The organism is Micromonospora sp. NPDC020750 (assembly GCF_044334565.1).
GTDB lineage: Bacteria > Actinomycetota > Actinomycetes > Mycobacteriales > Micromonosporaceae > Micromonospora.
Genome location: NZ_JBIRTH010000004.1, coordinates 509,613 through 624,955, shown reverse-complemented (window position 1 = coordinate 624,955; position 115,343 = coordinate 509,613). Strand labels below are relative to the sequence as shown.

The following is a 115,343-nucleotide window of genomic DNA, read 5'->3' as shown; positions in this document are numbered from 1 at the left end:
CACCGAGGAGAAGGCTCATGGAAACGACGACGAAACAGCCGGGAGTCAGAGTCCCGATGATAGACGAGGATAAGGCGGAGGGACGCACCGCCGAGCTCTACGAAGAAATCAAGGCGGTCACCGGGCTGCCATTCGTGCCGGACATGTTCCGGCTCACCTCCACCAATCCGCGGCTGCTCGCGGTGGTGCTCGCCGGATACGGCGGCGTCTTCGGCGGTGACACGCTCCCCCGGCACCTCAAGGAACTGATTTCGGCCTGGACGTCCAAGCTCAACGGCTGCCCGTACTGCGTCGGGACGCACGGCTGGTTCCTGAGTCAGTTCGGCGGCAGCGACGAACTGCTGGAGGCGGTGTCGGACGCGGACACCGCGGAGGAACTGCCGGTCGACGAGCGCACCATGCCGCTCATGCAGCTGGTGACGAAGGTGAGCACCGGCGCGTACAAGATCACCGACGCGGACTGGGAAAAGGCCGCCGCGGCCGGCTGGAGCGACGCCGAGATGCTGGAGGCGGTCTTCTGCGCCTGCCTGTTCGCGTTCATCAACCGATTGGTCGACGCCACCGGTCTGGGCTCCTCCGTCGACCGCAGCCGCATCGCGCGGCTGTCCGACGAGTGAATCCCGGCCGGGAAGGGACGCCATCATGACCCAGTCACGCGCAATCCTGCTGACCGGCGCCTCGTCGGGCACCGGCATGTCCTCGGGCAGCGGCAAGGCAACCGCGCTGCGGCTGCACCGGGCCGGCTGGCCGGTCTACGCCACGGGGCGCAACGTGGAGGCCCTGGCCGACCTGGCCGACGAGGGAATCACGGTGCTCTACCTCGACGTCAACGACGAGGAGTCGATGACCGCGGCGGTCAAGCGGATCACCGACGAGCACGGTGCGGTCGGCACCCTCATCAACAACGCCGCGTACAGCCTCAACGGCACCATCGGCGAGACCCCGATGGACCAGGTCCGCGCCCAGTTCGAGACGAACGTCTTCGGGCTGTGCCGGCTCACCCAGATGGTCCTGCCCGGCATGCGCGAGCAGGGCGGCGGGCGGGTGATCATGATGTCGTCGATCTTCGGCATGTTCGCCACCCCGGGCCGGGGTTACTACCAGGCCACCAAGCACGCGCTGGAGGCCATCAGCGACTCGCTGCGCCTCGAGGTGGCTCCCTTCGGAATCAAGGTGGTGGTGCTCCAGCCGGCGCCCATCCTGGGCGGCTTCGTTCCCGACAGCGTCGCCGACCTGGGCATGGACTCGCACGAGAACCCCGCGCTGTACCGGGACTTCTGGGAGCACTTCGTCGACTGGCACCAGGCGTACCGGCTCAGCGACAACCCGCCGCTGCGCGGCAAGATCGCGGTCCGGGCGGAGAACGTCGCCAAGGTACTCGAGACGGCGGTCTCCACCCCGAACCCGCGCATCCGCTACCGGCTCGGCATGCCGCCACGGCTGCTGCCGAAGATGCGGGCGATGATCGGTGAACGCGGATGGGAAAAGTTCGTGCGCGCGTTCTTCCCCGTACCCTGACCGCGGGCACGAGCGGCGCCGACGGATCTCGTCGGCGCCGCTCTCCGTTGCCCCGGGTGCCGTCACGTCGTGCCCGCCCGTCAGGTCCGCGGGTCGAGGCGCAGGGACGCGGCCCGCCCGCCGCGCGGACGCAGCCACAGCAGGGCGAGGGCCACGGCCAGCACCGCACCGTCGATGACCAGCAGGAAGGCGCTGAACCCGTCGATGCTGTGCCCGTGCTCGACTACCACGTCCACGCCGGCCTGGCGGGCCGCGTCGTCCAGCGGGGCCGGCGCGACGCCGGTGCCCACGCTGAACCGGTGCGCCCCGGTGGCGGTCGACCCGTCGGTGAAGGTGACGTGGTACGCGATCGTGTAGTCGCCGGCGGCGCCGATGCTCACCGGCAGCCGCAGCCGCGTGGAGCCGGCCCTGGTCGGCTCGCCGTCGGTGACCGTCCGGCTCTCGACGTCGAGCACCGCGAGGTGTGACTCTCCCTCGTCGACGCCGGCATCGAAGTCCAGGGTCACCTCGGCCGGCGCGGCGGTGAGCACCGCGCCGGCCGGAGGGTCGGCGGAGACCAGGCCGCCGTCGGCCCGGGCCGCGCCGGGGGTGAACGCGAGCAGCCCGGCGACCGCTGCGACCACGACGGCGACGGCCGCCCGTCGACGGGCGCCGGACGGGAAGCTCAGCTCACGCGGCATGGGGCACGACGGACTGGCTGGAGACGCGGTGCCCGATGCAGCTGCACGTCATCAGCTCCTGCTCGCGCCGGTTCGGGCGCAGGTGCAGGTACATCGCGACCACCATCGGGACGAACACGATCGAGTTGTAGAACAGGTGCAGCTCGACCCGCGGCAGCACCAGCTGAAGAATGCTGGTCGGCACCTTCTGGCCGAAGAACATGGTGCCGCTCTGCACCTGCCACAGCAGCATGAAGTGCTCGATGTGGTGCCAGAACTGGATGGCCAGCGCCACCACCCACCAGGTGTGGGCGCGGCCGACGAAGCCGCGGCGCAGCGCGAAGAGGAAGACCAGCATCACGATGGCGTAGCCGTAGTGCAGCCACTCGGAGGAGACCAGCCAGGGATAGAACTGGCCGAGCACGCCGCGCGCCTGCGGCCGTGGCGTGCCGAGCACCCAGATCTGGTACGCCTGGACCAGGTGCTCGGCCCAGTGCGCCAGCACGATGATGAGGAAGCCGTTCAGAGCCGCCTTGTGATGGGCTCCGTTGAGCCGCGCGAGCAGCCCGGACGACGGAGCGGCGGTAAGGGGTTGGGTCATCTTCAGGCACCTTCCGTGGGAACGCGAGGGAGTCCGCCGTACGACCCGTGCGAACGGGGACAGCGGCTTGCCGCGAAGCTAACCGCCCGTCCTGTTCCACGGTTCCTTCAAATTGCCCAGTTGCTGTCGGCAATCTGCCTCTTCCCGGCGCCACCCGGGTGACGGCTCAGGACACGAGCCAGTTGGCGTGGAACCCGCTGGGCACCCGGCCCGGCAGGTGCACGACGGCGACCGGCGGGCCGGCGAAGTCGCCCGCGTCGAGCACGACGAGGTCGCTGCGGTCGGTCCGACCGTCGTAGACGTAGGTCAGCAGCCAGCCGTCGTCCTCGGCGGACAGCGGCCCGCGCGGGACGAACACCGCCTCACCCGCCTCGCGGTATGGCCCGAAGTCGTGCACCGCGACCTCGCGGCGCACCATGTCGTGGCGCAGCAGCGCCGAGCCGCCCAGCACCCCGGCCCCGGACTGCATGGCCACGGTGTAGGCGTACCGGTGCGGCATCGTCTTGCGGCGGTCGTCGATGCGGGGGAACTCCTGCGGGATGTCGTCGAGCTGCTCGGCGCCGACGGTGCCCCGGGTCAGGTCCAGCGTCCACCGCCACAGCGTCGGGGCGGACTCGCCCGGGGCGTGCAGGTCGCGGTCGAAGACCCGGTCGTAGCGCACCACGTCGACCACGCACCGGTCGTCGACCTCGTAGGCGTTGACGGGGTGGAAGACGTAGCAGGGGTCGACGTCGAACCAGCGCACGTCGGCGCCGCGCCCCTCACGCGGGAGCAGCCCGAGCCGGGCCGGCCGCTGCGGCGACCACGCGTACGGGAAGCGTGAGCCCGCCCGGGCCAGCGCCGGGTTGAAGGTGACCGGAAGGTCGAACAGCACCGAGTGCCGGTCGGTCAGCGCCAGCGAGTGCATCAGGGGCGGGCCGGACACCTCGATCCGCTCGCTGCGGCGCACCCGCCCCTCGGGGGTCAGCACGAGGTGCTCGACGTACGGCAGCTCGTGGTAGTAGGCGACGGCGAACAGCTCTCCGGTGACCGGGTCGCACTCGGCGTGCGCGGCGAAGCCGTGCGGCAGGGTGGCGTCGAAGTCGATCCGGGCCACGGAGTCCAGCTCGTCGTCGAGCTCGACGGGCAGCACTCCCGCCTCGCCGAGCGCCAGGGTGCGCCCGCCGTGCCGGATGATGTTGGCGTTGGCGTTGTCGGACAGCCCGTGCCGCGGGCCGGGCAGGGCCAGCTCGCCCAGGGCACGGGTGGTGCGGTCGGTGCGGATCCACCGGTTGCGGTACCACAGCGCACGGCCCTCGCGCAGGCGCACCCCGTGCGCCATGCCGTCGCCGACCAGGGCGTGACCGGACTGGCCGCCGCCCATCGGATTCGGTCCGATCCGGACGAAGCAGCCGTTCAACTCGGCGGGCAGCCGGCCCGTGACCACCAGGTCGAGCTCGGTCGCCTCGGCGGCGACGGGGCGCCGGCTGTCGTGCTGGGGCAGGGTCTGGGGGGCGAGGGCGACGACGCTCATTGGGACCTCCACGAGCTGGCGCGATCTTTTGGTGTATCGCAGTTACGTAACAGCGTTACTTCAACGAACGTACGCCGGACGTGAGATCATGTCAATGTGAGTCCGCGCCGGATCGACCCGCAGTTGGCGACCACCCTGCTGGAGGCCGCAGCCCGGCTGCTGGCCGAGGAGGGTGCCGCCGGCCTCACCACGCGCCGCCTCGCCGCCGCGGTGGGCGCCTCGACCACGGCCGTGTACACGCACTTCGGCGGCATGGACAACCTGGTCCGGGCGATGGTGCACGAGGGCTTCGCACGGCTGCACCGGCGGATGTCCACGGTGCGGGCCACCCCCGACGCGGTCGCCGACGTGATGGCCCTCGGGTACGCGTACCGGGCCAACTCGCTCGACCACCCGCAGCTCTACCAGGTCATGTTCGGCAGCGCGGCGCTCGGCGGGTTCGCCCTCGCCGACGGCGACCGGCAGCACGGCAAGTACACCCTCCAGCCGCTGGTGGACGCGGTGGCCCGGGCCGCCGAGCAGGGCCGGTTCCGCGCCGGTGACCCGCTGCTGGTCGCGCAGAACATGTGGATCGCCCTGCACGGGCTGGTCAGCCTCGAACTCGGCGGCTACCTGATCGACCCGTACGACGCCGACGTGTGCTTCGAGGCGCAACTGCGCTCGCTGATGGTCGGCGCCGGCGACGAGTACGAGGCGACGGCCACCTCCCTCGCCCGGGCCCGGCGGCGGCGCTCCCCGCGCACCTGAGACGCCCGCACCGCCGGCCCCGACGGCACGGCGGCGGCCTCCTGACAAAACGCGCCCCGGGGGGAACGCCCGGGGGCCGGTGAGCAACGGCGGAGAAGCGACGGGCGGAGCCCGGTGTGATGCTCGTGGCGGGTCCCGAGCACGTCCGCAATGGAAGCGCATCCACTCCTGTGGGTCAGTCCGACAGGATCGCCAACCCTCCACGTACCGAAGGACGCCGATGATGAACGGAATCGATTATCTCGTGGTCGGGTCCGGCTCCGCCGGAGCCGCGCTGGCCGCCCGGCTGAGCGAGGATCCCCACCGCAAGGTCCTGCTGCTGGAGGCAGGCCCCGACTTCGCCACGGTCGCCGACACGCCATCCGACCTGCTCAACGGCAGCGCCATGTCGATGGACATCCACGACTGGCACTTCCAGGCCGAGATCACCGACCGGCGGCGGATCATCTACCCGCGCGGGAAGGTCACCGGCGGGTCCTCCGCGGTCGGCGCGACCATCGCGCTGCGCGGCAATCCGGTGAACTTCAACGAGTGGGCCGAGATGGGCAACCCGGCCTGGGCCTGGGACGAGGTGCTGCCGTTCTACAAGCGGCTCGAGGACGACCTGGACTTCGACAACGAGTACCACGGCAAGGGCGGACCCATCCCGATCCGGCGGTTCAAGGGCGACGAGCTGGCCCCGGTGCAGCAGGTGTTCCAGGACGCCTGCCTCAAGGCCGGCTTCCCCGCCATCGAGGACCACAACCACCCGGAGGCCAGCGGCGTCGGCCCGATGCCGTCGAACCGTCGCGGCAGCAACCGGTTCTCCACCGCGATGGGGTACCTGAGCGAGGCCCGCGGCCGGGAGAACCTGGAGATCCGGTCCGGGGTCCAGGTCAACCGGGTGCTGTTCGCCGGCAACAGGGCGCGCGGCGTCGAGGTGGCCAAGCCCGGCGGCGGCACCGAGGTGATCGAGGCCGGCACCGTCGTGCTGGCCGCGGGCGCGGTCAACTCCCCGGCCATCCTCATGCGCTCGGGCATCGGGCCCGGCGGCGACCTGCGGCGGCTGGGCATCGACGTGCTGCTGGACCGCCCCGGGGTGGGCGCCGACCTGATCGACCACCCGCGCACCGGCGCGTTCATGGTGCCCGAGCCGGGCACGTTCAACCCCGACGACGCCTTCCTCCAGATGCTGCTGCGCACCACCGCACCGGGGTCCACGGAGTTCAACGACCTCCAGTACTACATGATCAACCACTTCGACCTGACGCTCTTCCCCGAGCTGCAGATGCTGGCCGCGGCGAAGACGATCTTCGGGGTGATGGTCGTGCACCAGCGGCCGGAGTCCCGGGGGCGGCTCACCCTCACCTCGGCCGACCCCACCGCACCGCCGGACGTCGTGCTCAACTTCCTCGACACCGAGAACGACGTCCAGACCCTCATCGCCGCCGTACGCCAGTGCTGGCAGTTCATGCAGACGGCGGGCATCCAGGACAAGGGCCAGCGGTTCGTGGTGCTCGGCGAGGAGATGGCCGAGGACGACGAGCTGATGCGCCACTACGTCCGGCTCAGCCTGGACAGCGGCTACCACCCCGTCGGCACCGCCCGGATGGGCGCGGCCGGCGACGAGGGCGCGGTGGTCGACGAGCGGCTGCGGGTGCACGGCATCGAGGGCCTGTACGTCTGCGACGCCTCCGTCATGCCGTCGATCGTCAACTGCAACACCAACCTCACCTCGATCATGATCGGTGAACGCCTCGCCGACTGGCTCAGGCAGTCCTGACCGGTCGTACCGGACACGGGCGTCCCGCGCGGTGTGAATCCGGCGCGGGGCGCCCGTCGTGCTGCCCTGCCCCGCCAGGGGCAGGGCCTCAGCGCCGCGCCCGGAGAGACAGACCCCGCACGGCAGGCCACCGTAGGCGCGAACCCGCGCGTGCCCGGTCCTGCTGCTGGCGTCCGCGACGTCGACGGCCGGACGCCGAACGGGCCGCCCGCCGGGAGGCGGACGGCCCGGGAGGCGGACGGACGTGCGGCGCACAGAGCCCTCAGCGGGCCGGAGCGGGCGGATGAGACGGCCCTCGGCCGGACCAGTGCACGGCCGGGTCAGTGCACCGGATCCGGGGACGCCCCGTGGGCGGGGGCGTTGACCTCGACCGGCGGCGGGAACCGGGTGATGAAGTCGCACACGGTCACGTGGGTCGGCACGATCGTGACCAGGGCCATCTCTCTGGTGTGCTCGCGCTTGCTGCGCTCCCACTCCGGCACGTTGTGCGCACCGATCATCCGGCGGGACGCGTCGATGTGCACCTGGGGCAGCCCTTGCTCGACCTCGATCGAGGCCGTGCCGCGGACCAGCATCATCAGCGGCGTGTAGTCGGCGACCGGCGCACCGAGCGCCGCCGCGACCTTCGTGCGGGGCTCAGCCGCCATGGTGTCCACGGTGAAGGACACCTGCGGATGCGCCGCGATCGCCCTGACCTTGTACGCCGTGGTCGGGCTGGCGAAGACGAAGGCCCTGCCATTCCACACGTAGGCGACCGGGATCGAGCGTGGATGGCCGTCCAGCCCCACGTACCCGAGCCGCATAAGGATCGGCGCCTCCAACAGGATCTGCACCACCGGGTCGGTGTTCACCAGACGCGCTATCTCCGGATGATCCATGAGTGCCCCTTCCGTACGAGCGGAGCGACGACGGCGGAGACCACGCCCACTCCGTCACGGTGCGCACCCTCCGCCGCGGTCCGATCTCCCGCGCCTCCGGGTGGGCATGTCCACACTGACCAAGTTTGGCGAGGCGTGGAGGGCACTCCTTCTCTGAGCGTGCCTACCCGAACGAATCCCCGTCTTCCGCAATCACGGCGACAGCGGCGAGGCCCCCGGCGGGTGGTCATCATCGATGAACCATCCGCCGGAGGCCTCGCCGGTCAACAGTCTCGGCACCCGGCCGAGGGAGGTGGATCAGCCGCTACGGCGGACCCTGGTACCGGCCCTAGACCGGGTTCTCGCTGACGGTGCGCGGCACCGGCACCGGCGCGGGCTGCTGCGCCTCGGGGGTCAGCTCCGGCTCCTGCCGCCCGGTGGCCGACGGCCCGGCGGTGGTGCCCCGGTCGCGCAGGCCGAACCAGATCAGCGCCACGGACACCAGGATCACGACGATCTGCACCTGCATGGCGAGGTGGACGCCATCGAGCACGTCGGTGCGGGCGGCGACGATCGCCCCGAAGATCGGAATGCCGATGGTGACCGCGATCTGCTGGGCCAGGGTGGCCAGGCCGGTCGCCAGGCCCTGCTGCGAGTCGTCCAGCCCGGAGGTGGCGGTCACCGTGTAGGCGACGACGGCCGTGACGTGCCCGAAGTACATCAGGAACAGCGACGGGACGATCAGCAGGAGGCTCGGGGTGCTCGAGGTGCCGGTCAGCAGCAGCGGGACGGTGGTCAGCCCCTGCACGAGCAGGCCCACGGCGAGCACGTTGCGGTAGCCGTAGCGGCCGATCATCCGCCCGGCGATGACGCCGGCGATGACGGCCACCAGGCCCGGCACGCCGAACACCAGCCCGGTGGTGAACGGCTCCATCTTGAGCACGTCCTGCATGTAGAGGGTGAGGCCGAAGTTGATGCCGCTGGCCATCACGAAGGCGACCATGCCGCCGAAGTTGCCCCACTTGATGTTCGGCCGGTTGAGCAGGGTCAGCGACACCAGGGGCGCCTTGGCCTTCAGCTCGACGAACCAGAAGGCGGCGATGAGCACCGCGCCGATGACGAGCCCGATCCAGTTCTGCATGCTCACGCCGTACACCAGGGCGAGCAGGCCGGCAGTGACCGTGACGGCGCCCGGCACGTCCAGCTTGACGCCGGCCGGACGGACGCTCTCCTTGATCACCAGTGGGGTCAGCACCATGATGGCGACCGCTACCGGCACGTTGATCCAGAACGCCCAGCGCCAGTCCAGGGCACTGACCAGGCTGCCACCGACCAGGGCGCCGACGGTGAAGCCACCGGAGAGCAGCGCGCCGTTGAGGCCGAGCACCCGGGCCCGGGCCCGCTCGTCGGACACGGTCGTGATCAGCAGTGCCATCGCGGCCGGGATGGCGATCGCGTTGGCGAAGCCCTGGAGCACCCGGGCGCTCAGCAGCATCGTGGCGTTGGTCGCGAAACCGCCGAGCAGCGAGGCCACGGTGAGCAGCGCGATGCCGGTCAGGAACAGCCGCCGCCGGCCGAACAGGTCGGCGATCCGGCCGAACAGGAGCGTGAATCCGGCCGCGGGCAGCGCGTACGCGCTGGCGACCCAGGGAAGGTCGGCCAGGCTGAGCCCGACGCCCTCACCCATCCGCGGCAGGGCCACGTTGAGGATGGAGAAGTCGACCGACAACATGAACTGCGCGCCGAGCAATACGAAAAGGGCAAGTTTCTGCGCGGAGCTGAGCTGCTCCGACGTGCTCTGGTTCTCCGCCATGATTACGCACACTAGGTATCCACGGTCGGGGTACCCATCTCCCTGCCGTGCGTACCACTGGCAGTGGCACCCTGAGCACTCGCCGTGGGGCCCACCCAAACGCTACCCCGCCCCGGCCCTCTTCGAGCTTGCTCTATTTCTCACATGGCGAAGACAGCCGGCCGCCCGGGTGCGAGGTCGCACCCGGGCGGCCGGCTGTCAGTCGGTCAGTCGGTCAGTCGACGAGGACTCCACACCCGACGGTGGTGATCGATCCGGTGAGCCCGCTGGACAGGTCCGAGGCGAGGTACACCGCGGTGCCGGCGACGTCGGCCAGGGTCACCGCCCGGCCCAGCAGCGGGTCGGGCATGCCGGGCTTGGCGGCCAGCATGTCCTCCAGCGTCGCCCCGTTCGCCTCGGCCGCGCGCCGCCACGTGTCGCGGACGTACGAGCCGTGCTGCACGCTTTCCGGGATGGCGTCGGGCCGCAGGCAGACCACCCGCACCCCGAACTGGCCCACCTCACCGGCCAGCTCCCGGGAGAGCGACTCGATGCCGGCGCAGGCCACGCCGAACCCGCCCGAGGGCATCGGGGCCCGGGCCGCCGACGTGGACAGGATGACGATGGCCCCGGAGCGCTGCTCGACCATCCGCCGCGCCGCCGCCGTGGAGGTGAGGAACTGGGTGCGGACGAAGGTGTTCATCGGCATCAGGAAGTCGTCCAGGTCCAGCTCGCGCAGCGGGACGCCCTGCACGTGGTCCAGGCCGACGGCGTTGAACGAGACGTCGATGCCCCCGGCCTGCTCGGCGACCAGCGCCGCGTGCTCGTCGACCGACTCCTGGTCGAGCGCGTCGACCTGGTGGGCGTACGCCCGGCCGCCCTCGGCGGTGATCTCCTTGGCGAGCATCTCGACCCGGTCGAGGTGGCGTCCGGCCAGGTAGACGGTGGCGCCCTCGCGGGCGAAGGCGCGCGACACCGCGCCGCCCAGCGCGCCCGCGGCGCCGTAGACGATCGCGGTCCTGTTCTCCAGCAACATGTCTGAATCCCCTCGTCGTTGGCCGGGCCGGCGGTACCGGACCGGGTTCGTCAGACCGACGGGCAGCTCTTGGGGAAATATACATTTTCTGGTGATTTATTTTGCTTGGTCCCGGGGCGGGCCGGTCACCTCCGCCAACCGCCCCCACAGGTACCGGCGCTCGGCGTCGTTGCCGGCCAGGTCGAGCGCCCGCCGGTACGCCCCGGCCGCCTCGCCGCGCCGGTCCAGCCGGCGCAGCAGATCCGCGCGGACGGCCGGGACGAGGTGGTTCCCGGCCAGCTCGCCCGAGCGCTCCACCTGCTCCAGCAGCGCCAATCCCCGCTGCGGGCCGTGCGCCATCCCGACCGCCACCGCCCGGTTGAGCTGCACCACGGCCGACGGCGCCAGCTCCGCCAGCTCGGCGTAGAGCCCGGCGATCTGGGTCCAGTCGGTGCGCGCGGCGTCCGGGGCGGTGGCGTGGCAGGCCACGATCGCCGCCTGGACCTGGTACGGGCCGGGCCGGCCGCGGCGCAGGGCCCGGTCCAGCAGGTCCACCCCCTCGGCCACCCGGCCCCGGTCCCACCGCCGGCGGTCCTGCCGCTCCAGCGGCACCAGGTCGCCGTGGGCGTCGGTCCGGGCGTCGCGCCGGGCCTCGTGCAACAGCAGCAGCGCGAGCAGGCCGAGCGTCTCCGGGTCGTCGGGCAGCAGCCGGGCCAGCAGCCGGGCCAGCCGGACCGCCTCCGCGCACAGCCCGCGCCGCACCAGGTCCGCGCCGGCCGTGGCCGCGTACCCCTCGGTGAACAGCAGGTACAGCACCGCGCGCACCGCCGTGGCCCGCCCGGGCAGCTCGGCGGCCGGTGGCAGCTCGCAGCGCAGGCCGGCCCCGCGGACGCTGCGCCGGGCCCGCACCAGCCGCTGGGCCAGGGTTCCCGGCGGGACCAGCAGGGCGCGGGCGATCTCCGCCGGGCTGAGCCCCACGACGGTACGCAGGGTCAGCGCGACCTGCGACGGCAACGACAGCGCGGGGTGGCAGCAGGTGAAGATCAGGCGTAGCTGGACGTCCCGGATCAGGGACGGCACCGGCGGCAGCTCGTCGTACGCCGGGAGGATGGCCGCTGCCTCGCGCAGCCGGGCGGCGCGTACGGTCTCGTGGCGCAGCCGGTCGACGGCCCGGTTGCGCGCCACGGTGGTCAGCCACGCCCCGGGCCGGCGCGGCACGCCCTCGCACCGCCAGCGCTCCAGCGCGGCGGCGAACGCCTCCTGCACGCAGTCCTCGGCCAGGCTCCGGTCCCGGGTGAGGTCGACGAGGCCGCCGACGAGCTGGTGGTACTCCCGGCGGAACGCGCCGGCCACGGCGGCGTCGACGGTGAAGGTCACCAGGTCCAGACCGGCCTCACCTCGATGGCGCCCAGCTCGGCGAACGGGTGCAGGGCGGCGAGCTCGGTCGCCTCGTCGAGGTCCGCGCAGTTCAGCAGGACGAACCCGCCCACCTGCTCCCGGGCCTCGACGAACGGCCCGTCGGTGACCAGCGTGCCCTCGGCCCGGGTGCGGACGGTCCGGCCGGCGCGGCCGGGGCGCAGCCGCTGCCCACCCGCGAACGCCCCCCGCCGGCGCACCTCGTCCAGCCAGGCCCGGTGCCGGGGATGTTCGTCGATCTCCGCCGGGCTCAGCTCGCCGGTCTCGTCGTGAAAGATCACCAGTGCGTACTCCACGGTCCCCCTCCCAGGTCCGCGCAATACAACGACGGGAAGACCGGGACAGACGCGACCACCCGGTCTTTCACCGGATCGGGGGACATCCCGGTCGATGCCGCACGAGGGGGGTCGAGTCGTGGTATGGGCAGCACGCACGGAGAAGCGGGGCACCGCAGGCTCGGCCAGTCTTGGATCAATCCATGCCCGCCGAGGAGGCACCCCATGCGTCAATCACAGGTCACCGTCAACGGTGTCGACATCGCATACCGTGAACTGGGCGAGGGGCCGCTGGCCCTGCTGGTGCACGGTTTCCCGTTCACGCCCAACTCGTTCCGGCACCTGATGCCGGTGCTGGCCGACGCCGGCTACCGGGCCGTGGCCCCGTGGACCCGCGGCTTCGCCCCCAGCTCGGTCCCACCGCCCGGCGGCGAACACATCCGCGACATGGTGGCCGACGTCAACGCCCTGCACGAGGCGCTCGGCGGGGACGAGCGGGCGGTGCTGATCGGGCACGATTTCGGGGCCGCCGTCGCGTGGAGCGCGGTGGTGCAGGAGCCGCAGCGGTGGTCGCGGCTGGTCGCCTGCGACGTGCCGCCGTTCCAGTTCTTCGGCGAGTACCTGCTCGACCCCCGGGGCATCAACGTCCAGGCCCACTTCTGGTTCTTCCAGATGGCCGCCGCCAACGAGCTGGTCGCCGCCAACGACCTGGCCTTCCTGGAGTTCATGCTGCACAAGTACTCAAGGGACGGCTACGACGTCACCCAGGACCTGGCCGACATCCGGGCCGCCCTCGGCACCCCGGAGAACCTGAACGCGGCCCTCGGCATGTACCGCACCAACTTCCCCGCCGCGACGTTCGGCGGCCCCGAGTGGGCGGCCGAGCAGGCCGCGCTGTGGGGGGCCCTGCCGAGCCAGCCGACGCTGAACATCTTCGGCGTCCAGGACGTCGCCTTCGCGATGAACGAGGAGAAGCTGGCCCGGATCGTCGAGGCGCTGCCGAAGGGCTCGGTCGGCGCGCTGGTCCCCGACTCGCGGCACGTCCCGCTCACCGAGCAGCCGGACATCACCAACGGCCACATCATGCGCTTCCTGGCGGAGACGGCCTGACCGGTCCGGACGGCTGACCCCGGCCGGGCGCGGCGGATTCCCCTCCCCGCCCGGTCGGAAACCGTTGGTACTTCCACGGTGGGTACCACTGACAGTGCCATGCTGGTCCGTCATACTGAGTCGCATGAATCCGCTCGGCGAGTTCCTCCGATCGCGACGCGGTGTCATCCGGCCGCAGGACGCCGGCCTGGCCCGCTACGGCGAGCGCCGGCGGGTCTCCGGGCTACGCCGCGAGGAGCTGGCTCAGCTCGCCGGGGTCAGCGTCTCCTATTACACCCGGCTGGAGCAGGGCCAGGCGCACAACGTGTCCGACGAGGTGCTCGACGCGGTCGCCCGGGCGTTGCAGCTCGGCGGCAACGAGCGGGCGCACCTGTTCACGCTGGCCCGCCCCGGCCGGACGGCGCCCGAGCGGGCGGTCCGGGCCAGCTCGGCGCCGCCGGCCCTGCGCCAGATGCTCGCGATGATGCCCGACGTGCCGGCGATGGTGCTCAGCGCCGCGACCGACGTGCACGCCTGGAACCCGCTGGGCCACGCCCTGCTCGCCTGGCACCTCGACGAGGCGCCCAACATGAGCCGGTCGGTCTTCCTCGACCCCCGGATGCGCGAGCTGTACGCAGACTGGCCGGGCAAGGCCCGCTCCGTGGTGGCGTACCTGCGGATGGCCGTGGGCCGCTACCGCGACGACCGCCGGGTCGTCGGGCTGGTCGAGGAGCTACTGTCGCGCAGCCCGGAGTTCGCCGGGATGTGGGCCGAGCACCCGGTCAGCACCTGCGAGACGATGACCTACGACATGGCCCACCCGGTGGTCGGCGCGCTGACGGTCAACCAGCACACGCTGCGGCTGGAGGAGGCCCCGAACCTGATGCTGGTGACCTTCACCGTCGAGGCCGGCTCCCCGTCGGCTGCGGCGCTGCGGATGCTCGGCGGTGTCCCCCGGCGCGGCGCGGCCCCGGTGCCGGCCCAGCGGCACAGCGTCGCCGTCCCCTCCTGATCCCGCGCGCCGCCCCGGCACGGCCCGAACGGACCGCGACCCGAACGACGTATGGCTGGAACGACGCACGAGCCAAACGACATAAGGGCCCGGACGCCGCGCCGTCGCGGCGACCCGGGGCCGGGCGTCCTGCTCCACGCGCGACGGCGGCCGGCTCCCGGCGACGGCCGAAGCCGCCGGCCGGGATCCGGCCGCCGCGGACGGTAAGGTGCCGCCGCACCCCACCGCGCCGCCGTCACTGCGTCGCGGTGTCCGTCGGCTGCTGCTCGGCCGGGCTCTCGTGGCGCACCTGGAACTTGTTCAGCCCGGTCCACCAGTTCTCGCCCGGGTTGGCGGCCTGCTCGGCGTCGTAGCGGTCGTGGTGCCGCCACCAGTCCCACGGGTGCGCCAGCCCCTCCTCCTGCCGGCCCAGCGGGGTGACGTCGAGGTAGTTGTAGGTGTTGATGAACACCTCGCCGCCCCGGTCGAACACCGAGCTGGCGTGGAAGATCTTCTCGCCCTCGCGGATGAAGGAGCTGACCGCCGGCAGCTCGCCCTTCTCCATGGTGACGTTGAAGTCGTAGTTGAAGTCGCTGCCGTACGAGGACACCCACGGGATGTGGGCCCAGCCCATCCGGGCCTTGAACTGCTCGATCTTCTCCAGCGGAGCCCGGGCGATCATCACGAACGAAGTGTCCCGAGCGTGCATGTGCGACAGGTCCCCGACGTTGTCGGCCTGCATCGAGCAGCCGACGCAGCCCTCCTTCGCGTCCGGGGCGAACATGAAGTGCCGGACGAGCAGCTGGCGGCGCCCCTGGAACAGTTCGAGCAGCGTCACCTCACCGGTGGGCGAGGCGAACACGTACTCCTTCTCCACCGGCACCACGGGCATGGCCCGGCGCGCGGCGCTGAGCTGGTCGCGGGCGCGGGTCAGCGCCTTCTCCTCCTCCAGCAGCCTTTCCCGGGCAGTGGTCCATTCCTCACGCGAGACGATCTGCGGAAAACTCATCGTTCCTCCCTCGACGGTCGCCGCCGGCCCACACGAAGACCGGGCGACACCTGCGACCCTGACACGGCCACGGAGGGGCCGACTTCTCCGCTCGTGCCTTTTTCACCGGCCGAACCCGCACCGGCAACGAGCAATCCGGAAGAGGCCGCGGCAGCCGGGATGTGACAGCGTCGATGGCGCTTGGCAGACAGGATTCCGATCGATCCGGTCGCCCGTTGAGGAGGACATGTGCCCACGATCACCGAAGCACCCAGCCGCGAGGAACTCGTCCAGCGCGCCGCGGATCTCGTCCCGCTGATCCGCAAGCACGCGGCGTGGCAGGAGGAGAACCGTCGCCTCCACGACGAGACGGTGGCCGCGATCGAGGAGGCCGGGCTGTTCAAGCTCCGCACGCCCCGCCGCTACGGCGGGTACGAGGTGGACACCCGCACGCTCGTGGCGGTCGCCACCGAGCTGGGCCGGGGCGACGCCAGCACCGCCTGGGTCACCTCCGTGCTGTGGATCCCCACCTGGCTCGCCGGCCTGTTCCCCGACGAGGCCCAGGACGAGGTGTTCGCCAACCCCAACGCCCGGGTGTGCGGCACCAACAGCGTCGGCGGCACGGCCGTCCCCACCGACGGGGGCGTCGTCGTCAACGGCAGCTGGCACTTCATCAGCGGGGCGCACCACGCGCAGTGGCAGGAGATCGCCGCGGTCCTGCTGCGCCCGGACGCCGAGCCGGAGCCGATCATGGCGCTGATACCGATCGGCAGCCTGGAGATCGTCGACGACTGGTACACCACCGGCCTGACCGCCACCGGCAGCGTCACCACGGTGGCCCGCGACGTGTTCGTGCCGAGCAGCCACATCATCCCGATGAGCGCGGCCATGATCCCGCAGGGCCTGTCGCAGGGCAACGCCGACTCTTCCGTCTGGCGCACCCCGGCCGCGCTGAACGCGGCGGCGTCCGGTGTGGGCGCGGCGGTCGGCGTGGCCAAGTCCGCGCGCGACGAGTTCCTCGACCGGCTCCCCGGCCGAGGGATCACCTACACCAACTACGAGAACCAGAGCGAGGCGCCGGTCACCCACCTGAAGATCGGCACCGCGCTCATGAAGATCGATCAGGCCGAGTTCCACGCGTACCACGCCGCCGACCTGGTCGACAGCAAGGCGGCCAGCGGCGCGGAGTGGACGTTGGAGGAGCGGGCCCGGGTCCGCGCCGACCACGGCTGGGCCACCCGGCTGGCCAAGGAGGCGGTGGACATCTTCGCCTCCGCCAGCGGCGGCTCGTCCATCTACCGTGACGTGCCGATCCAACGGATCGCCCGGGACATCAACGCGATGAGCCTGCACGGGCTCATCAACGCCGACACCAACACCGAGCTGTACGGCCGGGTCGTCTGCGGTCTGGGCCCGAACACCCTCTTCCTCTGAGCCTTCCCCGACGTGGCGAGCCGCCCGGCGCAACCCCCCGCCGGGCGGCTCGTCACACTTTTCGACGTCAGCCCAGCGCGGCGACCCGGGGCCGGAACTCGTCGATCAACTCCGGCGGCGCGGCGAGCACCCGGCTGCCGTTCACCTCGACGGCCGCGCCGGCCTCGGTGGCGATCACCAGGCCTGCGGCCCAGTCCCAGCGGAAGGCGCGATCCTCGACGTACGCGTCGCAGCGCCCGGCGGCCACCCAGCACAGGGCCAGCGCGGTGGAGCCGAGCATCCGCACCCCCCGTACGTCACCGGCGAGGTCGGCCACAACGGCCGCCTGGACCCTGCGGTGGGCGACGTCGTACGCGTACCCGCTGGCGAGGATGACCTCGTCGAGGGCGGTGCCGGCCGGCCGGGCCAGCGGGCTGTCGCCCAGGTACGCGCCCCGGCCCCGGACGGCATGGAACAGCTCGTCGTGCACCGGGTCGAGGATCACCCCGACGACCGGCTGCCAACCCTCGGCCGTCTCCACCTCGCAGGCCACGCTGACGCACCAGAACGGCATCCCGGACACGTAGTTCACGGTGCCGTCCAGCGGGTCCAGCACCCAGCGCAGCCCGGAGCCACCGACGTGGCCGCTGCCCTCCTCGGCCAGGATGCCGTCGTCGGGCCGGCGGGCGCGCAGCAGCTCGACGATCCGCGCCTCGCTGGCCCGGTCCGCGTCGCTCACCGGGTCGGTGGACGCCGTCTTGTAGTCGACCCGGCCGTGGTCGCCGAAGCGCCGCAGCAGCTCCCGCCCGCCGAGGCGCGCCGCCTCCTCGGCGACCCGCCGGCAGTCGTCCAGCTCAGCGTCACTGATCATCGTGCTCTCCTCGCCACGTTCGGGGACGATCATGATCGTCGCACCGGGGCGGGCCGGACACCACTCGCCCCCGTGAACCCGGCCCTCAGCGGCGCAGGCGGCGGGCACAGGGGCCGTCGTGGTCGGCGCGCAGCAGGCAGAGCCGGCCGCCGCCGGGCATCCGCCGGTCGCAGAAGACCCGGTGGCGTACGTTCTGGTCGTCCTCGGGAGACACGGTGGTCTCCCCCGGGTCGGCCCGAGCTGCCCACCGTCTCTATTCGCGTCCTGCCTCTGGCTGCCGGAGCGCAGTACGGCGCGCTGATGTCGTACCACGAGAAAGAGCGCGCCCGGCGGGGCCGCCGGGCGCGCTCTTCGGTCTACGCTCTCAATCGATCGTGCCGGCGGGGGCCGGGTTCACACCCGGCTCGGGGTCGCCGACAGGCCGCCGGTCGGGGTCGTGGACCGCACGCGGCGGGAGACGATGATGCCGAAGACAGCCGCGGTGAAGAACATGACGAAGCCGTACGTCACCGACGGCATCGCCATCGTGGAGTTGTCGAGCAGCGTCGGGCTCATCCCGATGGTGATGGCCAGGCTGGCGTTGTGCAGGCCGATCTCGAACGCCGAGGCGATCGACTCCCGCTCGCCGACCTTGAGCAGGCGCGGGCCGAAGTAGCCGATCGCCATGCTGATCAGGTTGAACGCCAGCACCACGAGGATGATCTCCCCGAGGATGTCGAACACCTCCGCGCCGATGCCGGCGATCACGCCGGAGATCATCACGATCAGCGCCACCACCGACAGGATCTTGACGGTGCGTTCCAAGCGCTGGGCGGCGGCGGTGAACTTCGCGCGGATGGCCATGCCGATGGCGATCGGGATCAGGACCAGGGCGAAGACCTGGATCACCTTGTCGAACTGGAGGCCGAGCGAGCTGTCCGATCCGACGAAGGCCGACACCGACAGGTTCACGATGATCGGCAGCGTGAACAGCGCCAGCACCGAGTTCACCGCGGTCAGCGAGATGTTGAGCGCCAGATCACCCTTGAACAGGTGGCTGTAGAGGCTGGCCGTGCTGCCGCCGGGCGAGGCGGCGAGCAGCATCATGCCGACCGCCAGCTCGGGGCGCAGGTTGAACGCGACCACCAGGCCCAGGCAGATCGCCGGCAGGATCAGCATCTGGGAGACCAGGCAGACCACCATCGCCTTGGGATATCTCACCACCCGGCGGAAGTCCTCAAGGGTCAGGGTAAGGCCGAGCCCGAGCATGATGATGCCCACGATGATGGGAAAAAGCAGGAGTACCGAATCGCTACTCATGATCACTCTGCCTTCTGGTCGTAAGAGATCCATGAGTTTCACATCGGCGATCGACGCCATACTTCTCAGAACTTGCCCTGTACGAAGCCGGTATCCGCGCCAGGTGCACAGTGGACCATGACCGCTTAAAACGGCAGGTAGCGCGGTCGAGGCGGAAAGCCCCGGACGGACAGCGCCGCGCGGGCCCAGCCAGGCGGGCGACAAGCCCGGTGACTGAGGCAGCGAAGGTCAGCAGGCGCTTGTCCCCCGTGCGAGCTACCCGCGAGTGTCCCCCGTGTGGTGACGCTTCCCGGCCCGCGAATCCATAGCGTTCTGCCTAGCCGCAGCGCTCCGGCCGCGGACCTCTCGAAGGAAATGAACATGCGCCTGTTGAAGCAGCTAATGGCCGTCGTGGCGGTCACCTTCGCCGGCAGCCAGGCCCTCGCCGCGGTGCAGGGGAACGCTTGGCTCACCCTGGCCCTCGGCGTATTGACGGCCGTGGCCGCGGTTCTCGTCTACGGGTGGGTGGCGCGACGCACCGAACGCCGCGATCCCACGGAGGTGGCCCGGGCCGGCGCCGGCACCCGGATCGCCCGGGGGGCGCTGATCGGGGTCGGGATGTTCGCGGCCGTCATCGTCAACATCGCCTTCGTCGGCGGCTACCACGTCCACGGCCTGGGCTCGGTGACGGGTGCGGTGGGGCTGCTCGGGTTCATGGCCGCCGCCGCCACGACCGAGGAGTTGCTCTTCCGGGGCGTCCTGTTCCGCATCGTCGAGGAACGCACGGGGACCTGGATCGCGATGGGGCTGACCGGCGTGGTGTTCGGCCTGATGCACCTGCTCAACCCGGACGCCAGCCTGTGGGGCGCGGTCGCCATCGCGATCGAGGCGGGTTTCATGCTCGCTGCCTGCTACGCCGCCACCCGAAACCTGTGGGTGCCGATCGGGCTGCACTTCGGCTGGAACTTCGCCGCGGGCGGCATCTTCAGCGTCGTGGTCTCCGGCAACGGCGAGTCGAAGGGGCTGCTGGACGCCACGATGTCGGGCCCGGCCCTGCTCACCGGCGGCGACTTCGGGCCGGAGGGAAGCCTGTACACGGTCGCGGCCGGGGTGGTGCTGACCGTGGTGTTCATGTGGCTGGCCCACCGCCGCGGTCACCTCGTCCCGCGTCGCCGCCGCGCGGTCGGCGTCGAGCGGGCGACCGCTACGGTTTCCTGATGGTCGGCTTTCGGATGGTCCCGGACTCGTGGCGGCGGTGGGACGTCACGGTTCGGGACCTCCCGCCCGCGCTGCTGCTCGCCCTCGCGTCGATGGTGCCGGCACTGCACCACCACGGGACGCAGCTCGGCGACCTGCCGGCGCGTCCCTTCGACGCGCTGACCGCCGTGGTGGTCGCCCTGGAATGCCTACCGCTCGCCGTCCGCCGGCGCTGGCCGGCCGTCTGCCTCGCGCTGGTGTCGCTCGGCTTCGCGATCGACCAGCTGCGCGCCTATCACACGGTCGCCGGCTCCGCGCTGGCCATCGCGCTGGTGAGCGCGGGGGCCCATCTGGAACGTCATCGGCGCACCACCCTGGTCCTGGCCACCGCCGCGTACGTGTCGCTGACCGTCGCGCTGGACCAGCGCGGGTCGACCGAGGGCGTGACCGGGTTCGCCACGTTCTACCTGCTGCTGGCCCTCGCCTGGGGCATCGGGGCCTGGCTGCGGCAGTCCCGGGCCGCCGAGGCCGAACGCCGCCGCCAGGTCGACCTGACCGCCCGCACCGCCGAACGCACCCGCATCGCCCGAGAACTCCACGACGTGGTGACCCACCACGTGACGGCGATGGTGGTGCAGGCCGAGGCGGCGCGCTACCTGACCGCCGCCCCCGAACGCCTCGACACGAGTCTGACGGCCATCACCGACACCGGCCGCCGGGCCGTCACCGACCTGCGGCACCTGCTCGATCTACTCAACCCCGACCACGGCACCGGTCCGCGCACACCGTCCGTCGGCGAGCTCCACGCCCTCGTGGAGCAGACCCGGCACGCCGGGCAGCCGGTGGAGTTCACCGAGGAGGGCACGCCGGCGGAAACGGCCGGCGGCGCCGAGGTCGCGGCCTATCGTGTCGTGCAGGAGGCGCTGACGAACGCCCTCAAGTACGCCCACGGCAGCCGCACCACCGTCCACGTGCGCCACGGCGAAGGGGAGATCACCGTGGAGGTCAGCACCGACGGCTCGGATCCGCACGCCACGGCCCCCGGCGGGGGCGGGCGCGGCCTCGCCGGGCTCCGCGAACGCGTCGGCGTGCTCGGCGGTGAGTTCAGCGCGGGACAACGGGCGGGCGACGGCTTCGTCGTGCGGGCCACCATTCCCACCGGGAGCCCATCGTGACCGCGCCGGTCCGGGTGCTGGTCTGCGACGACCAGGCGCTGATCCGCACCGGCTTCGCCACGATCATCGACGCGCAGCCCGACCTCGAGGTCGTCGGCGAGTGCGGGGACGGGCGCGCGGCGGTCGACCTCGCCGGCCGGCTGCACCCGGACGTGGTCGTGATGGACATACGGATGCCGGTGCTCGACGGCATCAGGGCGACCCGCCTGCTGGCCGGCGCCGGGGTGGCCCACCCCGTCAAGGTGCTCGTGGTGACGACGTTCAACCTCGACGAGTACGTGTACGAGGCGCTGCGCGCGGGAGCGAGCGGGTTCCTGCTCAAGGACGCCCCGCCGGCGCAACTGCTGCACGGCATCCGCACCGTCGCGTCCGGGGCCGCGCTGCTGGCGCCCGAGGTGACCCGGCAGCTCGTGGGCAGGTACGCGGCGCGGATCCGTCCCGCCGAGGGCACGCCGCAGAACGCGGGGCTGACCCCGCGCGAACTGGAGGTGTTGCGCCTCATCGCCGACGGCCTGTCCAATGCCGAGATCGCCGCGACGCTGGTGATCAGCCAGGAGACCGTCAAGACGTACGTGTCGCGCATCCTCACCAAACTCGACCTGCGCGACCGCGTGCAGGCGGTGGTCTACGCCTACCGCGCCGGCCTGGTGACCTGAGAGGGCCGGGCGTCGGCCCGCTCCCCCCGTGAGGAGCGGGCCGACCGTAGGCGGGAGGTCCGGCCCGGCTAGGCGGGCTGCTCCGCGTACAGGCGCGTCCGTTGCGCCCACCGCACGACGTACGGCGTCACCAGGCCCCCCGCGACGAACACCCCGCCGAGCAGGAGCCAACCAGGGACCCCCCAGGCGATGCAGAAGAGCGCCAGCACGGTGGGGGCGACCACGTTCGCCAGGCCGGCCCCGAACCCGAACAGTCCCATGTACTGCCCCTGGGCGTGGGCGGGAGCGAGGCTGAATCGGAGTTCCAGCGAGCCGGCCGTGTGCCAGAGTTCACCGATCGTGTGGACGATGACGCCGAAGACGATGCCGATGAGCGCAAGGCGCGAGGAGAGTCCCGCCGCTGCGGCGATCGCGGCCATGCCGACGAAGAACGCCAACCCCGCACGCCGCACGGCTCTCCCGGCGGTGACGCTGTCCGTCACTCCCCGGCTGGCCCTGATCTGGAGCAGCACCACCAGGGCGGTGTTGACGAATGCTCCCGCGCCGATCAGCCACCGGGGTGCGCTGGTGTGTCCGACGATCCAGAGCGGCAGTGCGAACAGAAGCACCTGATGGTGGATCGACATGATGCCGTCGAGCACGGTCACGGCCACGTACGACCGGTCCTTGAGCACCTCCCAGCGGCTGGCCTTCCGTGGCGCAGGAACCGGCGGCAGCGACGGCAGCGCGGCGATGATGGCGGCGCTGGCCGCGAAGGTGAGCGCATTGCCCAGCACCAGTGCGAGGTAGGCCGGACGCGAGTCGTACTGCACCGCGAAGCCGGGGGCCACGGCGGAGCAACTGCCGGCGAGGTTCGCGATCGAGCGCAGGTAGGCGCGGTATCTGGTGAGGTCGGCACCGCCGACTCCGCGAACCAGTGGGCCACGCGCGGCTCCCCCCGCCGAACGAGCGAGTTCGCTCAGGCAGAGCGCCACCAGGAACATCCAGAACGACTGTACGAGGACCAGCGCCGCCATCGCCACGCCCTGAATGACGAGCATCCAGAGGTAGATCTCTCGCGGTCCTCGCCGGTCGGCGAGGTGCCCGACCGGTATGCCGGTCAGGAGGCCAACTGCGGCCGCGATGCCCATTCCAATGCCGACCTGAGCCAGGGAAAGCCCGACGACACGGGTGAAGAAAAGCGCGGCGCTGACCATGAAGACGCCGTTGCCGATCATGTTCACGAACGTCGCCAGAGCGAGAATCCGCTGCGGACGCGTATCCGGAATCAGCCCCCGCCGGACCAGCATGGACGGCTTTCGCTCCTCCTCTTCGGTCGAGTTCCCACCCGAAGGATGGCTGTTCTTCTGACCCTGTAGACCCTGCACGGAATTCGGATCCTTTCCCCGTTGATTCGGCTGCGAATTTAGCCAGATCACGCGGGGCGGGTAATCAGCAAATCGTTCGATACCGGGGACCACCGGCCCGTGCTAAATTTCTTGGCATCGGGAAGAGACCGGCAGGTTCAGCCGATCTCCGTCGGCCACCGTCTGCGGCACGGGCATCGCACAGGCCCCGGCGACCCCGCCGCGTGGCGCGGCCGTCCCGCCGATGGACCGGTCAGGATTCGAGAAGGCGCGTCTCGTCGCCTGCGGCTAGCGTGAATGACCACGCCGACCACGGTGACGGACGAGAGGAGCGGCACCTACGTGAGCGCTGCGTCGAAGGCCAGCAAGGAAAGCAGACAGGGCAAGTCTTCCGAGGAGAGCTTCTCCGAGGTCGAGCGCGCCGCCATCAAGGACCGCGCGGCGGAGTTGAAGGCGGAGGCTCGCCGCAGCAGGAGCGCGAACAAGGCGGCGGCCGACGAGAGGGATGTGCTCGCGAAGATCGCCGAGATGGCGCAGCCGGACCGTGCGGTGGCCGAGCGTCTGCACGCCATCGTCGCGGAAGCCGCTCCGGAGTTGGCCCCGAAGCTGTGGTACGGCCAGCCCGCCTACGCCCGGGGTGGAAAGGTAATCTGCTTCTTCCGCAGCGGCCAGGTGGACAAGCAGCGCTACTCGTCGTTCGGGTTCACAGCGGAGGCGAATCTCGATGAGGACCACGGCATGTGGGCGACGTCCTTCGCCGTGACGGAGTTGAGCGAGAAGGGCGAGGCGGCGGTCAAGAAGCTGCTCAAGAAGGCCGTGCGCAGTTGACCGAATCAGCGAACGGGTGGGCCACACGATAAGTAGGTTGCAGTACCAGTGCGACCGGGCGCGTCACGAGGCGGGCGGCAGCGCGAGCCAGTCCCGCCAGGTGATGTCACGGCCGATGCAGCGGGGCTGTTGGAAGGGCCAGTCGGCGGCGATCCACGGCGGCACCAGCGCGTCGAGCGCGCGCTCCGTCTCGCCGCCGACGAGGTCGTCCACCACCCACCAGGAGACCTCCGCGTCGGCGCCGGCGCGCTCGGGCGGGTCGATGTAGACGCAGCCGAGGATCGCCGTCTCCTCCTCGTCCAGCAGCGCGTAGTTGAACGACTGGTGCGCGGCTATCTCCTTCTCGTGCCGCAGCAGGTCGACGCGGTCCTCCTCGTACGTCATCGTCTCGCTGGGCCAACCCCAGGCCGGGCCGAAGATCTCCCACAGGCGTTCCCGGGAACCCATCACGGCGGGGTAGTCGATCGCGGTGTCCGCCTCGCGGATGGGCCGGAGGTGAAGCGCGGTGCCGGGCACGGGCACACGGACGGGGTGGACGAAGTCATCGGGCAGCCAACTCATGAGGGCCGAGACTACAACCGGCCGGAGACGTTCGCGACGAACTTCTCGGTGGCGGCCGGGGCCTCGACGCCGCCGCTGCTGCTGCACAACCGCCCGGGAAGCGTCCGGGTGGATTCCTGCTTCGCTGCGCGGTGCCGGCACGGATACCGGCCTTACCTGCTTCATACGGTGAGCGGTCGGGCTACCTCCAACTTTCCGTGGTCGATCAGCCAGCGGACGGATTCGAGCACGGCGGCCTGCGGTTCGTAGCGCGGCGCGTAGCCGAGCAGGGTGCTGGCCTTCTCGATGCTGAAGCAGTGGCTGCGGTGTAGGTGTTCCCAGCTCATCTCGGCGTGCTCCGGAGTCGTGGTCTGACGGAATTCTTCCCAGGTCACCGATTCCAGCGACCCGGTGTGCCCGAACCAGCCGGCGGCCTCGTGGGCGTACCCGCGGACGTTCAGCGCGGTGGGGGCGACGATGTTGAAGTCCTCGCCCGCCGCCGCGTCCCGGCGCTCGATTGCTTGCTCGAATGCCTGGGCGACGTCGTCGGCGTGCACGTGGTGCATCAGCTCGACGCCGCTACCGGGGACCTGCAGCGGACGCCCGGCCGAGAGCGTCTGCCAGACCGCGGGGTCGACGTTGCCCAGCGGGCCGATCGGGTGCCAGCCGGGACCGACGATGTGCCCGGGGTGCAGCGACGTGGTCACCAGGCCCCCGGAGCCGGTCTCCTCCTTCAGCATCCGGGCGATGCGGTCCTTCTGGATCCCGTACTCGCCGAACGGGGCGGTGCCCGACGCTTCGGAGATCGGCACGTGGTGACTGGGCCCGTAGCGCCAGACGGACCCACAGTGCAGCAGGTGCCCGGCCCGGCCACGGAGGCTCCCGACCAGCGCGGTGGCCGATTCCAGGGTGAAGCAGACCAGGTCGACCACCATATCCGGACGGAGCCCGGCCACCGTGTCGCCGAAGGTGCCCTCGCGGTCTTCCCACTCCCGGTCGGCGACGACCCGGTGCACCTGCTGCCACTCGGGCCCGTCGGCGTAGGGGGTGCTGGTGCCGCGGCTGATGCTCAGTACCTCGTGGCCGGCGCGCACCAGCCGGGGGACGAGGAATGTGCCGATATGGCCACTTCCGCCGATAACGACGACTCGCATGACTGTCCCATCAATGTCCGGGGCCGTGGGGCCGTGTCTTCGGCGTACCGACCCAGCTCGGGACGGCCGGCGTGCAGCCAGGGTAGAGCTGTCCGATTGGTGGGCCCGGCTGGTCGGGCTGGGCAGGACGAAGGTGAGCCGGCGGGTGCGGACTTGCCCACTGCTGTTCCCGCGCCGCCTACCCCGAACCGCCTCTCGATCGCCTGCTCGAGCGTGGGTCCCGGCTCTGCCGGAGGCCGGTCGGCGTCCAACACCACGCTGCCGCTCTGCAGCAGCGTGGCGACATGCCCCTACCCCGCTTCGGTGAGCAGTGCCCGCAGGCCGGCCATGGCGACCCGCCGAGGTTGATGCCGCGGAGGAGCACCGCGTAGCGGGACATGTCACGGATAGCGGCTGATGGCCGGAAGGGCTCATCGCCCTCGGATGCCGGGGTCCGTGGTAGAAACCCCGCGTGGCGTTCGACGATCTGGCCTACACCGGGACACCGCACGACCGAGCCCCGGGCCGGCGTGCTGACCCCGAGTGGGTTGCCGGCCAGCCGGCTGCGGGGTGGGGTGTCCGCGGCGCGGAGACGGCGGTAACGTAGCGCCCCATCATGCCCGCATCGCGGTCTCGCGTCGGGCCTGAGGTCGCCGATCGTATGGAGGATGCCGGAATGTCCACCGGGGAGCCGTTCGCGGCACGCAACGAGCCGAACGGGCGGCCGAGCTTCGAGCAGACGCTGCGCGGCTACGACAAGCGACAGGTCGACCGGTACGTCGAGCAGGTCGAGGCCGGCGCCGCGTCCCTGTCGGCCGAGCGGGACCGGGCGCAGTTCCAACTGCGCAACCACACCCTCCAGTTCCAGCAGCTCCAGGCGGAGCTGGCCGAGCTGCGCCAGCGCCCGGCGCAGGTGGATCGGGCGTCCTTCAGGGACCTGGGGCCGGTGGTCGACCAGATCCTCGCGCTCGCCGAGAAGCAGGCCGGGCTGATCGCGGAGACCGCCACACAGCGGTCCGGCGAGTTGCAGGGCGAGGCGGAGCGGGTCCTGCTGGAGGCGCAGGAGCACGCCGCCCAGACGCTGCACGACCTGGAGGCGGAGCTGTCGGCCCGGCGCGCCGAGCAGGAGAAGGCGTACGAGGAGCGGCGCTCGGCGGCCGAGGCGCAGCTCGCGGACATCCAGGAGCTGGTGGAGCAGCTACGGGTGGACGGCGAGGCCGCCCACGAGCACGCCCAGCAGGAGGCGAAGCGGATCAACGAGCTGACCGCCCAGCAGGTGGAGCAGGCCCGCGTCGCGGCCGAGGCGCTGACCAAGGCGGCCCGTACGCAGATCCAGCAGGAGGTCCAGGCGGCGCGCGCGCAGAGCCAGCAGGAGTTGACCCAGTGGCGGGTCAACGTGGAGCGGGAGATCAACGAGCGGCGGGCGGCGGCCGAGCAGGAGCTGGCCGAGCACCGGGCGGCGGCCGAGCGGGACGTGGCCGGCCAGCTCACCGCCGCGGAGGAGAAGATCGCCACGCTGATCGCCGAGGCGCAGCAGTACTCGACGGAGGTGCGCAAGCGCGCCGACGAGCAGGCGACCGTGCACCAGGAGCAGCTCACCGCCGTGCAGCAGGAGGTCGGCGGCCAGCGGCAGGCGCTGACCCAGCTGCACGCCGAGCTGGACGGCGCCCAGCAACAGCTCGCCCGGGTCCGCCAGGAGGGGGCCGCGGTCGAGCACCAGGTCAACCAGTTGCAGCAACACCTGGGCGAGATCCGGCAGGAGCTGGCTGCCGAGACGAGCCGGCTGGAGGAGGCACGCCGTTCGGCGGACTCGGTCGAGCAGCACGCCAAGGACGTCCGGGCCCGGGTGCAGCGCGAGGCGAAGCGGGTGGCGGACCTGGCCGCCGCCGCGGTGATGGCCGCCGCGGCCGGGGGCGGCGAGACCGCCGAGTACCCGACGGTGCGGTCCCGCCCGGAGGCGGGCCGGCCCGCCGAGGCGGCCGGCCAACAGCCCGCGCCCGAGGTGGCCGCGAGCGCCTGACCTGGCCGCCTCCGACACGTGAACGTCAGTCGTCCTCGGCCCGGTGGCCGGGATGGCGGGCGTGCATCAGGTCGACCAGCGCGGTGGTACGGACGGGCCCCGGTCGATCGCTGGTGGATCGGCCGGGGCCCGTCGTGCGAGGCCGGGTCAGGCGAGGTCGAACCGGTCGAGCTCCATGACCTTGGTCCAGGCTGCGACGAAGTCGGCCACGAACTTGTCGCGCGCGTCCCGGCTGGCGTAGACCTCCGCGAGGGCCCGTAGCTGGGAGTTGGAGCCGAAGACGAGGTCGACCGCGGTGGCGGTCCACTTCACCTCATCGGTGCCCAGGTCCCGGATCTCGTACCCGTGCTCCTCGGACTCCGACGCCTTCCACCGGGTGTTCGGGGAGAGCAGGTTGGTGAAGAAGTCGTTGGTGAGCACGCCGGGTCGTTCGGTGAGGACGCCGTGCCGCGTGCCGCCGACGTTGGCCCCGAGCGAGCGCAGGCCGCCGATGAGGACGGTCATCTCGGGCGCGGTCAGGCTGAGCATGTAGGCACGGTCGAGGAGCAGCACCTCCGGCTGGGTCTTCTCGCCGGGACGCAGGTAGTTGCGGAACCCGTCGGCGCGCGGCTCGAGGACCCGGAAGGACTCGGCGTCGGTCTGCTCCGCGGTGGCGTCGGTGCGGCCCGGGCGGAACGGCACGGTCACCTCGACGCCGGCGTCGCGCGCCGCCTTCTCGACGGCGGCCGAGCCGGCCAGCACGATCAGGTCCGCGAGCGAGATCTTCGCGCCGCCGGCGGAGTTGAACTCCCGCTGGATGCCCTCGAGGGTCGCCAGGACCGTCGCGAGCTGCTCGGGCTCGTTGACCTCCCAGCTGCGCTGCGGCTCAAGACGGATCCGCGCGCCGTTGGCGCCGCCGCGCTTGTCGGTGGACCGGAAGCTCGCGGCCGAGGCCCAGGCGGTGGAGACGAGCTGGGCGGTCGTCAGGCCTGCCTGGAGGACCTTCGCCTTGAGGGCGGCGACGTCGGCGTCACCCACCAGCTCGTGGTCGACGGCCGGCACCGCGTCCTGCCACAGCTGGGGCTCGGCGACCCACGGCCCGAGGAAGCGGCTGACCGGACCCATGTCGCGGTGCAGCAGCTTGTACCAGGCCTTGGCGAACGCCAACGCGAACTCGTCGGGGTTCTCCAGGAAGCGGCGCGAGATCTTCTCGTACGCCGGGTCGAGGCGCAGCGACAGGTCGGTCGTGAGCATCGTCGGCTTGTGCTTCTTCGACGGGTCGTGGGCGTCCGGGATGATCGCCTCGGCGTCCTTGGCGACCCACTGCTTCGCGCCGCCGGGGCTCCTGGTGAGTTCCCACTCGTAGCCGAAGAGGATCTCGAAGAAGCGGTTGCTCCACTGCGTCGGCCGGTCGGTCCACGTCACCTCGAGACCGCTGGTGATCGTGTCCCCGCCCTTGCCGCTGCCGTGGGTGCTCAGCCAGCCCAGGCCCTGCGTCTCCAGCGGGGCGGCCTCGGGCTCGGGGCCCACGTGGTCGTCGGCGACGCCGGCGCCATGGGTTTTGCCGAAGGTGTGGCCACCGGCGATGAGGGCGACGGTCTCCTCGTCGTTCATCGCCATCCGGGCGAAGGTCTCCCGGATGAAGTGCGCCGCCGCGACCGGGTCCGCGTTGCCGCGGGGGCCCTCCGGGTTGACGTAGATCAGACCCATCTCGGTCGCCCCGACGCCGACTGCCATCTCCTTCTCGGAGGCGTAGCGCTCGTCGCCGAGCCAGGTGTCCTCCGGACCCCAGAAGATCTCCTCGGGCTCCCAGACGTCCTCCCGGCCGAAGCCGAAGCCGAAGGTCTTGAAGCCCATCGACTCCAGGGCGACGTTGCCGGCGAGCACGAGCAGGTCGGCCCAGGAGACCTGCTGGCCGTACTTCTGCTTGACCGGCCAGAGCAGCCGGCGGGCCTTGTCGAGGTTGGCGTTGTCCGGCCAGCTGTTGAGCGGGGCGAACCGCTGACCGCCGTCGCCGGCGCCGCCGCGACCGTCCTCGATGCGGTAGGTGCCCGCGGCGTGCCAGCTCATCCGGATCATCAGGCCGCCGTAGTGACCGAAGTCGGCCGGCCACCAGTCCTGCGAGGTGGTGAGGGCCTTGGTGATGTCCTGCTTGAGGGCCTCGACGTCGAGCTTGGCGACCTCCTTGGCGTAGCTGAAGCTCTCCCCCAGCGGGTTGCCCTTGGACGAGTGGGCATGCAACACCGAGAGGTCGAGCTGGTTGGGCCACCAGTCCCGGTTGGTACGCGGACGCCCTCCGGTCTTCGGCGTCGGCGAGTCGATCGCCGGGTTCTCGCTCTCGCTGCCGTGCGCGGTCACGGAGTCGTGCGCGACCGGGCAGCCGGCCGCCTCCTTCTTGTCCACGCCCTGCGCGCTGGAGGGGGCGTTGTCCTGGGTGTCGCTCATCTACATCCTTCCGACCTGGCGGATCACTGGGAGGTGCGTTCGGTCGCGCAGTCGGGGCAGGTGCCCCAGTAGACGACCTCCGCCTCGTCGACCACGAAGCCGTGGTCGTCCGAGGCGGCGAGACAGGGAGCATGGCCGACAGCGCAGTCGACGTCGGCGATCACGCCGCAGGAGCGGCACACGACATGATGGTGGTTGTCCCCCACCCGGGACTCGTACCGGGCGATCGCACCGGCAGGCTGGATGCGCCGCACCAGACCGGCGTCGGTGAGCACCCGCAACACGTCATACACCGCCTGGTGGGAGACCGTGGGCTGATCCGCCCGTACCAGGGCGATCACCGTGTCGGTGTCGACATGCGAATGGTCGCGCAGCGCTGCGAGCACCGCCAGCCGGGGCCGGGTCACACGCAACAGGACCGCGCGCAGCTGAGCCTCGAAGTCTGAGGTCACCCGATGACCATAGTCCACTCTTCTGGAACGAATCAATTCTTATCCAGGTTCGGCCCGCACGCCTTCGACGCAGACCTGGCCGGCCAACCGGTAGAGCCCCTGCCTTGGCCGGATCGACCGGCCGCCACCGCCGGTGATCTTTCTGTCGGTACGGACTGTTACGGTCGCGCCGCCGCTGAAACAGTCGAGCCGGAGGTTGGCGTGATCAGGTCCCATCTGTCGTCGTTCACCGGGCTGCCCGTGCTGCCCTTCACCCCCGGGATGGCGCTGCCCGAAGATCCGTCGGCGGTCGCCTGGCGGCTGGAGGTGGAGGACTTCGAGGCCGACCCGGAGGAGTTCGCCGCGCTGGTCACGGCCCTGCGTGACGAGGTGCCCGCCGACGCGGTCCGCGCCCTGGTGATCGGCGAGTGGGGCTCGGCGTACGAGGAGGCGCCGCCGCTCGACCTGCTGGTCGAGGCGGCGCAGAAGTGGACGTCGCTGCGGGCGGTCTTCCTCGCCGACCTGGTCAGCGAGCAGTGCGAGATCTCCTGGCTCACGCACGGTGACATCACCCCGCTGCTCGCGGCGTACCCGTCGCTGGAGGTGCTGTGGGTGCGCGGGGCCAACGAGCTGCGCCTCGACCCGGTGCGGCACACCCGGCTGCGGGAGCTGGTCTTTCAGACCGGCGGGCTGCCCGGGTCGGTGACCCGCGCGGTCGGCGGCTGCGACCTGCCCGCGTTGGAGCGCCTCGAACTGTGGCTCGGCCGGCAGGACTACGGGGGCGACACGACCGTGGACGACCTGGCCGAGGTGCTGGCCGGCACGCGGCTGCCGGCGCTGCGCCACCTGGCGGTGAGCAACGACGCGTTCGCCGACCTGATCGCGCAGGCCGTCGCCGCCGCCCCGGTGGTCCGCCAACTGGAGGTCCTCGACCTGTCCAAGGGGGTGTTCACCGACGCCGGCGCGGAGGCGCTGCTGGCCGGGCAGCCGCTGACCCACCTGCGCCGCCTCGACCTGCACCACCACTTCCTCTCCGAGCCCGCGCGTGAGCGGATCGTCGCCGCCCTGCCGGGCGTCGAGGTCGACCTGTCGGACGCGCAGACCGTCGAGGTGTACAACGGCCGCGAGTACCGCTTCACCGCGGTCGGGGAGTGAGCGGAACATGACCGTCGGATCCCACGCCGACTTCTTCGCCGGCCGCACGGTCGTCGAGGTACCCGCCGACGGCCCGCTGCCCGACGCCGACGGCCCCACGGCCTGGCGGATCGCCGCGCACGACTGGGACAACAGCACCGACCACAAGCTCAACCCCCAGTTCCGCGACGCGTTCGAGCGGTTCGTCGACCGGGCGGGCGAGTCCGTGGAGGCCCTGGTGATCGGCTCCTGGGGGTACGCCGCGTTCAACGAGGCCCCGATCGCCCAGCTCTGCGAGGCCGCGCCGCGCCTGCCCAACCTGAAGGCCCTCTTCCTCGGCGACATCGTCGCCGAGGAATGCGAGATCTCCTGGATGCGGGTGGGCGACGTCAGCCCGCTGCTGACCGCCTACCCCGGCCTGGAGGTGCTACGGGTGCGCGGCGGGGAGGACTTCCGGTTCTCCCCGGTGCGCCACGACCGGCTGCGCCGGCTGGAGGTGCAGAGCGGCGGGTTGCGTCCCGCCTTCGTCCGGGCGGTGCTCGACTCCGAACTGCCCGCCCTGGACGAGCTGGAGCTGTGGCTCGGCACCCCCGACTACGGCGGTGAGACGACCGTGGCGGACCTGGCCCCACTGCTGGCCGGGGAGCGGTTCCCCGCGCTGCGGCGGCTCGGGCTGTGCAACTCCGAAATCGCCGACGACATCGCCGAGGCCCTCGCCGCCGCGCCGGTGGTGAAGCGGCTGGCGGCGCTGGACCTGTCGCTGGGCACCCTCGGCGACCGGGGAGCCCTCGCCCTGGCCGGTGGGCAGCCGCTGACCCACCTCGCCAAGCTGGACCTGAGCCACCACTACGCCTCCGAGGACACCGTCGCGGCGGTGAAGGCGGCCCTGCCGGGCGTGTGGGTGGACCTGTCCGACCCGCAGGAGGAGGACGAGGACGACGGCGAGACGTACCGGTACACGGCGGTGTCGGAGTGACATGCGGCTGACCGTCGTCGGCAACCCCGACAACCGGCGCGTCGGCCTGTTCACCCGGGCCGTGCTGGCCGCCGGCCTGCCCCGGCCGGCGGTGCTGCCCTGGGTCGACGTGCTCACCGGGGCGGCACCGCCGCCGGCGGGCGCACTGGTGCGCGTCGACTCCCCCGGCGAGGACCCGGAGGTGGACCGGCTGCTGCGTCGGGCCGCCGGCCCGGCACGGCACGGCGAGCTGATCGGCCTCGCCGACACGTACGCGGGGCTGGTCGACGGCCTCGGCCGGGTCGCGGCAGGCGGCGCGGAGCTGCTCAACGACCCGGCCGACGTGGCCGCGCTGTGCGACAAGCGGCGCTGCCACGCCCTGCTGTCCGCCGCCGGGGTTGCGGTGCCGGGCGCGCTGCCCCCGATCGACGGGTACGCGAGCCTGCGCGCGGCCATGGCGGAGGCGGGCTGGGCGCGGGTGTTCGTCAAGCCCGCGCACGGCTCGTCGGCGGCCGGGGTGATCGCCCTCGCGGTCGGTCCCGGCCGGGTCCGGGCGGTCACCCCGATCGAGGTGGCCCCGGACGGGCTGTTCAACTCGCTGCGGGTGCGCCACTACGACGACGAGGCCACCGTCGCCGCGCTCGTCGACCGGCTCGCCCCGGAGGGGCTGCACGTGGAGCGGTGGCTGCCCAAGGCCGGGCTCGGCGACCGGGTCGTCGACCTACGGGTGGTGGTGGTCGCCGGCCGGCCCAGCCACGCGGTGGTGCGCGCCGCCCGGGGGCCGATGACGAACCTGCACCTGGGCAACGCGCGCGGCGACCTGGCCGAGCTGCGGGACGCCGCCGGTCCCCCGTCGTGGGCGGCGGCGATGGAGACCTGCGAGCGGGCCGCTGCGTGCTTCCCGCGCAGCCTGCACGTCGGCGTCGACCTGATGTTCCTGCTCGGCTGGCGGCGGCACGCGGTGGCGGAGGTCAACGCGTTCGGGGACCTGCTGCCCGGGGTGCTGGTCGACGGCCGGGACACCTACGCCGAGCAGGTGCACGCCCTGACCAGCGGCCGGTGGGACCGCTGGCGGGACGCCGGGACGCGGGCCACGTCGGCGACAGCCCCCGAGGCCGGGCAGCCGGCGGGGCAGCCGGGCCGGGCCGGGCGGGAGGTGTTGGCGTGCGGAGCCTGATCGGCGGTCACGACATCTGCCTGGTCACCCTGGACACGCTGCGCTGGGACGTGGCCGACGGGCTGGCCGTCGGCGGGCGCACCCCGCAGCTCGCGCGGGCGCTGCCCGGCGGCCGGTGGGAGCGCCGGCACTCCCCCGCCAGCTTCACCTACGCCGCGCACCACGCGTTCTTCGCCGGCTTCCTGCCCACCCCGGTCACCCCGGGCCGGCACGAGCGGCTGTACGCGGCGGCGTTCCCCGGCAGCGAGACCGCAGGCTCCGACACCTGGGTCTTCGACGCGCCGGACCTGCCGACCGCCCTGGCCGGGGAGGGTTACCACACGCTCTGCCTGGGCGGGGTGGGGTTCTTCAACCGGCGCAGCCCGCTCGGTTCGGTGCTGCCCGGCCTGTTCGCCGAGGCGCACTGGGAGCCGGAGTTCGGGGTCACCTCCCCCACCTGCCTGGACGCCCAGCTCGACCGGCTGGCCGAGGTGCTGCCCCGGGTCCCCGCGCGGCAGCCGCTGTTCACGTTCCTCAACGTCGCGGCGCTGCACCAGCCCAACCGGCACTACGTCCCCGGCGCCGCACACGACGGCCCGGCCAGCCACGCCGCCGCCCTGGAGTACGTCGACAGCCGCCTCGGCCGGCTGTTCGCCCTGCTCACCGGGCGCGGCCGGCCGGTGTTCACGATCATCTGCTCCGACCACGGCACGGCGTACGGGGAGGACGGCCACACCGGCCACCGGATCGGCCACGACGTGGTGTGGACGGTCCCGTACGCCCACTTCACCCTGCAACCGGGAGAATGGTGACCAACACCGACACGGGCCTCGACGGCTCGCCGTACCAGCAGTACCTGTACGCGTACCCGCACAAGACCTCTTACCGGGCGCTGCGGCCCCGGCCGCCGCTGGCCGACGTGTGGCGGGCCGAGGCGCGCGACGCGCTCTTCCTCTACGTCCACCTGCCGTTCTGCGAGATGCGGTGCGGGTTCTGCAACCTGTTCACCCGGGCCAACGCGCCCGCCGAGCAGGTGACGGCGTACCTGCGGCAGCTACGCCGGCAGGCCCAGCGGGTGGCCGACGCGCTCGGCGGCGACGCCGGGTACGCCCGCACGGCACTCGGCGGCGGCACGCCGACCTACCTGACCGCCGACGAGCTGACCGAGCTGTTCGACATCGCCACGTCCACGCTCGGGGCGCGGCTGCCCGGCGTACCGCTGTCGGTGGAGACCTCGCCGGCCACCGCGACGCCGGACCGGCTCGCGGTGCTCGCCGCGCACGGCACCACCAGGGTGAGCATCGGCGTGCAGAGCTTCCTCGACGTCGAGGCCCGCGCCGCCGGCCGCCCACAGCGCCGCACGGAGGTGGAGGCCGCCCTCGGCGCGATCCGCGACGCGCGGATCCCGGTGCTCAACATCGACCTGATCTACGGCATCGACGGGCAGACCGCCGACACCTGGCGGCAGAGCCTGGACGCGGCGCTGGCGTGGCGGCCGGAGGAGCTGTACCTGTACCCGCTGTACGTGCGACCGCTGACCGGGCTGGGCCGGCGGGCGCACGGCCGGGCGGACTGGGACGCGCAGCGGCTCGCCCTGTACGAGCAGGCGGTGGACGCCCTCGGCGCGGCCGGGTACCGGCAGGAGTCGATGCGGCAGTTCCGCCGGGCCGACGTGCCGGCGCCGGACGGCCCGGACTACTGCTGCCAGGACGACGGGATGGTGGGGCTGGGCTGCGGCGCGCGCTCCTACACCACGGGCCTGCACTACTCGTTCGACTACGCGGTGAGCGTGTCCGAGGTGCGGGTGGTGCTCGACGATTACCTGGCCCGGCCGGCCGACGACTTCCGGTTCGCCGAGTTCGGGTTCACCCTCGACGACACCGAGCAGCGCCGCCGCTGGCTGCTCAAGTCGCTGCTGCGCGCCGAGGGCGTGGACCCGGTCGCGTACCGGGCCCGGTTCGGCCGCCCGCCCGGCGAGGACTTCCCCGAGCTGGGACGGCTGGTCGACCGGGGCTGGGCCGCCGACGGCGGGCTGCGGCTCACCCCGGCGGGGCTGGCCCGCTCCGACGCCGTCGGCCCGTGGCTGACCTCCGCGCAGGTGCGCAGCGCGATGACCGGGTACGTGCCGCGATGAACCCGGCCGATCGGTGCGGCGGGGAGGCGGGCCTGGTGATCCTCTACCGGGGGCCCCTGGCGAGCTGCAACTACGACTGCCCGTACTGCCCGTTCGCGAAGCGGCGCGACCCGCCGGAGCTGCTGGCGGAGGACCGGGCGGCGCTCGCGCGGTTCACCGGCTGGGTGGCCACCAGCACCGACATGCGGCTGTCGGTGCTGTTCACCCCGTGGGGCGAGGGGCTGACCCGCCGCTGGTACCGGGACGCCATGGTGGCGCTGTCGCACCTGCCGCACGTCGACCGGGTCGTCATCCAGACCAACCTGGCCGCCCGGATGGACTGGCTCGCCGACGCCGACCCGGCCCGGGCGGCGCTGTGGACGACGTACCATCCGGGGCAGGTCACCCGGGAGCGGTTCCTGGCCCGCTGCGCGCGGCTGGCGGAGCTGGGGGTCCGGTTCTCGGTCGGGGTGGTCGGCCTGCCGGAGCACCTCGACGAGGCGCGGGCCCTGCGCGCCGCGCTGCCGCCCGAGGTGTACCTGTGGGTGAACGCCGCCGAGGGCCGCCGCTACGACGCCGCCGAGGAGGCGACCTGGACGGCGCTGGACCCGCTGTTCGGCTACAGCGTGCGCCCGCACCTGTCGCTGGACCGGCCGTGCCACGCCGGGGAGACGGCGATCTCCGTGCTCGGCGACGGCACGGTGCGCCGCTGCCACTTCGTCCCGGAGCCGATCGGCAACCTGTACGACGGCTCGTGGCGGGCCGCGCTGCGCCCCCGCACGTGCGTCAACGCGGTCTGCGACTGCCACATCGGGTACGTCCACCTCAAGCCCCTCGGGCTGCGCGACGTGTTCGCCGGCGGGCTGCTGGAACGTATCCCGGCCGCCTGGCCGCGCGGCTGACGCCGCAGGTCACGTCCGCTGGGGCCATCCGGCCGGCTCGTGCGACGTCGTGTGGTCTCCGATCACCTCGGCGAGCCGCGGGCCGACCGCCTCCGACAGTGCGTGGCCCAGCCCGGGGACGGTGACGAGCCGGGCGTGGCCCACCAGCTCCGCGAGGTGCCGCGCGGAGGCGCTGCCGGCGACGGGGTCGGCCGGGGAGTCGACCACGAGGACGGGCGTGCTGACCGCCGCCAGCTCCGCGGCGCGGTTGAGGCCGTCCTGACTGGCCAGGGCGTGGGCGGCGGGGTTGTCGTGGCGCCCCGCGTGATCGATGATGCGCTCCTCCCGGCGCCGGAACTCCTCGGGGTCGAAGGGCAACTCGCCGCCGTTGAGGATGCGCCAGTGCCGGACGCGCCAGGCGATCTCGGCGGCGCGGTCCCGGGGCTCGAACATCGTCTCCCAGAACGCCAGCAGGGTGGGGTCGATCTCCGGCAGGTCGGTGGGACCACCGTCCATGGGGGTGGTGCCGACGAAGGTCGCCGTCGCCAGCCGCTCGGGATGGTCGAGCAGCAACAGCTGCGTCAGCATGCCGCCCATGGACATGCCGACCACGTGGGCGCGCTCGATGCCCAGCGCGTCGAGGAGCCGCACGGCGTCGGTGGCGAGCTCGGTGAGCGGGTACGGATGCTCGGCGAAGGGCCAGGTCGAGCGCCCGGTGTCGCGGTGGTCGTAGCGGATGACGCGGTGCCGGCGGCCCAGGGTGTCCAGCAGGGAGTCCGGCCAGGTCAGGCCGGAGGCGTTCGCACCCATGACGAGCAGCAACGCCGAGGCGGCCGGGTCACCGCGCTCCTCGGCCCACAACCGCACCCCGGGTGCCACATCGATGTGATGTTCCATGCCGGACAGGGTGGCCGATGATCGGTGCGCCGTCCACCGGGTTACCCGGCCGGCCCGGCGGCTGACCTACCTGCCCCGCTGACCCGGTGCCGCGCCCACCCCGGCCAGGAGGCCGAGGACGAAGCAGCCCACGCCGGTCAACGTCAGGAACCCGAGCATCAGCACCTCGGTGAAGCCGACCCCGCCCGCCCCGGGGTACGCCTGGAGGGCCAGCCGCTCGTGCCGGGCCGTGGAGTAGTCGTACGCGGCCGCACCGCCCATCACCCAGATACCGAACGCCTGGGCTCCCCAGACCAGCGCGGTGCGCACGTCGGGCAGCCACGTCGCGGGCGAACGCAGGTCCGGGCGGTACGCCCCGCCGAGCCGCACGGCCCACGGGACGAGGCCCACCCCGGCTCCCACCCCGGCCAGCAGGACCAGCACGGTGAGGACGCCGGCGGCGCCGGCGTCGAGAAAGCCCCAGGTGAGCCAGACGGCCAGGGTGAGGGCGAGCGTCCAGCCGGCCACGAGGGCCAGCGCGCGACCGGCCGCCTCGGCGCGGGCCTGGGGGGAGGTCCGGGCGGCCTCGAGCTCCGCCCGGAGTTTCCTGTCGTGCTCCCGCGCGAGCCGGTCCTGCTCGGCGCGGCGGGCGTTCGCCTCGGCCACCAGGCGCGCGGTCTCCCGCTGGGCCCGCTCCCACTCCTGCCGGGCCTGCTCCCGCTCCTGCCTGGCCTGCTCCGCCTCGCGCTGTCGCTCCCGCAGGGCGCGTTCCTGCGGCGAGACGTACGGGGACAGTGCCCGCCGGGCCGCAGGCTCCCGCAGCGGGTGCCCGCCGGCAACGTCGCCGGGGACCGGCCAGGACAGATCGGTCGCCACGACGACCCGCAGCCCGTCCACCGGCCGGCCCGGCAGCAGCGCGGCGACGCTGGGCCTGCCCGCCGTGCCAAGAGGGTCCAGCCCGTCGACGACCAGCACGAGCCGCTCACCACGGCGGCGGCACGCCGCCGCCGCGTCCGCGTACCGGCCCAGCAGGTGGGCCCGCCGCGTCGCCCTCGTCAGGTGCGCCGGCATCGCCCCGTCGGTCAGCTCGACCAGCTGCTCCAGCACGACGTCGGTGTAGGCGTCGGTGAGGCGTTGCCCGTCGTGGGCATCCGGGAAGAACGACACCACCCGTACGCCGGGCGGGGGGTGCAGCACGAACCACGACAGCAGGGCGGTCCTCCCCGCCCCCGCCTCGGCCTGCCAGCACAGGTACGGGCGCTGAGCGTCGGCGGTGCAGAAGTCCACGAGCGACGCCAGCTCGGCCTCGCGGTCGCACAGCCGCGCCGGGGCGATCCTGCGCACCTGCTCCAGGTACGCCGAACGCACCACCGGGCCGAAGGTGTTGATCTGGACGTTGTGGTCGCCGAACTGCATGCCCCGGCCGTGCCGGGCATCGACGCCCGGCTTCCGGCCTTTACCCCCGGCCGCCCGGCCGTCGGTCGTCATCTGCCGGCCCGCCTCAGTGGAACGTGTTGTGCTGGGTGTTGTTGCTGCCGAGCTGCACGCCGCGAGCCTCGCGCAGGTCCACGTGCCCCACCTCGGTCCGGCCGGACGCCTCCACCCGGGCCAGCAGCTCCCGCGCCGCCGACAGGATCTCCTCGTCCCGGTCCGCGCCGCTGCGGACGAGGTCCTCCGTGAGCCGCACCTGCCACGCCCCCGGGGTCGACTCCTCGGCCTCCAGGGCCTGCAACGCCTCCCTGCCCCGCCCGGTCAGCCGGCGCAGCAGCAGATCCCGCAGCCCGTCGTAACCGTTGCGAATCATGAGACTGGTCGCGTCGGTGATCCCCGTCGTCACGCCCGCCGTTGCCCCCGCCGCCATCGCCGCCAGGACCAACTCCACACCGGACACTCCAGCCCCCGTTCCCTCGACCCGCTCGCGTTTCCCGTCCATTCCACACCACCGGGTCCGCGCCGACCATCACCGGCGCGGGCGACCGAACCGGCGCGGTGTCGGGTTCCGGTCAGGCCGGTCCGGTTCGGCGTGGGCCTCAGCGCGCGGCGGGGGCCTCCCGGACGACGGCGACGCCACCGGCGAGAACCTCCACGGCGGTGTCGACGGTCGCGCCGGTGAGCAGCTCCACCCCGGCGGCGGGCACCCGGTGCGCGCGGTCGGTGTGGTTGAGCAGGAACAGCCAGCTACCCCGGGCGGAGCGGCGGCGGACCGCCTCCACCCCAGCGGGGGCGGCCGGGCAGGTCGGGGCCGCGCCCGCGCCGAGGGCCGCGTCGGTGAGCAGCCGCCGGTAGGTGTCGTCGTCGGGGCGGGTGGAGACGTACCAGGCGGTGCCCGCGCCGTGCCGGTAACGGGTCACGGCCGGCTGCCCGGCGAGCACCCCACCCGCGTACGCCCGGACCGGCTCGGCCCCGGCGAGCCGGACGGTCTCGGTCCAGATCCGCCCGGACCCGCCCCCGGCCAGGGGGACCTCGTCGCCGTCGGCCAGGGGGTGGAACTCCTCCACCCGGACGCCGAGCACGTCACGGAACGCCCCGGGGTAGCCGCCGGTCCGGACCCGGGCGTCCTCGTCGGCGACCCCGCTCAGCCAGGTCACCACGAGGTGCCCACCGCCGTGGACGTGCGCCCGGACCCACTCGGCGGTGGCGTCGGAGGCCAGGTAGAGCGCGGGAAGGACGAGCAGCCCGTACCCGTCGAGGGGGTCGCCGGGCAGGACCACGTCACAGCCGAAGCCGGCCCGCCACAGCGCCCGGTGCGCCGCCGCGGCCTCCTCGTGGTGGTTGAGTCGCTGCGAGGGCAGGCCGGGGTGTTGCAGGGCCCACCCGCAGGCGGCGTCCCAGCCGATCGCCACGGACGCCTCGACGGTCGCGCCGTCGGCCTCGGCGACCCGCTCCAGGGCCTCGCCGAGGGCGACGGTCTCCCGGAACACCCGGCTGTCCGGGCCGGCGTGCGGCACGAGCGCGGAGTGGAAGCGTTCCGCCCCGCCGGCCGGGGCCCGCCACTGGAAGTACATCGCGCCGCGCGAGCCCCGGGCCACGTGGGCGAGGCTGTGCCGGGCCATCCGGCCGGGCTCCTTGGTGTGCATCCGCCCGGCGGTGTAGATCAGGTTCGGGGCGCTCTCCATCAGCAGCCACGCCGCGCCTGCGGCGGCGTCGCCGGGCGATCGGGCCCCGGCCGGCCGGCCGCCCGCGCCCTCGTCAGCGGTCGCGCCGGGGCCGGTGGCCGCCCGAAGCCGGGCGCCGTGCCGGGCCCAGCCCCGGGCCAGGTCCGCTGCCAGGGCGGTCTGCTCCTCCGCGCCGCCGTCCACGGCGGACGGATAGTGGTCGACGGCCACCAGGTCCACCTCGGCGGCCCAGCGGGCGTGGTCCACCGGCACCCAGTCGCCGAGGACGTAGTTGGTGGTGACCGGCACCGCCGGGTTCGCCGCCCGCAGCAGGTCGCGCTGCTCGGCATACGCCTCCAGCAGGGTGTCGGACCAGAACCGGCGGAAGTCGAGCAGCTGCCCGGGGTTGGCCAGGTACTGGGTGGCCCGGGGAGTGCTGACCTGCGCCCAGTCGGAGTAGTGCTGGCTCCAGAAGCTGGTGGCCCAGGCGGCGTTGAGCGTGTCGAGGTCGCCGTGGCGGGCGGCCAGCCAGCGCCGGAACGCCGTCGCGGCGTGCTCGCAGTGGCAGGTGGTGCCGTACTCGTTGTGCACGTGCCACAGGGCCAGCGCCGGGTGGTGGGCGTAGCGGTCGGCGAGGACCGCGGCGATCCGGCGGGCCGCGGCCCGGTACGCGGGCGCGGCGGCGCAGTAGGTGTCCCGGCTGCCGTGGTGCAGCCGTACCCCGTCGGCGGTCACCGGCAGCGCGCCCGGGTGGGCCAGTGAGAACCAGGGCGGCGGCGAGGCGGTCGGGGTGGCCAGGGCGGCGGCGATGCCGTGCTCGCCCAGCAGGTCCAACGCCCGGTCGAGCCAGTCGAAGTCGTACCGGGCGGGGGCGGGTTCGAGGCGGGACCAGGCGAACACGCCGACGGTGACGAGGTTGACCCGGGCCCGGCGCATGAGGTCGACGTCCTCCCGCCACACCCGCTCGGGCCACTGCTCGGGATTCCAGTCCCCGCCGTAGCGGAGCCGGCCCTCGTCCCACATGTCGTACCGTCCGTTCACTGGTTCAGCCCTTCACGGCGCCGGTGATGACGCCCTTGGTGAAGTGCCGCTGCACGAACGGGTAGACGATCACCGCCGGAACGACGGTCACCACCACCACGGCCATCTTCACCGCCAGGGTCGGCGGGTACGCCGTGACGCCGGGCAGGCTGATCGAGGCGCCCGAGACGTTCGGCGACTGGCCGGCCAGGATGTAGCTCTGCAACACCCGTTGGATCGGGAACTTGTCGTTGTCGTCGATGTAGAGCACCGAGTTGAAGTAGGCGTTCCAGTAGCCGACCGCGTAGAACAGGCCGACCACCGCGATCACCGCCTTCGACAGCGGCAGCATGATCCGGGTGAGGATGCGGAACTCGCCCGCCCCGTCGATGCGGGCGCTGTCCAGCAGCTCGCCGGGCACGTTCATGAAGAACGCCCGGACGACCACGAGATTGAACACGCTGATCGCGCTGGGCAGGATCAGCGACCAGATGCTGTCCTTGAGCCCCAGGCCGGTGACCACCAGGTAGCTGGGCACCAGGCCGGGGAAGATGAGGAAGGTCAGCAGGAAGAAGAACAGCAGCCCCCGGTGCCCGACCGAGCCGGGCCGGGACAGCCCGTACGCGGCGAGGACGGTGAGCACCAGGCTGACCGTCGTGCCGAGCACGGTGACCAGGGTGCTGATCCAGACGGCCCGGGTGATCTGGCCGCCGTTGAAGATGGTGATGTACGCCGACAGGTCGATCTCCCGGGGCACCATCACCATGCCGCCGGCCGCGTCGATCGTGTCCCGGGAGGCGAGGCTGGTCACCAGCACCGCCCACAGGGGCACGAGCACGGCCGCGACGAGCAGGGCGAGCACGACGCCCTTGCCCAGGACACCGGCCGGCGACGGTGGCTCCTCCCACGGGGCTCGCCGGGCGCCCCGCCGCCGGGTGCGCGGCGGGCCGCCCACCGATGGACCCGCCGGCACCGGCCCGACGCCACTGAGCTGTGTGGTCATGACTTGGAGTACACCCCCTGCTCGCCGAGTCTGTGCGCGATCTTGTTGGCCGCGACGATGAGGAGCAGCCCGACCACGGCCTTGAACAGCCCGGCTGCGGCGCCCAGCCCCCACTGCTGGGTGGCGATGGCCTGGTAGTAGACGAACGTGTCGAGCACCTCCGCGGCGTCCCGGCCGACCGCCTCCCGCTGGAGGATGAACTGCTCGAACCCGACCGACAGCGCGTCGCCCAGCCGCATGATGAGCAGCAGCACGATCACCGGGCGCAGGCCGGGCAGGGTGATGTGCCACAGCCGCCGCCACCGGCCGGCCCCGTCGGCGGCCGCCGCCTCGTACAGGTTGGAATCGATCGCGGACAGCGCGGCCAGGAAGACGATCGCGCCCCAGCCGACGTCCTTCCACACCGACTCGGCGGTGACCAGCACGATGAAGGTGTCCGGGTTGGTCATGATGTTCCACGGTTGCAGGCCGGCCTCGCGCATCTCCTGGGCCAGCAGGCCGGCCCCGCCGAGCATCTGCACGAAGAACGTCACCACCAGCACCCAGCTGAAGAAGTGCGGCAGGTAGACGACGCTCTGCACGAAGCCGCGCACCCGACCGGAGACGAGGCTGTTGAGCAGGATCGCCAGCAGGATCGGCAGCGGGAAGAAGAACACGATCTGGAACGCGGTGATGGTGAGGGTGTTGCGCACGGCGTCCCAGAACAGCGGGTCGGAGAACAGGGCCTCGAAGTTGCCGAAGCCGATCCACTCGCTGTACAGGAACGCCTCGACCGGGTCGTCGCCGACGAACGGGTTGTAGTCCTGGAAGGCGATGATGTTGCCGAGCGTTGGCAGGTAGTGGAAGACCAGCAGCAGCGCGGCGGCCGGCGCGGTCATCGCCAGCAGCGGCCAGTCCCGGCGCAGCCGGGCCCGCAGGGAGGCCCGGGGCCGGGTAGCCCGCCGGGGTTCCCGCCGCCCGGGGGGCGGGGCCTCGCCGGCCGCCGCCGGCGCGTCGACCGCGCCGGCGGTGCCCGGGCCGCTCATCGGCCGTTGTCGGCGAGCGCCTTCTCGAAGAACGCGCGCCCCTCCTCGCCCCCGGAGGCGAGGAACTCCTTCGTCAACTGGTCGAGGTCGCCGATCGGCCGGCGGCCACGCAGGATGTCCCGGATCTTGTCCTCCGTCGGCTGGATGATCTTCGACCAGTTGGCGGGCAGCTCCAGCTTGATCCCGGCGAACAGGTCCCTCTCCAGCAGGCCGATGTTCTTCTTGTAGTAGTCGAGGTAGTCCTGGACGAAGTTCGGGGTGTCGCCGCTGCGGACCTTCACCGGGACCCGGCCGCCGATGTGGGTGTACTGGGCGCCCAGTTCCTTGCGGCCCAGCTCGGTCGGGATCGGGCTGCCGTCGGCCGCGCGGGTGAAGTGCCGGCCCTCCACGCCGTACTCGCGCAGCTCGAACTCGCGGCTGCCGAACGGCGCGGCGCACCAGTTGAGCACCCGCAGCAGCTCGTCGACCCGGGCGGCGCCGAGGCCCTTCTTGAGGAAGGTGAAGAAGACCGGCTTCTCGCTGCCCCAGATGACGGTCTGACCGCCGGACACCCCGAACACCGGCAGCGGCTGCATATCGAAGCTCGCCAGCACCTTGGACTGCTCGCCCTGCATGCCCTGCCAGGCGCCGAGCCCGTCCTGGAACATCAGGATCTTGCCTGCCTTGAAGAGCTGCTTCTCGTCGGCGCCCTTGCTGGAGACCGTGTCGGGGTGCACCAGCCCGTCGGAGAACAGCTTGGCGGTGAACTCCAGCGCGGCGCGGTAGGCCGGATTCTCGAACTTGTGCTCCAGGCCGCCGTCGGGCTTCCTGCGCCAGGTCTGCTGGCAGCCGAAGAACTGCTGGACCATGTCGAAGACGCTGCCGAAGGCCCAGACCCCCTTGCCGGGGTCGGTGAGCTTCTTCCCCAGCTCGTACAGCTCGTCGGGGGAGGTCGGGGCGGCCAGGCCCGCCTTGTCGACCAGGTCCTTGCGGTGGAACAGCGCCCAGGCGAACGGGCCGTCGGTGGGGAACGGCACGGCGTGCAGCCGCCCGCCCCAGACCGAGTACTCCCACGCGCCGGTGGGCAGCGCGGCGAGGTACGGGTACTTCGCGGCGGCGTCGCCCTTGAGGTGGTCGGTCAGGTCCTCGAACAGCGCCTTGACCGCGTCGGAGAACCGGGCGACCTTGTCGACCTCCCAGTTCGGCACGCTGAGCAGGTCGGGCACGTCCCGGGCGCCGAGCATGGCGTTGAGCTTGTCGGCGTACGTGGTGCCGTCCTGCAGGCTCGGGTTCACGTCGACGCCCAGCTTGCCGTTGACCGCCGCCAGGTAGGAGTTGTTGCCCAGGGTCGGCGGGGTGGGGCCCCACCAGGGGCTCATGGAGCGGATCGCCCCGCCGCCCCTGCCGGGCTGCTCGGTGACCGCGTCGACGAGCTGCCGGGGGTACTTGAGGTAGCCCTCGGGGATCGCCCCCTCCCCCGGGATGTCCGGCTTGAGCACCTCGGCCGACTTGTAGGTGGGCAGCACGGACCGGATGGCGTCGGCCTTGGTGGCGCTGCCCTTACTGCCGGCCTCCTTGCTGCAGCCGGCGAGGGTGGCGCCGCCCATCGTCGCGGCGGTGCCGAGACCGATCAGACGCAGCATGGTCCGGCGATCGGTGGATGCGCCTGGCAGGGACGGCTTCACGGCGCACTCCCTTCATCTGACAGGCGGGGCTTGCGGAGCACGAGCGCCCGGCTAGGATTAGTTGGGGTACTAGCCGAACAAACTAATCGACGGTGATCCGACCCACAAGGGAGCGGCGCCCGCGCCACCGGCGAGGCCCGGGGTCGTCCGGTGGGGCGCCGGGGTGCGCGATGATGGACGCGCGAACCGACCGGGATCGCACCGGCAGCGCAGGGAGCGGGCAGATCTTGATCAGCAGGCAGAACGACCCGCAGCCGACCGACCTCGGCGACGTGCGGGTCGCCAACCGGGCCGTGGTGCTGCGACACGTCCGGGTGCACGCCCCCTGCTCCCGGGCCGACATCGCGGCGCACACCGGGCTCAACAAGGCCACCGTCTCCAGCCTCGTCGCCGAGCTGATCGACCGCCGGCTGCTGCGCGAGACCGGGCTGACCGAGCACCGGGTCGGCCGGCCGGCCACCATGCTCGTGCTCGACGGCGAGCCGTACGCCGCCCTGGGTCTGGAGATCGGCGCCGACGAGCTGGTGGTGGTCGCGGTCGACCTCGGTGGCAGCCGGCTGCTCACCTGGCGTCGCGCCTTCCCCGCCCCCTCGTCCCCGCCGGACGAGACGGTCCGCGCCCTCGCCGCGCTGGCCCGCCGGGCCGTCGCCCGGGTCACCGGCCAGGGGCGGGCCGTGCTCGGCCTCACCGTCGGCGTGCCCGGCCTGGTCGACACGGCCGGCTGCGTGCCGCTGTCGCCCGCGCTCGGCTGGCGCGACGTCCCCCTCGCCGCCGCGCTGCGCGCCGCGCTGCGCAACCCGGAGTTCACCGTCACGGCGGACAACGAGGCGAACCTCGCCGCCCTGGCCGAGCAGCGGCACGGCGCCCACGCCGGGGCGGCCAACCTGGTCCACCTCACCGGCGGCGCCGGGATCGGCGCCGGGGTGATCGCCGACGGGCGGCTGCTGCGCGGCGGGCGGGGCTTCGCCGGCGAGATCGGGCACCTGACCCTCGACCCGGCCGGCCCCGCCTGCGCCTGCGGGCAGGCCGGCTGCCTGGAGGCGCTGACCGGGCTGCCCGCGGTGGTGCGCCGGCTGCTGCCCGACACCGCCGAGGACGGGCCGGTCACCGACTTCCTGCCGGAACTCGACCGGATCCGGGCCCTCGCCGGGCAGGACGACCCGACCGTACGGGCCGGGCTGGCCGAGATCGGCCGCCACCTCGGGCACGGGGTGGCCCTGCTCGCCAACCTGGTCAATCCCGAGGCGGTGCTGGTCGGGGGCCACTATGCGGCGCTGGGGCCGTGGCTGCTGCCCGCGGCCCGGGCCGAACTCACCGCCCGGACCCTCGCGCCTCAGGCGGGCGGGTGCCGGCTGGAGGCGTCGACCCTGGGCGGGGCGGCGACCGCGCTCGGGGGCGCGACCGCCGCGCTGGCCACCGTCGAGAGTGGCCGGCTGCCCACCCGCTGAGCAGGGCGAGACCCGGCGTCGACCGCGATCCACGGCCGCCGGCCCTTGACCGCGTCGCCCCGATGGTGCCAACCTCGGAGCAGCCGTCCCGTCCGGGCAGCCGGGGCGGCTTGTTCTCCGCAGGTTGTCGAAGCGCTTCGCCGCATCCGGGTCGACAGCCGCACACCACCACCGTGATGTCGCTCGTCACGACGGCCGTCGAAGCGCTTCGACCTGCCGACCGGGCGACCGCCTGCCCATGGAAGGTATCCGATCCGCCATGACCGACAGCATCGGCCGGACCTCCGGCCCGTCCCCCGACGCACGCGTCGACGGCCTGCTGGCCCGGCTCACCCTGCCCGAGAAGATCGGGCTGCTGCACCAGTGGCAGGCGCCGGTCGAGCGGCTCGGCCTGCGGCCGTTCCGCACCGGCACCGAGGCGCTGCACGGGGTGGCATGGCTCGGGACGGCCACGGTCTTCCCCCAGGTGATCGGGCTGGCCAGCAGCTGGAACGCCGAACTGGTGCGGGCCGTCGGCGCCGCCGTCGGTGACGAGGTGCGCGCCAAGCACCACGCCGACCCCGGCCGGGTCGGCCTCAACGTCTGGGCGCCCGTGGTCAACCCGTTGCGCGACCCCCGCTGGGGACGCAACGAGGAGGGCTGGTCGGAGGACCCGGGACTGACCGGGCGGCTCGCCACCGCGTACGCCACCGGCCTGCGCGGCGGGCACCCGGACCGGCTGCGTACCGCGCCGACGCTCAAACACTTCCTGGGCTACAACAACGAGACCGACCGGGCCACCACCTCCAGCGACCTGCCGCCGCGGGTGTTGCACGAGTACGAGCTACCGGCGTTCCGGGCGCCGCTGGCCGCCGGCGCGGCGGTCGCCGTGATGGCCTCGTACAACCTGGTCAACGGCGTGCCCGCGCACCTGAGCCCGCTGATCGCGGCCGAGCTGCGCCGGATGGCCCCCGACGAGATCATGGTGGTCGGCGACGCCGGGGCCGCCACCAACATCGCCGGCGCGCAGGCCCACCTGCCGGACCACGTCAGCGGGTTCGCCGCCGCCCTGCGCGCCGGCATCGACAGCTTCACCGAGGACGACACCGACACCCGGCCCACGGTCGAACGGCTCACCGAGGCGCTGGAGCGGGGCCTGATCACCGCCGCCGACGTGGACCGGGCGGCGCGGCGCGTCCTGTCCGTCCGGGCCCGCCTCGACGACCTGGACCCGCCGGAGTCCGACCCGTGGGCGGGGGTGTCCCCGGACGTGGTGGACTGCCAGGCGCACCGGGAACTCGCCCGCGAGGCCGCCCGGCAGTCGGTGGTGCTGCTGCGCAACGACGGGCTGCTCCCCCTGGCCCCGACGCCCGGTCTGCGCCTCGCCGTGCTCGGTCCGCTGGCCGACGCGGTGCACACGGACTGGTACAGCGGCACCCTGCCGTACGCCGTCACGCTGCACGCGGCCCTGACCGGGCCGGTGGGCGAGGTGACCACCCACAGCGGGGCGGACCGGATCGCGCTGCGCGCCGGCGGCCGGTACGTGCGCGCGACGGCCGACGACGGCGGCCCGCTCACCGCCGACGCGCCGAGCGCGACCGAGGACACCTGGTTCGACGTCTTCGACTGGGGCGCGGAGGCGGTGGCGCTGCGCGCCGTAGCCAACGGCCGGCACGTCGGGGCCGACGACGAAGGCGACCTCGTCAACGACCGCCCCGGGCCGGGCGGCTGGGTGGTCCGGGAGACCTTCCGGTTCGCGCCGGGCCCCGACGGCACGGTGCTGCTGCGTCACCTCGCCACCGACCGGTACGTCGCCGTCGGGCCGGACGGGCGGCTGCGCATCGACGCCGCCGACCCGGACGCGGCCACCCCGTTCGCCGTGGAGCTGCTCGTCGACGGCGCAGCCCGGGCCGCCGAGCTGGCCGCCGCCGCCGACGTGGCGGTCGTGGCCCTCGGTAACCACCCGATGGTCAACGGGCGGGAGACCGAGGACCGGGTCGACCTGGCGCTGCCGGCCGGGCAGGAGGCCCTGCTGCGCGCCGTGCACGCCGCCAATCCCCGGACCGTGCTCGCCCTGACCAGCAGCTACCCGTACGCGATCGGCTGGGCCGACGCCCACCTGCCGGCGGTGCTGTGGTCCGCGCACGGCGGCCAGGAGCACGGGGCGGGGCTGGCCTCGGTGCTGCTCGGCGACGCCGAGCCGGGCGGCCGGCTCACCCAGACCTGGTACGCCGACGCCGCGGACCTGCCCGACCTGCTCGACTACGACATCATCGGCTCCGACGCCACCTACCTCTACCACCGGGGCGAGCCGCTGTACCCCTTCGGCCACGGGCTGAGCTACACCCGGTTCGACTACGCTGACCTCCGGTTCAGCGCGACGTCGGTGACCGCCGACGGGGAGGTCGAAGTGAGCGTCGAGGTCACCAACAGCGGCACCCGCGTCGGCGAGGAGATCGTCCAGCTCTACACCCGGCAGCGCCGGTCCCGGGTCAAGCAGCCCCTGCGCCAGCTTCGGGACCACGCCCGGATCACCCTCGCCCCGGGCGAGCGGCGGGTGGTCCGGCTGCGCCTGCGCGCCACCGAGCTGGGCTGGTGGGACGACTCGCGCGGCGGGCACGTGGTGGAGGACGCCCCGCACAGTGTGCTGGTCGGGCGGTCCGTGGGCGACATCCGACTGGTCGGCACCCTCTCCGTTCGGGGCACGGCCGGCGGGCCGGTGCGGGCGGCCGACGGCGCGGGGCCGGCCAGGGAGGCCTCCGGTGCCGGCCGGGCCCGGTGAGCAGGCCGGGCCTCGCCCGGCGACGGCGGTGCGCCCGGTGAAGTCCCCCGACCTGGTCACCATCGCCGACGTCGCCCGGCACGCCGGTGTCGCGGTCAGCACGGTGTCGTACGTGCTCAGCGGCAAGCGGGCCATCTCCGAGGTGACCCGCACCCGGGTGCGGGCCAGCATCCGGGCGCTCGGCTACCACCCGAACGCCGGGGCGCGCGCCCTGGCCAGCCGACGGGCCAACGTCGTCGCGCTGGTGCTGCCGCTGCGCTCCGGGATGCAGGTGCCGGTGGTGATGCAGTTCGCCATGGCGGTGGTGACCACCGCCCGCACCGTCGACCACGACGTCCTGCTGGTCACCTCCGACGAGGGCCCCGCCGGGCTGAGCCGCATCGCGGCCAGCGCGATGGTCGACGGGGTCCTGCTGATGGACGTGGAGATGCACGACTCCCGGGTGCCGCTGCTGCGGGAACTGGGGCGGCCCAGCGTGCTGATCGGCTTCCCCGCCGACGCCACGGGGCTGACCTGCGTCGACCTGGACTTCCACCGGGCCGGTCAGGTCTGCGTCGAGCACCTGGCGGGGCTGGGCCACCGGCGGATCGCCCTGCTCGGCGCCCCCGCCGCCGTCTACGACCGGGGCACCGGATTCGCGCACCGGACCAGGGCCGGCGTCGTCGACGCCGCCGCGCGGCTGGGCGTGGACGCCGTGGTCCGCCCCTGCGAGGAGGGCACGGCGGCCGTCCGCCGGGAACTGGTCGAGCTGCTGGAGCGCTGGCCCGACCTGTCCGGGCTGGTCGTGCAGAACGAGGCGGCTGTCGGCCCCGTGCTGGCCACGCTGCCCACCCTGGGCCGGCGGGTGCCCGAGGACGTGTCGGTCGTCGGGATCTGCCCCGACCAGTTCGCCGAGCAGGCCAGCCCGCGGCTCACCTCGGTGCCCGTGCCGGCCGAGGAGGTCGGCCAGCAGGCCGTGTCGCTGCTCATGCGCAAGGTGCACGGCGAGCCGGTGCCGGACGCCACCCTGCTGGAGCCCCGGCTGACCGTACGCGACAGCACCGCGCCGCACCGCTGACCCGGCGGCGGGGCACGGGACGCGCGCGGCGGCGGGCCGAGCCTCACGGGTGGGCATGACCGCCCCCACCACAGCGTGGTCAGCGGACGACGGTCAGCGGACGACGGTGAGGGCGGTGTAGTCGGCGGCCGTCAGCGGCTGGGCGGAGAGCGAGCCGTCCGCCCGGGGCACCCCGAGGGGGCGGCCGTCGCGCAGGAACGACACGGTGGTGACGTCGTCCCGGGCGTCGAGGGTGCAGACGATCTGCCCGAACGCCAGGACCTCGTCGCTGCGGCCGGTCTCGTCGCCGGTCTGGCCGACCGCCACCCGCGCCTGGCCGCCCGCGACGTCCGCGACGACGGCGCTCATCGCTCCCGGCAGCGCGCTGGTCAACCCGGCGTCCCGCTCGACGACGGTGGGGCCGGCGAGCAGGTCGCGCAGCTGGGCGTCGACGTCGGGCGCGCGGTCGACACGGCGCGGCACCGGCACCAGCCGGTCGTCCCGGACGAAGCACAGCGTCTCGGTGATCCGGCCGGTCGGGGCGGTGCTGCCGGCCGTCGCCGGGGACGGGAACGGCCCGGGCGGGACCCCGACCACCCTGGGCCGGTCCTCGGCGGGCACCCCGCAGGCGGACGCCAGGACGAGCAGGCCGGCCAGGACGGCCGGGGCGACGACGCGCCGGGCGCGGCCCGGCAGGCCGACGCGATCGCCGGTGCGGCCGGTTCCCCCGGCCTGGCCGCCGCCCACGGCGGGCGCTGCGACACGGGCTCCGGGGGGCGCCGCGGCGCGGGATCCGGCGGGCGCTGCGGCGCGGCCCGTCACGGCAGGCTCCCGGGCAGGGTGACGTGGAACCGGGCGCCCCCGCCGGGGCGGTCGAGCACGCCGGCCCGCCCGCCGTGCGCGGTGGCGTGCTGGGCTACCAGGGCCAGGCCGAGGCCGGTGCCGTCGCCGGTGCCCCGGGCGTGGGCGGCCCGGCCACGGACGAAGCGGTCGAAGATGGCCTCCCGGTCCTCCACCGGCACCCCGGGGCCGTCGTCGTCGACCTCGATCACGCCGGCGTCGCCGTCGCGCGACAGGCGCACCGCTACCGGACCGGCCCCGTAGCGGGCCGCGTTGTCGAGCAGGTTCACCAGCACCTGCGCGACGCGCCGCTGCTCCACCCGCCACGTCCGCGGCGTGCCGGCCGTCAGTAGCACCAGCGAGGCCGGGAGGTCCCGCTCGATGCAGGCCCGCCGCGCCAGCTCCACCACGTCGACCGGGGCGCGGTGGGCGGGCTGGTCGCTGCGGGCCAGGTCGATGAGATCGTTGACCAGCCGCTGAAAGCGGTCGATCTCGTCGGCCACGAGACCGGCGGCGGTGGCGGTGCGCTCGTCGTGGTGCTCCCGCCGCCGTTGCAGGACGCTGGCCGCCGCGGCGAGGGTCTGCAACGGCGAGCGCAGCTCGTGGCTGACGTCGGCGGCGAACCGGCGGTCCCGTTCGATCCGGCGGGCCAACTGGTCGACCATGTGGTTGAACGAGGTGGACAGCCGGGTGAGGTCGGGGTCGGTGGCCGGGTCGAGGCGGGCGGTCAGCTCACCGGCGGCGATCTTCTCCGCGGCGTTGGCGACCGCGGTCAGCGGACGCAGGCCGTGCCGGGTGGCGTACCAGCCCAGCGCCGCGCCGGAGCCGGCAACCATGATGGCCACGGCGGTCAGCGTCAGGGCCAGCGCCTGGAACGTCCGCTCCAGCTCCCCCAACGAGTTGACCTCGTAGTACGTCGCCGAGCCGGACAGCGGCACCCCCACCAGCAGGGCGGCCTGCCCGTCGACGCGGACCCGCTGCACGGCCGGTTGCCCCGCGCCGACGAGCCGTTGCAGTTCCTCCGGGACGGCGGCGGTGAGCCCGACGTCGGCGGTGCGGCCGTGCCAGTCGCCGTCGAGGTTCAGCAGCGCCCGCCGGCTGCCGCCGGTGTCCAGCGAGCGCAGCACCTCCACCACGTCCGGGTCGTCGGTGTCCAGGCCGTTGCGCACCACGGCGGCGTCGAAGTACGCGGCCCGCACCGCGGTGCGCTCCCGCTCGTCCATCAGGGACCGGCGGGTCAGCTCGTACGAGACCAGGGCCATCGAGGCGGCCAGCAGCAGCGCCCCGGCGGCGAACGCCGCGGTGACCCGGGCGCGCAGGCCGAGGCGACGCCGCGCGGGCGGGCGGGGGCCCGTCATCGTTGCAGCTTGTAGCCGAGCCCGCGCAGGGTCACCAGGTGCTCGGGGTTGGCCGGGTCCGGCTCGATCTTCTGCCGCAGCCGGCCGACGTGCACGTCGACCAGCCGCTCGTCGCCGGTGTCGTACCCCCAGACCCGTTGCAGCAGCTGCTGGCGGGACAGCACCCGGCCGGCGTGCTCGGCCAGCTCGCACAGCAGCCGGAACTCGGTGCGGGTCACCGGCACGCGGTGCCCGGCCCGGCGTACCTCCCCCGCCTCGGGGCTGACCTCCAGGTCACCGAAGGCCAGCACCGGCACCTGCTCGGCCACGGCCGGGACGACGGCACGGGCGCGGCGGCGCAGGGCGCGCAGCCGGGCGGTCAGCTCCTTGATCGCCACGGGCTTGACGACGTAGTCGTCGGCGCCGGCCTCCAGGGCGGCCACGATGTCGTGGGTGTCGTCGCGGGCGCTGACCACCACGATCGGCACGTCGTCGTCGCGGCGTAGCTGGCGGATGCACTCGAAGCCGTCCAGGCCCGGCAGCATCAGGTCGACCAGGACGTAGTCGGCCGGGTCCCGGCGCTGGGCGCGCAGCCCCTCCTCGGCCGTGGCAGCGCCGTGGGCGTCGTAGCCCTCGTCCTCCAGTGCGAGCAGCAGCGCCAGCCGGATGCGGTCGTCGTCCTCGATCACCAGTACGGACGTCATATCGGAATCATCCCCAAGGCCGTCCGCCGACGGCCAACCGTGTCCCGCGTATGGCGGATTTGTCACGCAACTGTCACACGTCCGCGTGGTGCCCGCCAAGCCCGACCGGCACGTTGGTGGGCGTCCAGGTCCACGAGGAAAGGGGTACGGCCGTGACGACGCCGCTGGCACGTCGGGAGTGCACGATTCCCCTGGTCGAGGTGGCCGTGACCGAGTTCGACCTGGCCTGCCTGTCCACGACCGGCGCCGTCTTCGACCGGCTGCTGGCCCTGCGCCCCGCCCAGGTCGTGGTCGACCTGTCCGACTGCCGGCACATCGACGCCGCCGCGATCGGGCTGCTGCTCGACGTGCACCGGCGGCTCACCCGCGCCGACGGGGTGCTCACCGTACGCGACCCGAACCCCCGGATCTGGCGCATCCTGCAGTCCGCCCGCCTGGACCAGGTCCTGCCGATCGTCGCCGGCCGGACGCCGGACGCCGACCGGCCCGACCGGTCCCCCGCGCCGGGGCCCCACCGGGCGGGGCCGACGCCCGCCGGCCGGGCGGCCGTGCCGGTGCGGGGACTGCCCGACGGGACGTCGGCCGGCGTGGCGCGGTGAGCCTCCGCACCCTCGTCACCCAGGAGCAACCGTGACCGTCGCCGGGCTCGTCAGCGCCCTTCTCGTCGGGCTCGTCGTCGGGGCCCTCGGCCGGCTCGTCGTCCCCGGCCGGCAGACCGCGCCGCTCTGGCTCACCCTGGTCGTCGGCGTGGTCGCCGCCCTGCTCGGCACCATCCTCGCCCGCCTCGTCGGCGTGGCCGGGGCCGGCTTCGGGTTCCAGGACCTGCTCGTGCAGATCGGCGTGGCCGGGGTCGGCGTCGTCCTGGTGGCGGCCACCGCCGGCCGCTCCGACTCCGCCTAGACACGCCGACACCGCACACCGAGAAGGGACCATCCCCCGTGGTCATCCCCTGGCCGTCGCCCGACGACCACTCCTGGGCCGCAGAGCCCGACAGGCCCGGGCCGGCGGACGAGGACATCCGGCTCGCCGCCGCCGTCGCCCGGCGACTCGGCGACGCCCCGACCGTACGCCGCCAGTCGGTCACGGTCAGTGCGCAGAACCGGGTCGTCATCCTCACCGGGATCGTCACCGACCCGCAGGCCCGGCGGACCGCCGGGGAGTTGGCCTGGGAGGTCGCCGACGTCGTCGACGTCTGCAACGCCCTGCGGCTGGCCGAGCCGCGCCGTCCGCGCCGGTGACCACAAGCCCTCGCGCCGCCACCCGGCCCCGCCGGAGCGACCTGGCCGGGGCGTAACCGCAGGGCCCGCAGCGCCCGCACCAGCGCTGCGGGCCCCGTGGTGACGCCGCGCCCCGGGGTGGCCAGGTTCCCACCGTGTGGGCCCCCGGGAAGAAACGGCGTCGGGTCGGGCGCCGCACCGGGTCCGGGCCCGCCCACGAACCCCCGGCCGCGACGTGAGTTACCGCATGGTGGAAGCATCTTGCCTTTCCCGCCACGCCCGTGTCACGCTCCTCCGCAGCAATCCCTATAAGATCTGTAGGGTTAGTCGGGAAATCCGGGAGGTGTGGCGCCAATGACGCGTGAGTCGTCGGCCACGGCCGCCCTCCCCGCCGCCTTCCGCGGGCCCGCGCTGACCACCCGGCGGTACATCGACCACGGGCTGTTCGGCAGCTGTCGCTGTCGCTGACGCCACAGCCACCCTCCCGCTCCGCCCCGTCGCCCCGAACCCGCGCGCACCCCGACCGGCACGCCGTCGGCCCGCGCGCTCCCGCCACGCGCCCCGACCGCCGACCCGGTGGCCGTCCCGCGCGTGATCCACGCCTGCCTGCCAGAACCGGAGACCAGCCATGTCCACTGCCCCGGCCGCCGTCCGCCTCGACGAGCTGTGGTTCACCCGCTGCCCGGTGCCCACCGCCACCGGGATCGCCGCCGACCGCGGCACCCTCGCCGCCGAGTTCGCCGCCGACGGAATCCGGGTGCGGTCCTTCCAGGACGACCGCGGGAGAGGGCTCAACGAACGGCACTTCACCCACGAGCACCGCACCCTGATCCGGGAGGGCGGCAACGTCCCGGCGCTGTGGGCCCGCTCCCGCGGCGCGGAAACCCGGCTGATCGGCCTGACCTGGATCGAGGAGCGCCAGGTGATCCTGATCCGGCCCGGCGACGGTCCCCGCTCCCCCGCCGAGCTGCGCGGCCGGCGGCTCGCGGTGCCCCGGCACCCGATCGCCGTCGACTTCTGGGCGGCGATGGCGCTGCGCGGGTTCGCCGGGGCGCTCGGCGTCGCCGGGCTGCGGCTGGCCGACGCCCGCCCGGTGGACGTGCCGGCGGGCCCGGAGCACCCCGGGCAGTGGGCGGCGGAGCTGGCCGCGCTGGTCCGTGGCGACGTCGACGCCGTTTACGCCAAGGGCGCCCTCGCGGTCGAGTCGGCGCGCCGGCACGGCGTCGAGGTCGGCATCGAGCTGGACGACGAACCCGACCTGCGGAGCCGGATCAACAACGGCACGCCCCGGCCGGTCACCGTGGCCGGCTGGCTGCTGGAGCACCGGCCCGACGTGGTCGACCGGTTCCTCGCCGTGCTGGTCGAGGCCGCCGGCTGGGCCGCCGCCCACCCCGCCGACGTCGGCCGGATCCTGTCCGCCGAGACCGGCGCCGGCACGGCGGGGGTGGCCGGGGCGTACCGCGCCGGCCAGCACCTCGGCCTGCATCTCGACCTGTCCGAGGAGCGGCTCGACCTGCTCGCCGCGCAGGAGCACTTCCTGCGCGCACACGACTTCCTCGCCGCGCCCGTGGACGTGCGCGGCTGGGCCGACCCCGAACCGCTGCGGCGCGCCCACGAACTGGTCGCCCGCCGCCGGCAGAACCCCGCACCGGCCGGGAACGTCGCTTCCTCGCCGACGGATCGCACAGGAGAATGAGATGAGCACAGCACCGACACCTCGCCGTACCCGCCGACGGTTCCTGACCGTCGCCACCGCCGCCGGCCTGGTCGCCGCCCTGGTGGGCGCCGCCGGCTGCGGCACGTCCGGCGAGCCGGCCGACGCCGCCGGTGGACGCACGATCGAGGTACGCATCCCCGACCCGGGCAACGCGGGCGTGCTCGCCCTGGGCAAGAAGGACGGTTCGCTCGACGCGGCGCTGAGCGCGGTCGGCGCCCGGGTGGCGTGGACCGGCAGCTCCGGCCCGTTCGCCCCGGCGGCGCAGGCGATCAACGCCGGCCAGCTCGACGTCGCCCTCGGCTCGATCACCTCGGCCGTCGGCGCGCTCGCCGGCAGCCCCGGCTTCACCCTGTTCGCCGCAGCCCAGCCCGACCCGGTCGGCGAGGGCATCCTGGTCAAGGGCGACTCCCCGATCCGCGGCGTGGCCGACCTCGCCGGGCGGAAGGTGGCCGTCAACAAGGGCGGCACCGGCGAGTACCTGCTGCTGCGGGCGCTGGCCACCGCGAACGTGCCCGCCGACCGGGTGGAACGGGTGTACCTGCGCCCCGACCAGTCCGCTCCGGCGTTCGAGTCCGGCCAGGTGGACGCCTGGGCGAGCTGGAGCACGTACGTGGTGTCCGCGCTCGCCGGTGGCGCCCGGCTGCTGGTCGACGGCCGCACGCTCGGCTCGGACAACGCCACCGTGTGGGCGGTGCGCAGCGCGTTCGCCACCGATCACCCGGAGGTGGTCCGGGCGCTGTACGCGTACCTGCGGGACAAGGGGGCCGCGTCCCAGGCGGACCCGGCGCCGTTCGTGAACGTCTTCACCGACGCCGGCCCGCAGTCCGTGAGCGGCCGGGCCCGGGAGATCACCATCGACTTCGCCCGGCGGAGTTCGCCGGTCGAGCCGATCGGCGCCGACCTGCTGGCCCGCTTCGACACGGTGGCCCGGTTCTTCGTCGACGCCGGGGTGACCCCGAAGAAGGTGGACGTCGCCGCGCACGTGCTGGACGTGACGAAGCTGCCGGCGGGTGGGGCGTGACCGTGACCACGGCACCCACCGCGCCCGGTCGGGCCGGCGCCGCCCGGCCCCACCCCGGCGGCGCCGGGGCCGCCCGCGCCGCCGGGCTGGTCGAGCCGCCGGTGCGCCGCCGCCGCGAGCGGCCCCGGTGGGCCGCCACCGCCCTGCGGGCGCTCGGCCCGGTCGCGCTGCTGCTCGCCTGGTACGCCGCCTCGGCGACCGGCCTGCTCAGGCCGTCGCTGCTCGCCTCCCCCGGCCAGGTGCTGCGGGCGGTCGGCGAGCTGTGGGGCAACGGCCAGCTCCCCGACGCGCTCACCACCTCGCTGACCCGCTCGGCGCTGGGGCTCACCTGCGGCCTGGCCGCCGGGCTGGTGCTCGGCGTGACCACCGGGCTGACCCGGCTCGGCGACGAGCTGATCGACTCGACCGTGCAGGTGCTGCGCACGGTGCCGTTCCTCGCCCTGGTGCCGCTGTTCATGGTCTGGTTCGGCATCACCGAGAGCGCCAAGATCATTCTGATCGCCGTCGCCACCACCTTCCCGATGTACGTCAACGCGGCCAGCGGCGTGCGCACCGTGGACCCGAAGACGGTCGAGGCGATGCGGTCGTTCGGGATGGGCCGCTGGCGGCTGGTCCGGGAGGTCGTCCTCCCCGGCGCCCTGCCCGCGCTGCTCGTCGGCCTGCGGCTGTCGATGACCCTCAGCGTCATCGCGCTGATCGCCGCCGAGGAGATCAACGCCACCGCCGGCATCGGGTACCTGATGACCCAGGCGCAGAACTACGCCCGCACCGACATCCTGGCGCTCTGCATCATCATCTACGGCCTGCTGGGCCTCACCGCCGACGCCGCGGTGCGCGCCCTGGAGTGGCTGCTCATGCCGTGGCGGCGGGCGGGGCGGACCCGGTGAGCGCCGGCGTGGCCACCCCGGCCGGCACGGAGACCGGCGCCGGGCCGCCCCCGGCGATCCACATCCGCGGGCTGCGGCGGGCCTTCGGCGACCGGACCGTCCTCGGCGGCCTCGACCTGGACGTGCCCAGGGGCGAGTTCCTCGCGCTGCTCGGCGCGAGCGGCACCGGCAAGACCACCCTGCTGCGCATCCTCGGCGCGCTGGACCGCCCCGACGGCGGCACCGTGCTGGTGCCCCGGCGGCGGACCATCGTGTTCCAGGAGCCCCGGCTGGTGCCCAACAAGCGGGTACTGGCCAACGTCACGGTCGCCATGCCGCGCGGCGAGGCCACCCGCGCGGTCGGCCTGCGGGCCCTGGCCGAGGTCGGCCTCGCCGGCCACGCCCGGGCCTGGCCGGCGACCCTGTCCGGCGGCGAGGCGCAGCGGGTGGCGCTGGCCCGGGCACTGGTCCGCGAGCCGGAGCTGCTGCTGCTGGACGAGCCCTTCGCCGCCCTCGACGCGCTGACCCGGCTGCGCATGCAGGACCTGGTCGGCGAGCTGTGCGCCGCGCACCGCCCGGCCGTCCTGCTGGTCACCCACGACGTCGACGAGGCGATCCGGCTCGCCGACCGGGTCGCGGTGCTGCGCGGCGGCGTGCTGGTCCGCGACGAGCGGGTCACCGTGCCCCGGCCCCGCGACGCCGCCGATCCGGCCTTCCGCGCCCTACGCGACCGGCTCCTCGTCGACCTGGGCGTCCGCCGCCCCGGCGCGGGGGCCGACCCGACCGTTCGAGAAGGAGAACTGACATGAGCATCACCATCGGAGTGCACCGCAGCAACCCGTCGCTGTACCACCTGGCCCGGCTCGGCCTGGCCGAACGGGCGCTCGCGCCGCTGGGCGAGACGGTGGCCTGGCACTACTACACCGACGGCACGAACACCGCCCGGCTGCTCGCCGAGGGCGTCATCGACCTCGGCGGCACCGGCTCCACCCCGCCGCTGACCGGGCAGGCACAGGGCCACGACATCGTGTACGTCGCGGTGTCCGCCCCGCGCCCCGGGCACGGCGCGCTGCTGGTCGCCGCCGACGGTCCGGTCCGGACGGTGGCCGACCTCGCCGGCAGGACAGTGGTGTTCGGGGTCGGGTCGTGGCAGACGCACCTGCTGGCCAAGGCGCTACACGACGCCGGGCTGTCCTACACCGACATCGTGGCGCGGCGGCCCGCCGACGACCCGACCCCGCCGGCGGAGCGCCTGGCGGCCGGGGAGATCGCCGGCTGGGTCGCCCAGGAGGCCGAGCTGTCCGCAGCCCGCCGCGCCGGAGGCGTACGCGTCCTGGTGGAGACCGGGTCGGTGATCTCGGACCGGTCGGTCTTCTTCACCCGGCGGGACCTCGCGCAGCAGCGGCCGGAGGTGGTCGCGGCGCTCGTCGGCGCGCTCCAGCAGGCCGACGACTGGGTGGCCGCCCACCTGGACGAGGCCGCCGCCCACGCCGCCGCCGAGCTGGGCGGCGAGGCGGCCGACTGGCACACCGCGCTGGCCGGGCTGCCCTGGCGGCTGGAGAGCATCCCCGACGCATTCGTCGCCGAGCAGCAGGAGGCGGCGGACATCTTCGTCGCGGCCGGCTACCTCGACCGGCCGATCACCGTGGCCGACGCCCTGGTGCCGGCGCTCACCCCGCTGGTCGACGCGGCACTCGCCGCGGCGGCCCCGGCGGGCGCGCGGTGAGCGGCGTGGGCACCGAGGTCCTGTGGTACATCATCCCCCGGGAGGGGCGCTACCCGTGGGAGCCGGCCGGCCGGCGGCCGGTCGACCTGGGCTACCTGCAACACCTGGCCGCCGCCGTGGACCGGCTCGGCTACACCGGGGCGCTGCTGGCCACCGACCAGTACGACGTGTGGCCGCTGGGCAGCGCCCTGGCGGCGGCGACCAGCCCGGCGTTCAAGCCGCTGCTGGCGGTGCACCCCGGGCTGATCTCCCCGACCCTGCTGGCGAAGTCCGCGCTCACCTTCGACCACCTGTTCGGCCCGCGCCTGCGGTTCAACGTGGTCAACGGCTCCACCGACACGCTGCGCCGCTACGGCCTGCACCTGGAACACGACGAGCGCTACCGGCTCAGCGCCGAGTACTGGCAGGTGGTCCGGCGACTCACCGCCGGGGAGGTCTTCGACCACAAGGGCGAGTTCTACGACCTGCCGGGCGCCGGGGCGGACCTGCGGGACCTGCCGCCGGTGCAGAAGGGCGGCATCCCGCTGTGGTTCGGCGGCTCCTCGCCGGCCGGCATCGAGATGGCCGCCGAGCACGTCGACGTGTACCTGACCTGGGGCGAACCGCCCGCCCAGCTCGCCGAGAAGCTGGACCGGGTGCGCGAGCGGGCCTCCGCCCACGGGCGCACCCTACGGCTCGGGCTGCGGCTGCACCTGATCGTCCGGGACACCGAGGACGAGGCATGGGCCGCCGCCGACCACCTGCTCGACGTCACCAGCCGCGAGACGTACGCCCGGCAGCTCGCCGCACACGGCGAGGACGCCGGGGTGGGCTGGCAGCGGCAGTTCCGCCAGCACGGCGGGCGGGTACCGGCGAAGGCCCGGGAGCTGGAGACGTACCCCAACCTGTGGCCGGGGATGGGGCTGTTCCGGCCCGGCCCGGGCACCGCCGTGGTGGGCAGCACCCGCCAGGTCGTCGAGCGGCTGGAGGAGTTCCGGTCCCTCGGCGTGGACACCTTCATCCTCTCCGGCAACCCGCTGCTCGAGGAGGCGTACCGGGTGGCGGAGACCGTGCTGCCCGCGCTGGGGATCCGACCCGACCGGTCGTGACCCCGGGCGGCACCCGCCCGGCCGGACGGTCACCCCGCCGGCCGGGCGGGGCGCTCACGACGGCCCCCCAGGGGGCGTGCGGCGGGGTTGGCGGGGTGGGTCAGGCCACGCCGGCCCGGTCCGCCGGCGGGTCCAGGCCGGCGTAGCCGCCCCGGTGGTACAGCAGCGGCGTGCCCACGTCGGCGTGCCGCAGCAGCTCCGGCTCGGCGAGCACGATCGCGTGGTCGCCTACGGTCACCCGGTCCACCACCCGGCAGAGCAGCCACGCCAGGACGCCGTCGAGGATCGGCACCCCCTGCGGCCCCGGACGCCATTGCGTCGGGCCGGCAAACCGGTCGACGCCGCTCGTGGCGAACGTCCGGGCCAGCTCCCGCTGGCCGTGGGCGAGCAGGTGCACCGCGACGTGGCGGGACCGGGACACCGTGGGCCAGCTCGACGAGGCGAGGTTGAGGCAGAACAACACGATCGGCGGCTCCAGCGACACCGAGGTGAACGAGGTCGCGGTGAAGCCGACCGGCGGGGTGCCCGGGGCCGTCACCACGGTCACGGTGCTGGCCTGGTGACGCAGGATCGCGCGCAGCGAGGCGCTGTCCGCGTCGACGGGCAGCTCCGGTTGCGCAGGGGTGGACGGGGCCATGTGCACCTCCGGTCGTCGCTATCCCAGGACGGTACCGGCGGTCGCCGCGCGGCGCTGACCGGCGGTCGGCGGGGACCGGCCCACCCGCGGCCGGGTGCCGGATAGCACCGAGGACGTTTCGACGGCGGGGACGCGTCGGTCCGCACGGTGATCACGACAGCCACGCCACGGGCCGCCTCGGGCGGGGGCCGCCTGGTGGGCGACACAGAACCAGGTGCCGATTCGGTGTGAACTGTCGGCGAGGCGGTCGGATCGGGTGTCGTCCGGGGTCATCCGGCCTGCTGGGGGTCGTCCCGGACGGGTGTGGTCGGCTGGGTTGCTGTGCTCCGCTTCTGTACTTTCTCGGCCGCGTGCAGGACGTTGCGGGCGGCGGTCGCCACGGCGCATTCCGGTGTCCGGCAGATCGGGCAGCGGCCGTCGGGGCCGGGTCTGTGGCCGCGGAGGATCGCTCGGGCGGTGAGGATCAGTCGGTTGCGGATCTGGGCCAGGGACAGGAACGGGGCGGTCATCGGGTGAGCCCGACCGCCGTCGCCAGGTGCGCCACGCCAGCCGACGCCGGGCCGCCTCGGACCACCTCGACGATCACCGTACGTGCCAACGGCCGTAGCCGGACCTCGGCCGGCGCGATACGGTCGGCCTCGGCGAGAGCGCGGCCCGCCCCCAAGAGGTCACCGACCTGGAGGTACGCCCGCGCGGCGTCGATCAGGTGCGCTGCCCGGTGCTCAACAGGCAGCCGCCGCCACCCGTCCGCCCTGACGGCCTCCTCATGCCGGGCAACCGCCTCGCCCCCGTCGCCCAGCCCGACCGCCGCCGCGACCCGCGCCACCTTTACGCTCGCCGCCCCGAAACCGGTGCGGTGAAGGTCTTGGCCGCCGTCGACCCGCTCGGCGATCTCGGCGGCCTGGTCGAGCAGCTCCGCTGGGCCGCGGTGGTCGCCGCAGGTCGCGGCGGCAAGAGCCGCCTCGACCAGCAGCGTCCCGCACAACGCCAACTCCTCGGGCACTGCGTCGTGCGGCACCGTCGGGGCGACCCGGTGCGCGGCGGCGATCGCCGCCGCCATCGCCAACCGGCCCCGCCCCGCCCCGCGCAACGCCTGCCCGAGCGACACCGCCGCACCCGCCGCCCACACCGGATCACCAGCGGCCACCGTCACCGCCCGATCGGCCGCCAGCCACGCCACGTCCGGCTCGCCCAGCTTCACCAGCACCGACGCCGTGACCCGATACACCTGCACCAACAGACCCACCAAATCACCCCCGGTGTCGACCGCGTGAGCGCGTCGGGCATCGCCGAGCAGGTCAGGCACCAACCGCACCAACTGCGGGTAATGCGCGTGCTGGTACGTCAACCACGCATGCTCCACCCGCCGGCCCAGCTCACCGATCGGCACCACCGGCCGACAGCCCGGCCCGGCCGGGAACAGGTCGTAGCAGGCGAGCGCCGCCCGCACCCCGTCCACACCCTCGCCACCAGTGGGCGTCGCCGGCCGCGCATCGCTGCCCAGCAGCGCCGACGCGTCCACGCGAAGAACCTCGGCGATATCCTGGACAACGGAGAACCTGTCCAGCGCGCGCACGCCGCGTTCAACCTTGTCGACCCAACTCTTCGACTTTCCCAACCGGTCGGCGAGCATCTGCTGCGTCAACCCGCGCCGGGCCCGCCACTGGGCCACCCGCCGCCCTATCGGCAGCTCACCGCTGTCCACGACGCCACCGCCGATCCGGCACCGCCCGGGTCGTCTCCTCCACCGGTACCCGCTCCGCCTCGGCCAGCGCGAGAATCCGCCGCTTCGCCGCCTCCCGCTCGGCCGCCTCCAACTGCTCACCCCGGTTCACCGCCCACGTCGGATTCTCCCGCCGCCGGATCCCGGGCAAGGTCACGGTAGTCATCGGGGCCTCCTTCATCGCGATGCCATCAACCATGACTCCGAGATGTCGCCGGCCGCGACGACACAAGATGCGACAACTCGGCCACATTACCGGCGACATTTAGGCGACATCTCGCTATCGTGACAGGCATGACCGCCCCGAACGCCGCCCTGCGCGCAGTCCGCGCCGGGATGCGCATGAGCCAGGACGACTTCGCCCGCGCGCTCCAAGCCGCCGGTTACCGCGTCGGCGAGCCCAACGACGCCAACAAGAGACTCGTCCAGCGGTGGGAGTCCGGCGCGATCGCCGCGCCGCGGCCCGTCTACGCCCGTGCGCTGGAGGTCGTCACTGGCCTGCCCATTTCGCTGCTTGGCTTCGCCATGGTGCCCGACGGCCACGTCGTCGATGACCACCACGGTGGCCACGACCTGACCTCGCACATGTCCAGTCTGGCCACGCCGACGCCGACGCCGACGTCCAGGCCAACTGCGGCTCACGGGTCGCACGAGGGCGTGTGGCTCAGCCGCTACCAGTTCCATTCCAGCGGACGGGGGGAGTCCTTCGCCGGGCAGCATTTCGTGGTCGTGCTTCAGCACGGTGACCGGCTGACCGCCCGCAGCCTGCCTGGCTCGGCGGCATCGTCGCTGTCGCTGGATCTCACCGTGGACGGTGCCGTTGTCACTGGGACGTGGGTGGAGCAGACCGACCCCGCCGGCTACTACCGAGGCGCTCGGTACCACGGGGCGATTCAGTTGCTGGCTGAGCCCACCGGTCGACGGTTGGCCGGAAAGTGGGTCGGGTTCGGCAAGGACATGGATGTCAACACCGGCCCGTGGGAACTGACCTTCCGGGATGCTTCAACGTCCAAGGCGACGCTCGATCGGTACAACACGTCGGTGGCGTAGCGTGCGCCTTGCGGGAGCGAGGCGACCTGTCCGTCGCGCGTACGTCACCGGCTTCCAGGCGGCCACGGTGAGTATGAAACGAACCCCTGTGGATGCGGTGACCTGCCCGGCAACAGCCTCGGAGTGCGGGTGCCCTACCTGCCGAGCCGTCGATGGTCACGACTCATCTGAAGGCGCATTTCTGACCTGGGACGGACCGCCGGAGGGAAGGATGAGCGGAGCAGTTTCCTCCCAGACCAATCCACCGTCGCCGCCAGATTTCCCGGCCTCGTCGGCGTTGCGGGCCGACAGCGTGTCATTCGGCTACCTCTCGACGAGGTGCACCGGAACACCGAACCCGTCGCGGCGCGCGAGTAGGCTGCTGATCGCCTCACGCTCCGACTTCGATCCGTAGGTCACCTGGATCAGCGCACGGTCCTGGCCCTTGGGGCACGGCGAGCCCACCTCGACCGAGATTCCCTTGCCCAGCGCCGCGATGTCGGTGGCGAGGGACCCGCTTCTGGTCAACGCCGCGCTGGCCTCGGCGGTGGTCGGCAGTTCCTCGCAGGGCGGGTGGGTGTCAGTCGACGTTGGGAACACGCCGCCGAGAGCCACGGCCGCGCCGAGGGCAACCACCGCGACGGCGCCAATCGCGATCTTGGAGAGCAGTGACATGGCAGGTCCTTCCGCCCTAGTAGGACTGATCGACGGATAGCGCAACAGTTCGTCCGCTCCCGATTTCGTGGCGTGCAGCGCAGGCCTCGATCATTTCGGAGTCGTGCGTGGACACGACGACCGTGCGGCCCTCGGCGGCGAACTCCGCAAACAGCGCGATGACCTTCCGCCGGTTGGCGGCGTCGAGCGACGCGGTGGGCTCGTCGACGAACACGATCGCGGCTCGCTTGTAGATGGCGCGGGCCAGCGCGAGCCGCTGCTTCTCACCGCCACTGAGGTGACCGGCCGCCTCATCCTGCCGGCCCGCCAGCCCGGTCTGATCGAGAACCTGCGCCAGCCGCTTCCCGTCGCCGGTGGCCCGCTTGCCCAGCGGGCTGGACCGCATCGTGACGTTGAAGGCAACCGACTCCTCGTCCATGATCCCGTAGTCCTGCAGGACGAATGCGGCGTGGTCACGCCAGAAGCGGCGCCGTGCCGCCGAGCCGTACCGGGTGACGTTCCTCCCATCGATCAGGATGCGGCCCCGGTCGACCGGGAGCAGCAGCCCAAGGCAGTGCAGCAACGTGGTCTTCCCTGATCCGCTCGGGCCCACGAGGGCGGTCATCGTCCCGGGCTCGCAACGTACGGACTCGCCGTCGAGCACCGGCCGCCCACCGATCGCCACGGAAACGGCCTCGACCTCGATCAGCATTGGAACTCCCATCAGATTCGACGCCTGCTGACGCCGGAGAAACACCGGTTCGCGGCCCACAGATGGCTCAGCGGGACGACGAACATCCCGAACATCGCGGCCACCAGCAGGGCCCCCATGGAGTCGGGTCTCTGGACCAGCGCCAGGAGGGACACGAGCGCCGCGCCGGCCAGCAACTCCTTGGACACCCGGCTCCGCAGGATCCGCGCCCACGGCCGGCCGGACAGCCGCAACGGAAGATCGCGCTTCGCGTGCAGCAGGGCGGTGATCAGCGCGCTGATCACGGTCGCGACCGTGAAGGCGACGACCAGGGCGGTGAGCGCGAGATTCATCAGCCAGACCACGTACGCCATGAACTGCGCCCGAAGGATCCCTTCCTCCGCGACGTAGACCACACTCAGGTCGCCCCTGATCCCCCGGCCGCTCAGGGTCCCGGCGGAGAGGCCTTCGCGCCCGATCAACGCCTGGGTGGCCGCCACGCCGGTGAACAGGATGTTCCTCGTCGAGACCATCGATGTCAGGTTCGAATCATCGAACGTCTGATGCAGGGAGGGCATGACGGCGACGAGGACATCGTCGAGGAAGCTCAGACTCCCGCCGCCACCCTGGGCGACAGGCATCCGGAACCCGCCGGCGGGCCGCAGGTATCCGAACCCCGACAGGATCTCTCCCCCGGCACGTCGGCTTCTCGACCACAGCGAGAACGTCTCGCCGAACTCCCGGGAAAGCACGCCGCTCACACGCTCGTACGGCACCGGCGTGAGCGCGTCCGGCGGCGCGTTCGTCGTCATCAGGTCGAGCCACCGCTGGTTCACGAAGGTGATCGCCGAGTAGTCGCCGAGATCGCCTTCCCATGTCTCGTCGGAGAAGGTGTACGAGTACGCGACCGCCCCGGCCGATTCGCCGTCCCTGACCAGGTTTCCGATCCGGGGTTCGAGACTGGTCATCTCGTCATCGCCCATCCCGAACTGGACCGCGACCTGATCCGCGAGGTTCTTCCACTGCGCCATCTCAGCGGCCGTGGCGGACGAGCTGCGGTACGCCGACCAGGCCGGCCCGGCCGCGCCCGCCACCAGCAGGAACGTCAGCGCGTGGACGACCACGGCCGCCGAGCGAAGGCTCCTCACCGCAGGCTGCCGGGTGGCGAGCATGGTGGCGCTCGGCCAGGCGGAGGCCGACATGGCCAGGGCAACGAGCAGTGACACGGCGATGACCACGACCTCCACGCCGGCCAGCGCCTTGACGAAGACGCCGACGTACAGCCAGCCACGGGCCAGGCCCACACAGGCGGCGGCCGCGAGGGTGACAGCGCCCGCCGGAACGAGCAGCGCGGCCGCGAACCCGCCCAGGTCCTGTGCCTGAATGCGCAACGTGGGGCAGCCCGCGAGCACCCGGAGCGCGCGGCTGCGCGCCTTCATCGACAGCCAGAACAGCGCCAGCGCCGCGATGAGGGCGAACGCGGCCAGGACGGCCGCGGCGAAGCCGCCCTCCCGCATGGCGAACCAGAGACTGCCGGTCACGGACGCGTCGACGCGGGTCACCCGTACGCCCGCGCTGCTCAGCCGGCTCTCCAACTCGGCGAGCCGGGCCGCGTCCCCGGTGACCAGGTAGGAGCCGTCGGGCGACGAGTTGGCCAGCCGGTCCCCGCCGACGACCCGTCCCGCGTCGGCGCCGCTGAACCAGCGGAACGTCGCGGGCAGGCTCCCGTCGTTGAGGGTCACGAAGATCCGCTCGTCGCCGTCGTCAACCAGGTCCGGGGCGATCCTGACCAGTCCCAGGTTCCAGTCGGCATCCATCTGCGTCAGTGCCGCAAACGCGTCCCGGTCGCTGAACTGCGACTCGCCGAAGTCCAGGCCCAGCCTGCTCTGCGCGCTCAGGGCCTGGGGAAAGTCACGGTCGTGCAGATCGGTGACGATCACCGCCACCAGCGCCAGCAGGGTGCACAACGCTCCTGCGACCGCCATTGTCACGCGCCTGTACAACGACCCTCCCGGGCGATCTCCGGACACCGTGGCGGAGGTGATGCCACCCGCCGTTTCCAGAGAACCAGGTGGAACGCGCCGGAACATCGGGCCGTGGGCGGCATCGGAGGTCACCCGTCGGCCCTGGGTCCGTCAGACCGTGGTCCGACGCGGGTGCCCGGGAGGCACGAGCCCGCGCTTCGTACCCCAACGCCACGGAACCTGGGAACGGTAGGCTGCGCCGCATGACCGAGATCCGGCATCGCTCCCGTCGATCATGGTTGCTGCTGTCGGCCGGTGCGCTGTTCGTCGTGATGACGGCCATCCTCGCGCTCGGGCTCACCTGGCCGTTCGTCACCGTCCTGCTGCTCGGCTTCGCGGCGGTCTCCGTCTGGGCGATCGCCCGGCTGCTGGTCGAGCGTGCCGAGCACGAGACGGTGATGGCGCGCCGCGACATCACCGAGGCGGTGCTCGCGGAGCGCCTGCGCCTAGCCCGCGACCTGCACGACATCGTCTCCCAGGGCCTGGGCATGATCACCGTGCGGGCTGCCGCCGCGGCGCACCTGCACGCCCGCAAGCCGGACGATGAGGCGCTGCTGGCCGCCATCGAGGACGTGGAGGCCATCAGCCGGAAGGCGACGGTCGAGCTGCGCCGCATGCTGGACGCGCTGCGGGAGGCCGACGACCGGCCCGCCCGCCACCCCACGGAGACCCTGGCGTCCCTGCCGGAGATCATCGAGGGCGCCCGCCGGGCCGGCCTGCACGTGGAGTTGACCCAGGAAGAGCTCGGCTCGGTGTCCCCCGGCGCCCAGGTGGCGATCTGCCGGGTCGTCCGCGAAGGGCTGGCCAACAGCGCGCGTTACGCTGGCTCGACCACGGTCGACGTCCGTCTGGCGCGGACCCCGGCGGCAGTCAGCGTGACCATCGACGACGGCGGGCCGAACCGGGGCTGGGCCGTCCGGCCAGGCGCCGGGCACGGCCTCATCGGGCTGCGGGAACGGGTGAACAGCCTGGGTGGGACCCTGACGGCGGAGCCGCGCGCGAAGGAGCACGGGGATCGTGCGGGGTTCCGTCTCGAGGCCATCATTCCCGAGGGAGCGGTGTGAACGGATCCAACCGGCCCCTGCGGGTCGTTCTCGTCGATGACGAACCCCTGCTCCGGCGGAGCCTCGCGATGATCATCGACGCCGAGCCCGGTCTCGCTGTGGTCGGAGAGGCCGGCGACGGGATGGAGGCAATCGCCGTGGCCGAGGCCACCGCGCCCGACGTGGTGCTCATGGACGTCAGGATGCCGCGGCTCGACGGCATCGAGGCGACCCGGGGCATCTGCCGGCTGCCGGGGCTCGGGCACACCCGAGTGCTGGTCCTCAGCATGTTCGACCTCGACGAGCACGTCTTCCACGCACTCCGCGCCGGAGCCAGTGGCTTCCTGCTGAAGGACAGCCGGCCCGCCGATCTGCTCGACGCCATCAGGCGTACGCACGACGGCGAATCGCTCTTCGCCCCGTCGATCCTGGCGCGCTTGGTCGAGCACTACGTCTGCAAGCAGCACACCGGCCCTGCCGGCCCCGCGCAATCCCTGCTCGACCAGCTGACCGCCCGGGAGGCCGAGGTGCTCGGCCTCATCGGGCAGGGTCTGTCCAACCACGAAATCGCCGGGCATCTCACCATCGCCGTCAAGACCGTCAAGTCCCACGTCTCACACCTGCTGAACAAACTCGGGGCCCGCGACCGGGTGCAACTCGTGATCGCCGCGTACAACGGTGGTCTTGTGAATCCCGTGCCCGCCCCCGTACGTGACCGGCGGCCGTAACACCGTGACCCGTCGGTGGTCACACGCGAAATCGTCCGGCACGGAAGCGGCCCGTCCTGAGATCAGGGGCGCTCGTCCGGGCAGCACACGGTCAGCGCGCCAGGCACGACCCGGACCTTCAACCGGGTCACCTGGCCGCGCGCCCCGCCGTCGAGTTCGTACGTCTTCGGCGCGGCGAACCGTACCCGGATCTTGCGACCTCGGGTGATCCGCACGAACGGCGACTCCTCGGACCGGCCGGCCGCCATCCGGCCCAGGGTGCGCGCCCAGTCCACCGCGCCGCTGGCGGTGGCCACCCCGACCTCCAGGGCCCCACTGTCGGGCCGGGCGTCGTCGAAGGCGGGGATGCCGCCGGTGATCGTGCCGACGTTGCCGAACAGCACGCAGCTCGCCTCGGCGTCGAACCAGTCCGACCCGTCGACCCGGATCCGGGTGCGCACCAGCTCGCCGCGGACGTGCCGCAGCCCCGTCCACACGTACGCCAGGCGGCCCAGCCGGCCCTTGAGCCTGCGGTCGGCCTCGCCGATCAGGTCGCCGTCGAAGCCGGCGCCGGCCATCACCGCGAAGTGCTCCCCGTTGATCCGGCCCAGGTCCAGGCGGCGGCGTCGGCCGCGCAGACCGTTCCGCACCGCCTCGGGCAGGTCGGTCGGGATGCCGAGGTTGGTGGCGAACAGGTTCGCCGTCCCGGCGGGCAGGATCGCCATCGGCACGCCGGTGCCGGCGAGGACGTCGGCGCAGCGCTGCACCATGCCGTCACCGCCCCACACGTAAACCAGCTTCGCGCCCCGGTCGAGCGCCCGGCGGACCTTCTTCGGAGCCTTGCGGCTCTTCGGCACCTCGTACCAGAGCAGGTCGTCGACGCCCGCGCCGACCAGCGTGGCGCGCAGTTCGTCCAGGCCCCCGCCGAAGGTCTTCTTCCGGTGCGCGACGACGGCGACGGTGCCGACCCGCGCCGGGGCCGCCTCGTCGGGGCGGGCAGGCGTGCTCATGACCCGGGTGTACCCCGGCCGGGTGTCCGCCACGCCTGCCGCCGGCACCCGACCGGCCCGGGTCCGCACCACCGCGACCCGGTCCGTAACCGGCCCGGGTCACCTTGACATGGACAGGGCGAGGGCGGCGTCGCGGACGTCGGCGACCGGGTGCCCGCGCAGCGTCCGCAGCAGGTCCCGCCACGGCGTCGACCAGCCGTACGGCTCCCCGGCCCGGGTCAGCGCCAGCGCGGGGAGCCCGGCCGCGTCGCCCCGGGCGGCCAGTTCCCGGGCCGCCGCCAGCAGCAGCCCGGCGTCCACGACGGCGGCGTCCCGGCGCACCCGGCCGGCGAGGGCGTCGGCCAGCTGGGCGGCCAGCGCCGGGCGTCCGGCGGCCAGCTCGAACAGCTCGGTCAGCTCGGCGACGAGGTGCTGCGGGGTGCGCCCGTCGAGGCGCACCAGGACGGTCAGCAGCCCGGCCGCCCCGGCCACGAACCCCGGGTGCCGGGCCAGGTTGCGGGCGGCGTCCCGGGCCGGGTCGAGGTCGGCGTCGACGCCGGCGCGCTGCGTCCACACCCGCACGGTCCGCAGGATCGCGTCGATCCGGCGGCGGGCCGGCCGGTCCCGCTCCGGCCCGCCCGGGTCGTCGTCGGCCGCGTCGAGGGCCACCAGCCGGCGCAGGGCGGCGTCGAGCGCGGCCCGCTCGGGGCGGTGCGGCAGGTCCAGCAGCGCGCCGAGCAACATCGACCGGGCCGGCCAACCGGCGTGCGCGTCGAGGTCGGTCAGCGCCTCGACGACCAGGTCGGTGACGTCGGGCGCCCACCGGGCCCACTGCACCAGCCGGGTCAGCGCCGCCTGGGAGACCACCCCGTCGCCGCTGCGGCAGGCGGTGACGACCAGGCCGGCGTACCGGGGTCGGTGCGGCTCCGGCACCTCGTGCGGCCCGGCGGCCAACACCGCCAGGGTGTCCTCCCGGCCGCCGCCGACTGCCAGGTCGAGCACCGCCCAGCTCTGCGGCGTGTGTAGCCGCTGCCGGGCGGCGGAGGTGACCGCCGCCCGGACATCGCGGTGCTGGTCGGGCTGCTGCCACACCTGCCGCAGCAGCGGCACCGCCTCGGGCGGCCCGTGCCGGCCGAGCAGCCGGACGGCCTCCTTGCGGCTGGTCACCCTGCCCCGGCCGAGGGCGATGCCGGCGAGCCGGGCCAGCAGCGCGGACGGGGCGACGAACCGGGCGGCCCGGCCTGCGGCGTACATCGCCACCCGGGCCCGGTCGTCGTCGGCGTGCGCGAGCAGCGTGGTCAGGGCGTCCTCGGGCCGATCGGTCCAGGGCAGCGCGCCGAGGGCCGCCTCGGCGAGGGTGACGTTCGCCGAGTCGACGTACCGCAGCACCAGGTCGCGGCCGGCGTCGGGAACCCGCGCCGCGCGGGCGAGCGCGGCGGCCCGGGCGTGCATCGGCTGGCCGGCGTCCCGGACCACCCGGGCCTGGAGGTCGACGTACGCCCGCCGGTGCCGGGGCAGCCAGCGGTCGACGTGCCACGGATGCCCGGGTACCCAGCGCGGCCCGGCCGGCAGGAACGCCCCGCGCGGCGGCGGGCCGAGCAGCACCCGGTCGAGCAGGTCGGTGCGCCGCCCGCAGACCGTCCGCCACACCGCCTCGAAGGTGATCACCGACGAATCGGCCGCGAGCAGGAGGGCGACCCGTTCGCCGCGCGGCGTCGGGTCCGCCAGCCACAGGTCGGCGGCGTTCCGGACGACCGAAGAGACGTTGCCCGGGCCGGTGGCCCGGTGCAGCAGCTCCTGGAGCGCGGGGAGCCGCCACGCCCGGCGTCCCAGCGCGCGGGTGACGGCGAACAGGGGGGTGAACTCGCCGCGCGCCGTCCCGGCGGTGATCCAGGGCAGGAGCCGGTCGAGGACGACCCGCTCCTGCCCCCGGCGCAGGCCGTGGTCGAGCCGGCCCAGCGGGGGCAGGTGGTGCCCGCCGAGGAGGGCGTCGAGGGTGTCCAGCGCCCAGCCCAGCAGCTCCGGTTCGTCGACGTGGTGGCGCAGCACCCCGCAGGCCAGTTCGCCCAGCGCGGACAGCGTGCGGGTGGACGCGTCCCGGGCGTGGGTGGCGTCGGTGACCAGCGTGGCCAGCACGGGCCGCGAGTCGGCGCGCAGCGGCCGGGCCATGGTCGCCAGGGTGGCCAGCGCCGCCGAACGGACCGGGTCCTGCTCGTTGCGCAGCCCGACGAGCCGGGCCACGGCCTCGGCCACCGCCGCCGGGTCGTCGCTGCGCCGCGCGGCGGTGAGCAGCAGCTCGTACGCCGTCGCCCGGTCCCCCGCGTCGGCGGCGCGCAGGGCGGGCACCAGCGCCGCGGACGCCTCCGGCCAGGGCAGCTCGGCGCTCCACGCCCGCACGGCGGCCTCGTCGGCACGGACCCGCTCCAGGGTGAGCACCCGGCGGGCCTCCCGTTCCCGCCAGCGCCGGGGCAGCACCGCCATGACCGCCGAAGACGGGATCGCGGCGGCCGTCTCGACGTCGGCGAGCGCGGCGTCGTACAGGGTGCCGCGCGCCGCCGGGGGCAGCGCGTCCAGCAGCGCCGCGAGGCGGGCGTCGTCGGCGCGCAGCCGCCGGGCGAGCGTGACCAGGTCCGCCGGCGGCAGCGCTGCGAGGCGGCGCAGCAACGCCGGGGGCAGGGTGGCCCGGCCCAGCCACCCGGCGCGGGCCGGGTCGGTCAGCAGCGTGAGCACCCGGGCCGGGGACGCCGCGGCAAGCACGCCGTAGCGGGTGAGGTCGCCGGGGAGCCCGTCGGCCGGGGCGTGGCGTTCGAGCAGGGTGAGCACCCGCTCCGGGTGGCCGACCGCCGTGCCGAGCAGCGCGCCCGCGCGCGCCGCCCACCAGCGGGAGCGTTCCGAGCCGTCGAGGCCGGGCAGCGTCGCCTCGGCGTGGTCGAGCAGGACCCCGGCGTGCCGGCCGGCCAGGGCCGCCCCGCCGCCGAGCGCGTGGTCGAGCAGGGGCAGCAGCCGGCGTACCGTGTCGGGGCCACAGGCGGGCAGCAGCGCGACCGCCTCGGCGTCGCCGAACCGGTCGCGGACCGCGTCGACGAGCCGGTCGGCGACCTCCGGGCGACGCAGCGACCGCAGCGACCGGTAGACCAGCCGGCGCAGGTCGGCCGGGGCGTCGGCGAGCAGGGGGTGCAGGTCGTCGGCGGTGAGCCAGCCGGCGCGCAGGCAGACACGGACCGCGACGGCCCGGATCGCCGCGTGCGGGTCGTCGAGGGCGGCGGCCGTCCCGGCCCGGTCGCCGACGACCTGGGCCGCAGTCACGGCGAGGAACCGGTGGTACGTCGACCCGGCCCGCAGGTCCGCGAGCACTCCGTCCAGCCGGCCTGCGGCGGCAAGGGCCCGGGCCCGGGCGGCGAGGGTCGTCATCCGCTCCCGGTACGGCAGTTCGTCGAGGTCGTCGAGCAGGGCGGCGGTGTGGCGCGACATCGCGCCATTGTGCCCGGCGACGGGACCGGCGGCCGACTCGTTTTGCGGGGCTGTGACGCTGCTCCCGCGAGCACTTCACCCGGGTGGCGTGCCCGTCGGGGACGCGGAAGCGCCCGGCCGGAGAATCCGGCCGGGCGCTTCCGGTGCTGGGTGCCCCGGGACCGGGACGCCGGGTCGCGCCGACCCGGCGGGCACTCAGAGGCTGAGCCGCTGGCCCGGGAAGATCAGGTTCGGGTGCTCGCCCACGACCCGCTCGTTCTTCTCCCACAGCACGCGCCAGCCGCCCCGCACACCCTGCGCCGTGGCGATCTTGGAGAGGGTGTCGCCCGACCGGACCACATAGGTCATCCCGCCGCTGGACGGAGCGCCCTTCGGGGCGCTCCTCGTGGTGTCCCGCTTGCTGCGCGAGGCCGGCTTCTCGGTACGCGAGGACCGCTCCTTCGGGGCGGCCTTCGTCTCCGACTTCCGCTCCGACTTCGCGCTGCCCTTCGTCGAGCCGCCCTTCTTGCCGCAGGTCGGCCACGCCCCGATGCCCTGGCCGTCGAGCACCTTCTCGGCGATGCGGATCTGCTCGCTCCGGGTCGCCAGGTCGGCGCGGGCCGCGTACTTCTTGCCGCCGTAGCCGGCCCACGTGCCCTGCGAGAACTGCAGGCCGCCGTAGTAGCCGTTGCCGGTGTTGATGTGCCAGTTGCCGCCGGACTCGCACGAGGCGACGGCGTCCCAGTTGACCGCGGCCTGGGCCGGCGCGGCCGGGCCGGCCAGGGCGACGACCCCGGCGAGGGCGCCCGCGGCGAGAGTGCCGACGGCGGCGCGGCGGACGGTCACCCGACGGTGGCGGGCGGTGTATTCAGTTGCCATGTGTGATTCCTCCACGCCGGCGAGGTGAGCTGTCGGGTTCGGGCCGAGGAGCCCGGCCGCCTCAGGCGGCTTCACCCCGAGGTGCGGTGCACCGAGGAACGTGTGGGTCCCCCGCTCCTGCCTTACTGACAAGGGAACCGACGGTCGGCGGCAGGACTAGGCGTTACCGACCGTGGTCGCCGCATTCGCGGACTCGATCGACGTTAGGCACCGTTGGTGACGGGTGCCCACCTCTTGTGAAGTTCTTCACCCGCTCGGGCGAAGGACCACACCGTCGACTTGCGAGACTTCACAAGCAATGCAGGGCAAACACCGGGCCGAGTCTGATCAGGGTGAACCGTCAACGGACAACCCCGGCCAGTCACTGATTGTGATCGGGGTCCGATTGCGTACATCGGATGCCGGAAACGCTCGGTGATCGCCCACACAGCTCAGTGGGGCGGTCGACGGCCGTGCCCGGCGACGGCGGTGTCGGCCGTGCAGCTCAGCTCCCCGGGGGCGAGTTGCACGCGGGCGGGCCGCCACACCTCGACCCGTCCACCCTCCACGCGGGCCAGCAGGCAGTCGTACTGACTGGCCCGCAGCGCCACCCCCACGACCCCACCCACGGCGGCGACCTGCCGGGTGACCAGAGGCTCGAGGTCGAGGCCGTCGACCGCCGCGCGGACGGCCTGCTCGGTGGCCGCACCGCCGGTGGGAAGGGCTTGGCGCAGGTCGTCCTCGGCGGAGCCCGGGAGTTCCGGGTCGACGGAGACGGTGAGCGGGGAGCCGTCCGGACAGGACACCTCGTCGACCCGGTCGTCCATGGCGTCCTGCTCGACGCTGATCGCATAGCAGACGGGCAGGTCGAACGTCTCGTCCATCGACCGGCCGGACGCGTCGACCGCCGTGGCCACCCCGTGCACGCGGACGATCAGCGAGACCCCGCCCCCGGTCCGGGTGTCGTCGATCCGCATGACCTCCGTGCCGGCAACCCGGGCGGCCTCCCGGGCGTACCGCTGCGCCGGGTGCGGGTACCGGCGTTCCCGCGCGACGGCCTGCTCGACGCGGGTGACCTTGCGACCGGCGTCCTGCATCGCCAGCTCCCTGGTCCGGACCGTGTCGACCTGCGGCTCCGGCCCGTAGCAGCCTGGCAGCAGGAGCAGCCCGATCGACACCGACACCAACCCGCGCAGCCGCCCCCGAAGCATGGGGCCATTATCCCGGTCCGCCCGCCCGTCCGGGGCCCCGCCCGGCGGGACGCGCAACGGCGCGCGCCGGGCGTCCACGGTCGACGGTGTCGACCGGGAGCCCGGCGCGCGGTGCGTGGCGGCGGCTAGAGGGTCCGGGCCAGCCGGTCGGCGAGGATGCGGGTGAACCGGGACGGGTCGGCCAGCTCGCCGCCCTCGGCCAGCAACGCCATCCCGTACAGCAGCTCGGCCGTGTCGCCGAGCGCGTCGGCCCCGGCGTCCTGCTCGTGGGCCTTGCGTAGCCCTTCGACCAGCGGGTGCCCCGGGTTCAGCTCCAGGATCCGCTTGACCTGCGGCACCTCGTGCCCCATCGCCCGGTACATCTTCTCCAGCGTCGGGGTGATGTCGTGGGCGTCGCCGACCACGCAGGCCGGCGAGGTGGTCAGCCGGGTGGAGAGCCGGACCTCCTTGACGCTGTCGGAGAGCCGGCCCGTCATCCAGGTCAGCAGGTCGGCGTACTCCTGGCGCTGCTGCTCGCGGGCCGACTCGGCCTCCTTCTTCTCCTCCTCGGTGTCCAGATCGACCTGGCCCTTGGCGATGGAGCGCAGCGGCTTGCCGTCGAACTGCCCGACCCGCTCGACCCACACCTCGTCGACCGGGTCGGTGAGAACCAGCACCTCGTAGCCCTTGGCCCGGAACGCCTCCATGTGCGGCGAGTTCTCGATCATCGGCCGGGACTCGCCGGTCATGTAGTAGATGTCGCCCTGGCCGTCCTTCATCCGCTCGACGTAGTCGCGCAGGCCGGTCAGCTCCGCCGGGTCGTGGGTGGAGGCGACGGAGACGATGTCGAGGATCGCCTCGGTGTTGTCCGGGTCGTCGAGCAGGCCCTCCTTCAACGCCGGGCCGAACTCCGACCAGAAGGTGCGGTACTTCTCGGCCTCGTTGGCCTTCAGCTCCTTGACGGTGGAGAGGATCTTCTTCACCAGCCGGCGGCGCACCGCCTGGATCTGGCGGTCCTGCTGGAGGATCTCCCGGGAGATGTTCAGCGACAGGTCGTGCGCGTCGACGACGCCCTTGACGAAGCGCAGGTAGTTGGGCATCAGCGCGTCGCAGTCGTCCATGATGAACACGCGCTTGACGTAGAGCTGCACGCCGCGCCGGGCCTGCGGGGCGAACAGGTCGACCGGGGCGTGCGACGGCAGGAACAGCAGGGCCTCGTACTCGAAGGTCCCCTCGCCCCGCATGTGGATCGTCTCGAGGGGGTCGGCCCAGTCGTGGCTGACGTGCTTGTAGAACTCCTTGTACTCCGCCTCGTCGACCTCGCTGCGCGGGCGGGCCCACAGCGCCTTCATCGAGTTGACGGTCTGCACCTCGCTGGTGACCGCGTCGTCCTCACCCGGGCGCTCCACGGTCATCCGGATCGGCCAGGCGATGAAGTCCGAGTACCGCTTGACGATCTCGCGGATCTTCCAGTCGACGGTGTAGTCGTGCAGGTTGTCTTCGCTGTCCTCCGGCTTGAGGTGGACGGTGACGGCCGTGCCCTGCGGCGCGTCGTCGATGGTCTCCACGACGTACGTGCCCTCGCCGGTGGACTCCCAGCGGGTGCCCTCGGCCTCCCCGGCGCGGCGGGTGACGAGGGTGACCTTGTCGGCCACCATGAAGGTCGCGTAGAACCCGACCCCGAACTGGCCGATCAGGTCGGCGGACCCGGCCGAGTCCTTCGACTCACGCAGCTTGGCGAGCAGCTCGGCGGTGCCGGACTTGGCGATGGTGCCGATCAGGCCGACGACGTCGTCGCGGGACATGCCGATGCCGTTGTCCCGGACGGTCAGGGTGCGCGCGTCGCGGTCGACCTCGATCTCGATGTGCAGGTCCGAGACGTCGGCCGCGAGATCCTTGTCGACCATGGACTCCAGGCGCAGCTTGTCCAGCGCGTCGGAGGCGTTGGAGATGAGTTCGCGCAGGAAGACGTCCTTGTTCGAGTAGATCGAATGGACCATCAACTGGAGCAGCTGGCGCGCCTCCGCCTGGAATTCCAGCGTCTCGATCCGGTTGCTCACACCGACCCCTTTCAGTTACGTCCGACCTTCGCGCACAGGATACGAGTCGTCGCTCCCGGTCGTGTCACCCGCCCGGCCGGTGTCGGCGGGGTTGCTGCCTAACCGGACAACCCCTCGCCTGGCTCGCCCGGGTGGCGAATCCTGGGTGTCCGGTCCTTCCTGCGGGAGGGGTTTGCGCGGCGCGTGCGCGGTTCGTCCTGCGGTGGGTGTTCTTCGCGCGTCCTGTGGAGCTGATGTCGTAGCCGAACATCAGCTCCACAGCGTCCTGAATAGGGGTGTCGTCCCGGCGGGGCTGCGGCCCTGCTCTCCTCGCTGGTCGAGGCGAGGTAGCGAACGAGGTAGGGTTGGCGCCATGACTCACACAGGCATCGCGTCGATGAGGCTCCGCATCCGCCGCTGACGGCGGCGCACCGAGCGATCCTCACCTCCCTGCCCGCCGTTCCGGTCTCCTGCCGGGCGGCACCTTCAGGCTGCCCGGCTCCATCGCGAGCTGCGGAGCGTTCCTGTGTCCTTTCTTCCCACGAGTCCATCATTCCCGCCGCGAGGCGACTCTCCCGTCCACTACGAGCCCGTGCACCACGAGCACGCCGGCGTGGACGAACGGCTGTCGGCGGACGGCGCGGTCCCAGCCGGGGAGCACGCGCACCTGCGCGCCGAGGGCGTGAGCGTCCTCCTCGGTGGGCGTCAGGTCCTCCACCGCGTGTCGGTCACCGTCTCGGCCCGGTCCCGGCTGGCGATCGTCGGCGAGAACGGCTGCGGCAAGACGACTCTGTTGCACGTCCTGGCCGGCATGGTCCAGCCCGACGCCGGCTCGGTGCGCCGGGCGGGCACCATCGGGCTGGCCGAGCAGGCGTTGCGCGCCGGACCGGGCCTGACCGTCGGCACCCTCACCGATCAGGCGCTGCGCGCCGCCAACGTGGCGTTGGCGGCGCTCGACGGGGCGGCCGACGACCTCGCCGCGGGGGTTGACGGCGCGGAGGCGCGCTACGCCGCCGCGCTGGAGGCCGCCACGCGCCTGGATGCCTGGGACGCCGAACGCCGGGTCGACATCGCCCTCCAGGCGCTGGGCGCGTGCGCCGACCGCTCGCGCGAGCTGAGCACCCTCTCGGTCGGGCAGCGCCACCGGGTGCGCCTGGCCTGCCTGCTCGGCGCCCAGCACGACATCCTGCTGCTGGACGAGCCCACCAACCACCTCGACGCCGACGGCCTGGTGTTCCTCACCGCGCAACTGCGCGCCCGCCGTGGTGGCGTCGCCCTGGTCAGCCACGACCGCGCTCTGCTGCGCGACGTCGCCCGGGAGTTCCTGGACCTGGACCCCAGCCAGGACCGCACGGCGCACCTGCACGCCGGTGGCTACGACGGCTGGCAGGAGGGGCGCCGCCGGGAGCGCGAGCGGTGGGAGCAGGAGTACGCGGCGCAGCAGGCCGAGCAGCACCGGCTCACGGCAGCCGTGGAGCAGGCCCGCGACCGGCTCAGCACCGGCTGGCGCCCCGACAAGGGCACCGGCAAGCACCAGCGCCAGTCCCGGGCCCCCGGGGTGGTGCAGGCGCTCAACCGCGAGCGGGACGCCCTGGAGTCGCACCGCATCACCGTGCCCGAGCCACCGCTGCACCTGCGCTGGCCGGAGCTGGCGACCCGTCGCGGTGCCGCGCTGGTGCGCGTCGACGGCGTGCGACTCGCCGGGCGCCTGGAGCAGCCCCGCACGCTCAGCCTGAACGGCGGCGACCGGCTCCTGATCACCGGCGCGAACGGCACGGGCAAGTCCACCCTGCTGTCGGTGTTGGCCGGCCGCCTGCAACCGACCGACGGATCGGTGCACCGCCTGCCGGGCGCACGCATCGCCCTGGTGGGGCAGGAGGTGCCGAGCTGGCCGGCCGAAACCACCGCGCGGCAGGTGTACGAGCAGCACATCGGTCAGCTGATCGCCTCCGGTCGCCTCCGCGAGAGCGAGGCGGTGCCGCTGAGCGCGACGGGCCTGCTGGACCGCGAAGCGCTGCGTACCCCGGTGCAGCGGATGTCCCAGGGCCAGCAGCGGCGCCTGGACCTGGCGGTGCAGTTGGCCGCCCGACCCAATCTTCTGCTCTTCGACGAGCCGACCAACCACCTGTCAGCGGCGCTGGTCGACGAGCTGACCGCGGCCCTGCTGACCACGCCGGCCGCTGTCGTCGTCGCCACCCACGACCGTCAACTGCTCGACGACCTGGCCGGCTGGCCCCACGTGAACCTGGTGCCCGTCGGGTGACCAATGCCGAGCGGGAGGTGGGCCGGTGAACGGATGTGCGCGCTTCCCACTCTGGCGGCATGACCGCTGTCGTCGATACCGCAAAGGCAAGCTGGCCCTGATTCTGGGGCTGGGCGCGACCAAGCCTCAGACTCAGCCGGGCGGCGACCGATGGCGCGTCTTCCTCGACCCGGCTGGACATCCCTTCTGCGTCACTGAAACGTAACGCAGCGTTGGCGCGCTCATCCCAGCCCGATAAGCTCCGGACCGAAGTTGCCGACCAGATCCTCGACAACCTTGCCAGCTACTGCACCCGGATCGATAGCGCTTCCAACGACTCAGGACACCGGAGCGGCGGCCCTCTCCGGCTCTGCCGAAGAGGGCCACGTCCGTTCAGGCAGGATTACGCAGCGCCGGCCGACCCTTCGACCATGCCCGGCGCAACTGGTTCGACCGAAGCTACGAATGATCTTCTCGGTCGTGGTCGGTCAGGGCAGGATCTCGACGTACCCGTCGGTTCCGTGCACGCGAATCCGCTGCCCATCCCGAATCAGCTTGGTCGCATGCTCCACAGCGACGACGGCGGGCAAGCCGTACTCCCGGGCGACCACCGCCCCGTGGGTCATGAGGCCGCCGACCTCCGTCACCAACCCCTCGACCGCGACGAACAGGGGTGACCAGCTCGGGTCGGTGTAGGCGGTGACCAGGATGTCGCCCGGTTCGAGATCGGCCTCGGCAATGTCCAGGATGATACGGGCCCGCCCCTCGACGATCCCGCCGGAAACCGCGAGGCCGGCCAGCGCGCCGGTGGGCACATCGTCGCGTCGGTACGTCCCGGCGACGCCCTCACCTTCCGACGTGAGCACCCGGGGCGGCGTGAGCGCCTGATACGACCTGAACGCCTCCTTCCGCCGGTGGATGAGCTGATCGTCGGCCTGGTGCGTGCGTACGAGGTCGTGAAGCTCCTGGAACGTGAGGTAGAAGATGTCTTCCTTCTCCCGGAGCACGTTGGCGTGCACGAGGCGTTCGGCCTCTTCCAGCAGGGCCTGCTTGTAGACGAAGTAGCGGCTGACAATGGCGTACTTCGGATACTCCCGGTACCCGATGAAGGTTCGGACCCGGTCGATCATCCGCTTGGTCTCTTCGGCCTTCCGCTCCCCGTCCGGCAGGGCCCGCAGGCGCTCCAGGACGTCCTGTTCCTTCCTGTACGCCTCCCGTCGCCCCTGCTCGAAGCGCCGCCTGCTGGCGCCCGGCTCGAAGTTCCTGACGTTGTCGAGGAGGACGGGCACGAGCGTGGCGGGGCGTTCGCTCCAGCGCGGCCTCGCGATGTCGATCTCGCCGACGCAGCGCACGCCGTACCTGTCGAGGTAGGCCCGGATGGCGTCGCGCGCTTCCCGGCCGCCCGGGAGCTTGGCCAGCTCATCCAGGCATGCCTCGTCCTCGACCTCCTGCAGGAAGGTCACCACCTCCGGATGCGGGCGGATGACGTCGGCGACGTCGAGGAGCGCCAGCCCCATCTCCGACGTGACGTTGTGGGGTGCGGACAGCGTGAGGGAGTCGGCCGCGTTCTTCTCGCCCAGCCACTCCTCCAGGTGCTCGTTGAGCCACCACGAGGCATCCATCCCCGCCATGATCACCTGCATGCTCCGCGGATCGCTCAGGACCCGCTTGTGCTCCTGGAAGGCCGTCAAGAGGAAGTCGAACCGCGCCGGCCCCGATTTCGTCCGGATGTCGCGCTGTAGGGCAGCGATGGATGCCCGGCTGTGTTCGATCAGGTCGGTGACGATGGCCGGATCGGTCTCGATCGGGGCGGGCGCGTCGCCGGCGGGCGGCCCTGTCGGACCCTGATCGGGGAGCGACGGGATGAAGTCGCCGCGGTCGATGACGGTCTCCAGCGCGTCCCTGATCAGCGGATCGGACCTTCCCAGGGCATCGAGCAGGCCGGCGCGGCTCGAAGGCGACGCCAGGGGCCGGGTGACGTCGACGAACAGCCTCCCACCGGCGACGGACATCGGCGCGAGGGCCGTCAGCTGCCACACGGAGAGCCCCAGGGGCTTCATGGGGTCCGTCATCATCTGCTGATGACCGACGGAGACGTAGACATGGTTCTCTGCGTCGCCGGTCTCGGGGACGGGGAACAGCGTGGTGATCGGCCGGCTCTGGACGATCTGGAAGTCATCGTCGACCAGGCACCATTCGATGTCCTGGGGATGGCCGAAGTGGGCTTCGATCCGCCGGCCCAGCCGCACCAGCCGCACGACCTGGGCATCCGTCAGCGCCGGCTGCTCCTGCCGCTCCGGGTCGATCACCTGTTCCTTCGTCCCGCCACCCGGCAGGGCGTGGACGGCAAGCCGCTTGGTGGCGATCGCCCTGTCGATGATCTCACCGTCCCGCACCCTGTAGGCGTCCGCGTTCACCAGCCCGGAGACCAGCGCCTCGCCGAGACCGAAGCTGGCCTCCACGGAGGCGACCTTCCGGTTGGACGTGACGGGGTCGGCCGTGAACAGGACGCCGGCCGCCTGTGGGAAGACCATCTTCTGCACGATCACGGCCATGTGGACGGTGCGGTGGTCGATGCCGTTGCGCTGACGGTAGGTCACGGCGCGCTCGGTGAAGAGCGAGGCCCAGCACCGGCTGACATGCTGGAGGATCGCCGCCAGCCCCATGACGTTCAGGTACGTGTCCTGCTGGCCGGCGAAGGAGGCCGTCGGCAGGTCCTCGGCCGTCGCGCTTGATCGGACGGCGTAGGCCGCCCGCTCACCGAGCTGGATGAGAGCCCGGGTGATCGCCGCAGCCACATCGTCGGGGACGACGATCCCTTCGATGGTCCGGCGGATCTCCGCACTGACCGTGCGGATCGCCTCCCGGTTGTCCGGGTTCAGGCGCGACAGCTGATCGAGCTGATCGTCGACCCACGGCACCTCGGCCATGATCCGCCGGAAGGCGTCCGTCGTCACGCAGAAGCCAGCCGGCACCCGGATGCCGTCGACCCGCGACAGCGCCCCCAGGTGCGCGCCCTTGCCGCCAACGATCGCGCCCTGCGTCTCGTCGACCTCTTGGAGACCTGACACGTACTGCTCGATCATCGCGATACCTCCAAGGCGGCCGTCGTCCACTGCACTTCGGTGACCGGGTGGATCGCCATGCACGTCGTTCCCCATTTCTTCGTCCATTCTTGGGTCCGGCCGACGATTCTGCGGCAAGACCCGGGTCTTGCGGCAAGCCCCCCAGTGCGATATAAGTTGAAGTTGGAAGGTTGCACATGTTGTTGACACCATGCCGTCGCCGGTGCCACCGCCCGCACCAGTTCGTTGCTGACCCGTTCTAAAGTCCGACCATGAGTCGTCGACGGCCAAGCCGAACCTTCCTACGGGCCTTCTCGGCGTCCGGTCTGGCCTTTGCAATCGCGTTCACGGCGCTGGCGAAATAGTCAATTGCAGATATGTCAATCAACCCTGCGCGTTACGGTCGATGCGAACGTCGATGCGAACCGAAGCCGTGAGCACCGGAGAGCGCATCCCCGTCCACCACGCCAAGAGTGACCCTTGCCTGAGGGTGCGCGAGGCTGGCGATCAATCCGGATGGCTGATCGTCCTCGTCGCAGTGGCAGTTCTGATCGCGTACGCCATCCTGGCCTACGTTGTGTGGCGCCAGCCCCGACCTCCGCTGCCACTCCGATACGCGGACATGCCATGACGGGACGGACGAGGTCGGTTTGACCCGACATCACACCCGCCCGCCCCCATCGACCGTGGCATGGATCAGCGGGCGGCGAACCGGTCCAGCGCGTCGCGCAGGTGCCCGCGCAGGGCGTCACTGCCCGTGTGGCCGGAGTCATCGACCACGATCAGCTCCGCGTCGGGCCAGGCGCGGGCCAGCGACCACGGCGTCTCCAGCGGCGAGCCGAGGTCGAGGCGGCCGTGCACGAGCACCCCGGGAATGCCGGCCAGCCGGCCGGCGTCGCGCAGCAGGGCGTCGTCGTCGAGCCACGCGCCGTGGAAGAAGTAGTGCGCGCAGATCCGGACGAAGGCCAGCCGGGCGTCCGACGGCCGGTCGCTGTACACGCCGGGCCTACCCTGGGGCTCCAACGAGACGACGGTGTCCTCCCAGGCCAGCCAGGCGTTCGCCGCCCGGTGCCGCACCCGCTCGTCAGGGTGCTCCAGCAGGCGCGCGTACGCGGCGAGCAGGTCGCCGGCCGGTCCCGGGCCCGGCTCGACCGTCGGGCGGTCGGCCTCCGGCACGGCGTCGGCGAACCGCCGCCACTGCTCGGGGAAGAACCGGCCGACGCCCCGGTACAGCCAGTCGATCTCCGACCGGCGGCTCATGGTGACCCCGACGAGGACGATCGCGCTGACCCGCTCCGGGTGCCGCTGCGCGTACGCGAGCCCCAGGGTCGAGCCCCACGAGTCGCCGAACAGCAGCCAGCGGTCGATGCCCAGGTGCTCGCGCAGCCGCTCCATGTCGGCCAGCAGGTGTGCCGTGGTGTTGTGCCTCAGGTCGGCGGCCGGGTCGGCGGCATGCGGGGTGCTGCGCCCGCAGCCGCGCTGGTCGAACTGGACGATCCGGTACCGGGCCGGATCGAACAGCCGGCGGACGCCCGCGCTGGAGCCGGCACCGGGCCCGCCGTGCACGACGAGCGCCGGCATACCGCCCGGATTGCCCGACACCTCCCAGTGCACGAGGTTCCCGTCACCCACGTCCAGCGTGCCCTGCCCATACGGCTCCCCAAGCCCGTACCCCACTTCCACGCTGTCCCCTCCGGGGTCTCTGGTGCGCGCAATTACACGGAATGTGCGGCCTTCGGAGCATGCAATAGCCACGAATTCCGTGAATTTGCGCGACAGTACGCCTACGGGCGGTGCCGGCGGCGGGTCAGGCGGTGATGGTGTCCAGGGCGCGGGTGAAGTCGGCGAGCAGGTCGGGCGTTTCCTCGATGCCGGTGGAGACCCGTACCAGGCCCTCGCCGATGCCCGTGGCGGCGAGCTGGTCGGCGTCGACGATGCCCGCCCACATCGAGCGCGGGTGCACCACCAGGGTGCTCACGCTGCCCAGGCTGGCCGCCCGCTTGGCCAGCCGCAGCTCGGCCAGCAGGGTGGCCGCCGCCGGCCGGCCGCCGGCCAGGTCGAGGCTGAACACGCCGCCGTGCCCGCTCATCTGTCTGGTGGCCAGGTCGTGCTGCGGGTGGCTGGCCAGCCCCGGGTAGCGCACCCGGGCGACGGCCGGGTGCTCCTCCAGTGCCCGGGCCAGCGCGAGGGCGTTGTCGTTGTGCCGGGCCATCCGCAGCGGCAGCGTCCGGATGCCGCGCAGCAGCAGCCAGGCGTCGATCGGGCCGAGCGTCGCCCCGGTGACGATCGAGGTCTGCCACACCCGGTCGACCAGCTCGGCGGAGCCGACCACGACCCCGGCGGAGACGTCGGAGTGGCCGCCGAGGAACTTCGTGGCGCTGTGCCAGACCAGATCCGCGCCGAAGGCCGCCGGACGCTGGTTGACCGGGGTGGCGAAGGTGTTGTCCACGACGGCGTACGCGCCGTGGGCGTGCGCCAGGTCGATCACGGCGGTCAGGTCGGTCAGCTCCAGCAGCGGGTTGCTGGGGGTCTCCACCAGCACCAGCCGGGTCTGCGGGGTGAGCGCCCGGGCGAACGCGTCGACGTCGGTCTGGTCGACCTGGGTGCAGGTCACCCCGAACCGGGTGAGCAGCCCGGTGGTCAGCGAGGTGGTGCCGCCGTACGTGCTGCGCTGCACGATCACGTGGTCGCCGGCGTTGAGCAGGGCCAGGGCGATCGTGGTGATCGCCCCCATCCCGGACGCGGTGACCAGGCCCGCCTCGACGCCCTCCAGCTCGGCCACCACGGCGGCGACCTGGGCGTGGTTGGGGTTGCCGTAGCGGGTGTAGAAGGCGTCGCCGCGCGTCTGCGTGGCGATCTCGGTGAACCGCTCGTCGGTCTCGGCGCTGAAGGTGGCGCTCTGCACGATCGGGGGCGACACCGCACCCGTGGGGCTCAGCCCGTCGTCGCCGTGGATCGCGGTCGTGCCGATGCCGGTCACCGGTGCTCCTTCGGTTGTCTGCTGCGAATGGTCAGGGTACGACGACGACCGGCGCCGGGGCGGGCGCGGGGGCGGCCCGGTCGGCGAGCATCCGCTGGCTGTCGCGCTGGCGTCGCAGCCGGGCGTCGTCGAGGTCGGCGACGGCCAGGCCGGCGCTGGCCCCGGCGTCGGCGAGGGGACGGCCGTCGGGGGCGTACACGGCGCTGTGGCCGGCGAACCGCCACCCGCCGTGCGTCCCCGCGAAGTTGGCGAACACCACGTAGCTGGTGTTCTCCAGGGCGCGGGCCGGGAAGTAGACGCTTCGGCGGTGGTCGGAGTCGCCGACGGTGAACGCGCCGGACACCAGGTAGGCGTCCGCGCCGGCCAGCGCGAGGCCGCGGGCGTGCTCGGGGAAGCTGGCGTCGTAGCAGACGCCGAGGCCGAGCCGCCAGCCGCGCACCCGCACGAGCGTGTCGGTGGTGCCGGGGACGAACACCTTCCGCTCGTCGGCGTCGAGGTGCCGCTTGTGGTAGGTCGCGGCGACCGCGCCGTCGGGGCCGACCACGTGTGCGGCGATCGCCCAACCGTCGGCCCGCCGGGCGCAGCCGCCGACCACCGCGGTCACCCCACGCTCCCGGCAGGCCTGGCCCACCGTACGCAGGGCCGGGTCGCCGGGGGCGACCTCGCACCGGGCGACGTCGGCGGCGAGCAGCGGATAGTCGTACCCGCACAGCGACAGCTCGGGGAAGACGACCAGACTCGCGCCCAGGTCGGCGGCCCCGGCGATCGCGGCGGCGTGCGCGGCGGCGTTGCCGGTCAGGTCGCCGCCGACCGCCTCGATCTGCGCCGCCGCCACCCGCAGCGGCTGCCGCAGCGGGGTATCGCCCGTCGTCGTCACATCGCCCCCAGCCACCAGCGCAGCCCGAAGAAGACCGCCAGCCCGACGGTCCACACGATCATGAACCGTTCGACGAAGAGCCCGGTCACCAGGGTCACCACCCCGGCCACCAGGTACGGGACCGTGACCACGGTGATCTCCACCCGGTTGTCGACGGGGGCGAGCACCGACGGCACCGCGATCGCGGCGAGCAGCGCGGGCGGCAGGTAGCCGAGGAACGTCTTCACGTCGGCGGGCAGCTCCCGGTCGCGGAAGACCAGCAGCGGCACGTACCGGGGGGCGAAGGTGGCCAGCCCCATGCCGAGGATGAGCAGCAGCATCGACATCGCGGTCACCTTCCGTCCACGTCGGCGGCGGCGTCGGCCGCCCGGTCCCCGGCCCGCACGGGCTCACCGGGCGGTACCGGCTCACCGGGCCGCACGGGCTCACCGGGCCGCTCGTGTGGCACGGAGCCCGGCGGCGGCCCGTCGGCGCCCGCCGTCAGGTCCGGCGGCGCCGGGTCCGGGTCGTCCGCCGGATCGGCGGGCTTCGGCGGGAACCAGCGGCGTTCGATCCGTTCGCAGGCCATGCCGACGCAGGCGCCGCCGAGCGCCGCCAGGATCAGCCCCAGGTTGTACGGCAGGCCGAGGGTCAGCATGGCCAGCGCGCCGGCCGAGACGGCGGTGGTCCAGATCTTCCAGCCGGCAAGCGCCCCGGCGAGCACGACCAGGAAGACCGCGGTCATCGGGAAGTCCAGGCCGTGACGCAGCCGCTCCGGCAGCAGGTGCCCGGCGACCATGCCGACGACCGTGGCGATCGCCCAGTTGACGTACATGATGGCGGACGCGCCGAAGTAGTACATGCTCTTGCGGCGGGCCGGCTCGTCGCCCTTGATCCGGTCGAACGCGACGAAGAACACCGCGTCGATCAGCCCGAAGCCGAGCAGCAGCCGCCACCGCTGCGGCAGCTCCCGCACGTGCGGGGCGAGCAGCGTCGAGTAGATCAGCATGCGCAGGCTGAGGATCAGCGTGGTCAGCACGATCACCGGCCACGCCGCGCCCTCGGAGATCAGCTTGAAGCCGATGAACTGGGCGGTGCCGGAGTTGACCACCATGGCCAGCCCGAACGTCTCCAGGTAGGACAGTCCGCTGGCCAGGCCGAGCGTCCCGCCGATCACCCCGAGGGGGAACGCGGAGAGCAGAAACGGCACCATCGAGCGGGCCCCGGCGACGAACTCGCCGCGCGGCGTCGCGGGCCGCACGGCGGCGCTGGTGGGCGTGCGGTCAGACATGGTCCTCCCCGGGGCGGCGGGCACGCGGAGCGGCCGGGCCGGCGGCGCCGACGAGGGCGGCCACCTCCCCGGCACGGGTACGGCAGAAGTAGTGTCCCCCACCGTCGATCTCTTCGAGGGTCACGTCGGCGGCGATTCGCCGCCACGCGGCGTGCTCGTCGGCCGAGCCTGCGGTGAGCGGGTCGTCGTCGGCGAGCACCACCGTCACCGGCACGGTCAGCGGCCGGTCGGCCAGCGCGTCGAGCCGGTCCCGCAGGTACGCGTGCGAGCCGAGCGCGTCGTGCCGGAACGCGGCGACCAGGGCAGAGGTGTGTTCGGCGTCGAGGCCGTCGAGGTCGGTGAAGCCGGTCTGCCCGACCAGCCAGTCCACCACCCCGGCCTCGTCGAGGGCCCGAACCTCGGCGATGCTGGCGTCGATGTCGGCGGGGTCGCGCAGCAGCTTGCCGCCGAGGAAGAGCCGCGTCGGCGGGGCCCCGGCGGCGGCGAGCAGCCGGGTCACCTCGACGGCCAGGGCCGCCCCGACGCAGTGCCCCCAGATGAGCACCTCGCCCGGGGTGTCGGCGCGGATCTCGTCGGCCACCCGCCTTGCCACCTCGTCGAGGTCGGCCAGCGGCTCGGGGTGGCCGGGGTCGTGACCGGGCAGGGCCACCGCCCGAACGGCCACGCCGTGCCCGGCGAGCGCCTCGGCGAGGGGGCGGAAGGCCAGCGGGTTGCCGGCGGCGTACGGGAAGCAGACCAGGACCCGGTCGGCGGCGACGCCGGACGGCGACAGCGGCTGGAGCAGCGGGTCGTCGCCGGCCCGGGCGGCCCCGGAGCCGACCGCCGCGCCGGACCCGGCCCCGGAGCCGACCGCCGCGCCGGTGCCGGAGCCGGCGGTGGCCTCGGCAGACTGGGCCGGCTGGGCGGCCTCGGCGGCCCGGGCCAGCGGGCCGAGGTCGGAGTGGGTCATCAGCTGCCGCAGGGTGACCAGCGGGCGCAGCGCGGCGACGACCCGCATCGCGGCGAGGGAGTTCCCGCCGAGGTCGAAGAAGTTGTCCTCCTCGGCGATGTCGGCCGCCGGCACGTCCAGGGTCGCGGCCCAGACCTCGGCGATGCGCCGGGCCACGTCGGTGGCGGGCGGGGTGCGCCCGGCGGGGCCGGTGGCCGGGGCCGGCGCGGTCCGGCCGAAGGTCCGCCGCGCCGGGGTGACCCGGGCCGGCGGCAGGCCGGCGGCGTACCCGCCGTGCGGGGCGTCCGGGGTGTCGGCCAGCGCGGCGAGGGCCCGCCGGTACGCCTCGCCGATCCCGGCCGCCTGCTCCGGGCTGAACTCGGCGGAGTGGTAGTGCAGGCTCAGCCGGACCTCGTCGGTGAAGAAGTCGCGCATGAACTCGGCGCGCAGGGCGAACTCGGTCTCGGTGCTGACCCGCACGTCGAGCAGGTCGAATCCGGGCCGCTCCCGCAGCTGCTTGAGCAGGTAGAAGTGGGTGTAGTTGAACACCGTCTCGAACAGCGGGTCGGTGGTCGCGGCGTCGGCCTTCATCTGGGCCATCGGGTAGCGCCGGTGCGGCAGCAGGTCCGCCTCGGCCCGGTAGACCCGGCCGACGAGGTCGGCCCAGCTTCCGTCGCCGAGGTCGACGCGCAGCGGCACGGTGTTGAGGAACAGCCCCATCGCGGTGGTGGCGCCCTCGGACTCGGGCCGGCCGCTCTGCTCGTACCCGGTGACGACGGCCGCCTCGGCGGCGAGCGCGCCGATGACCTTGACGTGCGCGGCGAGCAGCAGGGTCTTCAGCGGCACGGCGAGCCGGTCGGCCAGCCGCAGCAGCCGCTCGGACAGCCCGGCGGACACGTCCACCTCGTGGAAGACCACCGGGCGCTGCGCCTCGGCGGTCGGCGGCTCCCAGCGGGGCAGCTCGGTGACCCCGCCGTCGGCCAGCACATCCCGCCAGAAGTCCCGGTCGGCGGTCGAGGCGACGGCCCGGCGCTCCAGCCCGATGTAGTCGCGGAAATGGTTCCCGGCCGGCGGCTCGGGCAGCGGTCGGCCGTCGCGCAGCCGGTGGTACGTGTCGAACAGCCGGGTGTGCAGCAGGGTGATGCTCCACCCGTCCAGGGCCGAGTTGTGCTGGCTGAGGCTGTACCGGTACAGGTCGTCGGCGAACAGGTGCACGTGGACGCGGACCAGCCCCGGCTCCCGCCAGACGAACCGGTACGCCTGCTCCCGGTCGTGCCAGTCGGCGTACCGGCGCTCCTGCTCGGCCGGGTCGAGGCCGCGCAGGTCGGTCACCCACAGCGGGGTCGGCGCGTCGGCGTGCACGAGTTGGAGGTACTCGCCGTACCCGGTGAGGTGGTAGCTGGTGCGGAAGATCGGGTTGTCGGCGACCAGCCGCCGCACCGCCCCGGTGAACGCCGCCTCGTCGAACGGCGCGCTGATCAGGAAGCTGATGATGTCGTGGTACTGGGCCGCGCCCCGGGCCAGCTCGTTCTGGAAGATCAGCCCGGCCTGGAGCTGCCCCAGCGGGTACGCGTCGACCACCCCGTCGGGCAGCAGCGCCCGGTCGGCCGGGGACACCAGGTCGAACGGCGCGTACGTGGGGGGCCGCTCGCCGGTCGCCGGGGACGCGGCGAGGCCGGCGATGGTGGGGTGACGGAACATCTGCTGGAAGGTGAGGTCCAGCCCGGCGGCGTGCGCCCGGGCGAGCACGGTGACGAAGTGGATGGAGTTGCCGCCGAGGGCGAACAGGTTGTCCTCCACCCCCACCCGGTCCACCCCGAGCACGTCGGCCCACACCTCGGCGAGGATCCGCTCGGCGTCGGTGCGCGGCGGCACGTACGGGCGGTCGTCGGCGGGCGGGTCGGGCAGCGCCCGCCGGTCGAGCTTGCCGCTGCCGGACAGCGGGAACTCGGCCAGCTCCACCACCCGGGCCGGGACGAGGTACCGGGGCAGCAGGCCGGACAGGTGCTCGGTGAGCGCCCGCTCGGCCACCGGGGAGTGGGTCAGCACGTACCCGAGCAGGTTGCCGTCGCGGGCCACCACCACGGCGTCCTTCACGGCCGGGTGACCGCGCAGCGCCTCCTCCACCTCGCCCAGCTCGACCCGGTGGCCGCGCACCTTGACCTGGTGGTCGAGGCGGCCCAGGTAGTCGATGGTGCCGTCGGGCAGCACCCGGGCCAGGTCGCCGGTGCGGTACACCCGCTCCTCCCCCGCGTCCGGGGCGGCCACGAACCGGTCCCGGGTCAGCTCGGGGCGGTTGAGGTAGCCCCGGGCGAGCTGCACCCCGGCGATGCACAGCTCCCCCGGCACCCCGACCGGCTGGACCCGCAGCCGCTCGTCGAGGACGTGCAGCCGGGTGTTGTCCACCGGCCGGCCGATCGGCACCCGGTCGACGCCGGGCACGCAGCGGTGGTGGGTGACGTCGACGGTGGCCTCGGTCGGGCCGTACAGGTTGACGAGGGTGACGTGCGGCAGCAGCGCGGCGAGCCGGTCGACGTGGTGCGGGCCGAGCGCCTCGCCGCTGGCGAAGACCCGGCGCAGCCCGGCCAGCGGCGCGGTGTCGGCGGTGGCCAGCCAGTCGAGGAACGCCCCCAGCATGGACGGGACGAAGTGCAGGGTGGTCACCCCGTGCGCGGCGACCGCCGCGACGATGGCCTGCGGGTCGCGTTCCGCGCCGGGCGGCAGCAGGCACACCGACGCGCCCTCGCGGGCCCACCAGAACAGCTCCCACACCGACACGTCGAAGGTGGTGGGGGTCTTGTGCAGGATGACGTCGTCCGGGCCGATCGGGTGCAGCCGCTGCATCCAGGCGAGCCGGTTGGCCAGCGACCGGTGCTCGATCATCGCCCCCTTCGGGGCGCCGGTGGAGCCGGAGGTGTAGATGACGTACGCCAGGTCCCGCCCGTCGGCCTCCGCCCGCGGCGCGGACACCTCCGCGTCGGACGGCCCGCCGGACGGCGGCGCGGACACCGCTTCCTCGGGCAACGCGTCGTCGGGCAGCGCGTCGGCCGGCGACAGCGGGACCACCGGGACGCCCTCGGGGACGGCCGCCGGGTCGGCGGCCAGCACGAGCGCCGCGCCGCTGTCGGCCAGCAGGTAGCCGATCCGGGCCGGCGGGTAGCCGGGGTCGACCGGCAGGTAGGCCGCGCCGGCCCGGTGCACGGCGAGGATCGCCGCGAGCTGCGCTGGCGACCGCTCGGCGAGCACGCCGACGACGGCCTCCGGGCCCGCGCCGGCCGCCCGCACGGTCGCGGCGAGGGCGGCCACCCGCCGGTCCAGCTCCGCCCACGTCCAGGTGACCTCGTCGGTACGCACGGCGACGGCGTCGGGCGTCCCGGCGGCCCGGCGGGCCACCCAGGCGTCGGGGCGCAGGGCGTCGCCGGGGTCCACGGCGGTGTCGTTCATCGCGTCGAGCACCGCCCGGTCGGCGGGCGTTACCAGGGCGACGTCGTCGACCGGGGCGTCCGGGGCGGCGAGCGCGGCGGTCAGCAGGAGCAGCAGGTGCCCGGCGATCCGTTCGGCGGTGGCCCGGTCGTGGCGGGCGGCGTCGTGGTGCACGGTCAGCTCGGCGGCCGTGACCGCCACGGTGACGCCGATGCGGGGGTCGGGGGCGGCGTCGGTGGTGTGCACGGCGACGTCGAGGAACGGGTGCCGGTCGGCCTCGGCGTGCGGGGCGAGGTCCTCGGCGAGCAGCTCGACCGGGTAGTCGGCGTACCGCTGCGCCTCGGGCAGCGCGGCGCGGAGCTGCCCGAGGAGGTCCCGGTAGCTGACGTCGGGGCCGCAGGTCACCGGCAGGGGCAGCAGGCCGGCCAGCGCGTCGCCGTCGGCCGGGCGGCCGACCAGCAGCGCCGACGCGCCCGTCCAGCGGCGCAGCAGCGCCGCCACGGCGGCGGCCACCAGCACGTACCGGGCTGGTTCGGCGCCCCGGCTGGCGGCGGCGAGCCGGTCGGCCAGCGCGGCGCCGAGGGGCACGGTGACGGCCTGCGGGCGTGCCGGGGCACCGGGGGCGGGGGTGCGGTCGGCGGGGAAGCCGATCCGGTCCGCGCCGGCGGTGAGCACGTCGCGCCAGTGCCGGGCGTGGTCGGGCCGCCGTGCCGCGGCGATCCTGAGCTGGCCCCGGGTCATCAGAGACTGCATGATCTCGCTCTCCGGCTCACAGGTCGATGTCGATGGTGGAGGCTGCCGGGTCGACGGCGGCCCGCGCGGCGGTCAGCGCGCCGACCGGTCGGCCCGGGTCGGCCAGCACGGCGTCGAGGAGCTCCAGGTACAGGTCGGCGAAGGCGCGCACCGTCGCCGGCAGGAACAGCCCGGCGTGGTACGCCCAGTGCACGCGCAGCGAGTCGGCCCGCTCGTAGACCTGCATGTCCAGGTCGAACATGGCCTGCCCGGTGGGGGCGATGGCCAGCTCCACCGGCCGGCCGAGGAAGTCGACCCGGGCCACCTCGTCGTGCTGCATCGCGAAGAGGGTGTCGAACAGCGGGTGCCGGTGCGGGTCGCGGACCGGCAGCACCGCCTCGACCAGGCTGTCGAACGGGAAGTCCTGGTGGGCGAAGGCGTCCACCACGTCTCGGGCCACCTCGTCGAGCAGCGCCCGGAACGGCGCGTCGGGGCGGACCCGGTGGCGCAGGCAGACGGTGTTGACGAACATGCCCATCGCGGCGTCCAGGCCCGGCGCGCCCCGCCCGGCGACCGGGGTGCCGACGGTGACGTCCGCGCCGCCGGTGGTCGCGCCGCCGGAGCCTGCGCCGCCGGTGGTCGTCGCGAGGAAGGTCACGTAGACCGCGAGCAGCAGTTGGAACAGGGTCACCCCCTCGCGGCGGGCCAGGGCGCGCAGCGCGGCGGTGCGGTCTGCGTCCACGGTGAACTCGACGACCCCGCTGCCGGCGGTCGGCGCCGGCCCGTCGCCCGCCGGCCGGTCGGCGTCGGTGGGCAGCCGGGGCGGGGCGGGCGGGTCGGCGAACCGGCCCAGCCACCAGTCGCGCCCCGGCGGCTCCCGCCCGTCGACCCAGGCCGCGTAGTCGGCGTACTGGGCGGGGACGGGCGGCAGGTCCCGGCCGGCGTAGCGGGCGTCGACCTCGCGCAGCAGCAGGGCCAGGGAGAGCCCGTCGGTGACGATGTGGTGCAGCTCCAGGGCCAGCTCCGGCCCGGCCGGGGTGCGCCGCAGCTCGGCGCGCAGCAGCGGCGGCGCGGCCAGGTCGAACGGGCTGACCGGGACCGGGGCGTCGGCGGGGGCGGGCACCTCGGGCAGCTCGAACGTCACCCCCGCCAGCACCCGCTGCACCGGCCGGCCCGACTCGGTGCCGAACGCGGTGCGCAGGACGTCGTGCCGGGCGATGACGTGCCGGAACGCGCCGGCCAGCCGGCCGGCGTCCACATCGGCCGGCAGCGGCAGCAGCAACGGCAGGTGGTAGGCCACCGACGCCGGGTCACGGGACTGGGCCAGGTACACCCGCCGCTGCTGCGGCGACAGCGGATGCGCCACGCCGGCGGCGGCCGGGGGCAGCGGCGCGGCGGCCCGGGACCGGCGGATCTCGTCGGCGAGGGCGGCCACGGTCGGGTGACGCAGCACGGCGGCCAGCGACACCGCCACCCCGAACACCCGCTGGGCCTCCACCGCCAGCCCGGCGGCCGCCAGGGAGTCCCCGCCCGCGGCGTAGAAGTCGTCGAGGACGCCGAGCTTCGGCACCCCGAGCACCCGCTCCCAGACGCGCACCAGCGCCCGCTCGGTGTCGTCCCGGGGCGGCAGGTACGCCCCGTACCGGTCGTCGGGGGCGACCAGGTCGGCCGGGTCGAGCGAGTCGACCTGGACGACGTGGCGGGGCAGCTCCGCGTCGGTCAGCTCCGCGGCGAGCTGACCGCGCAGCACCAGCGGGTCGAGGTAGTCCTCGGCGACGACGTACACGCAGCCGTCCTTGACGGCCACCTGGCCGACCTGCGGCCAGAGCCGGGCGAGGGTGTCCACGTCGGGGGTCATCGGGCGGCTCCGATCGCCTCGGCCAGCCCGCGCACGGTCTGGTGCAGGTAGAGGTGGCGGGGGGTGAGGTCGGCCAGACCCTGGTCGCGCAGTTCTCTGAGCAGCCGCAGAGCCAGCAGCGAGTTGCCGCCGAGGTCGAAGAAGTTGTCCTCCGGCCCCACCTCGGCGCCGAGGACGCGCTGCCAGATCGCCCGGATCCGCTCGTTCAGCCCCGCGTCGTCGGCCGGCGCGCAGGCCGGTTCGGCGGGAGCGACCGGGGTCGCGGGGGCGGGCAGCCGGGTGGTGTCGAGCTTGCCGTTGGCGGTCAGCGGCAGCGCGGGCAACGCGGTGATCGTCGCCGGGACCATGTAGTCGGGCAGCAGCCGGGCCGCCCGGCGACGCAGCTCGGCCACCGAGCCGGCGGCGTCGGCGAGCACCACGTACGCGTGCAGCCGGGTGTCGGCGGCCTCCGCCCCGGTCTCGACCACCACCGCCACGGCGAGCGCGGCCGGGTCGTCCAGCAACACCTGGCGGATCTCGTCCAGCTCGATCCGGTAGCCGCGCACCTTCACCTGGTTGTCGAGGCGGCCGAGGTGCTCCAGCCGGCCGTCGGGCAGCAGCCGGCCCCGGTCGCCGCTGCGGTACATCCGACCGCCGGAGAACGGGTCGGGCCGGAACCGCTCGGCGGTCAGCTCCGGGCGGTGCAGGTAGCCGTCGGCCACCCCGGCCCCGCCGACGTGGATCTCCCCCGCCGCGCCCGGGGGCAGCAGCCGGCCGGCCGGGTCGAGCACGTACACCCGCCAGCCGGGCAGGGCCCGGCCCACCGACCGGCTGCCGGCCAGGGCGAGCCCCCGGTCGAGGGTCTGCGCGGTGACGTGCACGGTGGTCTCGGTGATGCCGAACATGTTCACCACCCGGCAGTCGGGCTCCGGGTGGCGGTCGTACCAGCCGGTGAGCATCCGGGCGTCGAGCGGCTCGCCGCCGAAGACGACCAGCCGCACGGCGAGCGGGTCGGCGGCCCGCCGGTCCACGTCGAGCAGCTGCGCGAACGCCGACGGGGTCTGGTTGAGCACGGTCACCCGCTCGGCGGCGAGCAGGGCATGGAACTCGCCCGGGGAGCGCACCACCAGGTGCGGGACGACGACCAGGTGCCCGCCGGTGAGCAGGCAGCCCCAGATCTCCCAGACGGAGAAGTCGAAGGCGCTGGAGTGGAACATGGTCCAGGTGTCCTGCGGGCCGAGCCCGAAGTCGGCGGCGGTGGCGTCGACCAGGGCCAGTACGTTGCGGTGCGGGACCCGCACGCCCTTGGGCCGGCCGGTGGAGCCGGAGGTGTAGATGACGTACGCCGGGTCGTCCGGCCCGCCGACGTGCGGCTCCGCCGGGCCGGACCCCTCGGCGGTCGGCCCGTCGCCGAGCCGATCGGCGGGCGGCCCGTCGCCGAGCCGATCGGCGGGCGGCCCGTCGCCGGTCAGCTCGGCGACGTCGACGCCCCCGGCGCCGATCAGCAGTGCGACGCCGGAGTCCTCGACGGTGTAGCGGATCCGGTCGACCGGGTAGGCCGGGTCGACCGGCACGTACGCGGCCCCGGCGCGGAGCACGCCGAGCAGCACCGCGATCAGGTCGACTGAGCGGTCCAGGCAGACCCCGACCCGGTCGCCGGGGGCGACCCCGCGCGCCGCGAGGGCACGGGCCACCCGGCGGGCGCGGTCGTCCAACTCGCCGTACGTCAGCCGCTCGCCGGCGCAGGAGACGGCCGGCGCGTCCGGGCGGGTCGCGCCGTGCCGGGCGATCCGGTCGTGGATGGTGTCCTTCGGGGCGGGCAGCTCGCCGGGGCCCCGGCCCAGGGCGACGATCGCGGCCCGGTCGGCGTCGCCGAGCGGGTCGCAGTCGTCCAGCCGGCGGTCCGGGTCGGCGAGGACCTGCCCGAGGACCCGGACGACCTGGCGGGCGAACGCCTCGACCAGGTCGGCCGCCCACCCGGCCGTGCGGTGGTGGCAGGCGAGGGTGGTGCCGGCCAGGGCCAGGGTGAGCGGCCACACCGGCGCCAGGCAGGGCCGGTACGCGTCGGCGGCGCTGTCCGCGTCGAGCGCGCCCACCTCGACGTCGAGCAGCCCGGCCGGCGCCGGGGTCCCGGGGGCCGGCCAGGGCGACCCGGGCCCCGCCGTGGCGAGCAGGTCGCGGGCGTTGCCGTCCATCGGCACCGCGACGACGGTCAGCCGCTCGCCGACGACCGCGCCGACCCGGGGCCGACGCACCCCCCGGTACCGGGCCAGCACCGCGCCGACGGCGGCGAGCAGGGCGGTCAGGTCGGTGCCGGTCGGGACGGCGACGGTGTGCACGGCGGTCCGGTCCACCCCGGGGTCGCCGCGCAGCCACCCGGCGTCGCCCACGTCGTCCGCGTCGCCCGCGGCGTCGCCGGCCGGCAGCTCAACGGCCGGCGCGTCAACGGCGATGGTGGGGTCGGCGATGGCGGGATCGGTGAGGGCGGAGCCGACGATGGTGAGTTCGGTGCGCTGGGTGAGTTCGGTGAGCAGGGCGCCGAGGCGGTGCCGGCCGACGGCGTGCCGGCGGGCGACCAGCACCAGGTCGGCGCCGTCGTCGTGACGCAACAGCACCGCCCGCAGGTCGGGCCCGCCGGACGGCAGGGGCCGGGCCAGCTCGGCGTCCCGGCGGGTCGACGCGAGCCCCGCCGGGACCCGCTCGACCCACAGCCGCCCCGCGGCCAGCCGGTGCCGCCGGGTGACGGTGGCGAACCGGTCGGCCAACCGGTCGGAGTCGGCGTCGGCGGCCAGCCGGACGGCCGCCGCGTGGCACAGCCGCGCCGGGTCCGGGTGCTGTGCACTGTGCTGGGCGCTCATCGGGTGGTGAACCCCCCGTCGACGGTGATGACGGCACCGGTGACCTGCGCCGACTCGTCGGAGGCGAGCCAGAGTGCAGCCTGCGCCACCGACCCGGGCTCGATCAGCGCGTTCATCGGCTGGGCCTGCACGAAGGTCTCCTCGTGCTCGGCGACCGGCACCTCCAGCGACCGGGCGATCTCGGCGAGCATCCGGCCCTCCACGTGCGGGTCGTCGCGGACCGAGCCGGGGCACAGCGCGTTGACCCGCACCTTCAGCGGGGCGTAGTCGAGCGCGGCGGCGCGGGTCAGCCCGACCAGTCCGTGCTTGGCGGCGACGTAGCCGGCGAAGTGCCGGTAGCCGACCAGGCCGGCGGTGGAGGCGACGTTGACGATGCTGCCGGCGCGCTGCCGGCACATCACCTCGCCGACCGCGCTGATCATCCGCCACGGCCCGGACAGGTCGACGTCCAGCATGAGCTGCCACTCGGCCTCGGTGATCTCGTGCGTCGGCTTGCCCGACGGCGCGGCGATGCCGGCGTTGTTGACCAGCACGTCCACCCGGCCGAACCGGTCCAGGCACAGCGCCACGGCGGCCCGGACGGCGGCGGAGTCCCGCACGTCGGTCCGCACCGGGTACGCGGCCACCCCGTACCCGGCGCACAGGTCGGCGGTGTGCGCGAGCTGGCTGGCCGAGCCGAGCGGGTACGGCACCCCGGGCAGGTCGGCGGCCAGGTCGACGAGGACCACGTCCGCGCCCTGGGCGGCGAACGCGACCGCGCAGGAGCGGCCCAGCCCCCGGGCCGCGCCGGTGACGATGGCGGTCTTGCCGGCCAGCCGGTCGCCGGTGACCACCGGAGCGGGCCGGGTCGGCGCGTCGGTCATCCCGCCAGCTCCCGCCGGACCAGGTCGAGCAGGGCCGCCGGGGAGTCGGCCAGGTACATGTGGCCGCCGGGCAACCGCTGCGCGGCGAACCCGGCCGAGGTGACCCGCTCCCAGCCGATCAGCGCGGCGTCCGGGACGAGGGCGTCGTCCTCGCCGCGCAGCGCGGTGACCGGCACCTCGATCCGCTTGTCGGACGCCGGCCGGTACGTCTCGTGCAGCTCCACGTCGGCGCGCAGCCCGGGCAGCAGCAGCTCCCGCATGTCCGGGTCCTCCAGGGCCGGGTGGGTGTAGCCGGCGAACTCCTCCACCCGGGCGACGAACTCGCCGTCGGGCAGGTCGGCGGCGGTGCGGTCCCGGCCCGACCAGGGGTCGGGCGAGCCGCTGACGAACAGGTGCGCCACGGTCACCCCGGCCGTCCCGGTCAGCCGGCGGGTCATCTCGTACGCCAGGACCGCGCCCATGCTGTGCCCGAACAGGGCCACCCGGTCCGCACCGGCGACCAGTTCCAGCACCTCGTCGAGCAGCCCGTCGACGGCCTGCTCCATCCGGCGGTAGGGCTCCTCGACGAACCGCTTCTCCCGCCCCGGCAGCGACACCGGGGCGACCTCCAGCTCGGGCGGGGCGAGGCGACGCCACGGTTGGTACACCGACGCGCCCGCGCCGGCGTACGGGAAGCAGAGCAGTGTCGTGCGGGTCAAGACGACTCCTTGCCGGCGAGGGCGGACCGGACGGCGCGCAGCAGCCCGGCATCGGCCCGGGCGAGCAGGTCGTGCCCGCCGGGAACGGTCAATATGGTGCAGCCGGCGGTGGTCAGGTCGGCCCAGGCCGCCGCCTGCGTCGCCGGCACGTGCGGGTCGGCGTCGCCGACGATCGCGGTGACCGGGACGCCCACCGGGTCCGGGTCGCGCAGCCGGTAACTGCGGCCCAGCTCGAAGTCGGCGCGGGCCGCCGGCAGCGCCGCCGCGGCCAGTTCCGGGTGCCCGGCGACCGCCGGTGGCATGGTGCCCAGCGCCACCAGCTCGGCGAGGAACGCGGCGTCGTCCATGGCGGACCAGTCCGGCTCGACGCCGGCCCGGTGCGGGGGCACCGCCGAGGAGACCACCAGCAGGTCGGCGGGGCGGTGACCGCGCCGGGCCAGCCGCCGGACCAGCTCGAACGCCACGTACGCGCCGAGGCAGTCGCCGTAGACGGCGTACGGGCGGTCCAGGTGGGGGGCGAGGGCCGCCTCCAGGGCCTGCACCAGCGGGGTCATCCGGCGGGGCGCCGGCTCGTCGGCCCGTTCCCGCCGGCCCGGGTACTGCACGGCGTTGACCTCGACGGACCGGGGCAGCCCGGCCCGCCAGGTCTCGAACGCCCCCGCGTTGCCGCCCGCGTACGGCAGGCAGAACAGTCGCAGCGCGGGGCGGGGCACCGGCGCGCGGACCACCAGCCAGGGCGTGTGCTCAGCCATGCCGGGCCACCCGGTCGACGAGCGCCCCGAAGTCGTCCAGGGCGACGAACTCGGCCAGGGTCAGATCGCTGCCGTAGCGCTGCCGCAGCCCGGCGACCAGCCGCAGGGCGCGAAGCGAGTCCCCACCGGCGGCGGCGAACCCGGTGTCGTCGGAGCGCGGCGACACCCCGACGACCTCCCGCCACAGCCCGGCGACGCGGGCGGACCAGCGGGACCGGGCATCGGTGGGCACCGCCTCGGTCGACCCGAGCGGCGGCAGCGGCGCGGTCGGGTCCGTGGCCAGCAGCCGGGTGAACGTCCCGGCGATCCGGTCGGCCCAGTCGTCGTCGAAGCGCCGGCCGTCGTACTGGAGGGTGAGAGCGAGCCGGCCGGTGTCCGGGGCCACCTCGACGTCGACGGCGAGGCTGAACGCGACGTCGACGGTGATCCCCCGGCTGGCCACGATCCGGGGGCCGGCGGCGTCGGCGGCGGCGTGGAAGTGGGTGTAGTTGAAGAAGCTGTCGAAGCGGGGGCCGGTGCCGCCGGCCCGGACGATCTCGGCGAGCGGGAACCGGTGATGGCCCATCAGGGACCGCTCGGCGTGCCACGCGTCGCCGGCCAGCTCGGCCAGCGGCCGGTCGCGCAGGGTCGCGGTGACCGGCAGGGTGTTGAGGAACAGCCCGAGGGTGGCGTCGCTGCCCTCGCCCTCGGGCCGGCCGCCGACCACCAGGCCCGAGACCACCTCGTCCCGGCCGGTCGTCTCGCCGAGCGCCCGCAGGTGCACCGCCAGCAGGTACGCCTTCACCGGCACCCCGGCCGCGCGGGCGGCCCCGGTGACCCGGTCGGTGACGGCCGGCTCCAGCGGCACCCGCCGGGTGACGGTGATCCGGGGGGCCGGGCCGCCGAGCAGCAGCGGCGCCGCCGCCCCGGCGCCGTCCAGCCAGAACCGGCGGGCGGCCGGGTCGGCGAGGGCGGCCCGCTCGGCGGCGACGTAGGCGCGGAACGGCAACGTCGCCGGGGCCGGCGCGGACCGGCCGGCGCGGCGCCGGTCGTGGTCGGCCAGCAGGGCGCGGACGAACGCCTCCAGGCTCCAGCCGTCGAGGACGCCGTGGTGCTCGGCGACGACCAGGGTGAACCCGTCGGCGCCCTCGTCGAGGGCGTACAGCCGGACCAGCGGCGGGCGGGCGACGTCGAACGGTCGGGTCCGCTCGGCCTCGATCAGGGCGTCGATCCGGGCCCGCCGGGTCTCCTCGTCGGCCCCGGCCAGGTCGTGCACCGGCACCTCGACCGGCACGTCGGCGTGCACCAGTTGCAGCGGTTCGGCGTACCCGCCGGGGGCGAAGCCGGTGCGCAGCACCGGGTGCGCGGCCACCAGGGCGGCGAACGCGGCCCGCAGCGCGTCGGCGTCGAGCGGCGCGTCGACCCGGTGCGCGGTGACGTTGTGGTACGTCGCCGGGTCGCCGGTCAGCTCGCAGTGGTAGAGCATGCCCTGTTGCAGCGCCGTCATCGGGTACGCGTCGACCACCCCGGCCGGTAGCCGGTCCCGGTCGGCGGCGGCCAGCAGCGCGAACGCCTCCGCGTCGGGAGTCTCGGCAGCCGGCTGGCCGGCGGCGTCGCCCGCCCCGGCGTCCGGGTCGGCGAGGCTGATCTCGCCGTGCTCGACCAGCTCCCGGATCGACTGGTGGACGAAGATGTCCCGCAGCCGGAACGACAGGCCCCGCCGGTTGGCCGCAACCTGCATCTGGATGCTGCGGATCGAGTCGCCACCGAGGGCGAAGAAGCTCTCGGTCACCCCGACCGTCGGCACGCCGAGCACCTCCCGCCACGCCTCGACGAGGATCTCCTCGGCGCGGTTGGCGGCGGCCACCTGCGGACCGGCGGGCCGACGGCCCAGCTCGGGGGCCGGCAGGGCGGCCCGGTCGAGCTTGCCGTTGCGGGTCAGCGGCAGCGCGTCGAGGACCACCACGGCGGCCGGGACCAGGTGCGCCGGCAGCCGGTTGGCCAGCCACCCGGCGAGCCGGTCCGCCAGCGGCTCGCCGCCGGCCGGTTCGGGGGCGGTGACCACCGGGCGGGGGTCGTCGGCGTACTCGGGACGCACGGCGTGCAGGGTGTACCGGTCGGTGCCGACGAGCAGGTCGTCCTGGCGGGTGACCACGTCGAAGCCGCGTTCCTCGAAGAAGGCGATCAGCTCGTCGAGGCGGCCCTCGGTGGCGGTGCCGACGCCGTCGTGCACCTCCATCGCGACCTGGTCGATCAGCGGCCAGTGCCGATCGTGCAGGCCGGCGAGCACGTCCGCCTCGGCCCGCTGCACGTCGATCTTCAGCAGGTCGATGCGCTCGGGGGCCACCTCGTCGATCACGTCGGACAGCGACCGGACGTCCACGGTCAGCGTGTCACCGGCGAACCGCTCCTGGAGCAGCTCGTCGACCCGGTCGAGCAGGGCGTCCCGGTCGGCCTCGCCCCGGTCCCGCTCGTTGGTCAGGAACCGCTTGATGACGGCCCGCTCGGCGTCCGGGTCGGCGTACTCGGCGTGGCCGGACATCATGGCGTAGCCGGGGTAGTAGGTGAAGCTCACCTGCCCGGGGCCGGCGGCGAGCCCGTACGGGTGCACGGTGGCCGGGACGCCGAAGGCGGCCACGTTGCGGCGCAGAGCGTCGGCCACCGACGGCACCGGCTCGAACGCGTGGATGGTGGCGTCCGGGCAGACGGCGTGCGCGAACAGGGAGAACATGCCGATGTTCGCGCCGACGTCGAAGATCGTGGCGCCCTGGCGCAGCACCACCCCGTCGCGCAGGTAGACCTGCTGGACGAAGATCTCGTCGTACAGGTAGCGGGTCTCGTGCGGGTTGATCCCGACGACCCGGTCCACGTCGACCGTCATGCCCGCCTCGGCCGGGGTGACGTAGCCGACCAGCCGGGCGCCGTGCCCGTCGTCGTCGCGGGCCACCACGGCGGCGTCGGCGACCCCCGGGTGCTGACGCAGGGCGGCGGCGACCTCCCCCGGTTCGATCCGGAAGCCGTTGACCTTGACCTGGTCGTCGAGCCGGCCCAGGTACGCCAGCCGCCCGTCGGCGTCGAAGCGCACCCGGTCGCCGGTGCGGTAGACCCGCTCGGCGCGTCCCGACGGCAGGGTCACCGTGACGAACCGGCGGGTGGTGGTCTCCGGGTCGCCGAGGTAGCCGTCGGCGAGCTGGGGGCCGCTGAGGCACAGCTCGCCGGCCACCCCGGGCGGCACCGGGCGGAGCTGCCCGTCGAGCACCCACGCCCCCACCCCGGGCAGCGGCCGACCGATGGTCGGCGCGACCCCGGCGGTGATCTCGGCGGCGGTGGCGTCCACCGTGCACTCGGTCGGGCCGTACAGGTTGACCGCGCGCACCCCGGGCAGCCCGGCGAGGGCGTCCCACAGGTCGGGTGCGATCGCCTCGCCGCCGAGCAGCAGCAGCCCCGGCAGCCGGGTCCGGCCCGTGGCCACCCCGTCGGCGGCGAGCAGGATGCGAAGCTGCGACGGGGTCAGGTCGAGCACGTCGACTGCGTTGGTGGCGAGCACGGCGGCCAGCTCGGCGCCGTCGCGGCGGGCCTCCTCCGGCACCAGGTACAGGCTGCGGCCGTGGCCGAGCTGGACGAGCTGCTTGATCGAGGCGTCGAAGGTCAGCGGGGCGTTCACCGCGACCCGGGCCCCGGCCGGGGTGCCGGCGTACACGGTGCGTTCCAGGGCGTGTGCCAGGTGGGCGGCGGCGCCGTGCGAGACCTGCACCGGGCGCGGGGCCCCGGTGGAGCCGGAGGTGAAGATGACGTACGCCGGGTCGGCCGGCCGGGGGGCGGGCACCGCGGCGGTGGCGGCGGTGGCCGCCAGCTCGGCGACGTCCACGGCCGGCACGTCCCCGACGGCCCGGTCGCCGAGCACCAGGCCGGCGTCGACCGCGCGGACCAGGCCGGCGAGCCGCTGCGCCGGGGCGGCCGGGTCCAGCGGTACGTACACCGCACCGGCCCGCAGCACGCCGAGAAACCCGACGATGGTGTCCCGAGACCGGGTGGCCAGCACGCCGACCCGCCGGCCGCCGTGCAGGCCACGCTCGACCAGGCCGGCGGCGACCCCGGCGGACAGTTCGCGCAGCTCCCCGAAGGTGTACGCCCCGTCGGCGGCGACCACCGCCTCGGCGTCCGGGTCGGCGGCGGCGAGCCCGTCGTCGAGCAGCTCGGCGAGGGTGCGGGTGGGCGCGTCGGACGCGCTGCCTGCGGCCTCGACCAGCCAGCCCGCCTCGGCCGCGCCGAGCAGGGCCAGCGGGGTGCCGTCGGTCAGCGCGCCGGGCAGCGTGCCGAGGACGGCGAGCAGCCCGTCGCGCAGCGCCCGGCCGCCGGTCACCCGCAGGGTCACCGCGTCCGAACCGCACACGGCGGTCAGGTGCGGGCCGGCGGGCGGTGGCGGGACGGCGACCTCCACGGCGGTGGCGCCGAGGTCGGCCAGGGTCGACGGGGCGACTGCCGGCACGGCGGCGAAGCCGGCCACCGCGTCGGAGTCGAGGCCGACCGGCTCCAGCAGGTGGAACGCCTCCTCGGCCGGGCGCTCCGCGACGCGTACCTCGTCGAGGAGCTGCTTGGGCGCGGCCGGCAGGGGCAAACTGAGCCGGACCGGCGCGTAGCCGCCCAGCGGCCCGACCACGGCGGCGGTCCCGTCGGCATGCCGGCCGTCGGTCCACCGGGCGAGCACCAGCTCGGCGTCGTCGGCCCCGGCGGGCGGCTCGGCCCGGCGGGACAGGGTCAGCGCCCACGCGGCGAGCAGCAGGCTGGGCACGCCCACCCCGGCGGCCCCGGCGGCGGCGGCCAGCGGGCCGAGCGGCACGTCCGCCTCCGCCGGCCCGTCGTCGGCGTCGCCGTGCGGGGCGACCAGCCGGGCGGCCGGCGCGGCGGGGGCCGCCGACGGCTGCGCCTCCTGGCGTTCGCCGAGCTGCCACTCGGAGACGTCGAGGAACTGCAACCCGTCCGGGTCGTCGGCGAGGCCCTGCCCGGCGTACGCGGCGGCCAGGTCGGCCAGCACCAGCCGCAGGCTCGCCGGGTCGGCGAGCAGCGGGGTGGCGGCCAGCTCCAGGGTGTCGTCGGTGAGGGTCACCGACAGCTCGCCGGCCGCGCCGACGGTGACCGACCGGGCGTCGTCGACGTCCTGCAACGGCACCCGCAGGCCGGGGTGGTGCACCAGGGTCAGCCGCAGCGCCTCGTGCCGGGCGACCACCGCGTCCACGGCGGCCTGCAGGCGCGCGGCGTCCAGCGGCCGGTCCAGCCGGACCTGGGCCCGGACCAGCTCCCGCGCGCCGGTGTAGGCGAGCCGCTGGACCGGGGAGAGTCGGTAACCGTTCACACCACGCTCCGGTTGACGTAGAGGTCGGACATGGCGACCAGGATCTGCCGGTCGCCGGAGAAGGGCTCCCGGCCGTGGGTGGCGAGGAAGTTGTCCACCACCAGCACGTCGCCGCGCTGCCACGGGACGGAGACGGCGTGCTCGCGGTACAGGTCGCGGATGCCGGCGACCACCTCGTCGTCGATCGGGCTGCCGTCGCCGTGGTACGCGTTGCGGGGCAACCCCTCCGGGCCGTACTCGCGCAGCAGGGCGGCGGCGACCTCGGCCGGCAGGTTCGAGGAGTGGAACAGGTGGGCGTGGTTGAACCACACGGTCTCGCCGGTGCGCGGGTGGGTGGCGGTGGCCTGTCGGCGGGCGCGGGTGCGCAGCCCGTCGTCGCCGAGCCAGGTGAACTCGGTCGCCGACGCGGCACAGTACGCCTCCACCTCGGCCCGGTCGGTGGTCTGGAACGCCTCCTGCCAGGGCAGGTCCAGGTGCGGACCGTAGTTGCGCACGTAACACAGGCCGTCGCGGGTGAACCGCTCGCGCACCTGCGCCGGGATCCGTGGGGTCACCACCCGCTCGCTGGCCAGCGGGGTGGCGCCGCCGTCGCCGGTGGCCGGCTGGGCGCACCAGAAGTACAGGTGGGTGGGCCAGTTGTGCGAGTACGACATCTCGTGGTGCAGCGGGATCCACTGTTCGGCGTTGAACTCGGTGGAGGTGAAAACCCGGTCGGCGACCTCGTTGCGGGGTGCGGCCCGCTCCAGGTAGCCGAGCAGGTCCGGGGTGACGGCGCGGGCGGCGCGGCTGAAGTCGTCGGGGCTGCCCACCTCGAAGCCGCGGAAGAAGACCGCGCCGTACGAGTCGAGGTCGCGCAGCAGCTCGTCGTGGCGCCCGGCGAGCCAGCCGGCGAGGTCGAGGTCCGGCACGGTGGCCTCGACCAGCAGCACGAACGTGTCGTCGACCAGCACCCGGCGGGTGACCGGCGCGGTGGCGGCGGCGCCCGCGCCGCGGCGGCGCGGTCCCGGCCCGCTCACGACCGGTCCCCCGTCGTCGCCGTGCCCGCCGGGACGGACGCTGCCCCGGGCACGGGGGACGCGGCCTCGGGGGCGGCGAACGGGTCGGACATCGCGGTGAGGATCCGCCGGGGCGGCGTGAACGGCTCCCGGGCGTGCGCGGCGAGCATGTTCTCCACCAGCAGCACGTCCCCGCGCCGCCAGGGGAACGACCGGGTCTCGGCCGCGTACGCGGCGCGCAGCTCGGCGAGCACGTCGTCGCCGATCGGGGTTCCGTCGCCGTACGCGGTCTGGTAGGGCAGGTCCTCCTCGGCGAGCGCCCGGCGCAGCCCGGCGCTCACCTCCTCGGGCAGGGAGGTGACGTGGAAGAACAGCGCGTGGTTGAACCAGGTGCGCTCCCCGGTGACCGGGTGCTCGCGTACCGCCGGGCGGACCTGCCGGGTGCGTAGCTGCTCGTCGCCGACCCACCGCACCTCGATCGCCGACCGGGCGCAGTACGCCTCCACCTCGGCGCGGCTGTCGGTCTGGAACGCGGTCTGCCAGGACAGGCTGATCCCGGGCAGGTAGTTGCGCTGGTAGCCGACGCCGCCCCGGCGTTCGAACTCCGCGACGGTGGCCGGGCTCAGCCGGGCCAGCACCCGCCGGCTGTCCGCCAGCGGGGTGCGCCCACCCGCGGCCGGCTCGGTCTCGCAGAAGAACACGATCCGCAACGGCCAGTTCAGCGTGTACGACTGCTCGTTGTGCAGCACGATCGGCTGGTCGGCGGGGTGCTCGGTGGAGGTGTACACGCCCTCGGTGACCTCGCTGCGCGGCGAGGAGCGTTCGCCGTAGCTGAGCACGTCGCCGGAGAGGGCGGCCATCGCGGTGCGGAAGTCGGCGGCGTCGGCCACGGCGAAGCCCCGGAACAGGACGGCGGCGTGCCGCCGGGCCAGCTCGTCGACGGTGGCCCGGTTCCCGGCCAGCCAGGTCGCCAGGTCGAGGTCGGGCAGGTTGGCCTGGACGAGGACCGGCAGCGGCCCGCCGGGCCAGTCGGGACGCACGTCGACCACGGCTCGTTCCCGGTTGCGGCGTGGGATCACCGGCGCCACCCGGATCTGCTCAGTCATCTCTCGTTCCCCCAAGGGTCATCGACACACTCGGCGAGGCTGCGCTGCGGGTCGGTGGCCGCCCGGCGCAGCACCTCGGTGAAGCGGCGGTGCCATGCGGTGACGCGCCCGCCGTCGAACAGGTCGGTGCGGTAGGTCCAGAGCGCTTCCAGGTCGCCCCGGCGCTCGTCCAGCCAGAGGGTCAGGTCCAGCCGGGCGGCGTCCGGCGCGAGTTCCACCCCGGCGAAGTCCAGCCCCCAGGAGCCGTTCCAGCTCGCCGCCGGGGCGTTCTGCACGCCGAAGGCGACCTGGACGAGAGGGCTGCGGTGCGGGTGGCGGGCCGGCCGCAGCCGCTCCACCACGGCATCGAACGGCACGTCCTGGCGGGCGGCGGCGGACAGGGCGGCGTCGCGGGCCTCGGCGAGCAGGTCGGCGAAGGACCGGCCCGGCGCGGGACGCAGCCGCAGCGGCATGGTGTTGACGAAGCAGCCGATGCTCTCCTCGGCCGGCACGCTGGTCCGGCCGGCGAAGGCCGTGCCGACGAGCAGGTCGGTGCGCCCGGTCCTCGCGCCGAGCAGGGTGGCGAAGGCGGCCAGGCCGACCATGTAGAGGCTGGCCCGGTGCGCCCGGGCGAGCCGCCGGACGGCGTCGGCGGTGTCGGGGTCGACCGGAACGCGCAGGCTGGCCCCGTCGGGCCGGTCCGTGGCCCCGGCTCCCCGCCCATCGGTCGGGCCCTCGGTCGGGCCTGCGGGCGGGCGGGCGGGCGGGCCCTCGGCTGGGCGGGCGGCGTCGGGGGTGGCCGGGCGGGCGGCGAGGTCGAGCAGGGTGGGCGCGCCGCGCAGCCCGGCGACGACCTCGTCGAGGGCCCGGCGGCCGGCCGGACCGGCCAGCCAGTCCCGCTGCGCCAGCGCGAAAGCGGCCGGGCCGGGCGCGGGGTGGGCGGCCCACGGCGGCCGGGGCCGGGTGACCCGCACGGCCGCCTCACGCTCGCTGTCGTAGCAGCGGCCGAGGTCGCGGACGAGGACGCTGAACGACCAGTCGTCGCAGACGATGTGGTGGGCGACCAGCAGCAGCGCGAAGCGCCGCCGCCCGTCGCCGACCAGGTGGGCGCGCAGCAGCGGCCCCGCGGCCAGGTCCATCGGGGTGCGGGCGCTGGTCGCGGCGATCCGGGCGACCCGCTCGGCCAGCGGCACCCCCGGCAGGGGCGCCTCGATGACCAGATCCACCTGCGGGTCGTCGTGCACCCGCTGGACCGGGCCGGCCGCAGAGCCGGGAAAGACGATGCGCAGCGCGGGGTGCCGGGCGACCACCCGGCGCAGGGCCCGGGCCAGCGCCGCCCGATCCACCGGCCCGTGCAGCTCGACCACGTAGGACACCAGGTACGAGGTGTCGGTGGGGTCGAGCTGGTGCAGGAACCACAGCCGGCGCTGTGCCGCCGACAGTGGTGCGTCCGCCTCCTCCGCCGTCCCGGCGGTCGGCCCGTCCATGGTGGCGGCGGACCATCCGGTGGTCGCGGGGGCGGTCCCCGGCCCGGCCCCCGTGGACGCCGCTGTGTTCTCTGCGGACACCGGGCCACCCCCCAAATCCCCCGGGCGGCGGGAGGTGGGCGGCCGGGCGGCGAGGTGAGCGGCGAGGGCGGCCACCGTGGGGTGGTCGAAGAGCGCGGCCGGCGGCACCGGGACGCCGGTGACGGCGGTGAGCCGGGCCGCGCACCGTACCGCCAGCAGGGAGTCGCCGCCGAGGTCGAAGAAGTCGGCGGCCGGCCCGGTGACCGGCACGCCGAGCACGTCACGCCACACGGCGGCCACCTCGCCGGCCGGGCCGGCGTCGCCCGCGTCGAAGTCAGCCGTGGCGGGAGCGGCATCGGGATCAGCCCAGGTCGGCGCGGGCAGGGCCGCCCGGTCGATCTTGCCGCTCGGCGTGGTGGGCATCCGGTCCAGCCAGACCACCACGGCCGGCACCATGGGGGCGGGCAGCCGCTCGCGCAGCCGGGCCGGCACGTCGTCGCGGCGCTGGCCGACCAGGTAGCCGACCAGCACCGGGTCGCCGCTCGGCCCGGTGCGCACCGCAGCGGCGGCCTCGCGTACGCCGGGCAGGGCGGCGAGGGCGGCGCCGACCTCGCCCAGCTCGATCCGGTGCCCGCGCAGCTTCACCTGGTCGTCGAGGCGGCCGAGGAACTCCAGTTGCCCGTCGGGGCGCAGCCGTACCCGGTCCCCGGTGCGGTACATCCGGTCGCCGGGGCGGAACGGGTCGTCGAGGAAGCGGGCCGCGGTCTCCTCGGGGCGGCCGAGGTAGCCCCGGGCCAGGCCGGCGCCGGCCAGGTGCAGCTCGCCGGGGGCGCCGGACGGAACGGGCACGCCGTCGGTGTCGAGCACGTACGTCCGGGTGTGCGGCAGCGGCCGACCGATCGGCGGCGCTGTCTCGTCGGCGGCGACCTCCGCCCAGGTCGAGTAGGTGGTGTCCTCGGACGGGCCGTACAGGTTGAGCAGCCGACGTACCCCCGGGCGGGCCAGGACCCGGGCGGCGAGGGCGGCGGTCAACGGCTCGCCGGCCAGGCAGACGGTGCGCACGCCGGGCGGCAGTGCGTCGGCGGCGAGCAGCTCGCTCATCGCCGAGGGGACGGTGTTGACCAGGGTGACCGGCAGCCGGGCGGCGTCCGGGGCGGCGAGCGCTAGGACGTTGTCGACCAGCACGACCCGCCCGCCCCAGCAGAGCGGCCCGAAGATCTCGAAGATCGACAGGTCGAAGCAGACGCTGGTGGCGGCGAGCATGCCGCCGAGTTCCTCGTCGGCGAAGGCGGACCGGATCCAGTGCATCAGCACCGAAGCGGAGCGGTGCTCGACGGCCACCCCCTTGGGGCGGCCGGTGGAGCCGGACGTGTAGATCACGTAGGCCAGGTCCGACGGGGCACCACCGACGTCGGGACGGTCGGCCGGCTGGTCGGCGAGGTCGAGGGCGTCCAGCGGCAGCGCCGCGTCGCCGAACCGGTCGGCGAGGCCGGAGCGGGTGAGCACCACCCGGGCACCCGAGTCCTCGGTCATGAACGCCACCCGGGCCGGCGGGTACGCCGGGTCGAGCGGGACGTACGCCGCGCCGGCCTTGAGTACGGCGAGCAGCGCGACGACCAGGTCGACATCGCGGGTGAGGCAGACGCCGACCCGGTCCTGCCCGGTGACGCCCCGGGCGAGCAGGGCCCGGGCGAGCCGGTTGGCGGACTCGTCGAGTTGACGATAGGTCAGCGAGCGGTCGCGGTGGCGCACCGCCTCCGCGTCGGGGGTCCGTTCCACCTGGGACTCGACCATCCGGTGCAGACAGTCGACGATGACCGGGGTGCCGGAGGCGCGGGGGGTGGTGGACCGACGGACCGGTCCGGTGGACCGGACGGAGGTGGTCACTCCCGTCCGCGATTCGTCGTACGCATGCAGCCAAACACCGAACGCCCCCAAGGATCGTGACGGTACGTGTGCTCCGGATGACCCCTCGGCAGGTCAGCGCCTCGGGCCCTTCACGCTCTGCTACTTAAAGCGATCAATTGATCGCTCTCCGGTGAGAGGTTCCACGAGCATCGACGGCACTGCCAAGAGCCCTCCCGAAATACGGGACGGTGGTGGCGAAACCCGGAACGGGGGTGTTGAGCCGCGCACCCGGGCCGACGATCACCCCCAAGGCTTTCACCAGCGCCGATGCCCGCCCGCGCGACCCTCCGCCCGCCTCCGCCGGGGCCACTCCTGTCAGGAAGACGCCATCGGCCGTGGGACCTTGATCACTCGGGCCGGCGGTGTCCCCCGAGGCCGCGACCTGCGGGGAGGGATACGACATGCCGGATACGCCGCCGGGCGCGACGCGGCCACGGTCGTCCTCAGGGGATGGCGGAACCGGCGGCGCGGCCGTCGGAAACCTGTCCGGGTCCGATACCCGTCAGGTCGCCGCCGGGGGCGCAACGGTGGTGGACGGGTTGCGCCACTCGTCGGCCAACACCGACCAAACTTCGATGTCGATGCGCCGGGTGGGCCCCGGGTACACCTGCCGCAGGGTGCCGTCGTGGCGCATGCCGAGTCGCCGGGCCACGGCCAGGCTGCGGGCGTTGTCGGCGTTGGTCCGCCACTCCACCCGGTGCATCCCCCGCTGCCCCACCGCCCAGTCGAGGACGACGCCGACCGCCCGGGTGACCAGGCCGCGTCCCTCCGCAGCCGGCTCCAGCCAACAGCCCACCTCGCACACACCGACCGCGGTGTCGAACGCCACGAACATCACCCCGCCGACCAGCACCCCGTCGAGCCAGATCCCCCAGATACCCCCGGCGTCGCCGGCCCACCGGTCGGCGTAGCGTTGCAGTACCGCGCGGGCCGACGGCAGGTCGGTGGCCACGAAGGACGCGCCCACCCACGGCGTGATGTGCTCCCGGGCCCGGTCCAGGTTGCGCAGAAACTCCTCGGCCCGCCACGGCTCAAGCGGGCGCAGCTCGGCGTCGGCGGTCAGGGCGCGGGCGAACACCGGGCCTCCCGGGGTCGGCGGACGTCAGGGACCCGGCTAGCAGACCACAGACTGATCGCAATCGGCCACCCCGGGACGCGGGGTCGACGCAACCGGCCGACCCGGAGCCGAGGTGCCGGCTGGCCGGGGTCCGACCCGGAGACGACCCGCGCCGGGCGGGTGGACCGGGCGGCGGGAAGCCGAGCGGGGGTGGACCGGGCAGCCCGGACGGCAGCGGGAAGCCGAGCGGGTCAGTCGCGCAGCAGGTCAGCGTGGGCGGCGCGGAGCCGGGCCAGGGCCGGGTCGCTGCCCGGGACGACCCGGCGGTCGAGCTCGGCCCAGACCTCGGCGAGTGCCGCCGTGACGGCCCGCAGCTCGGCGGTGTGTCGCCGACTGCTCTGCCGGTGCAGCTCGTCGAGGCGGCGGGCCCAACCGGCGGTCACCGTGGCCAGCCGGTCGGCGTCGGCCCGGGCCTGCGCCGCCGAGCGGGCGGCGGAGGCGGGCACGATCGCGGCGATCGGGCGGGGGTCGCCGTCGCGGGTGACCAGTGTGACCGTGTCGGTCAGCTCGGCCATCGCGATGACCTGGGTCAGTCGGGTGCGGGCCTCGCGCAACGGCAGGGCACGCGGCGGGGTGGGCTCGTGGGCCAGGGCGGGGGCAGCCATGCCTCCATGCTGACGACGGGGTACGACAATAAATGTTTCCGACCGTCCACGATGGCCGTCGCCGCAGGTCAGGACTCGACACGCATCGTCCTGATCCCGGTGCCGAACGTCGCGGAGACGGCGACCAGCGCCGGGAAGATCAGCATGCCGTCCCGCTGGAGAACCGGGCCAGCAGCAGCCCGGCCGGCCCCGGGGCGAGGGCCGCTGCCGAGGTGGCCGCCAGGGAGACGACGCTGGCCACCCCGATCAGAGCCGGCGGGGTCCCGGCCCGCTGCAACGACACGATGATCGCGAAGATCATCCTTGCCGGCGGCCGGGTGGGGACGGCCCCCACGACGCGCGGGTCAGCCCTGCGCGTCCGCCATGCGCCGGCGCAGGCTCAGCGGGCGCATGTCGGTCCACACCTCGTCGATGTGGGCCAGGCACTCCTGCTTGGGCCCCTCGAAGCCGGTGGCGGTCCAGCCGGCCGGCAGGTCGCGGTCGGCGAACCAGATCGAGTACTGCTCCTCGTGGTTCACCACGACGCGGTGGGTGCGGGTGTCCTCGTCGGCGGCCATCGCCGTTCTCCTTCTCTTCGGTGGGTGCACCGGCCTTCGGCCGGGGGACGGTTCGGTGCTGGGCGGGCGCCCCGGGGCGCGGGGGCGGCGCGTCCCGGATCAGAGCCGGACAGGCAGGGCCTGGCGGTGGCGGTCGAGCAGCGACGGTGCCCAGCTCGCCGTCGCGGTTGGCGGCGGTGACCAGGTACAGCCGCTCCCCGGCGCGCAGCCGCTGACCGCCCAACTCGAAGTCGGTCTTCACCTGGCACGACGTACGCGGTGCCGCGCCCGCCGGCCAGCCGGCCGAGGAACCACCTGCGGTGCTGCGCAAAGGGCGGAACATAGTCGACGTCGGCACACTTCTCCAACTGGCGCAGTTCATCCGCTCCTCGTGCGACAAAGGATGGGAGGCGTCCGACCAAGCGGGGGGAATGTCCCCGAAATGGTAGTGAGCCGCGCATTCCAGCCCACCGAGAAGCCGATCGACCCGCCTGCAAAGGCCATGCCAATTCATCGGAAATAGTCGCTAACCGCGAACCGCCCGATGAAAGTACGTCAGCTACGAAGCGGCCCAACTGGACGCGATCGGACACTTTTTGCAGGCATATGTCTGTTCCGCTGGCCTCATAATACCTTCTTCTCACTCCCCCAGCACCCTTACGGGCCCCAATCGCCGGCACTCGACAGTTCCCCGAACATCTGCCGGCCGGACTCATTCTGCATCTCTGCGCGTAGCCGGTCAATCCACGGACTGCTATGAACCTGATCCGCGCACTGACAACTGTCCGACGACCGGGCCGAATAGGGAAAACAATTGTGATCAAGGTCTTCGACGTTGCAGCAGCTCACCGGGGTGGGCCGTCGCCACCCCGGGCGTCCGCGACCGCGCGGGTCAGGATGTCGACGTACCGGCGGCACCGGCCGGCGACAGTCGCCTCGTCGAACAGGTCCGTCGCGTACTCGACGACACCCCGCAGACCCCCGCCGGCGGGGGTGACCATCACCGCCCAGTCCCGGCGCGCGCAGTCCAGCCCCTGGTCGGTGACGTCCGTCACCAGCCCGGCCAGGCGCAGCGGCGGCATCCCCGGATTCCAGGCGAAGACCGCACCGGCCAGCGGCGGCGGATCCCCCATCCGCCAGTCCGGGTCGACGACGGCGTGGAGGACCGGCAGCGGCGCGGGCTGCTGCCGCACCGCGTCGAGGAACACCGCGTCGGTCCGGGCCGCCAGGTCGACGAGGGGCTCCCCGTCGCGCAGCCGCACCCGCAGCGGCAGGGTGCTGGCGAACAGGCCGATCACCGGCTCCAGCTCCCGCCGGTTCCGGTGGGCGTACGGGCAGGACAGCAGGACGTCCCGGGCCCCGGTCAGCTCGCCGACCAACCGCGCGTACGCGGCGGCGAGCAGCGGGAACAACGTCAGGCCCGCGTCGGCGGCGAGCCGGTTCAGCCGGCCGGTCAGCTCGGCCGGCACGTCGAAGGCGT

At 73.7% G+C, this 115,343-nt stretch carries 94 protein-coding genes, 1 pseudogene and 1 riboswitch (1 of these 96 only partly in view); of the genes and pseudogenes, 35 read left to right on the top strand and 60 right to left on the bottom strand.

The window, feature by feature from the left end; all coding sequences use genetic code 11:
• Positions 1 to 17 precede the first annotated feature (17 nt).
• A complete protein-coding gene (locus ACH4T9_RS16570) occupies positions 18 to 617 on the top strand; it encodes a carboxymuconolactone decarboxylase family protein (protein ID WP_396674862.1) in 600 nt (199 codons plus the stop codon).
• 25 nt (positions 618 to 642) lie between these two features.
• Positions 643 to 1,518: an SDR family NAD(P)-dependent oxidoreductase gene (locus tag ACH4T9_RS16565; RefSeq protein WP_396674861.1), complete on the top strand. Its 876-nt coding sequence runs from the start codon at positions 643 to 645 to the stop codon at positions 1,516 to 1,518.
• Positions 1,519 to 1,598: 80 nt separating this feature from the next.
• On the opposite strand, the gene ACH4T9_RS16560 is transcribed toward ACH4T9_RS16565, so the two are convergent.
• The 3 genes from ACH4T9_RS16560 to ACH4T9_RS16550 all read right to left on the bottom strand — a co-directional run bounded on the left by ACH4T9_RS16560 (position 1,599) and on the right by ACH4T9_RS16550 (position 4,291).
• Positions 1,599 to 2,198: a copper resistance protein CopC gene (locus ACH4T9_RS16560; RefSeq protein ID WP_396674860.1), complete on the bottom strand. Its 600-nt coding sequence runs from the start codon at positions 2,196 to 2,198 to the stop codon at positions 1,599 to 1,601.
• On the bottom strand, positions 2,188 to 2,778 hold the full coding sequence (locus ACH4T9_RS16555; RefSeq protein WP_396674859.1) for a hypothetical protein: 591 nt from the start codon (positions 2,776 to 2,778) through the stop codon (positions 2,188 to 2,190). The genes ACH4T9_RS16560 and ACH4T9_RS16555 overlap by 11 nt, the downstream gene beginning before the upstream one ends.
• Before the next feature lie 166 nt (positions 2,779 to 2,944).
• Positions 2,945 to 4,291, bottom strand: coding sequence for a carotenoid oxygenase family protein (locus ACH4T9_RS16550; RefSeq protein WP_396674857.1), 1,347 nt, complete (start codon positions 4,289 to 4,291; stop codon positions 2,945 to 2,947).
• Between the two features lie 96 nt (positions 4,292 to 4,387).
• On the opposite strand from ACH4T9_RS16550, the gene ACH4T9_RS16545 reads away from it, so the two are divergent.
• Together ACH4T9_RS16545 and ACH4T9_RS16540 are read left to right on the top strand one after the other, a co-directional pair.
• A complete protein-coding gene (locus tag ACH4T9_RS16545; protein WP_396674855.1) occupies positions 4,388 to 5,038 on the top strand; it encodes a TetR-like C-terminal domain-containing protein in 651 nt (216 codons plus the stop codon).
• Between the two features lie 223 nt (positions 5,039 to 5,261).
• Entirely contained in the window at positions 5,262 to 6,800 is a 1,539-nt protein-coding gene (locus ACH4T9_RS16540) for a GMC family oxidoreductase (RefSeq protein ID WP_396674853.1), read from the top strand.
• 320 nt (positions 6,801 to 7,120) lie between these two features.
• Here the strand turns inward: ACH4T9_RS16540 and ACH4T9_RS16535 are convergent, their stop codons facing one another.
• From ACH4T9_RS16535 to ACH4T9_RS16515, 5 genes are all read right to left on the bottom strand, one after another.
• The gene (locus tag ACH4T9_RS16535; protein ID WP_396674851.1) at positions 7,121 to 7,678 is read right to left on the bottom strand and encodes a pyridoxamine 5'-phosphate oxidase family protein; all 558 of its coding nucleotides are present in this window, start codon (positions 7,676 to 7,678) and stop codon (positions 7,121 to 7,123) included.
• 328 nt (positions 7,679 to 8,006) lie between these two features.
• Positions 8,007 to 9,470 (bottom strand): MFS transporter, encoded by a 1,464-nt coding sequence (locus ACH4T9_RS16530; RefSeq protein WP_396674849.1) that lies wholly within the window; start codon positions 9,468 to 9,470, stop codon positions 8,007 to 8,009.
• Positions 9,471 to 9,684: 214 nt separating this feature from the next.
• Entirely contained in the window at positions 9,685 to 10,485 is an 801-nt protein-coding gene (locus tag ACH4T9_RS16525) for an SDR family NAD(P)-dependent oxidoreductase (protein ID WP_396672564.1), read from the bottom strand.
• A gap of 96 nt (positions 10,486 to 10,581) precedes the next feature.
• Positions 10,582 to 11,841, bottom strand: coding sequence for an RNA polymerase sigma factor (locus tag ACH4T9_RS16520; RefSeq protein WP_396672565.1), 1,260 nt, complete (start codon positions 11,839 to 11,841; stop codon positions 10,582 to 10,584).
• Positions 11,838 to 12,176 carry a YciI family protein gene (locus ACH4T9_RS16515; protein ID WP_350888380.1) on the bottom strand — a complete coding sequence of 113 codons (339 nt, stop codon included), beginning with the start codon at positions 12,174 to 12,176 and terminating at the stop codon, positions 11,838 to 11,840. The genes ACH4T9_RS16520 and ACH4T9_RS16515 overlap by 4 nt, the downstream gene beginning before the upstream one ends.
• A 204-nt stretch (positions 12,177 to 12,380) precedes the next feature.
• Here ACH4T9_RS16515 and ACH4T9_RS16510 point away from each other — a divergent pair, with 204 nt between their 5' ends.
• Both ACH4T9_RS16510 and ACH4T9_RS16505 read left to right on the top strand, forming a co-directional pair.
• A complete protein-coding gene (locus ACH4T9_RS16510) occupies positions 12,381 to 13,265 on the top strand; it encodes an alpha/beta fold hydrolase (RefSeq protein WP_396672566.1) in 885 nt (294 codons plus the stop codon).
• 124 nt (positions 13,266 to 13,389) lie between these two features.
• Positions 13,390 to 14,256 carry a helix-turn-helix transcriptional regulator gene (locus tag ACH4T9_RS16505; RefSeq protein WP_396672567.1) on the top strand — a complete coding sequence of 289 codons (867 nt, stop codon included), beginning with the start codon at positions 13,390 to 13,392 and terminating at the stop codon, positions 14,254 to 14,256.
• Positions 14,257 to 14,491: 235 nt separating this feature from the next.
• Here the strand turns inward: ACH4T9_RS16505 and ACH4T9_RS16500 are convergent, their stop codons facing one another.
• A complete protein-coding gene (locus tag ACH4T9_RS16500; RefSeq protein ID WP_396672568.1) occupies positions 14,492 to 15,244 on the bottom strand; it encodes a DUF899 domain-containing protein in 753 nt (250 codons plus the stop codon).
• Between the two features lie 228 nt (positions 15,245 to 15,472).
• On the opposite strand from ACH4T9_RS16500, the gene ACH4T9_RS16495 reads away from it, so the two are divergent.
• On the top strand, positions 15,473 to 16,657 hold the full coding sequence (locus ACH4T9_RS16495) for an acyl-CoA dehydrogenase family protein (RefSeq protein ID WP_396672569.1): 1,185 nt from the start codon (positions 15,473 to 15,475) through the stop codon (positions 16,655 to 16,657).
• Positions 16,658 to 16,724: 67 nt separating this feature from the next.
• Here the strand turns inward: ACH4T9_RS16495 and ACH4T9_RS16490 are convergent, their stop codons facing one another.
• The 3 genes from ACH4T9_RS16490 to ACH4T9_RS16480 all read right to left on the bottom strand — a co-directional run bounded on the left by ACH4T9_RS16490 (position 16,725) and on the right by ACH4T9_RS16480 (position 18,806).
• Positions 16,725 to 17,507, bottom strand: coding sequence for an inositol monophosphatase family protein (locus ACH4T9_RS16490; RefSeq protein ID WP_396672570.1), 783 nt, complete (start codon positions 17,505 to 17,507; stop codon positions 16,725 to 16,727).
• A gap of 85 nt (positions 17,508 to 17,592) precedes the next feature.
• Positions 17,593 to 17,721 (bottom strand): hypothetical protein, encoded by a 129-nt coding sequence (locus ACH4T9_RS16485; protein WP_396672571.1) that lies wholly within the window; start codon positions 17,719 to 17,721, stop codon positions 17,593 to 17,595.
• A gap of 179 nt (positions 17,722 to 17,900) precedes the next feature.
• Positions 17,901 to 18,806: a bile acid:sodium symporter family protein gene (locus ACH4T9_RS16480; protein ID WP_396672572.1), complete on the bottom strand. Its 906-nt coding sequence runs from the start codon at positions 18,804 to 18,806 to the stop codon at positions 17,901 to 17,903.
• Between the two features lie 360 nt (positions 18,807 to 19,166).
• Here ACH4T9_RS16480 and ACH4T9_RS16475 point away from each other — a divergent pair, with 360 nt between their 5' ends.
• The 3 genes from ACH4T9_RS16475 to ACH4T9_RS16465 are packed head-to-tail and all read left to right on the top strand — an operon-like array spanning position 19,167 to position 21,813.
• Positions 19,167 to 20,003, top strand: coding sequence for a lysostaphin resistance A-like protein (locus ACH4T9_RS16475; protein WP_396672573.1), 837 nt, complete (start codon positions 19,167 to 19,169; stop codon positions 20,001 to 20,003).
• A complete protein-coding gene (locus tag ACH4T9_RS16470) occupies positions 20,003 to 21,157 on the top strand; it encodes a sensor histidine kinase (RefSeq protein WP_396672574.1) in 1,155 nt (384 codons plus the stop codon). The genes ACH4T9_RS16475 and ACH4T9_RS16470 overlap by 1 nt, the downstream gene beginning before the upstream one ends.
• On the top strand, positions 21,154 to 21,813 hold the full coding sequence (locus ACH4T9_RS16465) for a response regulator (protein WP_396672575.1): 660 nt from the start codon (positions 21,154 to 21,156) through the stop codon (positions 21,811 to 21,813). The genes ACH4T9_RS16470 and ACH4T9_RS16465 overlap by 4 nt, the downstream gene beginning before the upstream one ends.
• A gap of 68 nt (positions 21,814 to 21,881) precedes the next feature.
• On the opposite strand, the gene ACH4T9_RS16460 is transcribed toward ACH4T9_RS16465, so the two are convergent.
• On the bottom strand, positions 21,882 to 23,180 hold the full coding sequence (locus ACH4T9_RS16460) for an MFS transporter (protein ID WP_396672576.1): 1,299 nt from the start codon (positions 23,178 to 23,180) through the stop codon (positions 21,882 to 21,884).
• Positions 23,181 to 23,501: 321 nt separating this feature from the next.
• On the opposite strand from ACH4T9_RS16460, the gene ACH4T9_RS16455 reads away from it, so the two are divergent.
• Positions 23,502 to 23,987: an iron chaperone gene (locus tag ACH4T9_RS16455; RefSeq protein WP_396673039.1), complete on the top strand. Its 486-nt coding sequence runs from the start codon at positions 23,502 to 23,504 to the stop codon at positions 23,985 to 23,987.
• A gap of 63 nt (positions 23,988 to 24,050) precedes the next feature.
• On the opposite strand, the gene ACH4T9_RS16450 is transcribed toward ACH4T9_RS16455, so the two are convergent.
• Both ACH4T9_RS16450 and ACH4T9_RS16445 read right to left on the bottom strand, forming a co-directional pair.
• Positions 24,051 to 24,548: an N-acetyltransferase gene (locus ACH4T9_RS16450; protein WP_396672577.1), complete on the bottom strand. Its 498-nt coding sequence runs from the start codon at positions 24,546 to 24,548 to the stop codon at positions 24,051 to 24,053.
• A 161-nt stretch (positions 24,549 to 24,709) separates the two neighbouring features.
• Positions 24,710 to 25,681, bottom strand: coding sequence for an NAD-dependent epimerase/dehydratase family protein (locus tag ACH4T9_RS16445; protein ID WP_396672578.1), 972 nt, complete (start codon positions 25,679 to 25,681; stop codon positions 24,710 to 24,712).
• A gap of 655 nt (positions 25,682 to 26,336) precedes the next feature.
• Between ACH4T9_RS16445 and ACH4T9_RS16440 the strand changes: the two genes are divergently transcribed.
• Complete coding sequence (locus ACH4T9_RS16440) at positions 26,337 to 27,680, top strand: hypothetical protein (RefSeq protein WP_396672579.1); 1,344 nt, start codon at positions 26,337 to 26,339, stop codon at positions 27,678 to 27,680.
• Between the two features lie 147 nt (positions 27,681 to 27,827).
• Here the strand turns inward: ACH4T9_RS16440 and katG are convergent, their stop codons facing one another.
• A complete protein-coding gene (gene katG / locus ACH4T9_RS16435) occupies positions 27,828 to 30,104 on the bottom strand; it encodes a catalase/peroxidase HPI (protein WP_396672580.1) in 2,277 nt (758 codons plus the stop codon).
• 23 nt (positions 30,105 to 30,127) lie between these two features.
• Positions 30,128 to 30,556 (bottom strand): Fur family transcriptional regulator, encoded by a 429-nt coding sequence (locus ACH4T9_RS16430; RefSeq protein ID WP_396672581.1) that lies wholly within the window; start codon positions 30,554 to 30,556, stop codon positions 30,128 to 30,130.
• A 201-nt stretch (positions 30,557 to 30,757) separates the two neighbouring features.
• Here ACH4T9_RS16430 and ACH4T9_RS16425 point away from each other — a divergent pair, with 201 nt between their 5' ends.
• From ACH4T9_RS16425 to ACH4T9_RS16400, 6 genes are read left to right on the top strand one after another with little or no spacing between them, the layout of a single operon-like run.
• Positions 30,758 to 31,690 (top strand): STM4015 family protein, encoded by a 933-nt coding sequence (locus ACH4T9_RS16425; RefSeq protein WP_396672582.1) that lies wholly within the window; start codon positions 30,758 to 30,760, stop codon positions 31,688 to 31,690.
• A 7-nt stretch (positions 31,691 to 31,697) separates the two neighbouring features.
• Positions 31,698 to 32,645, top strand: coding sequence for an STM4015 family protein (locus ACH4T9_RS16420; protein WP_396672583.1), 948 nt, complete (start codon positions 31,698 to 31,700; stop codon positions 32,643 to 32,645).
• A gap of 1 nt (position 32,646) precedes the next feature.
• On the top strand, positions 32,647 to 33,801 hold the full coding sequence (locus ACH4T9_RS16415) for an STM4014 family protein (protein ID WP_396672584.1): 1,155 nt from the start codon (positions 32,647 to 32,649) through the stop codon (positions 33,799 to 33,801).
• Positions 33,789 to 34,592 carry an STM4013/SEN3800 family hydrolase gene (locus ACH4T9_RS16410; protein ID WP_396672585.1) on the top strand — a complete coding sequence of 268 codons (804 nt, stop codon included), beginning with the start codon at positions 33,789 to 33,791 and terminating at the stop codon, positions 34,590 to 34,592. The genes ACH4T9_RS16415 and ACH4T9_RS16410 overlap by 13 nt, the downstream gene beginning before the upstream one ends.
• Positions 34,589 to 35,914: an STM4012 family radical SAM protein gene (locus ACH4T9_RS16405; protein WP_396672586.1), complete on the top strand. Its 1,326-nt coding sequence runs from the start codon at positions 34,589 to 34,591 to the stop codon at positions 35,912 to 35,914. Before ACH4T9_RS16410 ends, ACH4T9_RS16405 begins: the two co-directional genes overlap by 4 nt.
• Complete coding sequence (locus ACH4T9_RS16400) at positions 35,911 to 36,795, top strand: STM4011 family radical SAM protein (RefSeq protein ID WP_396672587.1); 885 nt, start codon at positions 35,911 to 35,913, stop codon at positions 36,793 to 36,795. The genes ACH4T9_RS16405 and ACH4T9_RS16400 overlap by 4 nt, the downstream gene beginning before the upstream one ends.
• Positions 36,796 to 36,804: 9 nt before the next feature.
• On the opposite strand, the gene ACH4T9_RS16395 is transcribed toward ACH4T9_RS16400, so the two are convergent.
• The 7 genes from ACH4T9_RS16395 to ACH4T9_RS16365 all read right to left on the bottom strand — a co-directional run bounded on the left by ACH4T9_RS16395 (position 36,805) and on the right by ACH4T9_RS16365 (position 45,457).
• Positions 36,805 to 37,671: an alpha/beta fold hydrolase gene (locus ACH4T9_RS16395; protein WP_396672588.1), complete on the bottom strand. Its 867-nt coding sequence runs from the start codon at positions 37,669 to 37,671 to the stop codon at positions 36,805 to 36,807.
• 66 nt (positions 37,672 to 37,737) lie between these two features.
• Positions 37,738 to 39,138: an MAP7 domain-containing protein gene (locus ACH4T9_RS16390; RefSeq protein WP_396672589.1), complete on the bottom strand. Its 1,401-nt coding sequence runs from the start codon at positions 39,136 to 39,138 to the stop codon at positions 37,738 to 37,740.
• Between the two features lie 13 nt (positions 39,139 to 39,151).
• The gene (locus ACH4T9_RS16385) at positions 39,152 to 39,532 is read right to left on the bottom strand and encodes a hypothetical protein (protein ID WP_396672590.1); all 381 of its coding nucleotides are present in this window, start codon (positions 39,530 to 39,532) and stop codon (positions 39,152 to 39,154) included.
• 148 nt (positions 39,533 to 39,680) lie between these two features.
• A complete protein-coding gene (locus tag ACH4T9_RS16380; RefSeq protein WP_396672591.1) occupies positions 39,681 to 41,786 on the bottom strand; it encodes a beta-galactosidase in 2,106 nt (701 codons plus the stop codon).
• Between the two features lie 4 nt (positions 41,787 to 41,790).
• Positions 41,791 to 42,768, bottom strand: a complete 978-nt coding sequence (locus ACH4T9_RS16375) for a carbohydrate ABC transporter permease (protein ID WP_396672592.1) — start codon at positions 42,766 to 42,768, stop codon at positions 41,791 to 41,793.
• Positions 42,765 to 43,793, bottom strand: a complete 1,029-nt coding sequence (locus ACH4T9_RS16370; RefSeq protein ID WP_396672593.1) for an ABC transporter permease — start codon at positions 43,791 to 43,793, stop codon at positions 42,765 to 42,767. Before ACH4T9_RS16370 ends, ACH4T9_RS16375 begins: the two co-directional genes overlap by 4 nt.
• On the bottom strand, positions 43,790 to 45,457 hold the full coding sequence (locus ACH4T9_RS16365) for an extracellular solute-binding protein (protein ID WP_396672594.1): 1,668 nt from the start codon (positions 45,455 to 45,457) through the stop codon (positions 43,790 to 43,792). The genes ACH4T9_RS16370 and ACH4T9_RS16365 overlap by 4 nt, the downstream gene beginning before the upstream one ends.
• Positions 45,458 to 45,684: 227 nt before the next feature.
• On the opposite strand from ACH4T9_RS16365, the gene ACH4T9_RS16360 reads away from it, so the two are divergent.
• The 3 genes from ACH4T9_RS16360 (at position 45,685) to ACH4T9_RS16350 (ending at position 50,723) form a co-directional block, all read left to right on the top strand.
• Positions 45,685 to 46,905, top strand: a complete 1,221-nt coding sequence (locus tag ACH4T9_RS16360; protein ID WP_396672596.1) for an ROK family protein — start codon at positions 45,685 to 45,687, stop codon at positions 46,903 to 46,905.
• A 259-nt stretch (positions 46,906 to 47,164) separates the two neighbouring features.
• Entirely contained in the window at positions 47,165 to 49,666 is a 2,502-nt protein-coding gene (locus tag ACH4T9_RS16355) for a glycoside hydrolase family 3 C-terminal domain-containing protein (RefSeq protein WP_396672597.1), read from the top strand.
• A gap of 37 nt (positions 49,667 to 49,703) precedes the next feature.
• Positions 49,704 to 50,723, top strand: a complete 1,020-nt coding sequence (locus tag ACH4T9_RS16350; RefSeq protein ID WP_396672598.1) for a LacI family DNA-binding transcriptional regulator — start codon at positions 49,704 to 49,706, stop codon at positions 50,721 to 50,723.
• 93 nt (positions 50,724 to 50,816) lie between these two features.
• On the opposite strand, the gene ACH4T9_RS16345 is transcribed toward ACH4T9_RS16350, so the two are convergent.
• The 3 genes from ACH4T9_RS16345 to ACH4T9_RS16335 all read right to left on the bottom strand — a co-directional run bounded on the left by ACH4T9_RS16345 (position 50,817) and on the right by ACH4T9_RS16335 (position 53,583).
• Positions 50,817 to 51,398: a GerMN domain-containing protein gene (locus tag ACH4T9_RS16345; protein ID WP_396673040.1), complete on the bottom strand. Its 582-nt coding sequence runs from the start codon at positions 51,396 to 51,398 to the stop codon at positions 50,817 to 50,819.
• A gap of 122 nt (positions 51,399 to 51,520) precedes the next feature.
• Entirely contained in the window at positions 51,521 to 52,900 is a 1,380-nt protein-coding gene (locus ACH4T9_RS16340; protein ID WP_396672599.1) for a sensor histidine kinase, read from the bottom strand.
• Complete coding sequence (locus ACH4T9_RS16335; protein ID WP_396672600.1) at positions 52,897 to 53,583, bottom strand: response regulator transcription factor; 687 nt, start codon at positions 53,581 to 53,583, stop codon at positions 52,897 to 52,899. The genes ACH4T9_RS16340 and ACH4T9_RS16335 overlap by 4 nt, the downstream gene beginning before the upstream one ends.
• A 152-nt stretch (positions 53,584 to 53,735) precedes the next feature.
• Between ACH4T9_RS16335 and ACH4T9_RS16330 the strand changes: the two genes are divergently transcribed.
• The 9 genes from ACH4T9_RS16330 (at position 53,736) to ACH4T9_RS16290 (ending at position 61,218) form a co-directional block, all read left to right on the top strand.
• The gene (locus ACH4T9_RS16330; protein WP_396672601.1) at positions 53,736 to 54,182 is read left to right on the top strand and encodes an STAS domain-containing protein; all 447 of its coding nucleotides are present in this window, start codon (positions 53,736 to 53,738) and stop codon (positions 54,180 to 54,182) included.
• 31 nt (positions 54,183 to 54,213) lie between these two features.
• The gene (locus ACH4T9_RS16325; protein WP_396672602.1) at positions 54,214 to 54,483 is read left to right on the top strand and encodes a GlsB/YeaQ/YmgE family stress response membrane protein; all 270 of its coding nucleotides are present in this window, start codon (positions 54,214 to 54,216) and stop codon (positions 54,481 to 54,483) included.
• Positions 54,484 to 54,521: 38 nt separating this feature from the next.
• Positions 54,522 to 54,821 carry a BON domain-containing protein gene (locus tag ACH4T9_RS16320; protein ID WP_396672603.1) on the top strand — a complete coding sequence of 100 codons (300 nt, stop codon included), beginning with the start codon at positions 54,522 to 54,524 and terminating at the stop codon, positions 54,819 to 54,821.
• A 607-nt stretch (positions 54,822 to 55,428) separates the two neighbouring features.
• Positions 55,429 to 56,496 (top strand): hypothetical protein, encoded by a 1,068-nt coding sequence (locus ACH4T9_RS16315; RefSeq protein ID WP_396672604.1) that lies wholly within the window; start codon positions 55,429 to 55,431, stop codon positions 56,494 to 56,496.
• 1 nt (position 56,497) lies between these two features.
• Complete coding sequence (locus tag ACH4T9_RS16310; RefSeq protein WP_396672605.1) at positions 56,498 to 57,538, top strand: ABC transporter substrate-binding protein; 1,041 nt, start codon at positions 56,498 to 56,500, stop codon at positions 57,536 to 57,538.
• Between the two features lie 2 nt (positions 57,539 to 57,540).
• Positions 57,541 to 58,425, top strand: a complete 885-nt coding sequence (locus ACH4T9_RS16305; RefSeq protein ID WP_396672606.1) for an ABC transporter permease — start codon at positions 57,541 to 57,543, stop codon at positions 58,423 to 58,425.
• Positions 58,422 to 59,213, top strand: coding sequence for an ABC transporter ATP-binding protein (locus ACH4T9_RS16300; protein WP_396672607.1), 792 nt, complete (start codon positions 58,422 to 58,424; stop codon positions 59,211 to 59,213). The genes ACH4T9_RS16305 and ACH4T9_RS16300 overlap by 4 nt, the downstream gene beginning before the upstream one ends.
• Entirely contained in the window at positions 59,210 to 60,130 is a 921-nt protein-coding gene (locus tag ACH4T9_RS16295; protein ID WP_396672608.1) for an ABC transporter substrate-binding protein, read from the top strand. Before ACH4T9_RS16300 ends, ACH4T9_RS16295 begins: the two co-directional genes overlap by 4 nt.
• Positions 60,131 to 60,135: 5 nt before the next feature.
• Positions 60,136 to 61,218: an LLM class flavin-dependent oxidoreductase gene (locus tag ACH4T9_RS16290; protein ID WP_396672609.1), complete on the top strand. Its 1,083-nt coding sequence runs from the start codon at positions 60,136 to 60,138 to the stop codon at positions 61,216 to 61,218.
• A 100-nt stretch (positions 61,219 to 61,318) separates the two neighbouring features.
• Here ACH4T9_RS16290 and ACH4T9_RS16285 read toward each other — a convergent pair whose 3' ends face one another.
• The 4 genes from ACH4T9_RS16285 to ACH4T9_RS16270 all read right to left on the bottom strand — a co-directional run bounded on the left by ACH4T9_RS16285 (position 61,319) and on the right by ACH4T9_RS16270 (position 63,744).
• Positions 61,319 to 61,855 (bottom strand): flavin reductase family protein, encoded by a 537-nt coding sequence (locus ACH4T9_RS16285; RefSeq protein WP_396672610.1) that lies wholly within the window; start codon positions 61,853 to 61,855, stop codon positions 61,319 to 61,321.
• 269 nt (positions 61,856 to 62,124) lie between these two features.
• The gene (locus ACH4T9_RS16280) at positions 62,125 to 62,364 is read right to left on the bottom strand and encodes a hypothetical protein (RefSeq protein ID WP_396672611.1); all 240 of its coding nucleotides are present in this window, start codon (positions 62,362 to 62,364) and stop codon (positions 62,125 to 62,127) included.
• Complete coding sequence (locus ACH4T9_RS16275) at positions 62,361 to 63,560, bottom strand: helix-turn-helix domain-containing protein (protein WP_396672612.1); 1,200 nt, start codon at positions 63,558 to 63,560, stop codon at positions 62,361 to 62,363. Before ACH4T9_RS16275 ends, ACH4T9_RS16280 begins: the two co-directional genes overlap by 4 nt.
• Complete coding sequence (locus ACH4T9_RS16270; protein WP_396672613.1) at positions 63,547 to 63,744, bottom strand: hypothetical protein; 198 nt, start codon at positions 63,742 to 63,744, stop codon at positions 63,547 to 63,549. Before ACH4T9_RS16270 ends, ACH4T9_RS16275 begins: the two co-directional genes overlap by 14 nt.
• Positions 63,745 to 63,863: 119 nt before the next feature.
• Between ACH4T9_RS16270 and ACH4T9_RS16265 the strand changes: the two genes are divergently transcribed.
• The gene (locus ACH4T9_RS16265) at positions 63,864 to 64,628 is read left to right on the top strand and encodes a helix-turn-helix domain-containing protein (protein WP_396672614.1); all 765 of its coding nucleotides are present in this window, start codon (positions 63,864 to 63,866) and stop codon (positions 64,626 to 64,628) included.
• A gap of 303 nt (positions 64,629 to 64,931) precedes the next feature.
• Here the strand turns inward: ACH4T9_RS16265 and ACH4T9_RS16260 are convergent, their stop codons facing one another.
• From ACH4T9_RS16260 to ACH4T9_RS16250, 3 genes are read right to left on the bottom strand one after another with little or no spacing between them, the layout of a single operon-like run.
• A complete protein-coding gene (locus ACH4T9_RS16260) occupies positions 64,932 to 65,282 on the bottom strand; it encodes a hypothetical protein (RefSeq protein ID WP_396672615.1) in 351 nt (116 codons plus the stop codon).
• Positions 65,283 to 65,298: 16 nt separating this feature from the next.
• The gene (locus ACH4T9_RS16255) at positions 65,299 to 65,973 is read right to left on the bottom strand and encodes an ABC transporter ATP-binding protein (protein ID WP_396672616.1); all 675 of its coding nucleotides are present in this window, start codon (positions 65,971 to 65,973) and stop codon (positions 65,299 to 65,301) included.
• Positions 65,974 to 65,984: 11 nt separating this feature from the next.
• Positions 65,985 to 67,943 (bottom strand): hypothetical protein, encoded by a 1,959-nt coding sequence (locus tag ACH4T9_RS16250; RefSeq protein WP_396673041.1) that lies wholly within the window; start codon positions 67,941 to 67,943, stop codon positions 65,985 to 65,987.
• A gap of 236 nt (positions 67,944 to 68,179) precedes the next feature.
• On the opposite strand from ACH4T9_RS16250, the gene ACH4T9_RS16245 reads away from it, so the two are divergent.
• Together ACH4T9_RS16245 and ACH4T9_RS16240 are read left to right on the top strand one after the other, a co-directional pair.
• Positions 68,180 to 69,040 carry a sensor histidine kinase gene (locus ACH4T9_RS16245; RefSeq protein ID WP_396672617.1) on the top strand — a complete coding sequence of 287 codons (861 nt, stop codon included), beginning with the start codon at positions 68,180 to 68,182 and terminating at the stop codon, positions 69,038 to 69,040.
• Between the two features lie 17 nt (positions 69,041 to 69,057).
• Positions 69,058 to 69,747 (top strand): response regulator, encoded by a 690-nt coding sequence (locus ACH4T9_RS16240; RefSeq protein ID WP_396673042.1) that lies wholly within the window; start codon positions 69,058 to 69,060, stop codon positions 69,745 to 69,747.
• 62 nt (positions 69,748 to 69,809) lie between these two features.
• Here the strand turns inward: ACH4T9_RS16240 and ACH4T9_RS16235 are convergent, their stop codons facing one another.
• The 5 genes from ACH4T9_RS16235 to htpG all read right to left on the bottom strand — a co-directional run bounded on the left by ACH4T9_RS16235 (position 69,810) and on the right by htpG (position 78,213).
• The gene (locus ACH4T9_RS16235) at positions 69,810 to 70,736 is read right to left on the bottom strand and encodes a diacylglycerol/lipid kinase family protein (RefSeq protein WP_396672618.1); all 927 of its coding nucleotides are present in this window, start codon (positions 70,734 to 70,736) and stop codon (positions 69,810 to 69,812) included.
• Between the two features lie 99 nt (positions 70,737 to 70,835).
• Positions 70,836 to 74,186 carry a hypothetical protein gene (locus ACH4T9_RS16230; RefSeq protein WP_396672619.1) on the bottom strand — a complete coding sequence of 1,117 codons (3,351 nt, stop codon included), beginning with the start codon at positions 74,184 to 74,186 and terminating at the stop codon, positions 70,836 to 70,838.
• A gap of 195 nt (positions 74,187 to 74,381) precedes the next feature.
• Positions 74,382 to 75,044, bottom strand: coding sequence for a transglycosylase family protein (locus tag ACH4T9_RS16225; protein WP_396672621.1), 663 nt, complete (start codon positions 75,042 to 75,044; stop codon positions 74,382 to 74,384).
• Positions 75,044 to 75,197: riboswitch (cyclic di-AMP (ydaO/yuaA leader) on the bottom strand. (Overlaps the previous gene by 1 nt.)
• A 278-nt stretch (positions 75,198 to 75,475) precedes the next feature.
• On the bottom strand, positions 75,476 to 76,234 hold the full coding sequence (locus ACH4T9_RS16220; RefSeq protein WP_396672622.1) for a hypothetical protein: 759 nt from the start codon (positions 76,232 to 76,234) through the stop codon (positions 75,476 to 75,478).
• A gap of 125 nt (positions 76,235 to 76,359) precedes the next feature.
• Positions 76,360 to 78,213: a molecular chaperone HtpG gene (htpG, locus tag ACH4T9_RS16215; RefSeq protein WP_396673043.1), complete on the bottom strand. Its 1,854-nt coding sequence runs from the start codon at positions 78,211 to 78,213 to the stop codon at positions 76,360 to 76,362.
• A 631-nt stretch (positions 78,214 to 78,844) separates the two neighbouring features.
• Between htpG and ACH4T9_RS16210 the strand changes: the two genes are divergently transcribed.
• Positions 78,845 to 80,515 (top strand): ATP-binding cassette domain-containing protein, encoded by a 1,671-nt coding sequence (locus tag ACH4T9_RS16210; protein ID WP_396672623.1) that lies wholly within the window; start codon positions 78,845 to 78,847, stop codon positions 80,513 to 80,515.
• 100 nt (positions 80,516 to 80,615) lie between these two features.
• A pseudogene (locus ACH4T9_RS16205) lies at positions 80,616 to 80,720 on the top strand (VOC family protein); the annotation flags it as partial.
• A 262-nt stretch (positions 80,721 to 80,982) separates the two neighbouring features.
• Here ACH4T9_RS16205 and rph read toward each other — a convergent pair.
• From rph to ACH4T9_RS16100, 21 genes are all read right to left on the bottom strand, one after another.
• Entirely contained in the window at positions 80,983 to 83,580 is a 2,598-nt protein-coding gene (gene rph / locus ACH4T9_RS16200) for a rifamycin-inactivating phosphotransferase (protein WP_396672624.1), read from the bottom strand.
• Between the two features lie 675 nt (positions 83,581 to 84,255).
• Positions 84,256 to 85,242, bottom strand: coding sequence for a prolyl aminopeptidase (gene pip / locus ACH4T9_RS16195; protein ID WP_396672625.1), 987 nt, complete (start codon positions 85,240 to 85,242; stop codon positions 84,256 to 84,258).
• A 124-nt stretch (positions 85,243 to 85,366) separates the two neighbouring features.
• Positions 85,367 to 86,539: a trans-sulfuration enzyme family protein gene (locus ACH4T9_RS16190; protein WP_396672626.1), complete on the bottom strand. Its 1,173-nt coding sequence runs from the start codon at positions 86,537 to 86,539 to the stop codon at positions 85,367 to 85,369.
• 31 nt (positions 86,540 to 86,570) lie between these two features.
• Positions 86,571 to 87,431 carry a carbon-nitrogen hydrolase family protein gene (locus ACH4T9_RS16185; protein WP_396672627.1) on the bottom strand — a complete coding sequence of 287 codons (861 nt, stop codon included), beginning with the start codon at positions 87,429 to 87,431 and terminating at the stop codon, positions 86,571 to 86,573.
• The gene (locus ACH4T9_RS16180; RefSeq protein WP_387017409.1) at positions 87,413 to 87,742 is read right to left on the bottom strand and encodes an AzlD domain-containing protein; all 330 of its coding nucleotides are present in this window, start codon (positions 87,740 to 87,742) and stop codon (positions 87,413 to 87,415) included. The genes ACH4T9_RS16185 and ACH4T9_RS16180 overlap by 19 nt, the downstream gene beginning before the upstream one ends.
• Positions 87,743 to 87,747: 5 nt before the next feature.
• Positions 87,748 to 88,686: an AzlC family ABC transporter permease gene (locus ACH4T9_RS16175; RefSeq protein WP_396672628.1), complete on the bottom strand. Its 939-nt coding sequence runs from the start codon at positions 88,684 to 88,686 to the stop codon at positions 87,748 to 87,750.
• The gene (locus ACH4T9_RS16170; protein ID WP_396672629.1) at positions 88,679 to 93,790 is read right to left on the bottom strand and encodes an amino acid adenylation domain-containing protein; all 5,112 of its coding nucleotides are present in this window, start codon (positions 93,788 to 93,790) and stop codon (positions 88,679 to 88,681) included. The genes ACH4T9_RS16175 and ACH4T9_RS16170 overlap by 8 nt, the downstream gene beginning before the upstream one ends.
• 16 nt (positions 93,791 to 93,806) lie before the next feature.
• Positions 93,807 to 95,627, bottom strand: a complete 1,821-nt coding sequence (locus ACH4T9_RS16165; protein ID WP_396672630.1) for a condensation domain-containing protein — start codon at positions 95,625 to 95,627, stop codon at positions 93,807 to 93,809.
• The gene (locus ACH4T9_RS16160) at positions 95,624 to 98,464 is read right to left on the bottom strand and encodes an amino acid adenylation domain-containing protein (RefSeq protein ID WP_396672631.1); all 2,841 of its coding nucleotides are present in this window, start codon (positions 98,462 to 98,464) and stop codon (positions 95,624 to 95,626) included. The genes ACH4T9_RS16165 and ACH4T9_RS16160 overlap by 4 nt, the downstream gene beginning before the upstream one ends.
• Positions 98,461 to 99,327: an SDR family oxidoreductase gene (locus ACH4T9_RS16155; protein WP_396672632.1), complete on the bottom strand. Its 867-nt coding sequence runs from the start codon at positions 99,325 to 99,327 to the stop codon at positions 98,461 to 98,463. Before ACH4T9_RS16155 ends, ACH4T9_RS16160 begins: the two co-directional genes overlap by 4 nt.
• Positions 99,324 to 100,025 carry a thioesterase II family protein gene (locus tag ACH4T9_RS16150; RefSeq protein WP_396672633.1) on the bottom strand — a complete coding sequence of 234 codons (702 nt, stop codon included), beginning with the start codon at positions 100,023 to 100,025 and terminating at the stop codon, positions 99,324 to 99,326. The genes ACH4T9_RS16155 and ACH4T9_RS16150 overlap by 4 nt, the downstream gene beginning before the upstream one ends.
• On the bottom strand, positions 100,022 to 100,777 hold the full coding sequence (locus ACH4T9_RS16145; RefSeq protein ID WP_396672634.1) for a thioesterase II family protein: 756 nt from the start codon (positions 100,775 to 100,777) through the stop codon (positions 100,022 to 100,024). Before ACH4T9_RS16145 ends, ACH4T9_RS16150 begins: the two co-directional genes overlap by 4 nt.
• Positions 100,770 to 106,109 carry an amino acid adenylation domain-containing protein gene (locus ACH4T9_RS16140; protein ID WP_396672635.1) on the bottom strand — a complete coding sequence of 1,780 codons (5,340 nt, stop codon included), beginning with the start codon at positions 106,107 to 106,109 and terminating at the stop codon, positions 100,770 to 100,772. The genes ACH4T9_RS16145 and ACH4T9_RS16140 overlap by 8 nt, the downstream gene beginning before the upstream one ends.
• Entirely contained in the window at positions 106,106 to 107,125 is a 1,020-nt protein-coding gene (locus tag ACH4T9_RS16135; RefSeq protein ID WP_396672636.1) for a TauD/TfdA family dioxygenase, read from the bottom strand. The genes ACH4T9_RS16140 and ACH4T9_RS16135 overlap by 4 nt, the downstream gene beginning before the upstream one ends.
• Entirely contained in the window at positions 107,122 to 108,210 is a 1,089-nt protein-coding gene (locus tag ACH4T9_RS16130) for a TauD/TfdA family dioxygenase (RefSeq protein WP_396672637.1), read from the bottom strand. Before ACH4T9_RS16130 ends, ACH4T9_RS16135 begins: the two co-directional genes overlap by 4 nt.
• A complete protein-coding gene (locus ACH4T9_RS16125; RefSeq protein WP_396672638.1) occupies positions 108,207 to 111,584 on the bottom strand; it encodes an amino acid adenylation domain-containing protein in 3,378 nt (1,125 codons plus the stop codon). The genes ACH4T9_RS16130 and ACH4T9_RS16125 overlap by 4 nt, the downstream gene beginning before the upstream one ends.
• Before the next feature lie 523 nt (positions 111,585 to 112,107).
• Positions 112,108 to 112,683, bottom strand: coding sequence for a GNAT family N-acetyltransferase (locus ACH4T9_RS16120; protein WP_396672639.1), 576 nt, complete (start codon positions 112,681 to 112,683; stop codon positions 112,108 to 112,110).
• A gap of 230 nt (positions 112,684 to 112,913) precedes the next feature.
• Positions 112,914 to 113,327, bottom strand: coding sequence for a type II toxin-antitoxin system Phd/YefM family antitoxin (locus ACH4T9_RS16115; RefSeq protein ID WP_396672640.1), 414 nt, complete (start codon positions 113,325 to 113,327; stop codon positions 112,914 to 112,916).
• A 139-nt stretch (positions 113,328 to 113,466) separates the two neighbouring features.
• Positions 113,467 to 113,628, bottom strand: coding sequence for a hypothetical protein (locus tag ACH4T9_RS16110; RefSeq protein ID WP_396672641.1), 162 nt, complete (start codon positions 113,626 to 113,628; stop codon positions 113,467 to 113,469).
• Positions 113,629 to 113,671: 43 nt separating this feature from the next.
• The gene (locus ACH4T9_RS16105; protein WP_396672642.1) at positions 113,672 to 113,884 is read right to left on the bottom strand and encodes an MbtH family protein; all 213 of its coding nucleotides are present in this window, start codon (positions 113,882 to 113,884) and stop codon (positions 113,672 to 113,674) included.
• Positions 113,885 to 114,708: 824 nt separating this feature from the next.
• Positions 114,709 to 115,343, bottom strand: the 3' portion of a protein-coding gene (locus ACH4T9_RS16100) for a MupA/Atu3671 family FMN-dependent luciferase-like monooxygenase (RefSeq protein WP_396672643.1). The gene runs 10,537 nt beyond the window's last position; the window shows 635 of its 11,172 coding nt (coding positions 10,538-11,172); its start codon lies off the right edge, out of view; it ends in the stop codon at positions 114,709 to 114,711.

Excerpts from the sequence above, each read along its gene's own strand:
- ACH4T9_RS16355 (WP_396672597.1), top strand. The coding sequence starts at position 47,165 with ATGACCGACAGCATCGGCCGGACCTCCGGCCCGTCCCCCGACGCACGC.
- ACH4T9_RS16535 (WP_396674851.1), bottom strand. The coding sequence starts at position 7,678 with ATGGATCATCCGGAGATAGCGCGTCTGGTGAACACCGACCCGGTGGTG.
- ACH4T9_RS16115 (WP_396672640.1), bottom strand. The coding sequence starts at position 113,327 with ATGGCTGCCCCCGCCCTGGCCCACGAGCCCACCCCGCCGCGTGCCCTG.
- ACH4T9_RS16555 (WP_396674859.1), bottom strand. The coding sequence starts at position 2,778 with ATGACCCAACCCCTTACCGCCGCTCCGTCGTCCGGGCTGCTCGCGCGG.
- ACH4T9_RS16500 (WP_396672568.1), bottom strand. The coding sequence starts at position 15,244 with ATGAGTTTTCCGCAGATCGTCTCGCGTGAGGAATGGACCACTGCCCGG.
- ACH4T9_RS16295 (WP_396672608.1), top strand. The coding sequence starts at position 59,210 with ATGAGCATCACCATCGGAGTGCACCGCAGCAACCCGTCGCTGTACCAC.
- ACH4T9_RS16510 (WP_396672566.1), top strand. The coding sequence starts at position 12,381 with ATGCGTCAATCACAGGTCACCGTCAACGGTGTCGACATCGCATACCGT.
- ACH4T9_RS16530 (WP_396674849.1), bottom strand. The coding sequence starts at position 9,470 with ATGGCGGAGAACCAGAGCACGTCGGAGCAGCTCAGCTCCGCGCAGAAA.
- rph (WP_396672624.1), bottom strand. The coding sequence starts at position 83,580 with ATGATCGAGCAGTACGTGTCAGGTCTCCAAGAGGTCGACGAGACGCAG.
- ACH4T9_RS16225 (WP_396672621.1), bottom strand. The coding sequence starts at position 75,044 with ATGGCAACTGAATACACCGCCCGCCACCGTCGGGTGACCGTCCGCCGC.
- katG (WP_396672580.1), bottom strand. The coding sequence starts at position 30,104 with ATGAGCGACACCCAGGACAACGCCCCCTCCAGCGCGCAGGGCGTGGAC.
- ACH4T9_RS16540 (WP_396674853.1), top strand. The coding sequence starts at position 5,262 with ATGAACGGAATCGATTATCTCGTGGTCGGGTCCGGCTCCGCCGGAGCC.
- htpG (WP_396673043.1), bottom strand. The coding sequence starts at position 78,213 with ATGGTCCATTCGATCTACTCGAACAAGGACGTCTTCCTGCGCGAACTC.
- ACH4T9_RS16280 (WP_396672611.1), bottom strand. The coding sequence starts at position 62,364 with ATGACCGCCCCGTTCCTGTCCCTGGCCCAGATCCGCAACCGACTGATC.
- ACH4T9_RS16155 (WP_396672632.1), bottom strand. The coding sequence starts at position 99,327 with ATGACCGACGCGCCGACCCGGCCCGCTCCGGTGGTCACCGGCGACCGG.
- ACH4T9_RS16370 (WP_396672593.1), bottom strand. The coding sequence starts at position 43,793 with ATGAGCGGCCCGGGCACCGCCGGCGCGGTCGACGCGCCGGCGGCGGCC.
- ACH4T9_RS16245 (WP_396672617.1), top strand. The coding sequence starts at position 68,180 with ATGACCGAGATCCGGCATCGCTCCCGTCGATCATGGTTGCTGCTGTCG.
- ACH4T9_RS16110 (WP_396672641.1), bottom strand. The coding sequence starts at position 113,628 with ATGATCTTCGCGATCATCGTGTCGTTGCAGCGGGCCGGGACCCCGCCG.
- ACH4T9_RS16560 (WP_396674860.1), bottom strand. The coding sequence starts at position 2,198 with ATGCCGCGTGAGCTGAGCTTCCCGTCCGGCGCCCGTCGACGGGCGGCC.
- ACH4T9_RS16445 (WP_396672578.1), bottom strand. The coding sequence starts at position 25,681 with ATGCGAGTCGTCGTTATCGGCGGAAGTGGCCATATCGGCACATTCCTC.
- ACH4T9_RS16475 (WP_396672573.1), top strand. The coding sequence starts at position 19,167 with ATGCGCCTGTTGAAGCAGCTAATGGCCGTCGTGGCGGTCACCTTCGCC.
- ACH4T9_RS16395 (WP_396672588.1), bottom strand. The coding sequence starts at position 37,671 with ATGGAACATCACATCGATGTGGCACCCGGGGTGCGGTTGTGGGCCGAG.
- ACH4T9_RS16180 (WP_387017409.1), bottom strand. The coding sequence starts at position 87,742 with ATGTCGATGCTGCTGCTCATCCTCGGCATGGGGCTGGCCACCTTCGCC.
- ACH4T9_RS16340 (WP_396672599.1), bottom strand. The coding sequence starts at position 52,900 with ATGACGGGCCCCCGCCCGCCCGCGCGGCGTCGCCTCGGCCTGCGCGCC.
- ACH4T9_RS16470 (WP_396672574.1), top strand. The coding sequence starts at position 20,003 with ATGGTCGGCTTTCGGATGGTCCCGGACTCGTGGCGGCGGTGGGACGTC.
- ACH4T9_RS16450 (WP_396672577.1), bottom strand. The coding sequence starts at position 24,548 with ATGAGTTGGCTGCCCGATGACTTCGTCCACCCCGTCCGTGTGCCCGTG.
- ACH4T9_RS16420 (WP_396672583.1), top strand. The coding sequence starts at position 31,698 with ATGACCGTCGGATCCCACGCCGACTTCTTCGCCGGCCGCACGGTCGTC.
- ACH4T9_RS16220 (WP_396672622.1), bottom strand. The coding sequence starts at position 76,234 with ATGCTTCGGGGGCGGCTGCGCGGGTTGGTGTCGGTGTCGATCGGGCTG.
- ACH4T9_RS16315 (WP_396672604.1), top strand. The coding sequence starts at position 55,429 with ATGTCCACTGCCCCGGCCGCCGTCCGCCTCGACGAGCTGTGGTTCACC.
- ACH4T9_RS16565 (WP_396674861.1), top strand. The coding sequence starts at position 643 with ATGACCCAGTCACGCGCAATCCTGCTGACCGGCGCCTCGTCGGGCACC.
- ACH4T9_RS16550 (WP_396674857.1), bottom strand. The coding sequence starts at position 4,291 with ATGAGCGTCGTCGCCCTCGCCCCCCAGACCCTGCCCCAGCACGACAGC.
- ACH4T9_RS16230 (WP_396672619.1), bottom strand. The coding sequence starts at position 74,186 with ATGTCGCGCCACACCGCCGCCCTGCTCGACGACCTCGACGAACTGCCG.
- ACH4T9_RS16270 (WP_396672613.1), bottom strand. The coding sequence starts at position 63,744 with ATGACTACCGTGACCTTGCCCGGGATCCGGCGGCGGGAGAATCCGACG.
- ACH4T9_RS16335 (WP_396672600.1), bottom strand. The coding sequence starts at position 53,583 with ATGACGTCCGTACTGGTGATCGAGGACGACGACCGCATCCGGCTGGCG.
- ACH4T9_RS16130 (WP_396672637.1), bottom strand. The coding sequence starts at position 108,210 with ATGACTGAGCAGATCCGGGTGGCGCCGGTGATCCCACGCCGCAACCGG.
- ACH4T9_RS16235 (WP_396672618.1), bottom strand. The coding sequence starts at position 70,736 with ATGAGCACGCCTGCCCGCCCCGACGAGGCGGCCCCGGCGCGGGTCGGC.
- ACH4T9_RS16375 (WP_396672592.1), bottom strand. The coding sequence starts at position 42,768 with ATGACCACACAGCTCAGTGGCGTCGGGCCGGTGCCGGCGGGTCCATCG.
- ACH4T9_RS16165 (WP_396672630.1), bottom strand. The coding sequence starts at position 95,627 with ATGACCCCCGACGTGGACACCCTCGCCCGGCTCTGGCCGCAGGTCGGC.
- ACH4T9_RS16175 (WP_396672628.1), bottom strand. The coding sequence starts at position 88,686 with ATGTCTGACCGCACGCCCACCAGCGCCGCCGTGCGGCCCGCGACGCCG.
- ACH4T9_RS16260 (WP_396672615.1), bottom strand. The coding sequence starts at position 65,282 with ATGTCACTGCTCTCCAAGATCGCGATTGGCGCCGTCGCGGTGGTTGCC.
- ACH4T9_RS16255 (WP_396672616.1), bottom strand. The coding sequence starts at position 65,973 with ATGCTGATCGAGGTCGAGGCCGTTTCCGTGGCGATCGGTGGGCGGCCG.
- ACH4T9_RS16390 (WP_396672589.1), bottom strand. The coding sequence starts at position 39,138 with ATGACGACCGACGGCCGGGCGGCCGGGGGTAAAGGCCGGAAGCCGGGC.
- ACH4T9_RS16160 (WP_396672631.1), bottom strand. The coding sequence starts at position 98,464 with ATGAGCGCCCAGCACAGTGCACAGCACCCGGACCCGGCGCGGCTGTGC.
- ACH4T9_RS16505 (WP_396672567.1), top strand. The coding sequence starts at position 13,390 with ATGAATCCGCTCGGCGAGTTCCTCCGATCGCGACGCGGTGTCATCCGG.
- ACH4T9_RS16440 (WP_396672579.1), top strand. The coding sequence starts at position 26,337 with ATGTCCACCGGGGAGCCGTTCGCGGCACGCAACGAGCCGAACGGGCGG.
- ACH4T9_RS16480 (WP_396672572.1), bottom strand. The coding sequence starts at position 18,806 with ATGAGTAGCGATTCGGTACTCCTGCTTTTTCCCATCATCGTGGGCATC.
- ACH4T9_RS16490 (WP_396672570.1), bottom strand. The coding sequence starts at position 17,507 with ATGATCAGTGACGCTGAGCTGGACGACTGCCGGCGGGTCGCCGAGGAG.
- ACH4T9_RS16570 (WP_396674862.1), top strand. The coding sequence starts at position 18 with ATGGAAACGACGACGAAACAGCCGGGAGTCAGAGTCCCGATGATAGAC.
- ACH4T9_RS16415 (WP_396672584.1), top strand. The coding sequence starts at position 32,647 with ATGCGGCTGACCGTCGTCGGCAACCCCGACAACCGGCGCGTCGGCCTG.
- ACH4T9_RS16310 (WP_396672605.1), top strand. The coding sequence starts at position 56,498 with ATGAGCACAGCACCGACACCTCGCCGTACCCGCCGACGGTTCCTGACC.
- ACH4T9_RS16170 (WP_396672629.1), bottom strand. The coding sequence starts at position 93,790 with ATGCAGTCTCTGATGACCCGGGGCCAGCTCAGGATCGCCGCGGCACGG.
- ACH4T9_RS16105 (WP_396672642.1), bottom strand. The coding sequence starts at position 113,884 with ATGGCCGCCGACGAGGACACCCGCACCCACCGCGTCGTGGTGAACCAC.
- ACH4T9_RS16145 (WP_396672634.1), bottom strand. The coding sequence starts at position 100,777 with ATGGCTGAGCACACGCCCTGGCTGGTGGTCCGCGCGCCGGTGCCCCGC.
- ACH4T9_RS16400 (WP_396672587.1), top strand. The coding sequence starts at position 35,911 with ATGAACCCGGCCGATCGGTGCGGCGGGGAGGCGGGCCTGGTGATCCTC.
- ACH4T9_RS16285 (WP_396672610.1), bottom strand. The coding sequence starts at position 61,855 with ATGGCCCCGTCCACCCCTGCGCAACCGGAGCTGCCCGTCGACGCGGAC.
- ACH4T9_RS16525 (WP_396672564.1), bottom strand. The coding sequence starts at position 10,485 with ATGTTGCTGGAGAACAGGACCGCGATCGTCTACGGCGCCGCGGGCGCG.